Annotated in this window: 112 protein-coding genes, 1 pseudogene and 1 riboswitch (2 of these 114 cut by a window edge); of the genes and pseudogenes, 18 read left to right on the top strand and 95 right to left on the bottom strand. The window is 44.0% G+C overall.

The window, feature by feature from the left end; translation table 11 throughout:
* A protein-coding gene (locus A3GY_RS0101415; RefSeq protein WP_018029612.1) for an NAD(P)H-dependent oxidoreductase crosses the window boundary here: on the top strand, positions 1-444 show its 3' portion. The gene continues 123 nt to the left of window position 1, outside the view; only the last 444 of its 567 coding nucleotides appear in the window; its start codon lies beyond the left edge, outside the window; it ends in the stop codon at positions 442-444.
* Between the two features lie 53 nt (positions 445-497).
* Here A3GY_RS0101415 and glmM read toward each other — a convergent pair whose 3' ends face one another.
* The 3 genes from glmM to cdaA are packed head-to-tail and all read right to left on the bottom strand — an operon-like array spanning position 498 to position 3691.
* Entirely contained in the window at positions 498-1850 is a 1353-nt protein-coding gene (gene glmM, locus A3GY_RS0101410) for a phosphoglucosamine mutase (protein ID WP_018029611.1), read from the bottom strand.
* Between the two features lie 37 nt (positions 1851-1887).
* The gene (locus A3GY_RS0101405) at positions 1888-2844 is read right to left on the bottom strand and encodes a CdaR family protein (RefSeq protein WP_018029610.1); all 957 of its coding nucleotides are present in this window, start codon (positions 2842-2844) and stop codon (positions 1888-1890) included.
* On the bottom strand, positions 2837-3691 hold the full coding sequence (gene cdaA, locus A3GY_RS0101400) for a diadenylate cyclase CdaA (RefSeq protein WP_018029609.1): 855 nt from the start codon (positions 3689-3691) through the stop codon (positions 2837-2839). The genes A3GY_RS0101405 and cdaA overlap by 8 nt, the downstream gene beginning before the upstream one ends.
* Before the next feature lie 111 nt (positions 3692-3802).
* Between cdaA and murT the strand changes: the two genes are divergently transcribed.
* Entirely contained in the window at positions 3803-5146 is a 1344-nt protein-coding gene (murT, locus tag A3GY_RS0101395; protein WP_018029608.1) for a lipid II isoglutaminyl synthase subunit MurT, read from the top strand.
* Complete coding sequence (gene gatD, locus A3GY_RS0101390; RefSeq protein ID WP_018029607.1) at positions 5146-5934, top strand: lipid II isoglutaminyl synthase subunit GatD; 789 nt, start codon at positions 5146-5148, stop codon at positions 5932-5934. Before murT ends, gatD begins: the two co-directional genes overlap by 1 nt.
* A gap of 34 nt (positions 5935-5968) precedes the next feature.
* On the opposite strand, the gene A3GY_RS0101385 is transcribed toward gatD, so the two are convergent.
* The 9 genes from A3GY_RS0101385 to A3GY_RS0101345 all read right to left on the bottom strand — a co-directional run bounded on the left by A3GY_RS0101385 (position 5969) and on the right by A3GY_RS0101345 (position 15251).
* The gene (locus A3GY_RS0101385; protein ID WP_018029606.1) at positions 5969-6820 is read right to left on the bottom strand and encodes a VOC family protein; all 852 of its coding nucleotides are present in this window, start codon (positions 6818-6820) and stop codon (positions 5969-5971) included.
* Between the two features lie 113 nt (positions 6821-6933).
* Entirely contained in the window at positions 6934-8838 is a 1905-nt protein-coding gene (locus A3GY_RS0101380) for an ABC-F family ATP-binding cassette domain-containing protein (RefSeq protein ID WP_026161864.1), read from the bottom strand.
* 99 nt (positions 8839-8937) lie between these two features.
* Entirely contained in the window at positions 8938-10044 is a 1107-nt protein-coding gene (locus tag A3GY_RS0101375; protein ID WP_018029604.1) for a glycosyl hydrolase family 8, read from the bottom strand.
* A gap of 11 nt (positions 10045-10055) precedes the next feature.
* Positions 10056-11366, bottom strand: coding sequence for a glycosyltransferase family 2 protein (locus A3GY_RS0101370; RefSeq protein ID WP_018029603.1), 1311 nt, complete (start codon positions 11364-11366; stop codon positions 10056-10058).
* Positions 11338-11499, bottom strand: a complete 162-nt coding sequence (locus A3GY_RS10360; RefSeq protein WP_018029602.1) for a hypothetical protein — start codon at positions 11497-11499, stop codon at positions 11338-11340. The genes A3GY_RS0101370 and A3GY_RS10360 overlap by 29 nt, the downstream gene beginning before the upstream one ends.
* A 13-nt stretch (positions 11500-11512) precedes the next feature.
* Positions 11513-12301 (bottom strand): hypothetical protein, encoded by a 789-nt coding sequence (locus A3GY_RS0101360; RefSeq protein WP_018029601.1) that lies wholly within the window; start codon positions 12299-12301, stop codon positions 11513-11515.
* Complete coding sequence (gene wecB, locus A3GY_RS0101355) at positions 12301-13455, bottom strand: non-hydrolyzing UDP-N-acetylglucosamine 2-epimerase (RefSeq protein WP_018029600.1); 1155 nt, start codon at positions 13453-13455, stop codon at positions 12301-12303. The genes A3GY_RS0101360 and wecB overlap by 1 nt, the downstream gene beginning before the upstream one ends.
* A gap of 151 nt (positions 13456-13606) precedes the next feature.
* Positions 13607-14317, bottom strand: coding sequence for a M57 family metalloprotease (locus A3GY_RS0101350; RefSeq protein WP_018029599.1), 711 nt, complete (start codon positions 14315-14317; stop codon positions 13607-13609).
* 142 nt (positions 14318-14459) lie between these two features.
* Positions 14460-15251, bottom strand: a complete 792-nt coding sequence (locus A3GY_RS0101345; RefSeq protein WP_018029598.1) for an alpha/beta hydrolase — start codon at positions 15249-15251, stop codon at positions 14460-14462.
* A gap of 82 nt (positions 15252-15333) precedes the next feature.
* Here A3GY_RS0101345 and A3GY_RS10000 point away from each other — a divergent pair, with 82 nt between their 5' ends.
* Positions 15334-15651, top strand: a complete 318-nt coding sequence (locus A3GY_RS10000) for a CHY zinc finger protein (RefSeq protein ID WP_081601027.1) — start codon at positions 15334-15336, stop codon at positions 15649-15651.
* A 39-nt stretch (positions 15652-15690) separates the two neighbouring features.
* On the opposite strand, the gene A3GY_RS0101340 is transcribed toward A3GY_RS10000, so the two are convergent.
* The 5 genes from A3GY_RS0101340 to trpX all read right to left on the bottom strand — a co-directional run bounded on the left by A3GY_RS0101340 (position 15691) and on the right by trpX (position 21486).
* The gene (locus tag A3GY_RS0101340) at positions 15691-17352 is read right to left on the bottom strand and encodes a ribonuclease J (protein ID WP_018029597.1); all 1662 of its coding nucleotides are present in this window, start codon (positions 17350-17352) and stop codon (positions 15691-15693) included.
* A 192-nt stretch (positions 17353-17544) separates the two neighbouring features.
* Positions 17545-18750 carry a hypothetical protein gene (locus A3GY_RS0101335; RefSeq protein ID WP_018029596.1) on the bottom strand — a complete coding sequence of 402 codons (1206 nt, stop codon included), beginning with the start codon at positions 18748-18750 and terminating at the stop codon, positions 17545-17547.
* A gap of 82 nt (positions 18751-18832) precedes the next feature.
* Positions 18833-19591, bottom strand: a complete 759-nt coding sequence (locus tag A3GY_RS0101330) for an ABC transporter ATP-binding protein (RefSeq protein ID WP_018029595.1) — start codon at positions 19589-19591, stop codon at positions 18833-18835.
* A complete protein-coding gene (locus A3GY_RS0101325) occupies positions 19588-20457 on the bottom strand; it encodes an ABC transporter permease (RefSeq protein WP_018029594.1) in 870 nt (289 codons plus the stop codon). Before A3GY_RS0101325 ends, A3GY_RS0101330 begins: the two co-directional genes overlap by 4 nt.
* 36 nt (positions 20458-20493) lie before the next feature.
* Entirely contained in the window at positions 20494-21486 is a 993-nt protein-coding gene (gene trpX / locus A3GY_RS0101320) for a tryptophan ABC transporter substrate-binding protein (RefSeq protein WP_018029593.1), read from the bottom strand.
* Positions 21487-21855: 369 nt separating this feature from the next.
* Here trpX and A3GY_RS0101315 point away from each other — a divergent pair, with 369 nt between their 5' ends.
* Together A3GY_RS0101315 and A3GY_RS0101310 are read left to right on the top strand one after the other, a co-directional pair.
* Positions 21856-23520: an Rqc2 family fibronectin-binding protein gene (locus A3GY_RS0101315; protein ID WP_018029592.1), complete on the top strand. Its 1665-nt coding sequence runs from the start codon at positions 21856-21858 to the stop codon at positions 23518-23520.
* A gap of 89 nt (positions 23521-23609) precedes the next feature.
* On the top strand, positions 23610-24995 hold the full coding sequence (locus tag A3GY_RS0101310; protein ID WP_018029591.1) for an amino acid permease: 1386 nt from the start codon (positions 23610-23612) through the stop codon (positions 24993-24995).
* 63 nt (positions 24996-25058) lie between these two features.
* Here A3GY_RS0101310 and A3GY_RS0101305 read toward each other — a convergent pair.
* The 8 genes and pseudogenes from A3GY_RS0101305 to A3GY_RS0101265 all read right to left on the bottom strand — a co-directional run.
* A pseudogene (locus tag A3GY_RS0101305) lies at positions 25059-25217 on the bottom strand (acetolactate decarboxylase); the annotation flags it as partial.
* A 59-nt stretch (positions 25218-25276) separates the two neighbouring features.
* Positions 25277-25597 (bottom strand): hypothetical protein, encoded by a 321-nt coding sequence (locus A3GY_RS0101300; protein WP_231871635.1) that lies wholly within the window; start codon positions 25595-25597, stop codon positions 25277-25279.
* Positions 25598-25689: 92 nt separating this feature from the next.
* A complete protein-coding gene (locus tag A3GY_RS0101295) occupies positions 25690-26076 on the bottom strand; it encodes a nuclear transport factor 2 family protein (RefSeq protein ID WP_018029588.1) in 387 nt (128 codons plus the stop codon).
* 223 nt (positions 26077-26299) lie between these two features.
* A complete protein-coding gene (budA, locus tag A3GY_RS0101285; RefSeq protein WP_018029586.1) occupies positions 26300-27019 on the bottom strand; it encodes an acetolactate decarboxylase in 720 nt (239 codons plus the stop codon).
* Positions 27020-27038: 19 nt separating this feature from the next.
* On the bottom strand, positions 27039-28715 hold the full coding sequence (gene alsS, locus A3GY_RS0101280) for an acetolactate synthase AlsS (RefSeq protein WP_018029585.1): 1677 nt from the start codon (positions 28713-28715) through the stop codon (positions 27039-27041).
* Between the two features lie 128 nt (positions 28716-28843).
* A complete protein-coding gene (locus tag A3GY_RS0101275) occupies positions 28844-30085 on the bottom strand; it encodes a tetratricopeptide repeat protein (protein WP_018029584.1) in 1242 nt (413 codons plus the stop codon).
* Positions 30069-31244, bottom strand: a complete 1176-nt coding sequence (locus tag A3GY_RS0101270; protein WP_018029583.1) for an AI-2E family transporter — start codon at positions 31242-31244, stop codon at positions 30069-30071. The genes A3GY_RS0101275 and A3GY_RS0101270 overlap by 17 nt, the downstream gene beginning before the upstream one ends.
* 27 nt (positions 31245-31271) lie before the next feature.
* Positions 31272-31754, bottom strand: coding sequence for an NUDIX hydrolase (locus tag A3GY_RS0101265; RefSeq protein ID WP_018029582.1), 483 nt, complete (start codon positions 31752-31754; stop codon positions 31272-31274).
* A 145-nt stretch (positions 31755-31899) separates the two neighbouring features.
* Between A3GY_RS0101265 and A3GY_RS0101260 the strand changes: the two genes are divergently transcribed.
* Positions 31900-32091: a hypothetical protein gene (locus A3GY_RS0101260; RefSeq protein WP_018029581.1), complete on the top strand. Its 192-nt coding sequence runs from the start codon at positions 31900-31902 to the stop codon at positions 32089-32091.
* A gap of 51 nt (positions 32092-32142) precedes the next feature.
* Here the strand turns inward: A3GY_RS0101260 and rfbB are convergent, their stop codons facing one another.
* The 17 genes from rfbB to miaA all read right to left on the bottom strand — a co-directional run bounded on the left by rfbB (position 32143) and on the right by miaA (position 47918).
* Complete coding sequence (gene rfbB, locus A3GY_RS0101255; RefSeq protein WP_018029580.1) at positions 32143-33189, bottom strand: dTDP-glucose 4,6-dehydratase; 1047 nt, start codon at positions 33187-33189, stop codon at positions 32143-32145.
* A gap of 202 nt (positions 33190-33391) precedes the next feature.
* The gene (locus tag A3GY_RS0101250; RefSeq protein ID WP_018029579.1) at positions 33392-33877 is read right to left on the bottom strand and encodes a hypothetical protein; all 486 of its coding nucleotides are present in this window, start codon (positions 33875-33877) and stop codon (positions 33392-33394) included.
* Positions 33877-34470 (bottom strand): dTDP-4-dehydrorhamnose 3,5-epimerase family protein, encoded by a 594-nt coding sequence (locus tag A3GY_RS0101245; RefSeq protein WP_018029578.1) that lies wholly within the window; start codon positions 34468-34470, stop codon positions 33877-33879. The genes A3GY_RS0101250 and A3GY_RS0101245 overlap by 1 nt, the downstream gene beginning before the upstream one ends.
* Positions 34470-35339: a glucose-1-phosphate thymidylyltransferase RfbA gene (gene rfbA, locus A3GY_RS0101240; RefSeq protein ID WP_018029577.1), complete on the bottom strand. Its 870-nt coding sequence runs from the start codon at positions 35337-35339 to the stop codon at positions 34470-34472. The genes A3GY_RS0101245 and rfbA overlap by 1 nt, the downstream gene beginning before the upstream one ends.
* A 64-nt stretch (positions 35340-35403) precedes the next feature.
* Positions 35404-36495 carry an NAD(P)/FAD-dependent oxidoreductase gene (locus tag A3GY_RS0101235; protein ID WP_018029576.1) on the bottom strand — a complete coding sequence of 364 codons (1092 nt, stop codon included), beginning with the start codon at positions 36493-36495 and terminating at the stop codon, positions 35404-35406.
* A gap of 1 nt (position 36496) precedes the next feature.
* Positions 36497-37285, bottom strand: coding sequence for a Nif3-like dinuclear metal center hexameric protein (locus tag A3GY_RS0101230; RefSeq protein ID WP_018029575.1), 789 nt, complete (start codon positions 37283-37285; stop codon positions 36497-36499).
* The gene (locus A3GY_RS0101225) at positions 37263-37961 is read right to left on the bottom strand and encodes a tRNA (adenine(22)-N(1))-methyltransferase (protein WP_018029574.1); all 699 of its coding nucleotides are present in this window, start codon (positions 37959-37961) and stop codon (positions 37263-37265) included. Before A3GY_RS0101225 ends, A3GY_RS0101230 begins: the two co-directional genes overlap by 23 nt.
* On the bottom strand, positions 37948-38595 hold the full coding sequence (nth, locus tag A3GY_RS0101220; protein WP_018029573.1) for an endonuclease III: 648 nt from the start codon (positions 38593-38595) through the stop codon (positions 37948-37950). Before nth ends, A3GY_RS0101225 begins: the two co-directional genes overlap by 14 nt.
* Position 38596: 1 nt before the next feature.
* Positions 38597-39286, bottom strand: coding sequence for a DnaD domain-containing protein (locus A3GY_RS0101215; RefSeq protein WP_018029572.1), 690 nt, complete (start codon positions 39284-39286; stop codon positions 38597-38599).
* 8 nt (positions 39287-39294) lie between these two features.
* Positions 39295-40239: a homoserine O-acetyltransferase MetA gene (gene metA / locus A3GY_RS0101210; protein ID WP_018029571.1), complete on the bottom strand. Its 945-nt coding sequence runs from the start codon at positions 40237-40239 to the stop codon at positions 39295-39297.
* Between the two features lie 107 nt (positions 40240-40346).
* Entirely contained in the window at positions 40347-40859 is a 513-nt protein-coding gene (locus tag A3GY_RS0101205; protein WP_018029570.1) for an adenine phosphoribosyltransferase, read from the bottom strand.
* Between the two features lie 144 nt (positions 40860-41003).
* Complete coding sequence (gene recJ, locus A3GY_RS0101200) at positions 41004-43205, bottom strand: single-stranded-DNA-specific exonuclease RecJ (protein WP_018029569.1); 2202 nt, start codon at positions 43203-43205, stop codon at positions 41004-41006.
* Positions 43202-43981 (bottom strand): SDR family NAD(P)-dependent oxidoreductase, encoded by a 780-nt coding sequence (locus tag A3GY_RS0101195; protein WP_018029568.1) that lies wholly within the window; start codon positions 43979-43981, stop codon positions 43202-43204. The genes recJ and A3GY_RS0101195 overlap by 4 nt, the downstream gene beginning before the upstream one ends.
* A complete protein-coding gene (gene rnz, locus A3GY_RS0101190; RefSeq protein ID WP_018029567.1) occupies positions 43978-44907 on the bottom strand; it encodes a ribonuclease Z in 930 nt (309 codons plus the stop codon). The genes A3GY_RS0101195 and rnz overlap by 4 nt, the downstream gene beginning before the upstream one ends.
* A gap of 27 nt (positions 44908-44934) precedes the next feature.
* Positions 44935-45573 carry a hypothetical protein gene (locus tag A3GY_RS0101185; RefSeq protein ID WP_018029566.1) on the bottom strand — a complete coding sequence of 213 codons (639 nt, stop codon included), beginning with the start codon at positions 45571-45573 and terminating at the stop codon, positions 44935-44937.
* Positions 45566-46804, bottom strand: a complete 1239-nt coding sequence (gene hflX / locus A3GY_RS0101180) for a GTPase HflX (protein ID WP_018029565.1) — start codon at positions 46802-46804, stop codon at positions 45566-45568. Before hflX ends, A3GY_RS0101185 begins: the two co-directional genes overlap by 8 nt.
* A 226-nt stretch (positions 46805-47030) precedes the next feature.
* Complete coding sequence (miaA, locus tag A3GY_RS0101175; protein WP_018029564.1) at positions 47031-47918, bottom strand: tRNA (adenosine(37)-N6)-dimethylallyltransferase MiaA; 888 nt, start codon at positions 47916-47918, stop codon at positions 47031-47033.
* A gap of 159 nt (positions 47919-48077) precedes the next feature.
* On the opposite strand from miaA, the gene A3GY_RS09995 reads away from it, so the two are divergent.
* A complete protein-coding gene (locus A3GY_RS09995; RefSeq protein WP_018029563.1) occupies positions 48078-48254 on the top strand; it encodes a DUF3042 family protein in 177 nt (58 codons plus the stop codon).
* Between the two features lie 123 nt (positions 48255-48377).
* Here A3GY_RS09995 and A3GY_RS0101165 read toward each other — a convergent pair whose 3' ends face one another.
* The 13 genes from A3GY_RS0101165 to trhO form a co-directional block, all read right to left on the bottom strand.
* Positions 48378-49142, bottom strand: a complete 765-nt coding sequence (locus A3GY_RS0101165; RefSeq protein WP_018029562.1) for a hypothetical protein — start codon at positions 49140-49142, stop codon at positions 48378-48380.
* Complete coding sequence (locus A3GY_RS0101160; protein WP_018029561.1) at positions 49129-50331, bottom strand: chloride channel protein; 1203 nt, start codon at positions 50329-50331, stop codon at positions 49129-49131. The genes A3GY_RS0101165 and A3GY_RS0101160 overlap by 14 nt, the downstream gene beginning before the upstream one ends.
* Positions 50331-50684 carry a potassium channel family protein gene (locus A3GY_RS0101155; RefSeq protein WP_018029560.1) on the bottom strand — a complete coding sequence of 118 codons (354 nt, stop codon included), beginning with the start codon at positions 50682-50684 and terminating at the stop codon, positions 50331-50333. The genes A3GY_RS0101160 and A3GY_RS0101155 overlap by 1 nt, the downstream gene beginning before the upstream one ends.
* A gap of 11 nt (positions 50685-50695) precedes the next feature.
* Positions 50696-52213, bottom strand: a complete 1518-nt coding sequence (cls, locus tag A3GY_RS0101150) for a cardiolipin synthase (protein WP_018029559.1) — start codon at positions 52211-52213, stop codon at positions 50696-50698.
* 18 nt (positions 52214-52231) lie between these two features.
* Positions 52232-52750, bottom strand: coding sequence for an HdeD family acid-resistance protein (locus tag A3GY_RS0101145; RefSeq protein WP_018029558.1), 519 nt, complete (start codon positions 52748-52750; stop codon positions 52232-52234).
* Positions 52751-52844: 94 nt separating this feature from the next.
* Positions 52845-53453, bottom strand: coding sequence for a TetR/AcrR family transcriptional regulator (locus A3GY_RS0101140; RefSeq protein ID WP_018029557.1), 609 nt, complete (start codon positions 53451-53453; stop codon positions 52845-52847).
* A gap of 299 nt (positions 53454-53752) precedes the next feature.
* Positions 53753-54271: a hypothetical protein gene (locus A3GY_RS0101135; RefSeq protein ID WP_018029556.1), complete on the bottom strand. Its 519-nt coding sequence runs from the start codon at positions 54269-54271 to the stop codon at positions 53753-53755.
* Positions 54272-54445: 174 nt separating this feature from the next.
* On the bottom strand, positions 54446-55078 hold the full coding sequence (locus tag A3GY_RS0101130; protein ID WP_018029555.1) for a GNAT family N-acetyltransferase: 633 nt from the start codon (positions 55076-55078) through the stop codon (positions 54446-54448).
* A gap of 29 nt (positions 55079-55107) precedes the next feature.
* On the bottom strand, positions 55108-55863 hold the full coding sequence (locus A3GY_RS0101125) for a DNA alkylation repair protein (protein ID WP_018029554.1): 756 nt from the start codon (positions 55861-55863) through the stop codon (positions 55108-55110).
* Positions 55856-56437, bottom strand: a complete 582-nt coding sequence (locus tag A3GY_RS0101120; protein ID WP_018029553.1) for a TetR/AcrR family transcriptional regulator — start codon at positions 56435-56437, stop codon at positions 55856-55858. The genes A3GY_RS0101125 and A3GY_RS0101120 overlap by 8 nt, the downstream gene beginning before the upstream one ends.
* Positions 56430-56843, bottom strand: a complete 414-nt coding sequence (locus tag A3GY_RS0101115) for a VOC family protein (RefSeq protein WP_018029552.1) — start codon at positions 56841-56843, stop codon at positions 56430-56432. Before A3GY_RS0101115 ends, A3GY_RS0101120 begins: the two co-directional genes overlap by 8 nt.
* A 493-nt stretch (positions 56844-57336) precedes the next feature.
* Positions 57337-57702, bottom strand: a complete 366-nt coding sequence (locus A3GY_RS09990; RefSeq protein WP_018029551.1) for a VOC family protein — start codon at positions 57700-57702, stop codon at positions 57337-57339.
* Positions 57703-57761: 59 nt separating this feature from the next.
* Positions 57762-58742 (bottom strand): oxygen-dependent tRNA uridine(34) hydroxylase TrhO, encoded by a 981-nt coding sequence (trhO, locus tag A3GY_RS0101105; RefSeq protein WP_018029550.1) that lies wholly within the window; start codon positions 58740-58742, stop codon positions 57762-57764.
* 176 nt (positions 58743-58918) lie between these two features.
* Between trhO and ald the strand changes: the two genes are divergently transcribed.
* Complete coding sequence (ald, locus tag A3GY_RS0101100; RefSeq protein WP_018029549.1) at positions 58919-60022, top strand: alanine dehydrogenase; 1104 nt, start codon at positions 58919-58921, stop codon at positions 60020-60022.
* A gap of 125 nt (positions 60023-60147) precedes the next feature.
* On the opposite strand, the gene A3GY_RS0101095 is transcribed toward ald, so the two are convergent.
* The 4 genes from A3GY_RS0101095 to A3GY_RS0101075 all read right to left on the bottom strand — a co-directional run bounded on the left by A3GY_RS0101095 (position 60148) and on the right by A3GY_RS0101075 (position 62666).
* The gene (locus A3GY_RS0101095; protein WP_026161862.1) at positions 60148-60615 is read right to left on the bottom strand and encodes a GNAT family N-acetyltransferase; all 468 of its coding nucleotides are present in this window, start codon (positions 60613-60615) and stop codon (positions 60148-60150) included.
* On the bottom strand, positions 60530-61252 hold the full coding sequence (locus A3GY_RS0101090; protein WP_018029547.1) for an alpha/beta fold hydrolase: 723 nt from the start codon (positions 61250-61252) through the stop codon (positions 60530-60532). The genes A3GY_RS0101095 and A3GY_RS0101090 overlap by 86 nt, the downstream gene beginning before the upstream one ends.
* A gap of 3 nt (positions 61253-61255) precedes the next feature.
* Positions 61256-61792, bottom strand: a complete 537-nt coding sequence (locus tag A3GY_RS0101085) for a GNAT family N-acetyltransferase (RefSeq protein ID WP_018029546.1) — start codon at positions 61790-61792, stop codon at positions 61256-61258.
* Between the two features lie 139 nt (positions 61793-61931).
* Positions 61932-62666, bottom strand: coding sequence for a PHP domain-containing protein (locus A3GY_RS0101075; protein ID WP_018029544.1), 735 nt, complete (start codon positions 62664-62666; stop codon positions 61932-61934).
* A gap of 151 nt (positions 62667-62817) precedes the next feature.
* Here A3GY_RS0101075 and A3GY_RS0101070 point away from each other — a divergent pair, with 151 nt between their 5' ends.
* Positions 62818-63963 (top strand): cobalamin-independent methionine synthase II family protein, encoded by a 1146-nt coding sequence (locus A3GY_RS0101070; protein WP_018029543.1) that lies wholly within the window; start codon positions 62818-62820, stop codon positions 63961-63963.
* A gap of 114 nt (positions 63964-64077) precedes the next feature.
* Complete coding sequence (locus A3GY_RS0101065; protein ID WP_018029542.1) at positions 64078-64761, top strand: GDSL-type esterase/lipase family protein; 684 nt, start codon at positions 64078-64080, stop codon at positions 64759-64761.
* A 292-nt stretch (positions 64762-65053) separates the two neighbouring features.
* On the opposite strand, the gene A3GY_RS0101060 is transcribed toward A3GY_RS0101065, so the two are convergent.
* From A3GY_RS0101060 to rexB, 3 genes are read right to left on the bottom strand one after another with little or no spacing between them, the layout of a single operon-like run.
* Positions 65054-65716 carry a DNA alkylation repair protein gene (locus A3GY_RS0101060; RefSeq protein WP_018029541.1) on the bottom strand — a complete coding sequence of 221 codons (663 nt, stop codon included), beginning with the start codon at positions 65714-65716 and terminating at the stop codon, positions 65054-65056.
* Positions 65713-69354: a helicase-exonuclease AddAB subunit AddA gene (gene addA / locus A3GY_RS0101055; protein WP_018029540.1), complete on the bottom strand. Its 3642-nt coding sequence runs from the start codon at positions 69352-69354 to the stop codon at positions 65713-65715. The genes A3GY_RS0101060 and addA overlap by 4 nt, the downstream gene beginning before the upstream one ends.
* A complete protein-coding gene (rexB, locus tag A3GY_RS0101050; RefSeq protein WP_026161859.1) occupies positions 69347-72586 on the bottom strand; it encodes an ATP-dependent nuclease subunit B in 3240 nt (1079 codons plus the stop codon). The genes addA and rexB overlap by 8 nt, the downstream gene beginning before the upstream one ends.
* 165 nt (positions 72587-72751) lie before the next feature.
* On the opposite strand from rexB, the gene ypfJ reads away from it, so the two are divergent.
* On the top strand, positions 72752-73660 hold the full coding sequence (ypfJ, locus tag A3GY_RS0101045) for a KPN_02809 family neutral zinc metallopeptidase (RefSeq protein WP_018029538.1): 909 nt from the start codon (positions 72752-72754) through the stop codon (positions 73658-73660).
* Between the two features lie 8 nt (positions 73661-73668).
* On the opposite strand, the gene A3GY_RS0101040 is transcribed toward ypfJ, so the two are convergent.
* The 4 genes from A3GY_RS0101040 to pheS are packed head-to-tail and all read right to left on the bottom strand — an operon-like array spanning position 73669 to position 78071.
* Positions 73669-74046, bottom strand: a complete 378-nt coding sequence (locus A3GY_RS0101040) for an OsmC family protein (protein WP_018029537.1) — start codon at positions 74044-74046, stop codon at positions 73669-73671.
* A 52-nt stretch (positions 74047-74098) separates the two neighbouring features.
* Positions 74099-76504, bottom strand: a complete 2406-nt coding sequence (pheT, locus tag A3GY_RS0101035; RefSeq protein WP_018029536.1) for a phenylalanine--tRNA ligase subunit beta — start codon at positions 76502-76504, stop codon at positions 74099-74101.
* Positions 76498-77031 carry a GNAT family N-acetyltransferase gene (locus tag A3GY_RS0101030; RefSeq protein WP_018029535.1) on the bottom strand — a complete coding sequence of 178 codons (534 nt, stop codon included), beginning with the start codon at positions 77029-77031 and terminating at the stop codon, positions 76498-76500. The genes pheT and A3GY_RS0101030 overlap by 7 nt, the downstream gene beginning before the upstream one ends.
* A complete protein-coding gene (gene pheS, locus A3GY_RS0101025; RefSeq protein ID WP_018029534.1) occupies positions 77028-78071 on the bottom strand; it encodes a phenylalanine--tRNA ligase subunit alpha in 1044 nt (347 codons plus the stop codon). Before pheS ends, A3GY_RS0101030 begins: the two co-directional genes overlap by 4 nt.
* Positions 78072-78388: 317 nt before the next feature.
* Here pheS and A3GY_RS09555 point away from each other — a divergent pair, with 317 nt between their 5' ends.
* A complete protein-coding gene (locus A3GY_RS09555) occupies positions 78389-79147 on the top strand; it encodes a DUF6287 domain-containing protein (RefSeq protein ID WP_018029533.1) in 759 nt (252 codons plus the stop codon).
* Between the two features lie 85 nt (positions 79148-79232).
* Here the strand turns inward: A3GY_RS09555 and smc are convergent, their stop codons facing one another.
* The 5 genes from smc to yycF form a co-directional block, all read right to left on the bottom strand.
* Positions 79233-82778 carry a chromosome segregation protein SMC gene (gene smc / locus A3GY_RS0101015; protein WP_018029532.1) on the bottom strand — a complete coding sequence of 1182 codons (3546 nt, stop codon included), beginning with the start codon at positions 82776-82778 and terminating at the stop codon, positions 79233-79235.
* 2 nt (positions 82779-82780) lie between these two features.
* Positions 82781-83476: a ribonuclease III gene (rnc, locus tag A3GY_RS0101010; RefSeq protein WP_018029531.1), complete on the bottom strand. Its 696-nt coding sequence runs from the start codon at positions 83474-83476 to the stop codon at positions 82781-82783.
* Between the two features lie 102 nt (positions 83477-83578).
* The gene (locus tag A3GY_RS0101005; RefSeq protein WP_018029530.1) at positions 83579-84382 is read right to left on the bottom strand and encodes an MBL fold metallo-hydrolase; all 804 of its coding nucleotides are present in this window, start codon (positions 84380-84382) and stop codon (positions 83579-83581) included.
* A 1-nt stretch (position 84383) separates the two neighbouring features.
* Positions 84384-85733: a cell wall metabolism sensor histidine kinase VicK gene (vicK, locus tag A3GY_RS0101000; RefSeq protein ID WP_018029529.1), complete on the bottom strand. Its 1350-nt coding sequence runs from the start codon at positions 85731-85733 to the stop codon at positions 84384-84386.
* The gene (gene yycF, locus A3GY_RS0100995; RefSeq protein ID WP_018029528.1) at positions 85726-86433 is read right to left on the bottom strand and encodes a response regulator YycF; all 708 of its coding nucleotides are present in this window, start codon (positions 86431-86433) and stop codon (positions 85726-85728) included. Before yycF ends, vicK begins: the two co-directional genes overlap by 8 nt.
* Before the next feature lie 255 nt (positions 86434-86688).
* Between yycF and A3GY_RS0100990 the strand changes: the two genes are divergently transcribed.
* Genes A3GY_RS0100990 through A3GY_RS0100975 form a run of 4 tightly spaced genes read left to right on the top strand, consistent with a single transcriptional unit; the run spans position 86689 to position 89670 of the window.
* The gene (locus A3GY_RS0100990; RefSeq protein ID WP_018029527.1) at positions 86689-87471 is read left to right on the top strand and encodes an amino acid ABC transporter ATP-binding protein; all 783 of its coding nucleotides are present in this window, start codon (positions 86689-86691) and stop codon (positions 87469-87471) included.
* Positions 87468-88283 carry a transporter substrate-binding domain-containing protein gene (locus tag A3GY_RS0100985; RefSeq protein ID WP_018029526.1) on the top strand — a complete coding sequence of 272 codons (816 nt, stop codon included), beginning with the start codon at positions 87468-87470 and terminating at the stop codon, positions 88281-88283. The genes A3GY_RS0100990 and A3GY_RS0100985 overlap by 4 nt, the downstream gene beginning before the upstream one ends.
* A gap of 17 nt (positions 88284-88300) precedes the next feature.
* Positions 88301-89005 carry an amino acid ABC transporter permease gene (locus A3GY_RS0100980; protein WP_018029525.1) on the top strand — a complete coding sequence of 235 codons (705 nt, stop codon included), beginning with the start codon at positions 88301-88303 and terminating at the stop codon, positions 89003-89005.
* Positions 89006-89019: 14 nt separating this feature from the next.
* Positions 89020-89670: an amino acid ABC transporter permease gene (locus A3GY_RS0100975; protein WP_018029524.1), complete on the top strand. Its 651-nt coding sequence runs from the start codon at positions 89020-89022 to the stop codon at positions 89668-89670.
* A 33-nt stretch (positions 89671-89703) separates the two neighbouring features.
* Here the strand turns inward: A3GY_RS0100975 and A3GY_RS0100970 are convergent, their stop codons facing one another.
* From A3GY_RS0100970 to A3GY_RS0100870, 21 genes are all read right to left on the bottom strand, one after another.
* A complete protein-coding gene (locus A3GY_RS0100970; protein ID WP_018029523.1) occupies positions 89704-90582 on the bottom strand; it encodes a DNA/RNA non-specific endonuclease in 879 nt (292 codons plus the stop codon).
* A gap of 40 nt (positions 90583-90622) precedes the next feature.
* Entirely contained in the window at positions 90623-90811 is a 189-nt protein-coding gene (locus A3GY_RS0100965) for a DNA-directed RNA polymerase subunit beta (RefSeq protein WP_018029522.1), read from the bottom strand.
* Positions 90812-90813: 2 nt separating this feature from the next.
* Positions 90814-92085, bottom strand: coding sequence for a UDP-N-acetylglucosamine 1-carboxyvinyltransferase (gene murA / locus A3GY_RS0100960; RefSeq protein WP_018029521.1), 1272 nt, complete (start codon positions 92083-92085; stop codon positions 90814-90816).
* 44 nt (positions 92086-92129) lie between these two features.
* Positions 92130-92366, bottom strand: a complete 237-nt coding sequence (locus A3GY_RS0100955; protein ID WP_026161857.1) for a DUF1146 family protein — start codon at positions 92364-92366, stop codon at positions 92130-92132.
* Positions 92367-92509: 143 nt separating this feature from the next.
* The gene (locus A3GY_RS0100950; protein ID WP_018029519.1) at positions 92510-92929 is read right to left on the bottom strand and encodes a F0F1 ATP synthase subunit epsilon; all 420 of its coding nucleotides are present in this window, start codon (positions 92927-92929) and stop codon (positions 92510-92512) included.
* Positions 92930-92941: 12 nt separating this feature from the next.
* Positions 92942-94348 carry a F0F1 ATP synthase subunit beta gene (gene atpD / locus A3GY_RS0100945; RefSeq protein WP_018029518.1) on the bottom strand — a complete coding sequence of 469 codons (1407 nt, stop codon included), beginning with the start codon at positions 94346-94348 and terminating at the stop codon, positions 92942-92944.
* A gap of 21 nt (positions 94349-94369) precedes the next feature.
* On the bottom strand, positions 94370-95248 hold the full coding sequence (locus tag A3GY_RS0100940; protein WP_018029517.1) for a F0F1 ATP synthase subunit gamma: 879 nt from the start codon (positions 95246-95248) through the stop codon (positions 94370-94372).
* 17 nt (positions 95249-95265) lie between these two features.
* Positions 95266-96771, bottom strand: a complete 1506-nt coding sequence (atpA, locus tag A3GY_RS0100935; RefSeq protein WP_018029516.1) for a F0F1 ATP synthase subunit alpha — start codon at positions 96769-96771, stop codon at positions 95266-95268.
* A gap of 15 nt (positions 96772-96786) precedes the next feature.
* A complete protein-coding gene (locus tag A3GY_RS0100930; protein WP_018029515.1) occupies positions 96787-97326 on the bottom strand; it encodes a F0F1 ATP synthase subunit delta in 540 nt (179 codons plus the stop codon).
* The gene (gene atpF, locus A3GY_RS0100925; RefSeq protein ID WP_018029514.1) at positions 97323-97823 is read right to left on the bottom strand and encodes a F0F1 ATP synthase subunit B; all 501 of its coding nucleotides are present in this window, start codon (positions 97821-97823) and stop codon (positions 97323-97325) included. Before atpF ends, A3GY_RS0100930 begins: the two co-directional genes overlap by 4 nt.
* A gap of 17 nt (positions 97824-97840) precedes the next feature.
* On the bottom strand, positions 97841-98554 hold the full coding sequence (gene atpB / locus A3GY_RS0100920; RefSeq protein WP_018029513.1) for a F0F1 ATP synthase subunit A: 714 nt from the start codon (positions 98552-98554) through the stop codon (positions 97841-97843).
* 38 nt (positions 98555-98592) lie between these two features.
* On the bottom strand, positions 98593-98796 hold the full coding sequence (locus A3GY_RS0100915) for a F0F1 ATP synthase subunit C (protein ID WP_197708972.1): 204 nt from the start codon (positions 98794-98796) through the stop codon (positions 98593-98595).
* A 199-nt stretch (positions 98797-98995) separates the two neighbouring features.
* A complete protein-coding gene (locus A3GY_RS0100910; RefSeq protein ID WP_018029511.1) occupies positions 98996-101392 on the bottom strand; it encodes a glycogen/starch/alpha-glucan phosphorylase in 2397 nt (798 codons plus the stop codon).
* 26 nt (positions 101393-101418) lie between these two features.
* Positions 101419-102849: a glycogen synthase GlgA gene (glgA, locus tag A3GY_RS0100905; RefSeq protein WP_018029510.1), complete on the bottom strand. Its 1431-nt coding sequence runs from the start codon at positions 102847-102849 to the stop codon at positions 101419-101421.
* Positions 102846-103979, bottom strand: a complete 1134-nt coding sequence (gene glgD, locus A3GY_RS0100900; RefSeq protein WP_018029509.1) for a glucose-1-phosphate adenylyltransferase subunit GlgD — start codon at positions 103977-103979, stop codon at positions 102846-102848. The genes glgA and glgD overlap by 4 nt, the downstream gene beginning before the upstream one ends.
* Positions 103969-105108, bottom strand: a complete 1140-nt coding sequence (locus tag A3GY_RS0100895) for a glucose-1-phosphate adenylyltransferase (protein ID WP_018029508.1) — start codon at positions 105106-105108, stop codon at positions 103969-103971. Before A3GY_RS0100895 ends, glgD begins: the two co-directional genes overlap by 11 nt.
* 23 nt (positions 105109-105131) lie before the next feature.
* On the bottom strand, positions 105132-107009 hold the full coding sequence (gene glgB, locus A3GY_RS0100890) for a 1,4-alpha-glucan branching protein GlgB (protein ID WP_018029507.1): 1878 nt from the start codon (positions 107007-107009) through the stop codon (positions 105132-105134).
* 94 nt (positions 107010-107103) lie between these two features.
* Positions 107104-109419: a type I pullulanase gene (gene pulA, locus A3GY_RS0100885; protein ID WP_018029506.1), complete on the bottom strand. Its 2316-nt coding sequence runs from the start codon at positions 109417-109419 to the stop codon at positions 107104-107106.
* Between the two features lie 5 nt (positions 109420-109424).
* Positions 109425-110462 carry a diacylglycerol kinase gene (locus tag A3GY_RS0100880; RefSeq protein ID WP_018029505.1) on the bottom strand — a complete coding sequence of 346 codons (1038 nt, stop codon included), beginning with the start codon at positions 110460-110462 and terminating at the stop codon, positions 109425-109427.
* Positions 110463-110473: 11 nt separating this feature from the next.
* Positions 110474-112432 carry an NAD-dependent DNA ligase LigA gene (gene ligA / locus A3GY_RS0100875; RefSeq protein WP_018029504.1) on the bottom strand — a complete coding sequence of 653 codons (1959 nt, stop codon included), beginning with the start codon at positions 112430-112432 and terminating at the stop codon, positions 110474-110476.
* Between the two features lie 97 nt (positions 112433-112529).
* Positions 112530-113039 (bottom strand): QueT transporter family protein, encoded by a 510-nt coding sequence (locus tag A3GY_RS0100870; RefSeq protein ID WP_018029503.1) that lies wholly within the window; start codon positions 113037-113039, stop codon positions 112530-112532.
* Positions 113037-113134: riboswitch (PreQ1 riboswitch) on the bottom strand. It overlaps the preceding gene by 3 nt.
* Positions 113135-113162: 28 nt before the next feature.
* Between A3GY_RS0100870 and A3GY_RS0100865 the strand changes: the two genes are divergently transcribed.
* On the top strand, positions 113163-113615 hold the full coding sequence (locus tag A3GY_RS0100865; RefSeq protein ID WP_018029502.1) for a GtrA family protein: 453 nt from the start codon (positions 113163-113165) through the stop codon (positions 113613-113615).
* 27 nt (positions 113616-113642) lie between these two features.
* Here A3GY_RS0100865 and A3GY_RS0100860 read toward each other — a convergent pair whose 3' ends face one another.
* The 3 genes in view from A3GY_RS0100860 to A3GY_RS0100850 are tightly spaced (at most 28 nt apart) and all read right to left on the bottom strand, a layout consistent with a single transcriptional unit that may run on beyond the window.
* Positions 113643-114239, bottom strand: a complete 597-nt coding sequence (locus A3GY_RS0100860; protein ID WP_018029501.1) for a response regulator transcription factor — start codon at positions 114237-114239, stop codon at positions 113643-113645.
* Between the two features lies 1 nt (position 114240).
* Complete coding sequence (locus tag A3GY_RS0100855) at positions 114241-115299, bottom strand: sensor histidine kinase (protein WP_018029500.1); 1059 nt, start codon at positions 115297-115299, stop codon at positions 114241-114243.
* Between the two features lie 28 nt (positions 115300-115327).
* Positions 115328-115343, bottom strand: partial view of an ABC transporter permease gene (locus A3GY_RS0100850; protein ID WP_018029499.1) — the 3' end only. 716 nt of this gene lie beyond the right edge of the window; only the last 16 of its 732 coding nucleotides appear in the window; the start codon falls outside the window, past its right edge; the stop codon is at positions 115328-115330.

The raw sequence follows: 115343 nt of genomic DNA, 5'->3' as shown, positions 1-115343 counted from the left end.
AAATTCAATCCTGTCCTTTCCTTTGACGAAGACCATCGACGCCGTGATTTAGAGAAAGATCCTGAGACGCAAACCTATCGTGACCTCATCACTTGGGCAGACCATCTCATCTTCATTTTTCCTATATGGTGGAGCGGCATGCCAGCCATCCTCAAAGGCTTTATTGACCGTGTTTTTGCAACTGGCTTTGCATATTCCTATAAGGGAATGGGAATGGTCGGACACTTAAAGGGCAAGACAGCCTGGATTATTTCAACCCATAATACCCCTGGAATCTTTCTCCCTTTTGTCCAAGATTATGGAAAAGTTCTCAAAAGACAAATTCTGCGCATGTGCGGTATCAAGACCCGTCGGGTAAGTACCTTTTCTTATCTAAGAGGGAGCAGTCCAGAAAAGAGACAAAAGTTGCTGGAAAAAGTCGCACAGGAAGCCCGTCATATTTAAAAATGGATTAGGTTGAAACCTAATCCATTTTTAATCTTACACCGACTTATGCTTTATTCCATTCCAATTTCCGCACGTACCACATCGGCAATGGTCTCAACATAATAGTCAACTTCTGCATGGGACGGTGCCTCCGCCATAACTCTAAGCAAAGGTTCTGTTCCGCTCGGGCGGACAAGAATACGCCCATTGCCGGCCATCTCTGCCTCCATCTTGCTGATGATTTCAGCAATGGCAGCAACCTCCATAGCCTTATCTTTCATGCTATTTTCAACCCGAATATTAACCAGTTTTTGCGGATAGATGGTCACCTCGTCCGCCAAAACAGAAAGGGGTTTTCCTGTTTCCTTCATGATTTTAGTCAGCTGAATCGCTGTCAGCTGGCCATCACCTGTCGTATTGTAATCCATGATAATCACATGGCCTGACTGTTCACCGCCTAGATTGTAACCTGATTTACGCATTTCTTCGACGACATAGCGGTCGCCAACGGCTGTAATTTCTTTCTGAATTCCTTCTTGATCAAGCGCCTTGTGGAAACCAAGATTAGACATAACAGTCGTCACGATTGTATTTTTGGCCAATTCACCTTTCTCAGACAGGTATTTGCCAATAATAAACATAATCTTGTCACCATCAACAATATGGCCGTTTTCATCAACAGCAATCAGACGGTCACTGTCTCCATCAAATGCCAGGCCAATGGCTGAACCAGATTCCTTAACCAGTTCCTGAAGGCGTTCTGGATGCGTGGAGCCTAGACCGTCATTGATATTGAGACCGTCAGGCTGATCGCCAATCACAGAAATCTCAGCATTCAAATCAAGGAAAATATGGCGGGCGGAAGATGATGCTGCTCCATTTGCAGCGTCAAGAGCCACCTTCATGCCTTCCAAGTCCTGACCTGTTGAAACAAGGAATTTTTCATACTTGCGAAGCCCCTCTGGGTAGTCGACTAAGGTCCCCAAACCAAAGGCACTTGGCCTTGGCAGCCTGTCTTCTTCCGCATCCAAAAGCGCCTCAATTTCAAGTTCTCTGTCATCATCCAGCTTGAAACCGTCACTACCGAAGAACTTAATACCATTATCAAGAGCCGGATTATGACTGGCCGAAATCATGACACCTGCGCTGGCTTTTTCAGTACGAACCAGATAGGATACACCAGGTGTTGCCAAAACACCCAAATTATAGACCTCAATCCCAACAGACAAGAGCCCTGCGATTAGAGCACTCTCAAGCATTTGCCCAGAGATACGCGTGTCACGCGCCACAAAAACTTTAGGCTGCTCTTTTTCATGCTGACTGAGAACATAACCTCCAAAACGGCCCAGTTTAAATGCTAGTTCTGGTGTCAGTTCAACGTTTGCTTCCCCACGTACCCCATCGGTACCAAAATATTTTCCCATAATTCTTAGATGTCTTTTGACATCGTCCTCCGTATTTTTATTTTTGTTTTACTGTTAACTTTACATTAACTTTCTCAGGATCAACTTTAACATTGTCCGCAGAAAGACTGACAGATTTTGTTGTGTCTTTGCTGACATCAGAAACATCCACCTTGGCAGTTACCTTACTGATTTTATCAAGATCGGTCTGCTTACCGTAAATAGTGACTTCTTTTGTCTGCAATTCATAAGTAACAGCTGACACATTTTTATTGAGCTGACCAGTGATTTCGACAGCAACAGGAACTGTTTTGGACAGTTCTGCAATCTTAACCGACAGACTTGTCTTGGTCGGGCTGATAATGCTAGGTAGAATTTTTCCTTCTGCTGATACCGCCTGCAAGGTCACCGGTTTGCTGTAATTAGCACTGAGGGTCTGCTCCTCAGGTAAAACAGCGACCACGTGGTCAATCTGATTGATTGTTGCTTCATCACTGGTAACTTCAGCTTCTGTAACACCTGTCTTGATTTCTTTGATACTGTAGCCTGAAGCCACCTGATCGGGTGAGACAATTCCTTCAACTTTGAAAGTCTTTGTCTTCTTTTTACCTATCGTCACCGACATGGTTTGGGGAGAAACTTCCCCAGAGACTTCGGACGGCAGATTGGTCAACTGGAGTTTGGCCTTGTGGCTGCCCTCAGATAGGTTACTTAAATCCGCAACCACCTTGAAATGCCGTGTATCTTCATTGATTTCAGAATCCAGCTTGATACGATTGGTTGTTGTCAGATAGACTTCTGCTTCATAAGAATAACCACTGATGAAATATTTATCGCTGTCGTACTTAATGTCAATCGGAACATTTTCCAGTGTCTGACTATAAGTCTGTCCAAATCCCGTTGTAGAGCCTCCTGACCTAGAATTAGCAGCATATGCTGTCAAGAACAAGATAAGGGCAAAAAAGATAGACGCGAGTGCCAATAAGATATTGTTAGAGGAATATTTTTTAGGCATCCTTTTTTCCTCCAAAAAGTGTCTTTAAAAATGGCTTGGTTTCACTGCCTTCTGAGATGAGTTGTTCTTTCAGCAAACGCTCAAATGCATCAATTGACAAATCATGAACAAAATCACCCTTATGAGCAACCGATATTGCTCCTGTTTCCTCAGAAACAACGAAGATGAGAGCATCCGACTGCTCCGATAAACCAATGGCAGCCCTGTGTCGCGTACCAAACTCTTTTGAAATCGAACTGGATTCTGACAAAGGCAGGTAGGCACAAGAAACTGCAATCTTATTGTCCTTAACGATAACCGCGCCGTCATGAAGCGGTGTATTGGGGATAAAGATATTAATCAGGAGCTGACTGGAAATATCCGCATCTAGGGGAATACCTGTGGTGATGTATTCACGCAGGGTCTGGGTACCTTCAACAGCCACCAGCGCCCCTATCTTTCGAGGACTCATGTATTTAACCGCATCAACAAAAGCTTGGACAATCTGATCATCGCTGGTCACCGTCCGTGTCTGAATTAAAGCCTGAGGAGTCCGTCCAAAACGCTCAAGTCCAGACCGGATTTCTGGCGCAAAAATCACCACAGCAGCGATAATCCCGTAGGTCACAACCTGATTCATCAAAAAGGTGATGGTAGTCAAACCTAAGAATTCCGCCACAAACTTCAGAAAAACAAACAGCACAACTCCCTGAACCAAAGACATAATCTTTGTCCCAGCCAAGGCCTTGATAAAACGATAGATTAACCAAGCAACGATACCAACATCCAAGACATGAATGACAATCTGCCAAGGACTGCTGAATAAGTTACTCCAAAAATCAGAATTTACTTGAAATAGGGTACTCATACTCACTCTTTTCTATCAACAATGGATACATTAAACAATCACATTCAATTATATCACTTTTCAAACAATTTTTCTGTATATCAATGCTTTTTTTTATGATAAAATAAGCATATGACAATAAAAAGCACTCTGGGAATTATTGCTGGCAGAACAGCCCACTTCTTTCTTAGTAAGTTAGGACGCGGCTCAACCCTGCCAGGAAAAATTGCCCTTAAATTTGACAAAGATATCTTAAATACACTGGCCAAAGACTACGAAATCGTCGTTGTGACGGGAACTAACGGTAAAACACTAACCACTGCCCTCACAGTCGGTATCCTAAAAGAAGCCTACGGTCAGGTGCTCACTAATCCTAGCGGCGCTAACATGATTACTGGGATTACCTCGACCTTTTTGACCGCCAAAAAAACCAGAACCGACCGAAAAATAGCTGTTCTGGAGATTGACGAAGCAAGCCTTCCCAAGATTACAGAATACCTCAAGCCAAGCCTCTTTGTTTTTACTAATATCTTCCGCGATCAGATGGATCGCTATGGCGAAATCTATACGACCTACCAGATGATTTTAGAGGGGGCCGCCAAGGTACCTCAGGCAACCATTCTGGCGAATGGAGACAGTCCACTCTTTCATTCAACTGAAGTTGTCAATCCTCTGAAATACTATGGTTTTGCAACGGCTACCCATCAACCCCGACAGGCTCACTATAATACCGAGGGCATCCTCTGTCCTAGATGTCAGCACATTCTTAAGTATAAACACAACACTTATGCCAACTTGGGCGACTATATCTGTGAATCTTGTGGATTTAAGCGTCCACCTCTGGACTATGCGCTGACAGAGCTCAGTCAGATTACCAATACCGCTTCGGAGTTTATCATTGATGGTCAATCCTACAAAATCAATGTAGGCGGACTCTACAATATTTACAATGCCTTGGCTGCTGTTTCGGTTGCAGAATTTTTCCAGGTCTCTCCCGAAAAAATCAAGGCAGGTTTCCATAAAAGCCGAGCTGTCTTTGGACGGCAGGAAACCTTTCATATTGGCAACAAATCCTGCACGCTGGTTCTTATTAAAAATCCAGTCGGTGCCAGTCAGGCTCTGGACATGATTAAACTAGCGCCCTATCCTTTCAGTCTGTCTGTCCTGCTCAACGCCAATTATGCTGATGGCATTGATACTTCCTGGATCTGGGATGCCAATTTTGAGAGTATTTTAGAAATGGACATTCCAGAGATTTTTGCAGGCGGTGTCCGGCACTCTGAAATTGCCCGCCGTCTTCGTGTTACAGGTTACGACGATACCAAAATTACTCAGGCTGAGAAATTGGAAGATATCCTGACCATGATTGAACAACAGGATTGCCAACACGCTTATATCCTTGCGACCTATACTGCTATGCTGGAATTTCGAGAACTGCTTGCCAGCAGACATGCTGTTAGAAAGGAGATGATCTAATGGTTTATAGCTCTTTACAGTCTCCTGACAACCGCTCTTACGATTTTGAACTGAGGACTGCTCATCTCTATGGTGACTTGCTCAATACCTATGGGGATAATGGCAATGTCCTCATGCTGAAGTATGTCGGTGAAAAGTTAGGTGCTAGGATGACGTTCGATATTGTCTCCATGGGTGATGATTTTGACGCCGACCAATACGATCTCATTTTTTTTGGTGGGGGGCAAGATTATGAGCAAGCCATTGTTGCCAAAGATTTGCCCCATAAGAAAGACCAGATCGCCGATTTCATCGAAAAAGGCGGTGTGGGTCTTGCCATCTGTGGTGGCTTTCAGTTGCTCGGTCACTATTATATTCAGGCAGATGGGACTAAAATTGACGGCATTGGCGTGATGGGCCACTACACACTGAATCAAAACCAAAATCGCTACATCGGTGATATTAAGATTCACAATGACGAATTTAACGAAACCTACTATGGTTTTGAAAATCACCAGGGCAGGACTTTCCTATCAGACGACGAAAAACCTTTGGGTAAGGTCGTTTACGGCAACGGTAACAATCAAGAAGACGGAACCGAAGGTGTCCATTATAAAAATATTTTTGGCTCCTATTTTCACGGCCCCCTTCTCTCTCGCAATGCCAACTTAGCCTACCGTTTAGTGACAACTGCTCTCAGACGAAAATATGGCTCAGACCTTAAACTGCCAAGCTATCAAGAGATTCTAAGTCTTGAAGTTCCCGAAGAATACACTGATGTTAAAAGCAAGGCTGAGTTTGATCAATAAAAAATCAACTTTCTTTCCGAAAGTTGATTTTTTATCAGCCAGATGACGCCAAGAGTAATTTTGTTTTAATCCCATCTAAATCCCAAAAAGCCGCCTGATTAGTTTGAAAAGTCACTTCAAGTCCCAGTTTTTGGGCTGTTCGAATCGCCTTCTGATAGGCAAAAATATCCTTATAGACAAGTGTGTAGTAGGCTAAGCCTTTCATTTTTTCAGTACGTTTAAGAAGATCTTGCCCTCCCCATTCGTTGACGGCCAAATGATGATGATAATGACCCGAGGCCAGCCATGAAGCCGAAGGAATCGAAAACTTGTCAGCCAGCCCGAGAACCTCTTGGTAAAAGTGACTGGATTTCTGGCTGGAAGCTACTGATAAGTGAATGTGTCCCATTCTGCTGCCCCTAGGCATTCTATAACTCTTTACCTCATGACCTGCATCATAGACAGCCTGAGCATCCATAGCTTCGGTAATCCCGACAATACGGCCATCAGCTCTGATATCCCAGTCTTCTTGAGGTCGATCGCGATAAATTTCAATGCCATTGCCTTCTGGATCCTCTAGGTAAATGGCTTCGCTGTAACCATGATCGGAAGCCCCAACTAAGGGGATTTTTTCTCTTAAAAAATGACGGAAAAGCGTACCTAAATCTTCTCTTCTGGGTAAAACAATAGCAAAGTGATAGAGGCCATAAGCATCTGACGGGGAGGTCCGATCATCTGTCTGCCTGAGATGGATCAGAATCTCATCAGCCAAGCCTAAGTCTGCTGTCAGTGCTGAACGCTGATGAAGCTGCAGACCTAAAGCCTGCTGATAAAAATCAACCTCTAATTCTAAATCGTTCACATTTAAAGCAAGAGGCCCCAATTCAAAATCTGATTGATACAACATAATTGCTCCTTCATCTTTTGATACCAATATATCACTAACTAGTATTATATGCAATTGATTTGTTTAAGAGTAAAACCGCCGAACCTTTTAGTTTAGGTTCAGCGGTTTAAGCTTCAAGATTCAAGTTTCTCAGACAGATCTTCCCATTCCTGCCATAAATCATCTTGCTGACCGGCAATTTGGTCCACTTCCTTTTGTAAATCCATTAAGGCAGCCGCATCGTTGGTTTGTGACATTTCAGCATGTAAAGCTGCTGCCCGATCATCAAGGGCTTCTAGGGAAACTTCGATTTCCTCAAGACGGCGGTTTATTCTCCGAACTTCCTTTTGGCTGGCTTTTTGTGCCTGATAATCCTGAGCTGCCGTCTTATCTGATCGATCAGAAGCTGTATCGGCAGCCATCTGCTTCTGTTCCTGCTCGGCTTTTTTCTCCAAATAATAATCGTAATCTCCCAAATACAATTGCGAACCACTTTGGGAGATTTCCAAAACCTTGTTAGCAACACGGTTGATAAAGTAGCGGTCATGACTGACAAAAAGGAGGGTCCCATCAAAATCAATCAGGGCATTTTCCAGCACCTCTTTACTGTCAATATCCAGGTGATTGGTCGGCTCATCAAGAATCAGGAAGTTATTATTTTCCAAGGAGAGTTTCGCTAGGAGAAGTCGAGCTTTTTCACCGCCTGATAGGACAGAGACCGTCTTTTTGACATCTTCCCCTGAAAAAAGAAAGGCTCCTAAGCGGTTTCTCACCTCTACTTCTGGAAGAGTTGAAAAGTCTGACCAGATTTCTTCCAGAACCGTGTTCTGTGGTGTCAGGTGAGACTGCGTCTGATCATAATACCCTTGGTCAACATTTGCACCGTACATGGCTGATCCTTTCACAAAAGGAATCTCTCCAATGATGGACTTGATTAGGGTGGATTTTCCAATGCCATTAGGACCGACGACTGCGATTGCATCCATTCTGCTGACATCAAGGTCAATCGGCCCTGACAAAGGCACCCCTTCATGACCAATCATTGTATCCTTAAGACTAAGAACTTTATTACCAGATGGTCTGTCCGCATGAAAACTGATATAGGCTGACCGTTGATGACTGTCTGGCTTCTCAAGCCGCTCCATTTTCTCCAGCTGTTTGCGACGAGACTGAGCTCTTTTGGTGGTTGAGGCACGCACGATATTTTTCTGGACAAAGTCTTCTAATTTAGCAATTTCTTTTTGCTGTTTTTCAAAATTCTTTTCTTCCGTCGCCAGTCTTTGCGCTTTTTCCTGAATAAAATAAGAATAGTTGCCGGCATAAACATCTAATCCATGCGGCCGTAAGTCCATGGTCACAGTTGCGACCTTATCCAAAAAATACCGATCATGGCTGACAATCAACAAGGCTCCCGAATAATGGACTAAATAATTTTCTAGCCAGGCAATGGTTTCAATATCCAAATGATTGGTTGGCTCATCCAAGACAAGTAAGTCAGGCTTTTCTAACAACATCTTGGCTAAGGCTAATCGGGTGTTTTGCCCACCTGAAAGCTCTGAAATCGGCATCTGCCACATCTCCTGACCAAACTTAAAGGCATTGAGAATCGTCTTAATATCACTCTCATAAGTGAAACCACCTCGTTGCCGGAAATTCTCTGTCAACTGGTCATAGCGTGTCATCAGCTGGTTTAGGGCATCTCCCGACAGCTGCCCCATTTCCGTTTCCATCTGACGAAGCTGCTGCTCATCCTGTCTCAAATCTTCAAAAACATGAAGCATCTCGTCAAAAATCGTTTTTTCAGAGGCAAACCGGCTATCCTGAGCCAAATAAGAAAGATTTAAATCACGTTTTTGGTCAATCGTTCCAGAGCTGGGCTGCTCTTCTCCGACCAAAATTTTCAGGAGGGTTGATTTTCCGGCCCCATTACGTCCGACCAAAGCAATCCTGTCTTTGTCGCCAATTTGCAGCGTGATATTCTCAAAAAGAACCTGACCCGCAAAGCTTCTTTCTAATTTATTTCCCTGTAAAATCATCATAACCCTATTGTAGCAAAACTTGACAGGACAAGCCAGAAGAATGTGACCCGCCTCATACCTCTCCCCTAAAAAACAGCCAGGGATACCCCTGACTGTTTTTTACTTGCTTAAGACTGACATGGTGGTCAGTGCTGCATCATAATAATTATTTGATGGAATGCCCTCGATAACAGTATTTTTTTCCTGCTGGACTAAACGATTGTACCTATTGTTAGATTTAGCAGCATAAAAGACTGGGGCTGTAAAGCTGGCAGATTGATAGGTTTCTAAATTCTGACCGTTAAGTTTATAACCAGCATAGATGGTATCCTGTTTCATAAAGAAATCCATCATTTTCTTTAAAACTTTCTGACCTGTTTTATCCTTGCTGCGGGCGAGATTATAAGGCAGACGGCAGGCATTGTAATAATAGTCGCCATCATAATCTGTTGCTACCAAGTTCGCCTTAGCTGCCTCGACTTTGCCATTTGCCCGAACCCACATAAAATCAGGAATTAAACCGGTCTGGTTCTTATCGCTCATCTTTTTAAGGCTATTCAACATGGAAGACTTAATCTTTTTCCAAGTGTCATCTTTTGAAAAAGTGTAGAAAGTATCAAACTGTTCCGGCAGAATATCAGAAGTTCTCACCAATTCGTAATATTCTGTACCGACAGCTGCCCAGTTACCTACCGTTAAAGAATTGGTCTGAGAATTGTAATTGTATTTAAGAATATCTTCCAACAAGAGCTTGGCTTGCTTTTGATAAGCCTTTGCTTTTGCCGGCCACAATTCCGCAGCTTTAATCAAGGAATAAGCAATGTAAAGGTCACCGTCCGTCGCACTATTGGCCAAAACGTCAATGCTCCCATCTGCTTTAACAATTTGTTTCCAAGACATGAGCTGAGTGCCGCTGATACGGTGATCAAGATAGTATTTGTACAGTTTGGTAAATTCTTTTTGGCTATGGTAGCCCTGCATCTCGGCCTCCACAGCAATATACATCCCATAACCCTGACCTTCTGATAAAACCAAGGCTCCTTGATCACTAGTACCCGTTTTAACATAGGCAGATTTTCCTTTGCTGATAACATAGTAGTCAGACCAGTCACTGTACATGGTTCGCTTCATTTCATCTGTGCTGGCTGTTCGCATGGAATAAAAACCCAGCGTCACAGTTGTTAAGAACAAAACCAGCCAAAAATATTTTAATTTTTTTCTTTTCACCTTCTTCTCCTCTATCCTGCAAAACGTTTCGTTTTAACCCATTTGGTGCCTTCCCGGCGTAAAATTTTGTCCATGATAACAGAGCAGACAGACGAAATGGATACAATAATAAAGAGCTGCGTATAGGTAAAGTAAGCCAAAAGCGCGATCCAAATCTGCTTAACTGTTGCCTGACCATGCTGGGTTGCCAAGGAAATTGAAATCTGCAAGAGATAAAGCAAGATCATCAACAGCCAGTTAAAGAGCAAGAGCTGGGCCATATAGATGTTATCGGCATTAAAGGCAAAAGGTACGGTTACCCCAGGTTTAAAGAGACCGAATATCAAGGCTGCAACGTTAATAAAGAAGAGGATATCCGAAAGGACAATGGCTGCATTAAACCAAAAGAAGGTACAGGCATAGTAAAACACTTCCCATTTCACCCGCCAGTTTCCCCGGCCGAAGAGATGTTTAAAGTTGGCGATCACCACTTCATAATTTCCCTTAGCCCATCTCTTACGCTGGAGATAGTATGACCTTAGGGTCTCTGGCTCCTGCTGAAAAGCTTCGGAATTATGCGCCAGCGCAATCAGCTTACCGCTTTGCATAATTTTGAAGGAAATATCGGTATCCTCTGTAAGGGCACCATTACGCCAGCCGCCAATACTTTTAACAAACGCTGTATTGATGATAAAATTAGTCCCTGGGATACGGCCGATTTTGCCCAGATGCCACATCCCAACGTGCTGAATCCGCTGAGTAACAACAATTTCTTGATTGATGCAGCGTGTTAAAAAGTTTTGATTGGCATTTCTTGTTTTGTTACGGCCAAAGGAAGCCACATGGCGTTCAGGATTTTCCATAACCTTTTTAACCAAAAAATACAGGGCATTTTTTTCAGGCATGGCATCCGCATCGTAAACACAGATATACTCTCCCTTAGCCATTTTCAGCGCATCATTAAGAACGCCGGCCTTACCACCAGTACCGGTTCTGTCGATTAAGGTCAAATCACGGCCGGCATTCTGCGGTCTGGCTTTGACCTTTTTCATCTCTTGATAGGTATTATCACTGCAGTTATCTGCAAAAAGAATAATTTCAACCCGGTCATGAGGGTAGTTTAAATCGAGAATAGCCTGTGCTGTTTGAGAAATAACAACATCTTCATTATGAGCCGGCACAACAACGGTAATCATTGGATAATAGTCTAAGGGACTGGTGTCTACTTCAAAATCACTGTGTTTGAACCAAAAATGGACTGCTGAAAATAAGACGACTAATGCAATAGCCAGAGAAGCCCAAATGGAAATCAAACTAATTATCATTAAAATCTGACCGATCATCATCTACCGCCTTAAAATTCTTATTCACTCGCTCTAAAATGATTAAATAACTAATAAACAAAACAGCAAAACAGCCTGCAAAGAAAAGACTTATGACCAGGCCAAAATGAAAGAAAGTGTTGGTTAAATTCATTAACTGCTTCCTCCTAATATTCAACAATGATATCCGTCTCGAGAAGGCGTTCAAGCCTTTTCAGGATATCTTCGTAACTTGGGTACCGATCATCATTCTCATGATTCACAAACTGGTAACCATACTGGAACTGAATTTCATGCTGCGAATGTTCATGGTGAAAGCGCAGCTTCTTCAATTCTCTGCTAAAGACCGTCTCTAAGTCCGCTCTCCAATGTTCACTCGTATCTGATTTCATAATTAAAAAGAGACCATTGCGAAGGTAGAAGAGATGATTCCCCTCTCCCTTGGCACGCATCAGCGTCCGGTTAATACGCCTAATCGCTGCATAATATTCCTTAGGCTGTGTCTGCTTAAATTGTTCCGCGTGAGCCCAGCTGACAAGCAGGGTCTGAACCCCCATATCAGGATATTTCTTAGCCTTTGATAACTGAAATTCATAAAATTTTGCTGCTTTCGAAGACTGGTCTCTGATAGCCCGTGATCTCTCCCAAATTAAATCTTCAAATTGGTTTGCCGCTGCCAATGTGACAGGCAAAGATAAAATCAAAACTAATCGCTCAAAAACTGAGATATAGGAAACACCTACAGTAAACACAAAGGTCCCAATGACTATCATGAATAATTCTGACCAGGTAACCAAGAGGTCTGTCAAAAAAATAGGTGTGAGCAGGACTAAAAAAGTCAGAGCTGCATAAATAGCAAAAACTGTCAAGCCGTGCTGATAGGCAACATACAAGCCAAAGGAAGCTGCAGTAACCATGATGACGAACATGCTCGAAATACTTAGTGAACGTTTCATTACGATTTCTCCTCTGCTCTAAAGTCCTCTGGTCTCTCGCTAGAGGTAAAATAATGGGCAATAGCATCCATGATTCGTTGGGAAGCCTGACCGTCTCCATAAGGATTTTGTGCCTTAGCCATCTTATCATACTCTCGTTGATTTTCCAAGAGTTCAATCATGGCCTTTTTGACAGATTCTTTATCAGTACCCACTAATTTTAGGGTACCAGCTTCCACACCTTCTGGCCGTTCCGTTGTATCCCGCAAAACAAGCACTGGCTTACCAAGAGAGGGAGCCTCTTCTTGGACACCTCCGGAATCAGACATAATAAAATAACTTTTTGCGGCTAAATTATGAAAATCAACAACATCAAGCGGCTCAATCAGATGAACCCGTTCTTGCCCAGATAAAATGTCTCGAGCAGCTTCCTGAACTGCAGGACTTAGGTGAACAGGGTAAATCACTTCAACATCCTGATACTCCTGCAGGACTGTTTTAATCGTCTGAAAGACTTCCCGCATTGGCTGACCTTGATTTTCACGTCTGTGCATGGTTACCAAGACCAGCCTATTATCAGGATTAACTTTATCTAGAACTTCATGATGATAATTTTCCTTAACAGTCAGCGATAGTGCATCAATGGCGGTATTACCCGTCACAAAAATATGTTCAGCAGGGTGGTTTTCCTTCAAGAGGTTATCCCGACTTTGTGCCGTCGGTGCAAAATAAAGATCTGAAACAACATCTGTTACTTGACGGTTAACTTCCTCAGGAAAAGGCGAATATTTGTCCCAAGTCCGCAAGCCCGCCTCTACGTGACCGATCTTAATCTGATTATAAAAAGCAGAAATACTTGCTGCAAAAGTGGTAGTTGTGTCTCCATGAACCAAAATAATATCTGGCTTCACCTCTTTTAAGACCTCATCCAATTTATGAAGGACATTACTCGTAATATCAGATAAGGTCTGCTGTTTACTCATAATATCTAAGTCATAATCTGGTTCAATGCCAAAGGTGGATAGGGCTTGGTCTAGCATCTGCCGATGCTGGGCTGTCACAACTGTAATGGTTTCAAAACGATTGGTATCGGCTTTCAGAGCAAGCAGCAAGGGAGCCATCTTAATAGCTTCCGGTCTTGTACCAAAGACCAACATCACTTTTACTTTTTCCATAAGTCCTCTTAAACATCATAATACTTTATGTATCAAACAATACATTCCTAAAAAGATTATCACGATTTAATAACAAAATCAACTAATTTATCAAAATATTTTTAGTATAGAACTATTTACACAAGAAAAACCTAGAAACCTAGGTTTTTAACTATTTGCTATACAATTCTTTAACCTTTACAATGTCTGCTTCTTGAATACCATGATAAGAACCTGCTGACTCCATAACAGATGTTTCACTGTCATCATGATCTAAGCCAATCGCATGTCCTAATTCATGCTCTGCTGTATGAACAATTCGATCCATAGTATAACCATACTGACTATTTAATAGATAGTAGGTATTCAATTTGACATCAACATAGCTAATCCGATTCGTCAGAGCGTTTGTCTCTGTCTCAGCCAGTCCTGCCGCCTGAGAATTTGCATCTGAGTACTCTGTCGCAATAATATCAGCTTTACTTTTATCCTGTGTCAGCGTAAAGGTAAAGCTACCAGTCGCATTCCAGTTTGCAATAGCAGTTTGGTAGGCTTGAGTCAAGGTTGTATTGTCTGTATCAATACAAACACTGGCTTTATTGGATGACCATCTGCTGCCATGATGACTATAATTATCTGTCGATAACTGTGACACCTGATCAACCAGGCTTTGGCTGCTACCATCAAAAAGGCTAGTCAGTTTATTAACTTGCTCAGAAAGCGCATTAGTTAACTGATTGCTGCTATTATTGGTAAAATACAAAAAGGCAAAGATAATAACAGCCAAAACGATAGCCGTCTTAATCAGACCAAAAATAATACTCCAAGCTAATCTCAGGATCAGACGTGGGACTAAAAAAATCATTTTCAAAAGATTTTTCATGGGGAAAACCTCATTTCTTGAAATCATAAAAAATCCTAAAACTGAATCCTCAGTATAGCAGGGATAGTTGGAAAAAGCAAGCTTTTACACCACTTGTTAGGCAACTGTAACGTCCTGACATCTCATAGTACCAAAGAAAAATTTAACTCAGGCGTTCCTCTTTTTGATAATTAATCGGAAGCCATTCTAAAAAATGATCCAGCTGCTTTTCCCAATAATACCATTCATGCTTACCATGATCTTGCCGATAATCAATATCCAGTCCCAAGCTTTTCAATTGCTTGATCGCTGCTTCATTAGACTGATAAAGAAAATCTTCGTAACCGCACCAAGCATAAAATTTTGTTTTTTTATCGGACTTTTCTGCCAGAGTTGTCAGTAAATGTTTCTGCACAGTTTTTCCTTGTAGTTTTCCAAAAACACCTTCCCAATAGGCTTTGGAGCCTCCTGTCGCTTCTGCAATGTCTTTTCCATCGATACCGATGCCAAGAGCGCCTGAAAACGAAGCGGCATAAGAAAAACGATCGGTCGAAAGAGCTATTTTATAGGCCCCATAGCCTCCCATTGACAGACCGGCGATAAAGGTTTTCTCCCGCTTTCGTGTCATATTGGGAAAAAAGCGCTGCATCACTTGCGGCAGCTCCTTGGCCAAAGCATCATAATAATCCAGACCATAAGCTGTGTTGGTATACCAGGCTAAGTCTGTCGATGGCATAATGACGATCAAGTTGGTGTGGCGCAGCAAACGTTCAATACTGGTCCGCTTCTGCCAAGAATTTTCATTGCCTCCCATCCCATGAAGAAGGTACAAAACAGGGATATCCTTATCATCTACTTCTGTTGGGGCAATTTCAGAAGCATCTGGATAAATCACATTGACAGAGCGCTCCATTTGCAATGCCTCAGAATGATATTCTATGTTAAAAAAAGCCATAAATTTCCCCCTCCTTAATGGCTTTTATTATAGCATATTGTCAGCGATTTTGATAAACTTAGCATAAAGAAAAGGAGACCAGATGCCCACTATTTACGGTGACCTCGTTGACCAAATGACCAGGTGTACAGACTACAGCAAAGATACCGATATTATAGCACTGAAATGCTTTAGCTGCCGAAAATACTATCCTTGTTATCATTGCCATAATCGGCATGAAAACCATCTTTTTGAAGCCTATCCTGAATATCTGGAGAAGGATAAGGTAGTTTATTGCGGTGCCTGCCAGACAGAGCTAACCATCAATGAATATAAAGGCCAATCTGTCTGCCCTAGATGCTCCCATCCCTTCAACCCCAACTGTAAACGTCACTACCACATATATTTTAAGGAAAAATAGACTGCGCTATGCGCAGTCTATTTCTTAAGCTCATATCGCCTATCTCACTTCCATGACAACCGGTAAAATAGCCGGGCGCCGTTTAGTCTGTTCAAAGAGGTATTTTCCAACTTCATCACGAACTAAAGACTTTAGTTCTCCCCATTCAAAATGGTCCTGACCCAAGTAAGATTCAACCGCATTATTAGCAATATCTGCACTTTCACGTAAAATATCTCGGCTCTTCTTCACATAGACAAAGCCTCTGGTATTCACACGCGCCCGTGAGATAATTTTCTTTTTCTTACGGTTCACAGTAAGGGCAACGATGAAGATTCCATCTTCTGAGAGAACCTTTCGATCACGAAGAACAATATTTCCAACATCACCAATCGCATTCCCGTCAATCATGACATCTCCAGCTGAGACAGCCCCCTCATGAAGAAAACCATCTTCTGAGAGAACCATGATGTCTCCCCGCTTCATGATATAAATGTTTTCTGGGAACATTCCCAGTTCCAGTGCCAAATCAGCGTGCGCTGCCAATTCTCGGTACTCGCCCTGGATAGGGAAAAGATACTTCGGTTTCAGCAGATTAATCATCAGCTGCAAATCCCGTCCATTGGCATGGCCTGAAACACGCATATTTTGGGTAATTGATTTAACCACCCCACCGGCCTTGTAGATAAGGTTTTCAACTCGGGCAACCACGGCTTCTTTCGAAATGGTTGGAGTGGTCACGATATAAGCCAAGTCACCTTCTTTGATGGTAACATGACGGTGACGGCCAATAGCCATTTTGCGAAGACTATTGATTGGTTCTCCCATACGGCCGGCATCAAGAATGATGAGCTCATGGTCTTCAAAGCGATGCATATCCTTAGGTTTGATAATCAGTTTTTCATCCGAAATCGATAATTTCTTAAGACGGATAGCTGTACGGACGATATTTTCCACATCATAACCGGTCAGGACAACGCGGCGCCCATTATCAGCAGCAGAATCAAAAACCTGCTGAATCCGTACCAAGTTAGAAGCAACGGCCGCCACAATAATTCGGCCCTGCCAATCCGATATCACCTGCTCCATCTCCAGCCCAACTTCGGCCTCACTGGCCACCTGGACATTGCTGTCGGCATTTGCAGAGTCTGATAAAAGTGCCAAAACACCTTCTCTGCCGATTTCTGCAATTCGAGCCAAGTCTGTTTGGTACATACGGCTGGCTGCCTGATCAAATTTAAAGTCTCCGGTATAAACGATATTGCCTTCCTTGGTTCCCACCACAATCCCCAAACTTTCAGGAATAGAGTGCGTTGTCTTAAAGAAAGAAACAGTTGCCTCTTCAAATTCAATTTCTGTCTGTGCATCAACGACATGGAAATTTTTGAATTTCTTAGAGGCATCATTATTCTTCACCATGAGTTTTGCTAACTCAATCGTCAATTCAGACCCAAAAACAGGCACCTTAACCTCTGATACTAGATAAGGCAGGGCGCCTATCGCATCCGCATGGCCGTGCGTCAGAAAAATCCCCTGCACACGGTCTTTGTTCTCAATTAGATAGTCCAGATTTGGAATAATAAGGTCAACGCCCAACTGTTCATCTTCTGGATACTTTAAGCCGGCATCCAAAACAAAAATTGAGTCATTGACTTCTGCCACATAGAGGTTTTTTCCGTTTTCCCGGACACCTCCTAGGGCCATGATTTTTACATCAGTCATGTAAACTCCTTCATAATATAGTTATTTCATACAAACGGTCCTTGCTGTTTCATTAGCAAGTCGAATTACTGCTTTTGCAGTCAAACTGCAATCCTCTTTATTATAGCATAAATTACCTTCTTTGACAGATGGATACGGTTATTAGGTGATAGAAAATGCAAAATCAGCCCTCTTCAAGGACTGATTTAATCATTATTTGGCTTTATACTCACTAAAGTCAGACGATTTCAACTCTGAAACAGCAGAGTCAAGATCTTCGTATTTGGAATAACTATTGTCAGATTTTGACTTGATGTCGGACAAAATGAGCTTATTCTCATAAATTTCAAGATTGTCATAGCCGTAGATATAGTAACCCGTTTCTGTTTTAGTCTCTCCCTTATTCAAAACAGCCTTGTCTGAATTGACAGTTGTTTTTGTGATTTTATAAATCCTGCGAATATTGAGACCTTCTTTTGCGTCACTTGCGTAAAACGCTTCTGAAGCTGACCTATAGCCAATATAGTCTGCCTGTGCTTCAATGGTATAAGTTTCCGTGCTATACTCATCACTGGTGTTCTTATTTTCTGATTTGACATAATCATCCAACTTACTGTAAGCATCAGGAATATTGCTGATATCAGAAAGTTCTTTAAGACCTGAAACTGTAACTTTTTGACTGGCCTCAGCATTTTTGACAATGATTCCTGAGGACTCCAATTTCCCAACATAAGTTGTATCTAGTTTAACAGTTACTGTGTCACCGTTGCTAAGATTATTATTTTCTGAGCTGGTAATGTCATATTTTTTCAGTGCTTTCTCAGAGACACTGCCGTAGCCATTGTAGCCACTATAAGTGAGCGGGTTATCTTTTAAAATCGCTTTTAAGGTAGTTGATTTAGACTTTTTCAGACCTTCTACTGTAAAAGTCTTACTCCCTTCCTTAATCGGTGAATTGTCAGAAGCGACCTTAACAGTGAATGTCACCTTGTCTCCATTTGATAAGGAGTCCGTCTTATCAAAATCATAGGACACACTGTCTAAGGCATTTTCTGCTCGAACTAATTTCTCTGCCGTTTCACTCGAAGCACTAGCCAGATCTGAGGCGTAACTGCTGTCCGCAACAATCTTATCAGCATCTGATTTGGAGATACCAGCATCCAATAAAACAGCTTTTTGCGCAGACTTTTCAATTTCTTCTGAGTTATATTTGAGGGTCCCAGCTCCATTGTAACCCTTAAAAGTTACATTTACCTGACTGACAAGGTCCGTTTTACGATTTAACAAGGCATACATCCCTCCAGCAAGAGCCAGCAAGAGAACAGCAAGACCGATAATTGACTGCACCTTGTACTTCAGTACAAAAGCCTTGATATTAGCAAAATTTAGCTGTTTTAAAAAATCCTTTAACTTTTCCATTTTCATTCTCCTAATTATAAATTGCTTTTATTATAACGTTTTAGAAAGTTTCTTGTCAATATATTTTAAAAATTCTAAAAGTTTATTCAAACAATTGATAATAATCTGAGATAGTCATCTGTTGCTTTTCCTGAGCGGCTAGATCTTGGATAATTTGGCCATCTTTCATGACCAAAAGGCGATTACCATATTTTAAAGCATCTTCCATTCGGTGAGTAATCATCAGAGCCGTCAGCTGGTCCTTAGTCACAAAGTCATCTGTCAGTGCCATAAGGGCAAGGCTGGTCTTAGGATCAAGGGCCGCCGTATGTTCATCAAGCAAGAGAAGTTCGGGCTTTTTAAGAGTAGCCATCAATAGACTGAGCGCCTGCCTCTGACCGCCAGATAAGAGGCCGACAGCGGTATGCAAGTGTTTGTCCAAACCATTGCCGACTTTGGCAATTAAGCGCTGAAATTCCGCTTCGTGGGACTTCAGCTGGCGTGAAGAAAGGCCACGCTTTTGCCCCCTGTATTTGGCGATTAAAAGATTCTCAGCAACGGTCATACGGGGAGCTGTTCCCATCTTTGGATCCTGAAAGACTCGGGATAAATAATGAGCCCGCTTTTCTGCCCCAAGTTTGGTGACATCCTGCCCCAGAATAAAGATACGGCCGCTGCTTAAGGGCAGAGTGCCGGCAATCACATTGAAAAGAGTTGATTTCCCCGCACCATTGCCGCCTAAAATGGTTAAAAAATCATGTTCGTAAATGGTTAAATTGACTTGATCAAGAATCAGTTTCTCCGTGTCAAGCCCATTATTGACCGCCACACTGGCATCCTTAAGTTCAATAATTGTTTTCATCGTGACAAGGTCACCCCCTTGAAGAAACGTTTTTTAAACTCTGGTACCATGAGGCAGATTGCCAATACAACCGCACTAAAGAGTTTGAGATAATTGGTCTGGAAACCAAGAGAAATAACAGCCAGAATCAAGAATTGGTAGAGGATTGACCCAATGACAATAGCGATTAAGCGCTCTAGGAGAGTCAGGCCAGTCGAAAAAAGGACCTCACCAATGATAATACTTGCCAGACCAATGACAATGACACCGATCCCCTTTGAGACATCCGCATAGCCATCTTGCTGACTGATTAAAGCCCCAGATAAGGCAATAATGCCGTTGGAGAGCACCAACCCCATGACCTCCATCTTATCCGTGTTGATGCCAAAACTTTTAGCCATATCAGGATTATCTCCTGTGGCGATATAGGCCTGACCTAATAAGGTATTCAGAAAATAAATGAGACCACCTATCACAATGGCAATAACTAAAATACCCAGAACCAATAAGTCTACATCCCCAGAAAAGGGCAGGAGGTCTTGTATTTTATCAGCATCCAGCAATCCCAGATTTGCCCTGCCCATAATCATGAGCATAATGGAGTGGCAGGAAGTCATGACTAAAATACCCGCTAAAAGTGTTGGTATTTTACCTTTAGTATATAGGAGTCCCGTCGCCAAACCCGCTAAGCAGCCTGCAAAAACAGCCACCAAAGTCGCCAAAACAGGATTGATCCCCTGAGTAATCAAGCTGACCGCAACAGCTCCTCCTAGCGGGAAAGACCCTTCTGTCGTCATATCAGGAAAGTTTAAAATTCGAAAGGTCATGAAAATTCCCAGACCAAGGACTCCCCACAGAAAGCCTTGTGAAATGGTTGAAATAAGCATCTTGTATCCTTACATTCTTTTATTTGGGAGTGATGACTAATTGACCGACTTAGCCTTTTTAGCAAGATCAGCTGGAATCGTCACTCCGAGTTCTTGAGCTACCGTTTTATTGATCACTGGCGTTCCTTCATCAAATACCTGAACGGGGATGTCTCCCGCTTTTTCGCCTTTTAAGATTTTAGCTGCCATTTTTCCGGTAGCAACCCCTAAGTCATACTGATCCACCACCACAGAGGCGAGACCTCCTTCAGAAACCATGGTATCAACACTCGGGTAAATTGGTTTGTTAGCATCTTTTGCAGCTGCAACAACTGTTGGAAAAGCTGAGGCAATGGTATTGTCAAGAGGTGTCCAGACAGCGTCCACTTTAGATAACAGGACATTCATGGTTGTGGCAATTTCATTAGTTGAAGGAACAGCATAGGTTTCAACCTTGTAGCCTTTTTTCTCAGCCAATTTTTTAAATTCCTCAACTTGGGATTTGGAATTATCTTCGCTGCTTGAATAAAGCAGACCAACTGTCTTAACATCTGGTGTCAGCTCTTTGATGAGATCAATCTGATCAGCAATAGGGGTTTTATCTGAAACACCTGTAATATTGCCGCCTGGATTCTTAAGATCCTTGACTAATTTTGCCCCGACAGGATCCGTCACAGCCCCCATCACAATAGGAATGTCTTTGGTAGCACTGGCCAGACCTTGAGCAGCAGGTGTCGCAATACCGATCAAGAGCTGATTCTTATGGCTGACCAAAGTTTGGCTCATGGTCTGTACCTTACTTTGATCGCCTTCCGCATTTAAAAATTCAATCTTAATCTTATCACCAGAATAGCCCTCTTTCTTAAGGCCATCCTTGATGCCTCGGTAAATTTCATCCAGCGCCTCATGGGTCACATATTGCAGGACACCGACCTTTACTGTCTTGGTTCCCTGATTTTTACTTCCCCGGCTGACAGACTGATAGGCCAAGGTTCCGGCAATGATGACAACAATAGCTGCCAAAACGGCGATTAAACGTTTGTTCTTCATAAGCAATATCCTCTTCTTTTTCTTATTCTCAGGTATAAAACAAAAGCCCCGCATACAAAAACTGTATGCGAGGGCGTATGGAGCGCGGTGCCACCTCACTTATGGGATTTCCCATATCTCTTCCTCCTCTAACAAGGAGCTGCACTGTAAGGTGTGCCTACCGAACTCTTATTGTTTCAAGTCCATCTCATAACCTCAGCCCATTTCGTAAAAACTGCTACTTGTTCACAACGACCACAAGCTCTCTGGAAACAAATTCCTACTACTCTTTCTGATTGCATTCATTATAGTATGTTCCGCGGTATTTGTCAATAAGATTTTTAGGGACCGATATGGTATAATCTTCTAAGAGATATAAAGGAGACCGCTATGTCCTTCGATGGCTTTTTTTTACACCATTTAACCCAAGAATTACAAGAATATCTGCTCTACGGTCGGATCCAAAAGGTCAATCAGCCTTTTGATCGTGAACTGGTTTTAACGATTCGCAATCATCGGCAGAACTTTAAACTACTCTTATCCGCTCACCCTGTTTTCGGCCGCATTCAGATGACAAAAACCGATTTTCAAAACCCTCAGATCCCCAATACCTTCACCATGATTATGCGAAAATATCTGCAGGGGGCACTCATCGAGTCTATCCAGCAGGTGGAAAATGATCGTATCCTGCAAATCAGTGTTTCTAATAAAAATGAAATTGGCGATCAGCTAAAGGTGAGCCTCATCGTGGAAATCATGGGAAAACACAGCAATATCATTCTCATTGATCAAAATGAAGGTAAGATTATTGAATCAATCAAACACGTGGGGTTTGCTCAAAATAGTTACCGAACCATCTTACCTGGCTCTGCCTATCTGGCGCCTCCAAAGAACCAAACACAGAATCCTTTTGCCATCTCAGATGACAAGCTCTTTGAAATTCTGCAGACGCAGGATCTCTCTCCTAAAAACCTCCAGCAGCTTTTTCAAGGTCTGGGCAGAGACACCGCCAGTCAGCTAGCTTTCTCGTTAGACAGGGACCGCTTAAAGAACTTCCGCCGCTTCTTCAAGCAAGAAACGGCACCTAACCTAACAGAAACTTCTTTTTCAGCCGTCCATTTTACGGACAGCCAAGAAAGTTTTGATAGCCTATCAGCCCTACTGGATGTCTTCTATCAGGATAAGGCTGAACGTGACCGTATCAGCCAACAGGCTAGTGATCTGATTCACCGCATCCAAAATGAACTCAGCAAAAATAAGAAAAAACTTCTCAAACAGCAACAAGAATTAGCTGACACTGATCATGCTGAGGGTTTTCGACAAAAAGGGGAACTTTTGACGACCTACCTCAGCCAAGTTCCCAATAATCAAGATCAGGTGGAACTGGACAATTATTATACCGGTGAAAAAATCACTATCCCGCTCGACAGAGCTCTGACACCTAACCAGAATGCTCAGCGCTATTTCAAAAAATACCAGAAATTAAAAGAGGCTGTTAAGCACTTAACGGGGCTTTTGGAGGAAACACGTTCAACCATTCTCTACTTAGAAAGCGTTGAGCAGGCCCTCAGTCAGGCCAGTCTAACTGAGATTGAGGATATCCGTGAAGAACTAATGGAAACGGGTTTTCTAAAGAAGAAAGGCCGACAAAAACGGCAGCAACGCCAAAAACCGCAACCATTTCTGGCCTCTGACGGTAAAACCGTCATCCTAGTCGGTAAAAATAATCTGCAAAATGATGAGCTGACTTTTAAAATGGCTAAAAAAGGTGAGCTCTGGTTTCATGCCAAAGATATTCCAGGCAGCCATGTCATTATCAAGGACAATCTTAACCCCACAGACGAAGTCAAAACCGATGCTGCCGAACTGGCAGCCTATTTCTCAAAGGCGCGTTTGTCTAATTTGGTTCAAGTTGATATGATTGAAGCCAAGAAGCTTCATAAACCCACAGGAGCAAAACCAGGCTTTGTCACCTATACGGGGCAAAAAACACTGAGAGTAACTCCCAACGAAAAGAAAATAAAAGCTATGGAGCTATCCAAGAAGCTGGTCTAAGACCAGCTTCTTTCTGATATTGGGAGGCCGTTTGTGCTTTTCTTTAAAATGGGCTATAATGATGGATATTTACAAGGAAAGGTTCTATTATGTCTCAAGAAAATCACAAGGAAGAAACAAAGGAGCTCAAAAACGGCATGGTACGCGGGCTTCAGAACCGCCATGTACAGCTAATTGCCATCGCAGGAACCATTGGAACGGGCTTGTTTTTAGGAGCGGGGCGTTCTATCAATCTGACAGGACCCTCTATTATTTTGGTCTATCTAACAACTGGACTCTTCATGTATTTTATGATGAGGGCCATCGGGGAGATGCTCTATTACGATCCTGACCAGCATACCTTTATTAACTTTATTACAAAGTATGTCGGTAAGGGCTGGGGCTATTTTGCAGGCTGGTCTTACTGGATTTCTCTCATTTTTATGGGAATGGCTGAAATTACCGCCGTTGCAACCTATGTTCAGTACTGGTTTCCTACTTGGCCGTCATGGATGATTCAGATTGTGTTTCTTCTTCTCCTAAGTCTGGTAAACTTGATTGCCGTCCGTGTTTTTGGAGAGACGGAATTTTGGTTTGCCATGATTAAGATTGTTGCTATCCTTGCCTTGATTGCAACAGGTATTTTTATGATTCTGACAAACTTTGAAACCAGCCAGGGACCAGTCAGCCTTCGTAATATTTACCACAACTTTGAATTTTTACCACATGGCTGGATGAAATTCCTCATGGCCTTTCAAATGGTCTTCTTTGCTTATCAAATGATTGAGTTTGTCGGCATTACAACCTCAGAAACACAGAATCCGCGGCAAGTTCTGCCAAAGGCTATTAAGGAAATCCCTATTCGTATTATCATTTTCTATGTCGGAGCCCTGCTTTCGATTATGGCTATCTTTCCTTGGCGAGAATTGCCTGTCAATGAATCCCCTTTCGTTATGGTTTTCAAATTAGTCGGCATCAAATGGGCGGCAGCTTTGATTAACTTTGTGGTACTGACCTCTGCTGCCTCGGCTTTAAACTCCACCTTGTATTCAACAGGCCGTCACTTCTACCAGATTGCTAATGAAAACCCTAATCAACTTTTTGAAAAAATGAAGGTCAATCGCCTGTCACGCGCCGGTGTTCCCAGCCGAGCTATTCTTTTCTCCGTAGCTGTGATTATGTTTTCGGCTTTTATCACCGTCATTCCCGGAATATCTGACGCTTTTGCCTTGATTACAGCCTCGTCTTCTGGTGTCTACATTGCTATTTATATACTGACCATGATTGCCCATCAAAAATACCGCCTGTCAGAAGATTTTATGGCGGATGGCTATCTCATGCCTCATTATAAGTGGCTCAATCCCATCACCATCGCTTTTATGATTTTTGTCTTTATTTCCTTATTCTTACAGGAATCAACGGTCCTTGGCGCTATCGGTTCTAGTATTTGGATTGTCGGTTTTGGTATTTACAGTCAGCTAAAATTTCGAAAATAATCAAAAATCAATCCCTCAGGCTTAACAGCCGAGGGATTTTATTTATTCTGATTTTTCGATATCTTCCTTTGATAAAAAATGAAGGTGATAACCTGCAACACTCACGCCGTGAAACATTTCTGGGGTCCAAAAACCGACAATTGTTCCCTTCACATTTTCTGCTGTAAATTCAGGTTGTTTGGTAGCCACTTCTGCAAACTTTTTGTCCGAAGCAGATATGGGGCAAAAGACCCTGCGCGTCACCCCGACGGAAGAAAAAATAAAATCCATGAAACTCTAATTCATGGATTTTTTTGATGAGGTTGGTTGGCATTAAAGATTTCTTGACACCAATTCAGCCATTTTTCTTGATATTCTTCTTCTGGGAGAATCCTAGTAGCTAGGTCGGCTACGGAATGAATACCTTTCGCCTCTGCTGTTTGGACACAGATAAGGTAGGCCTCCCAGTCCAATTCATCTTCATCCCAGATAACTGGTACCCTTTCCCAGCCAGCCTGATATGCCAAAAAGGCCCTTGTGTGTCCATCAGTCAAAAAGATTCGATGGCCAATTTGCTTGATAGGCAAGGGAGAAAACTTATCTTTCACACCAATGTTCTGCATCCATTCCCTACATGCAGCTATTTTCTTTTCAGAAAGGTAGAATTGACTGGGTTGAAGATCTCTGATTACTATTTCCATCTCACTCTGCCTTATCAATATCTTCTCTGACTTCTTTGGCATGAATTTGGTGAAAAGATACTGGCTGAAAGTGGTGTCGCCTGATGGTGATAAATTTGAGGCCTGGCTTCCTTTTCCAGCCAAATAGAAGTCCGATAGATCAGAAGACCGTTGTGCCTTGTCTGGTAATGCACCAACCAGGTCTGCTGGTCAATCTGATGACAGTCAAATCCTATTATTTCCGTGATTTTCCCGCTCTTTTGGGCAGTCAACGCAGAAATTACCTCCTGTTTACTGTAAATTCTACCGGATTTACCTATCTCAGTAAAGTCATCGTGAATTGTCCTGTTTAGCCAGTCTTGATTTGACTGACTGCTTTGGTTCATAAAAGTCTGCTCCAGCTGAAAGAGTTTATTTTTCATGCGATAGTGCCTCCCTGTTCATCCGTTCCCAGCCAGCCTGATAAGCCAGATAGGCTCTTGTGTGTCCATTAGTCAAAAAAATCCGATGGCAATTTGCTCGATAGGTAGGGGAGAGAATTTATCTTCCACACCAATGTGCTGAATCCATTTCCTACATGCAACTATTTTCTTTCCAGAAAGGTAGAGTTGACTGGGTTGAAGATCTCTGATGAACATTTCCATCTCACTCCGCCTTATCGATATCTTCCTTAAGCTCATCCATATTAAATTTAGCAAAGAGATATTTGCGATCCTGAACAGGGAAACGTTGATCCAGCTGATCCACGGCTCCCACTTCAACCACACCATTTTCAATCACGAAATCCATCACATGGCCACCAAAAGAATGATCATCTGATAAAAAATGAAGGTGGTAACCTGCAACACTCACGCCGTGAAACATTTCTGGGGTCCAAAAACCGACAATTGTTCCCTTCACATTTTCTGCTGTAAATTCAGGTTGTTTGGTAGCCACTTCTGCAAACTTTTTGTCCGAAGCAGACTTTGGAATCATGCGAACATGCATTCGTTTAAACGCACCATAAATTTTAATGGATCTAAAAAGGTTCTCGCCATCATAGTAAGACTCAATCCTCTTTTCCAGTTCCTTATCCGTCATCTCAAAGCGTTGGCGGAAAATCACTTCTGCCTGATGGGGAACCACGGCTGCATAAGGCACCTTAACATCTGGAGTCACTTCAATCACCTGAAGTTGACCATCGGTTCCTTTTGCCTGATAAGCCTTGCCATCAAGAACAATCAGTTCACCATCAATCGAATCTAAGGTACCGATTCCTAGATCACCATGCTCTAGAAGCTCACCAATGGTTAAACTGCCCCCGTAAAGACCTGCCATCAGCGCTCCCAGTGTGTTATATTGAAATAATTTGATTGCTTCTGTCATCTTTCTCCCTCATCAACCCTTAGTAAAATTCATCCGGCAAAATGGTTTCGCCCAATTTGATATTATCTTGATAATCCACCGGAATGTCAATTAAAACAGGTCCTTGCTGAGCCTCATCGAGGGCTTTTGCCAATATTTCCGCAAAGCTCTCCTTGCTGTCAACACGGTAACCTTTTGCACCAAAACTTGCTGCATATTGAACGAAATCTACTGGACCAAAATCAACCCCAGATGAGCGGCCGTACTTCATCTCCTCTTGAAATTCCACCATATTATACCTGCCATCATTCCAAATCAAGTGAACAATCGGCAAGTTTAAGCGAACAGCCGTTTCTAACTCTTGTGCTGAAAAGAGGAAGCCGCCATCCCCTGATATTGAGATAACCTTGGTATTAGGACGCAGGAGACTGGCCGATATAGCCCATGGCAGAGCCACTCCCAAGGTCTGCATACCATTTGAGAAGAGCAGATGACGGGCTTCGTAACTCTTGAAATAACGTGCCATCCAGATGTAATGACTGCCGACATCAACTGTAACGGTCATATCATCCTTAGTCTGTTCTTGTAAAACCTCAATCAAATCAAGGGGATGAAGCTTACCTGCTGCTGCCTGACGGTCAAATTTAAGATCCTCAGAGGTATTCTGCCGCAAACCGACCAAATACTCTTTTGAGCCCTCTGGAAGAAGATAGCCATTGACAGCGGGAAGAAGCAGATCAAGGGTATCTGCAATATCGCCAATCAATTCTCGTTCCGGTTGGAAATAATGGCTAATCTCTGCAGGCTCCACATCGATGACAATCACACGCGCAGAGACTTCCGCATTCCAGTTACGGGCTTCGTATTCGATAGGGTCATAGCCAACAGCAATAACCAAGTCTGACCGCTTCAAAAGCATGTCTCCCGGCTGATTGCGGAAAAGACCTACCCGACCAAAAAAAGTGTCTTCTTCTAGCTCTCTAGACACGATTCCCGCCCCTTGAAAGGTTTCGACAACTGGCAGTTTGACGGAACCAAGCAGACGGCGGATAGAGGCCGTGACTTTTTCATCAGAAGCACCATTTCCTAACAGTAGAACGGGGAGAACGGCATTTTTAATCGCCTGCGCCAAATAATTGATGTCTGAAACCGACGCCGACCCCAGCTTAGGATCTGTCAAGGGTTTGATAGCCTTAACCTTGACAGGACTGTCAGTGACATCTTGAGGAATAGACAGAAAACTAGCCCCGGGTTTTCCTGATTTGGCAATCCTATAAGCATTGGCAATATTCTCAGACAAGGTATCAGGGTCATGTACTTCTGCCGCATATTTGGTAATCGGCTTCAGCATCGCCACATTATCCATAGACTGATGAGCCCGTTTGAGAAGATCACCACGCTTAACCTGACCGCCGATAGCCAAGACTGGATCTCCTTCGGCCGTAGCTGTTACTAAGCCTGTCGCCAGATTGGAAATTCCTGGGCCTGAGGTTGCCAATACAACGCCGGGCTGTCCGGTCAGACGGCCAATACCCTGTGCCATAAAGGTTGCATTTTGTTCGTGACGTGCCACAATCAGCTCTGGTCCCTTATCTTCCAGCGTATCAAAAACACGGTCAATTTTAGCACCAGGAATTCCGAAAATATAATCAACATGATGGTTAATCAGGCTGTCAACAATCAAATCAGCCCCATAGTTTGTTTCCTTATCAGTCATATCTCTTCCTTCTTTCACAAGTTTCAAGTCAATTATAGCACAGTTTTTGAATTACTTTGTGAATTTTTATTTGTGAATTCCTTCATTTTCTGAAAATAAAGCAAAAACAGTGAAAACAATTTGGTTTTTCACTGTTTGATGTCATTTTTCAAGTCGATCATCTGATGATCATCTGGCACCAAATGCAAATAAGTCTCAATTAAATCTGCCGTTTGTGCCTGTTGACCGAGTTCCCTTAAGTAATAGATATAGTCTTCCAAAAATTCGGGGTTATCTGTCAACTCCTTAGCCAGCTCCTGATAATACACAAGTGCCTTCTCATCATCTTCTAACTCCCGATAAGCACGAGCTAGGTTCCACTTCGTCAGAAGATTATCAACGGCACCACTATCTAAAGCAATCACATCTTCAAAACGTTCCGCCTCTAGATAAAGATTGCTGAGCGGCAGGAGAACTTCCTCCTCTTCTTCGGCAACTTCCAAGGCTTTCAAAAGATAGTTTTCGGCAGCTTTCTTGTCATGCTCTTCATAGGCATACTGGGAGGCTAATATCAAGACTCGGCTGTCAAATTCATTCTTAGAAAGGGATTGCTGCAGTAACCTCAAAGCTTCCGCTGTTTGATGTTCCTCATGCAGCGATAAGGCATAGGGCAGCTCATAGCCTTCAAAATCAGGATTCAGCGCATCCAGCTGCTTGAAATAGATATTAGCTTTCTGAGCATTTCCCTGATCGTATAAGAGGCAGGCCAGCTCAAAGACAATTTGATCGTCAAATTCAATCTCAAGCGCCTTCTCTAAAAATTCAATGGCTGCTTCAAACTTGCCCAGAGCAGCATAAGCTCTGCCAATTCGCTCATAAGTTGAAATCCCGGTATTTTCTAAAATTTCCCGATTATCCAGCTGAGCGTAATGCTCGATAGCAGTCTGATAGTTCTCTAAGGAGAGGGCCAACTCTGCCAACCCGAAAATAAGCAGGGGATCCTCGCTTAATTGACGCGCTTGCAACAATTTCTCATAGGCCACATCGGTCAGACCTTCAGCATCGTAGAGATCGGCCATAGTCACCAAGGCTTCTAAGTAATACTGGCTGTCAGCAGCAATTTCATTGAGATAATTAAACGCCTCATCCATATCGCCGTCCTCACTGGCAATTTGAGCGAGGTTGATGTTCACCTCTGGAAAGCTTGGACGTATTTGCAAAAAGATGGCTTTCGCCTGAGGGTAAAAACCAATGCGTTCCAAATATTCCCCAAGGGCGAGGAGACTTTCTGAATCATCCTCCTTCAGGGCCCTCTGAAAATACTTATTGGCCTTTTCTAGATTCTGCTCAGCCAGAGACGCTATCATTTGGTCGCTATTCTGATTCTGCATCTTCCACCCCTTCTCCTAACTCTTCTTCATAAAGCCCGCTGACAGACTTATACCATTCAAATATTTCGATAGCAACCACCTTGATGGAAGCGTAAACAGGAATTCCTAAAAAAACGCCCCAGACGCCAAACATAGAGCCTGCCGTCAGCAAAATGAACAAAATGGTAATGGGATGAATATTAAGCTTACTGCCAATAATTAAAGGCGTCACAAAACGTCCCTCAATGGTCTGTTCGATGGCAAAGACAACAGCCACCTTGATAACCATAAGCGGCCCCTCAACTAAGGCTAGGATAAAAACAGGAACCATGGCTAAAAAACTGCCAAGATAAGGGACCATATTGAGAATACCGGCAATAATACCAAAAGTCACCGCAAACCGTAAACCAATAATGGAAAACATGATGGAAAACATAATGCCGACAATAATAGCTACAGTCACCTGTCCTTGGACATAGCCAGAGAGCTGTTTATTGATATCGCCAAGAACACGGGCAGTGGGCTGACGCAGCTTTGTTGGCAGAAAACGAACCAGACTGCCCTTTAAGTTGTCGCTGTCTCTTAAGAAATAAAAGAGAATAAAGGGCGAAATCATAATAGCCACCGTCACACGCGCAATAGCTGAGGCAAAGTTACCGGCAACATCCACAGCATTTTTTGAAAAACTTTCAGCATAGACAAGGGCTTTCTGACTGAAATTAGTCAGCATCTCTTCAATTTGCGGCTTAAAGGCGACAAAGCGGCCATCCTCCACCAATTTTTTAAGTTGTGTGTTGACGGACTTGACATAGGAAGGCAACTGGCTGATAAAATCAGTTAGCTGCTGAGTCAGCATCGGGAAAAAGACTGCCGATCCCCAAATAATCAAACCCAATAAACTGATAAAAACCACCGCTATAGACCAAGTACGACTAAGACCTGTTTTTTCAATTAGAGCAACAATCGGCTTTAAGAGATAGTAAAGCAGAGCAGAAATCACTAAAGGAAGCATAATAGCGGCCAAAAAAGACCAGACCGGTGCCAAAAGCGGGCTTATCTTAGTAAAAACCAAAATATTCAAAAAAACAAGCAGACTGACCAGCAGCACCGTCACCGCCTGATTATTTAAAAACCATTTGAAAAACCATGTGAGGTTAAATTTTTTATCCTTATCGTCCATATTTGCTCCTTATCATCTGTCCATCAATTACTTGTCATAAAAAATAACTTCTTTATCAACCAATTCTTGTTTGTCATTATAGGTAAATTTAGCTGAGAAAAAAGGGACATCTTCTAGAATCCACTTGAAAATATCATAATCCCCAGCCCAGGTAGGCTTGGCCAGCACTTGCTCATAAGGCACCCATTCTAAGGTTCCTTCACGGCTGTCCGCATCAGAGATTAAATCCCCTTCAAAAGCCGTTACCTTGAAAACATAGGTATACCAGTCATGCCCAGGAGTAAACTCCGGAAACGTGATCAACCCCTTGAAAGCCATTTCTTTAACCTGTAAGTGGGTTTCTTCCAAAATTTCCCTGCGGGCACATTCCTCAGGTGTCTCACCTGCCTCTAGCTTTCCACCAACACTTATCCACTTGCCTTGGTGGACGTCATTTTCTTTTTTATTACGATGCATCAGCAGCAACGCTTCTCCATTGTCAATATAACAAATCGTCGCTAATTTAGTCATTCTAGACCTCTTCTCCTTGTTTTCCTTATTATATCAAAAAATAAGCCAAAGACTTCTTCTAAACCGTCCTTTTCTCGGTAAAAAAGTTTGCCTATTCAAATCATTTATGATTTAATAAAAGAAAACGATAGAAAGGAGACAGATTATGGCAAAAAATGATCTCTTCGAACAGGTTAAAGAGTTGGTGTCAAAAGGTGATTTGTCCAAAGCACAGCAATTTATTGAAGATCACAAGGCAGATTTGGGCGACTATGCCGACAAGGCTAAAGCACTTGTTGAGAATAATAAAGTCGTTGACGATGTTGTCGACAAAGTCAAAGGACTTTTCGGCAAATAAGCGTATCAACAATATAATAAGGTTAGGAACAGATGGTTCCTAACCTTATTTTTATTTAATCACTTCTTGTGTCTTGGCATAATTAGCTTCAACGGCTTCTTTTTCAGCTTTCCACCAGTCTTGGTTTTCGGTATACCAATTAATGGTATTCTCAAGTCCTTCATCAAAGTTGGTGAACTCTGGTTTCCAACCCAACTCTTCACGGAGTTTGGTTGAATCGATAGCGTAGCGGAGATCGTGACCGGCACGGTCTGTCACATGGTCATAGGCATCTTTGGGCTGACCCATTTTTTCAAGAATAAGCTCAAGCACTTCCTTGTTGTTCTTCTCGCCATCAGCACCGATCAGATAGGTTTCACCCATACGGCCTTTGGTCAGGATTGCCCAAACACCAGTTGAGTGGTCATTGGTATGGATCCAGTCACGGACGTTCTTGCCTTCTCCGTAGAGTTTTGGCTTGATACCTGATAGGATATTGGTGATTTGGCGGGGAATGAACTTCTCAATGTGCTGATAAGGACCGTAGTTGTTTGAACAGTTGGAAATGGTTGCTTTAACACCAAAGGAACGAACCCAGGCCTTAACAATCAAGTCTGATGCAGCCTTGGTGGATGAGTAAGGTGATGACGGGTTGTAGTTGGTTTCCGCAGTGAATTTCTCACCCGGACCTTCACCATGACCTGGCAAATCTTCACGCAAAGGAAGGTCACCGTAAACTTCATCAGTCGATACATGGTGGAAACGGATGTCGTATTTACGAGCCGCTTCCAGCAATGTGTAAGTACCAATAAAGTTGGTATGGATGAAGGGGCTTGGATCGTTGAGGGAGTTGTCGTTGTGGCTTTCTGCCGCGTAGTGAACGATGGCATCTGCCTTGGCAGCCAATTGGTCCACCAATTCAGCATCTGCAATATCTCCTACAACCAGCTCAACACGGTCACCAAGAATGGCTTCCAAGTTGGCCTTATTACCTGCATAAGTCAATTTGTCCAAGACTGTTACATGAACATCTGGATGGTTGTTATACACATAGTGGACGAAGTTTGAACCGATGAAACCAGCGCCACCAGTTACGATAATATTTTTAAATTCTGACATTTTTTTCTCCGAAAATTTCTTTCTTTTTTTGTGTGTCATCTTAGGTAGTGGGGTCGTAAGCAACCACCAAGGTGTTTCATTACTAAACCATGAGCCTAAGGTCTCATGGTTTCCCCCGCTCCTTAGCAAAGCCAAGGAGCTTCTCACTACGGCGATGACACACAGAAGAGGCTCGCTAGGCTCGCCTTCTTCTATTACCAGATTACTTCAAAATCTCTTTCAAGTAAGCAATCTTGGCAAAATCTTTTTGGTTATTTTTGTCTGCTCGGTAAGAATCTTTGGAAGAGGCCAGATAGATTTTCAAGTACTGCTCAAGTGTCGGCAAATAATAGCGAACACGCTGAGTCTCCAATTCTTCCAAATCCTCTAGCTCCACACCCGCAAAGTCAGGGAGTGAATGAAGGCCGCCAAATTCAACAGACAGGCCATCCTTTTGAAATTCATGCTCATGACGGTCGACCAGGACATAACCCAGTTGATTCATCATAGCAATCAACTCATCCGCACGGTAAATCCGCTCTTCATCAGGTGCTTCCCATCCTCTGGGATCACTGGGCACATGAATATCAAGGTCCCTTGCCTGCCAATCTCTTCCTGTTCGCCTTTCCAGACCGACAGAGCCCATTAACAAGGGAGTGATTTCTAGCTTGTTTAACTGCTCTGCGATTTCCAAAAAAACTTGAAACATTAGAGGTCTTCCTTCCTCAAAGGCTTAACATCCTTGAGGAGCGGGTGGTTTTTATCCGCTTCTGAGACTTCTGCTTCGTCTAGGTTCTCCCACTGGATGTCCAGGCTAGGGTCAGCGTAGTTGACAAAGGCATACTTAGGCTTGAGCTCCAAAGCCCAGTAGTCATTGACCAAGTAGCTGTAAGCCACAAAATCTGACAAGACTTGGAAACCATTGGCTACACCGCGTGGTACAAAGATACCTTTTGACGCGTCAATAACCGTTTGGTAGGTATTGCCAAAGCTTTCGCCCTCACGAAGATCTACCCAGGTTCCCAAGACCTTGCCACCATCTGCGACAGAGATGTACTTATCCCAAGGCTCTGCATGAAGACCACGAAGGACATTTTTACGGGAGAAGGAAACGTTGTTCTGCAATTTTCCTTCTGCAAAGAAGCTTTCTGGGAAACCCAGCGGAAGCATTTTTTCCTTTTGGAAATTTTCCTTAAACCAACCGCGGTTATCGCCATGAACTGGAATGTCAAATTCTAGCATTCCTGGAATGGCTTCGATAGGACGAGCAGCCAGTGTTTTACCGAAAAAGTTTTCTGTCATTAGGCTTCTCCAATCAAACGGAGCAAGTATTGTCCGTATTCATTTTTCTTAAGCGGCTGCGCCAATTCATGCACCTGTTCTTTGGTAATATAGCCCATGCGGTAGGCAATTTCTTCCAAGTTAGCCACTTGAACATTCTGCAAGCGTTGAACAGTCTCAATGTACTGAGCCGCTTCCAAGAGGCTTTCGTGTGTTCCTGTATCCAACCAGGCAAAGCCACGTCCCATGAGTTCAACAGACAAGTCCCCCCTATCAAGATAAGCCTTGTTGACATCGGTAATTTCCAGTTCACCACGAGGGGAAGGCTTGATGTTTTTGGCAATTTCCACGACATCATTATCATAGAAATAGAGACCTGTCACGGCATAATCTGATTTTGGTTGCTCTGGTTTTTCTTCGATGGAAATGGCATTCATCTTCTCGTCAAATTCCACAACACCAAAACGTTCTGGATCTTTAACTTGATAACCAAAGACCGTCGCTCCTTTGCTTTTGTTGGCTGCATTTTGGAGCATCTTGGTCAGACCGGCACCATGGTAAATATTGTCACCTAGGATAAGGGCCACACTATCATCTCCGATGAATTTCTCCCCGATAATGAAAGCCTGAGCCAAGCCATCTGGACTTGGTTGTTCTGCATAAGAAAGGGAGATTCCGAACTCTGAACCGTCTCCTAAAAGTTCTTCAAAACGCGGGAGGTCCGTCGGTGTTGAAATAATCAAAATGTCTTTGATGCCTGCCAGCATCAAGGTTGATAAGGGGTAATAAACCATGGGTTTATCATAAATCGGCATAAGTTGTTTTGATGCTGCCCGTGTCAGTGGATACAATCGTGTTCCAGAGCCACCAGCAAGAATAATACCTTTCATCGCAGGTCTCCTCTAGTGTTTAATCACCCTTTATTCTAACATTTTTTAGCCAAGGTGTCACCTGTCATTCTTGTGAGATATAGTTTTTAATCGGATAATCAGCCGGATCAACCAAGGAAGGGTGTCCCGAAACAAGCTGAGACAATGCCTTGCCCAAGAGAGGTCCCGTTGTCAAACCAGATGAACCTAAGCCACTTGCTGCGTAAACTTGGGGCAGTCCTGGCACTTCTCCGAAAAAAGGGGCGAAGTCGCTGGTATAGGCCCGAATCCCAACTCTAGCTGTCTTAGATGCGGCATCTATCAGCTTAGGAAAATAAAGCAAAGCCTCATCTTCAAAGGCCTGTAAAAGCGCCTCATCTACCGCCAAATCAAATCCCTGATGATTTTCATGACTGGCTCCAATACTCAGTTTACCATTGGCAAAGGGAATAATATCCAGCTCTCCTTCAGGCATGACAAGAGGAAAATCTGTCAGATGAGGCTCCGCGAAATAATAATCACGCAACTGTCCTTTTTGGGGACTGACATCGACTTGGTAACCAAGAGGCTCTAGCAGCTCCCCCAACCAGGCACCGCTTGCTAAAATGAGACCATCAAACACCTGATGGTCTATTTGGTAACGGCCTTGATCAAGAAGACCAAGGCGCACTTTCTTTTTGACGACCGACACAGAAGCCGACCTCAGCAAACAGTCAACCAGTAAGGCGCCGTCTACTCTGGCTGCACCTGAGGCCCAGAGATAGTAATCAAATCCAGACAGATTCGCAACATCATCAGACCGTTTTCGAATGCCCAATTCTCCTATCAGAGGAGATTCCTGTCTGCGCTGCTGACCAATTGCCAGAAGTTCCTGCAATTTGGCCTCGTCTTTTTTCAACAAAATCAGGCCGGACTGCTGATAAAATGCAGTCTCCATGCCATCGGCTTCCAAATCTGCAAGCAAACGGGTATAAAAATCAGCTCCCATTCTAGCCAGGCGATACCAAGCCTTATGGCGACGTTTGGAGAACCAGGGACAGATAATACCCGCTGCAGCTTTTGTTGCCTGCCCCAATCCCTCATCAAAAACCGTTAGTTCAATGCCTTCTTCTTTGGATAAATAATAGGCAGCTGTTGCTCCCACAACACCTGCACCAATAATTGCTATTTTTTTCATCTTATAAATGGTAAAAAGGATTCGTATTGGCCTTTGAGGCTAAAAACATGACATCCCAGTCGTTTTCTCGTTTCCACATATTAAAGAGGTCAACCAATCTGTCAACAAAGAGAACTTCGATGTGATGACCCGGATCTATCGCTAAAAGCCCGTTGGTAATCATCTCCTGGGCCGTATGATAATAAATATCACCAGTAATGTAAAGCTGGGCACCTTTGGCCAAGGCTTCCGGATAAAAACTCTGACCGCTGCCGCCGCAAATGGCAACACGTCTGATAAGAGGGTTTTCCTTGCCATAAGAGACGAGACGGATGCTATCCAAATCAAAGACCTCTTTAACCTTGCGCGCAAAATCTTCAAAAGAGGTCGGCAAAACATCACCAATACGGCCAATGCCATACCCCTCCTTGGTCTCTGATAGATTAGAACGGTATTGAATCCCTAACAAGTCACAAAACCAATCGTTAAGTCCTCCAGGAACAACATCAATGTTGGTGTGAGAAACGTAGACGGCAATGTCGTGCTTGATTAAATCAATATAAATCTGATTCTGCGGACTGGCAACAAGGTTCTTAAGTGGCCGAAAAATCGGGGCATGCTTAACAATCAGTAAATCAACCTTTGCCGCTATAGCTTCCATGACAGTCGTTTCACGGACATCAAGAGCGACCATCACTCGCCTGACCTCCTGATCTAAGCTCCCGATTTGAAGACCCGAAATATCCCCTTCTAACGATAAGTCTTGCGGACAAAACAATTCATATCTCTCAATGACCTGACTCACTTTCATGAAGAACCTCCTTAATATCTCTTATTTTTTGTAAAACAGATGATCGGCTGTCTGAATGCTGCTCTGGAATATTAGCGAGAGCCTTTTCTAACTTTGCTTTCTCTCTAAGCCATTTTTCCTTAAAAACAGATGACTTGGTCTTCAGTAAATGAGGGCCGAAGCGCAGCTCTTTTTCTGTCAGTTGCATCTGACCGGGTTCGGCCACCATGATTTCATAAAACTTTTGGTTTTCCTGAACCGTTGCTTCTGCGACAATTTTAAACTGATTTTCCTGAAGCCACCGCCGCAAATCATCCTCACGATTATTGGGCTGCAAGATAAGGCGTGACAGTCCAGCTAGTTTTTCTTGGCCTCTTCCTAAGATTTCGGTGATCAGGAGTCCTCCCATCCCGCAGATTGATACCGTATCAATCCCATCGGAAAGCTCAAAAGCCTCCAAACCATCTGCCAGACGGACATCAATCTGGTCGGATAGTCCCGACTCTTTGACATTACTGCGGGCAGACTGATAAGGTCCACTAACCACCTCTCCAGCAATCGCAAAGTCAATTAAGGCTTGGCTCACCAATGCAATCGGCAGATAAGCATGATCACTGCCAACATCAAGAAGCCTTGTACCTTTTGGTACAAAGCCAGCCACCGTTTGCAGTCTCCGAGATAAATTAAGTTCTTGCATGCGTATCCTTATAATATTTACAGTAACTTTGGATAGGGCAGCTCTCACACTTGGGATTCTTGGCCAGACAATGATAACGGCCGAAAAAGATAAGGCGATGATGCGTCACAATCCAGTCTTTTTTAGGGATTTTCCTCATCAAATCCTGCTCAATCTCTTCCACACTGGCATCCGGTTTAGAGATGTTGAGCCGTTTCGCCACACGTGAGACGTGAGTGTCAACGGCAATGGCAGGAATCTGATAAATTTCTGCCAAAACTACATTGGCAGTTTTACGCCCCACTCCTGGCAGGCTTTCTAACTCCTCGTGTGTCTTAGGCACTTGGCCATCAAAACGGGTCAGGATTTGCTGTGCGGTGGCAATAATATTTTTGGCCTTATTCTTATAAAGCCCGATATGTCTGATAGTATTTTCGACATCTGCCTGGCTAGCAGAGGCCAAATCGCTGATTTCTGGGTATTTGGCAAATAAAACAGGTGTTAATTTATTAACCGATTTATCGGTGGCTTGAGCCGATAAAATAACAGCTATGAGCAGCTGAAAAGGTGTTTGATAGGTCAACTCGCCATGGGCATCGGGAAAGAGCTGTCCAATTAAGGCCATCACCTTTTTAACACGTTCTCTTCCTAACATCCTAATCTCCCCATAAGTCAGCTGCAGCATTCATCATTTGCTTGAAATCATCAGACACCATGATATTATTGGGATTAGCCTGTTCACGTTCCTGACGCCGTTCTTCTACCTGACGAAGCGTCGTGATGCCTTCTCGACGCCAGTTCCTCAAGATGGCCTGAATGTAATTCCAATTAGTCTTACCATTAAAAACAGCCTCTCTCAACGCTGCCCGAACCAGTTCCGGATCGGTCTTATCATCAGCCAGCGTTTTCTGCAAATCTTCCAGCTCAAACGGGCTAAGCAAACGTCCCAACTCACGTTCAAAATCAGCTACTAAATCTTGCAAAGCATTTTCTTTAGCAGGGGAGGTCAGCTGCGGGCTGCTACTTGTCAGCAAACGATCTAGCTTTGACAAAGCCGGTGAGGCATCAAAAAACTCCTCACTCTCTCCACCTAACTCGATGGTCTTCATACTGAGCAGCTCTTGCCTGATTAAATCTGCCACTATCCGATTCACTTCTGGAACGGTTTTGTCAATCGCTGCCGCTATCTGGCTGGTAGCTATCTCTTCGCGGTTGGTTGTCATCTGAAGATAGTAAAACTGCCAAACCAAAAAATCATCCGCACTCGCAAAGATATCCTTATAATGAAATAGTAACGCTGCTGGTAATACCAAATTACCTGATTGAAACTCATCTAAAAAACTCATGGAACTCCTTATAAGTAGCCGTAAAATGAAAAATCATTCTCTAGCTCTTCTAAGCGGTATGGGGTTTCTTGATAAACCGCATAGTTAATCCAATTACTAAAAAAAGTAGCTGCAGCCAGATTCCAACGCATGGAGGGCTGGCTGGTGACATCATCATGGTCATAGTAATTTTCCGGAATTTTCGGATTTTTACCGGCCTGAAGATCACGCTGATATTCTTTTCCTAAGGTATCTCTATCATACTCCAAATGACCAAAGCTGTAAACCTCCCGCATATCTGGGCTGGCTAAAATCGATAAACCGACCTCGTCACCCTGCGCAAGTATTTCTAAATTGGTCAAGGCTTCAATATCTTCTAAACGCACTTCCGTATGGCGGGAATGCGGTGATACAAACTGATCGTCAAAACCGCGCATCAAGGGACTCTCCGTTTTTGCCACCTTTTGAGAAAAGATGCCCGACAATTTTTGGTCCATCAGGACCTTATCCACCCCATAACGGTAGTAAAGACCCGCTTGGGCTCCCCAGCACAGGTGCAGGGTGGAATAAACATGGGTCTTCGACCAATCAAAAACCTCTTTCAACTCCTGCCAATAATCAACTTCTTCAAAGGGCAGGGTCTCTACGGGAGCACCCGTGATAATCAGACCATCATAATACTTGTCCTTGATTTCGGTAAAGGTCTTATAAAAGGTCTCTAGGTGAGTCGCCTTTGTATTTTTAGAATCATGACTGGCCATATAGAGTAAATCGAGGTTCATCTGCAAGGGCGTATTGGCTAGAAGACGCAAAAGCTGGGTTTCCGTTGCTTCTTTTGTGGGCATCAGATTAAGGATCAAAATGCTCATGGGACGGATATCCTGGTTTTGAGCACGTCCGCTGTCCATAACAAAGATATTTTCAGATTTTAAAAGATCAACAGCAGGTAATTTTTTATCAAGAGTAATTGGCATGAAAATATCCCCATTTCTACAATATCTGTTTAAACATTATAAAACATGGAGATATAGTTATCAAATATATATTTTTTCTAGTTAGTTATAGAAAATAACTATAACGCCTAATAGTGCATCAGAACCTTATAATCGTAGTCTCCGATTGCCTTACGGCCTTCCAGCTCATCCAATTCAATCAAAAAGGCACAGCCAGCCACAACACCGCCAAGCCGCTCAATCATCTCAATCGTTGCCTTAACCGTTCCGCCAGTAGCCAACAAATCATCAACGATAAGCACCCGCTGACCTGGTTTAATGGCGTCAGCATGCATGGTTAGTGTGTCAACACCGTATTCTTTTTCATAGTCAGCCGAGATGACCTCACGAGGAAGCTTTCCTGGCTTGCGGACCGGTGCAAAACCAATCCCCAACTCATAAGCAACTGGACAGCCGACGATGAAACCGCGTGCCTCTGGTCCGACAATCATATCAATCTTTTTATCAGTTGCATACTGGACAATTTCACGGATAGCATAACTGTAAGCATTGCCATTAGCCATCAAGGGACTGATATCACGGAAGGTCACTCCTTCTTGGGGGTAGTTTTCAATTGATGCAATGTATTTCTTTAAATCCATTTGTTTTCTTTCTAGGGCATTGCCAAAAAATCATTTACCCTTTATTATAGCATGAAATTCATTTTTTAAAAATCCTTAGTTTTTAAAAGGAGAAAAACTGGCCTCAAAAAGCAAAAAAACTGGCCTCCACACCAGTTTTTAACCTTAGTCAGACAAGAAATCATAAATCTCCTGCGGTGTTCCCAGAGCCATCAACTCCTGGAATTTGACTAAATTTTTTAATTCTTGATAAATCTGACTTTCAGATATCTCGCGCTTTGGAGCTCCCTTATTAACCGTCATCAGCCCATCATCAATCGACACAAAGTCTAATTCTTCAAAAATCTGAATCATCTTAACCAGCAGAATTTGAGGAATTTTCAAATAATCGCTGAGGTCTCTCAGCTTATGGCGCAGGTCAAATTCGGGAAACTGATAAAGAGTCTTATAAAGCTTGGCATACTGCTCTCTGGTTCCAAAACCAGTCAAATAGTACTGATGCTTAATGGTATTTTTAAAGTAGATCGCCTGAAACTCACGTCCGGCAAAGACTTCTTTCAGCTCCGCTGCTTCATCTGGTACTTCTGAGAGGATAACAATTCTTTCTTGATTTTGGTCTCGGATATCAGCAACCCCTTGAGGAAGCGGAGCATTCTTGGCACGGATATCGATCAGCTGAAGTCCCTGAACACGGGCATCAACCAACATCAGCTGAAGACTGGTGTTGCCATTCCATTTGTTAACGGACAAAGTAACTGCCAGCTCCAAATGCTGAGCCTGCTGAAAATCAAGCAATTGACCGCCTTTATGAAAAGCCACCAAATCATAATCTTTCCCTGCCTGAGACAGTCTCAGTTTCAGGTGTGAGCCGTCCTGCCCCATAGTTCTGGCCTGTTTGACCGAAAAATCTCTTAAATAAAAAATCGGCTTCTTATGGTCCATTCCAAAAGGTGACAGTTTAGCGAGATCTTCCAGCGTCTCCAAACTGAGACTGTCAAAGTGAATCTCGTCATCTAGGTTCAAAGTGTTTTTGCTGGACAAGTCAATCTGGTTAGCAGCAATATAATCTGACAGAATCTGTTCCAAATCTGGCAATTTTGAGGCATCCAAGGTCATCCCAGCAGCTCCGCTATGGCCTCCAAAAGCAATAAACAAGTCTCGGTGAGCATTTAAGACATCAAAAATGTTGACCGCCTCAATACTGCGGGCACTGCCCTTTGCCCTTCTCTCTTCATCAATGCTTAAGACGATGACGGGCAGACCAATTTCTTCCAAAATCCGACCTGCTACAATCCCCAGAATTCCGGGATTCCATCCTTCCTTGGCCAAAACCTGAACGGGTTTGCTTGCATCAACCATGGCCATTGCCTGAAGATAGACGGACTGAACCAGCTCCTTTCGCTCTTCATTTTTAGCATTAATCATTTGCGCGATGTTCTTGGCTTCGTCATCATCAAAGCCTGTCAAAAGCTCAACAGCTGGATTGGGATCGTCTAGGCGGCCCAGGGCATTAAGCTGCGGAGCCAACTTAAAGCCAATCGTTTCCTCATCAATGTCGGTAAAATCAACTTCTGACACAGCCAACAGCTCCTGCAGGCCAATTCTTTCTGTCTGCTTGAGGATTTCCAAGCCGTACTTGACCATGACACGGTTCTCATCTGTCAGAGAAACCATATCGGCAATGGTTCCAATAGCCACTAAATCCAGTAATTCCGTCGGAATCGTTTCTAGTAGGGCACAGGCCAGTTTAAAGGCCACACCGCAGCCAGCTAAATATTTAAACGGATAAGCAGCATCTGGGTGTTCGGGGTGAATGATGGCGTAGGCTTCGGGTAATTGCTCAGGCATACTGTGATGATCCGTCACAATGACGTCCACCCCTTGCCCTTGAGCATAGGCAATTGCTTCATGCCCAGCAACGCCGTTATCCACCGTCACAATCAATGAAATGCCTTCCTGCTCAATAAAGTAACGATAAATACTCTCATTAGGGCCGTATCCATCTGTAAAGCGGTTAGGCAGATAAACGCGGACTTCTGCCCCTAGCATTTCCAGAGCTTCTTTGACAATCGAGCTAGACGTCATCCCATCTGCGTCATAATCACCATAGACAAGAATCTGCTCCCCTTCCTCAATCGCTGACCGGATGCGGGTGACAGCCCTTTCCATATCATGCAGGAGATAAGGATCATGCAGCTGTTCCAAGCTCGGATTTAAAAATGCCTCTAGCTTTGCTTGGCTGTCAATCCCCCGATGGTATAAAATCTGAGCAGCTGTCTGGCTAAGCTTTGCTTTTTTAGCCACCTCAAAAAAGCCAGCATCTGGCTCTTGTTCATTTATTTTCCAGTTGTATTTTGAAGAAATCATTTATAGCTAAAGACCTTTCTGGCAAGAAAATCTGAAATCCTGGGAAAGAGGGTGTAACATTTGGCAGCAAGTTTCAGCATAAAGGGCATGTTAAGCTCTCGCTTATTGGTCCCCATAATCTTGACGATCCGTCGGGCAACGTCTTCTGGTTCCAAAGTGAATCGGGCAACACTCTTGAGGTAATCACCGCTTGGGTCTGCCTGATCAAAGAAATGCGTCCGAATTGGCCCAGGATTAACAGTTGTCACAAAAACATTTTTATCGGCTAGCTCCAAGCGCAGAGCATTTGAAAAACCAATGACTGCAAACTTTGTCGCCGAATAGATACTGGATTTGCTGGAAGCGATGAGACCGGCCATACTGGCAATCATTATCATATGGCCTCGTCCCGCCTCTGCCATTTTCTGACCAACAAGTCTGGAAAAATGGAGGGTGGCCAATGTATTGACGTCAAACATCTCCTGAATGGTGTCATTCGAGAAGCGATCAAAGTCTTTGAACTCACCGAAACCAGCATTGTTAATCAGATAGTCAATCCGGCCGTAGGTTTGGTAAATGTCCGCAACAAAAGTTTCAATCGCTTGGGCATCCCTAATATCCAACTGAAAAAAGGCCACTTGAGGCAAATCAGAGTAAAGTTCCTCCAGCTTTTGCCGGCTCCGTCCCTGTAAAATCAGTTGACTTTCTCTTGGCAGCTGGCGGATGATTTCCTGTGCCAGACCACCCGAAGCTCCTGTTATCAGAATAACGGGAGCAGACTTTTCTTGAGTGTTCATAGTTTAATTTCTTCCAAATCTCTCACAACATGAGTATTTTCAAAAATATCTTGGGCATCTCGGCGCATCTTGGAAATGTCTTTGGCTAAAAAGCGGGCACTGACATGATTAAGCAACAGTCTCTTGGCAGACGCCTGTTTAGCGACTTGTGCAGCCTGCATATTGGTAGAATGCCCATGGTTGCGGGCCAGTTTTTCGTCACCCTTGCCATAGGTTGCTTCATGTACCAAAACATCCGCTCCCAGCCCCAGACGAATACTGGCATCGCATAATCTGGTATCACCCAAGATCGTGATAACCTTGCCTTTTTTGGGTTCAGAAATATAATCTTTGGCAATAATCTTGGTACCATCCTCAAGGACAACATCCTGACCGTTTTTTACCTTGCCAAAGAGAGGACCAAACGGCAGACCGGCCGCTTTAAGCGCCTCTGCATCCAAACTTCCTTCCAAATCTTTTTGAATAACACGGTAGCCAACACAAAAGATACTATGGTCTAACTTCTCAGCATAAACCATAAAATGATCCGTTTCTAAGATTTTACCTAAATTTTTCTCTGTAAATTCATGAAATGTAATCTGATAGGGCAGGCGAGCGCCTGAGGCGCGCAAACTTGACAGCACAAGCGTTTTAATCCCAACTGGACCGTAAATGTCTAAATCAGTCTGTTCTTCGCTAGCCTGAAAAGCACGGCTGGATAAAAATCCTGGAAGACCAAAGACATGATCACCATGCAAATGGGTAATAAAGATATTGCGAATTTTGCGCGGTTTAATAGTCGTCTCTAAAATTTGGCGCTGAGTGCCTTCGCCGCAGTCAAACATCCAAATCTGATTGATTTCATCTAAAAGTTTTAAAACTAAACTGGAGACATTCCGAGCCTTAGACGGCTGTCCGGCACCAGTTCCTAAAAATTGAATTTCCATACAAACGATACTTTCTTTCTATACTGGTTAAACGTTTTTGATATAAATAACGGCCTGTCTTTGTTCAAACGCATAATAGATTTGTCCCTGATAAGCCTGAGCCAGCTGACAGACTTCTTCTTGGTTAAAGCCTGAAATTTTCAGCCAGCCTCCCTCTAAAAGCTGAACATTGGACAGGAGGGCCTCTTCTCGGTCGATTTGTTCAAGGACTGTTTCGCTGATGGGCAAAGGCTGCATCCTAATGGTTTGATCTGCGGCAAAAATCTTATACTGAGGGAAGATCTGGGCCAATTCAAAAAAGAGCCCTTCATCTGGCGCCTCTTCCTTTTCACTGAAAACAAGCGCTTCTTCCTGGTCATTGACATAAGCAAAACCATAAGACTTGCCGGACAGATTAAGCCGAACAAATGGCTTAATCTCCGCAAAAGAGGGTGTGGAGGTTAATAAATTCAAAGATTTGCTTAAGTCAAAATAATAATCTGTCGCTGCTTGAGGCGATTGTTTTTGGTAAAGCTCTGCGAAATAAGCATTGATGACACTCGGCGGAGGGGTGATAAAGGCCAGCTTCTGGTCATGATTCAGACCTTCCAGCTGATGTTTCAGATAAACCTTATCAAGACTGGTAAAACCTCCATAGGTGAGCGCCAAATCAAGGTAATCAGTCATAGAAAGCCTCCAATCGCCATTGATTTTCCTCTGCAATATAGCCGGACAGTTTTCCGTCACTTTCTGCCATATCGTAAGAATCCAGTAAGGCAAATTTACTCAAATCATAACTTTTGTAAAATTGACTCGCTTCTGCCGTAAGGCTAAAAGGAACGAAGATAGCCTTAATCTTAGCTAAAATCAGCTGACGCAGCTGCTCTGGCGCCTCTTTACTTTTGGCTGAGATTAAGGTGTGAGGGAAAAGACTGGGGATAAAGTCATGGGCCACATCAGCCTTATTATAGACTGTCAAGCGAGGAATCTCTGCCATATCTAACTTTTGCAGAAGCTCCATAACCACTTTTTCATGTGTTTCGTGATTGGGGTCACTGGCATCAATAACATGAATCAGCAAGTCAACGTAACGGCTCTCCTCCAAGGTTGATTGAAAGGCTGCCACCAGTTCCGTTGGAAGGTCTTGGATAAAGCCAACGGTATCGGTCAAAGTCGCCTGAAACCCTTCGGTCAAATGAATCTGTTTGGTGGTTGCATCTAATGTCGCGAACAGTTCGTCAGCTTCGTACTGTTCCTTACGCGTCAGGATATTCATCAGGGTGGACTTACCGGCATTAGTATAGCCTATCAGGCCAATCTTAAACGTCTCTGAATGCAGGCGCTTTTCCCGAATTCGTTCTCGGTTTTGACCGACCATTTTGAGCTGACGTTCAATATCCGAAATCTGCTTCCGGATACTGCGGCGATTCAATTCTAACTGGCTTTCCCCAGGCCCTCGGCTGCCGATACCTCCTGCCTGCCGGCTAAGCATAATCCCTTGCCCAATCAGTCTAGGCAGCATGTATTTCAGCTGGGCCAGATGCACCTGGAGCTTGCCTTCGTGGCTCCTAGCCCGCAAAGCAAAGATATCTAAAATAAGCTGCATGCGGTCAATCACCTTGACGCCAAGCTGATTTTCTAAATTAGTATTCTGGCGAGGGGTCAGACGGTTATTAACAATAACGGTATCAACCTCTTGCGCATCTACTGCTGCCTGCAATTCAGTTAATTTACCTGAACCCACTAGAAACTTGCTGTCGTACTTGTCTTTTTTTTGAGTATAGGAAGTCACCACTTGGGCACCGGCCGTTTTAGCGAGATTGGCCAGTTCTGTCATTGACAGTTCAAAATGTTCACTATCTGGCAGTTCAACGCCAACTAATATCACGCGTTCTTGCGCTTTTTCTGTCCCAAACATGCCTGACCTCCTTCCCTTATCCTTCTTGAAAACTACCTCTTCATTATAGCACAGAGACAGGTAAAAATCAGACAAAAGGAATGGAAAAGACATATTTTTTGATACCTGTTTGTCATTTTGTCATCATTACGTTACATAACCGAGGAAAAGCTTTTTCAAACAGTCCGCTCCTCAATACCTGTGGCAACAAATAGGATAAATACAAAAAACGCCAGAAATGGCGCTGTCAACGGATAAAGTCACGGACAGCCTCTTTGATGCTGTCTTCACATCCTGCTTCTCCCACCATGTAAAAATCGACCTGCATGCGGTTTTTAAACCAAGTGAGCTGGCGCTTGGCAAATCGGCGAGAATTTTGCTTGACCTTGGCAATAGCCGTGTCTAAGTCTTCCTGACCAGCAAAATAGGGGAAAAACTCCTTGTAACCAATCCCCCTGCTAGCCTGACTCTCAAAATGATGGTCAAAAAGATTTTTAGCTTCATCTAAAAGCCCTTCTTCCATCATTACGTCTACACGATGATTAATCCGATGGTATAAGCTGTCGCGGTCATCATTCAGACCAATCAGCAGGAAATCATAAGGAGGTTCCTGATTCTGAGCATCTGAACTGAAACGCTTCAATTCTAAAGCACGAATGGCACGTCGGCGATTGATTTCTGGAATTTCCAGACGCTCTCTTTTGACCAAATCGACAAGCGTTTGGTCTGATAGTTGTTCTAACTCTTGGCGGTAGGCTAGAACCTCTTCTTGATCGACCTCTCCTCCCAGATGATAGCCTTCTAAAAGGCTCTGTAGATACAGGCCTGTACCGCCAACAATAATAGGGATTTTCCCTCGGTCAGCAATTCTTTCAATCGCCTGACTGGCCTCTCTGACAAAATCAAAGGCTGAATAAGTCTCATCAACATCTCTCACATCAATCAAGTGGTGAGGAGCCAGTGCCTGCTCCTCCTTACTGGCTTTAGCGGTGCCAATGTCAAGTCCGCGATAAACCTGCTGGCTGTCACCGCTGATAATTTCACCCCCAAAGGCCTGGGCCAGTACAATCCCTAAGGCTGTTTTGCCAACCGCCGTCGGCCCAAGCACCACCACAATTTTTATCTTTTCTGCCATTTTCCTAACTTTCGTCTGGTTTATTCAGCCTAAAGGCTGATTTTTTCCTGCAAGTGATAGTTTCACTTGAAATTTAACCGTTTTTTCGTTACCATATATTATAACATAAGATAAAACGACAAGAAGATGTCAAATATGATTTATCTAAAGGAGAATACTATGGCTAAAAAACATTCATTTGCTAAAGGTGTGGCGACAGGTGTCTTGGGAACTGCAGCAACCGTTGCCGGAGCTGTCTTTGCCGTAAAGAAAACCATCATTGAACCAGAAGAAAAAAAAGCGGCTTTCATTGAAGAAAATCGGAAAAAAGCAGCTCGTAGACGCGTCGCTAGATAAAAAAAACAGCCTGAGGCTGTTTTTTTATTTATTAAAGTAAGAATGGAATTATTTTCTCTTAACTGCTGCCTTACAGATTTTTTACTAAAAGTGACAAAGCAGAGGGCCTATCCTACCAAGTCTCTAGAGACGTGAAGACTCATCACTCTTATCTATGACGCGTATTTCTAATAACAAGACTTTTGTCTTCTTACCCTTTCTTCGTTCCAGCCAATAAGCATAACCGGATTCAAACACTAGGTAAGCTCCTAAACTGCACAGAAGCATATAAGATATTCTGATAATCTGTTCGATCTGTGTCAGAGTCGTTGCTATCTCTCTTAGCATTTTATAGAGGGGCGCATTTTCCTTCAAAATGGTCCAAGAGTCTTTCAGGGTCGCTTCCATGTTCCCAAGGCTTTGTAAACCAAAACCCCGCAGCTTATCTAACACCTGTTCAGCAGTTGCTTGAACATCATAATGTCCAAGATCACCAGATAGCTGGTAAATCTGCCATCCCTGGATGATAAGGACAAGAATGACAGCCAATAGAGCCCCAGCCATCAACCAGATCAACCCGTAATAGGCCCAGGTCAGGCGCTTCAAGGACTGATTATAGCCAATAGATTGACTTTCCCTCTTTAAAAAGCCTAGCAACTGCTTATTCCCCCAAAAATACAGGAAGAGCTGGCCCAGAAAGGCAAGAATCAGGAATATCCCCATCCAAATCAGTTTTTGGCTGATAAAGGAGCCTATTTCCCCTGCCAATAGGGCATCCACATAGGCCATGGAGGGAGTTAGGCTGGCTTTGATGATTCCCCGATAGATGGCCGGCTGGAGCAAGAGCAACAAGACGACGATCAGACCCCAGAGACCATTGAATAGTCGCCATTGATTAATTTTCTGCATGGGCTTCTCCTACTTTCACTTTTGTACCTATCCACCGTAAAATGAAGATGAGGAGGAGAGCAATAGGCCAGAGTTTGATTGGAAAAAAGAGGGAGATAAAGATACCTGCCAACCACTCCTTCTGCAGCAAGGTGACCGCCAAGGAAAGACTGACAACCAGAACGACAAAGAGGGGATCATAGCCCGGCAGGAACTGGGCAAAGGCAAAGCCCTGCAGGATACTGGCAAAGGTGATAGGAAAAATATCCCCACCAGTCCAACCTGTTTCCAGACAGATTTCTAAGAAAATCAGTTTGAGGAGGGACAGTCCAAGTAAAGCCAAGACCGGCAGCTCCAGACCCATCTCCACAACTGAGTGCATGGCATGCTGTCCTGAAAAGAGCAAGGAGGGAGCAAAAACAGCTACTCCAAAGATTGCAACTGCCCCTATCATGATTTTCCCAATCAGAGGCAAGGGCAATTGCTTCAAGCTTCCTTTAATTTTTTTCATCAGCCAATGATAGACTCTACCAAAGAGGAAGCCATAGAGCATGAGGGGCAAAATCAGAACCAATTCCGCCATCTGCCACTGGCTATCACCTAGTTTGGTGATAAAAGAAGGTTGCTCTGTCATTCGCATCAGCAGGACAAAAATAATCAACCCGTTGACAATGAAGAACAAGCGCTTCTTATCCGTTCCCTTCTGACTGGCTGTATAGGTCAGCAGGTATTGACTGGGATGGAAAAACCTGACTAACCTATCTTTGAGGGACAGTTGCTTCAGCTGCTCTCTATTAGCTTCCAGATAACGGAGTTTGTCCGCCTGCCAGATGGAGTAGGCAATGACTGCACCCAGCAAGGGAGCCTCTGGCCCAACTCCTGCTCCCAAAACAAGGATAAGCAGGGCCAAGACTAGGCTGCGCCAAGTATGGCGGTAGTTGACCGTCTGCTGCTCTTTCAGCTCCTCCATCAGCTCATGGCTGGTTCTAGGCAGACTCCCCCACTTTTTCTTAAGTGCAAAGACAAAGAGGCCGCCAATTAAGAGCAAGAGACCTTTATAAAGGTTGGGAAAGGGCACCGAATGCCCCCAGCTTTCCCATAACAGATGGCTGCCAAATTTTTCAGCCATCAGAAAGAAAAAGGCAACTAGGGCAATCAGACTGCTCAAGCAGAAGCCCGAAAGCAGGATCCTAAGATTTTGTTTCTTCATTACTTTTGGTCCTCCTCCTGAGGTAAGAGCTTGTTCATTTCCATATAGTAGGTCACCACAATCCCTGACAGACAGCCGAAAAAGAGGAGGCCATAGAGAGACAGGGTAACACTGACAATCCTGCCGATGGCTGTTGTCACCACAATATCCCCATAGCCCGTAGTGGTCGAGGTTACAAAAGAATACCAAATACTATCTCCGAAGGTCTTGATGGCAGGCTCAGTAAACAACAAGATCAGGGCTGCCGGAAAGAGATAACAGACAAAGGACAGGATAAACTTGGAAAAATGGGTTACCTTGACAATGTGCCACAAGACCTGCAGGGGTTTCTTTTTTCTAAGGTTCGCTTTCATGGTATTTCCTCCTAAAAGAGCGGACTCAAGACTCTTAGAACAGCCTGACCTGTCCGTTTCAGCAGTCCTTCTCCCAGATCCTTCAACTGCACTTCTTCACTGACCGCAAAGGTTTCGAGATAGTCCTGTTTCAAGTCCTTGAGCGCATCCACTTCATAGAGGAAGGTGCCGCATTCAAAGTGCAGGTAGAGACTGCGGTAGTCCATGTTGATAGTCCCAACCACACCAACCTTATCATCTGCCAGATAGCTCTTGGCATGGATAAAGCCTGGCGTATAGCGATACAAGCGAACGCCTGCTTCCAGAAGCGGACGGAAATAGGATTCGGTCAGGGTATAGACAGCCTTCTTATCTGGAATCTTCGGTACTACGATGCGGACATCTACCCCTCTTTTGGCCGCCATGGTCAAAGCCAGTGTCATTTCATGGTCGATAATCAGATAAGGGGTAAAGATGTAAACATAGTCCTTGGCATTCCAGAGGATATCCATATAGAGGTTCTCAGAAATCAGCTCCTCATCCAGAGGCGAATCGGAGAATGGCTGGACATAACCCTTGGCCCTTACGGACTTCTTAGGCAGATAGGCCGCAACATGGGTCTGCTCCTTGCGGCAGGCATCCCAAACCGAGAGGAAGATGAGGGTCAGATTGGCAACCCCATCCCCTTCCAAGCGCAGACCGGTATCCTTCCAGTGGCCCAATTTGCTGTCCACATTGATGTATTCATCCGCGATATTGATGCCACCGTTGTAGGCCACATCGCCATCAATGACTAAGATCTTGCGATGGTCGCGATTGTTCATCCCCAAGGCTAGATAAGGGACCATCGGATTAAAGGTTACCACCTTGACGCCCTGACTTTCCAGCTCGGACTTGAAGCCCTTTGGCAAGACCATCAGAGAACCCAAATCATCATACATGACACGGACATCCAGACCTTCCTGAGCCTTGCGGATCAGAATTTCCTTCATCCCATCCCACATCTGCCCTTGGCCGACAATGAAGTATTCAAAGAAGATAAAGGACTGGGCCTGCTCCATATCCTTGAGCATGGAAGCATACATGTCCTCACCCAGTTTAAAATAGGTCACATCCGTATTGCCATGGCGGGCATAGGTTCCCTGACTGGCAATGTAGTCCGAAATCCCTTTGACCTCGTCTGCAATTGGGACATCTTGGGAAGAATAGTTAGTTTGCTCTAGCTGCTGCTCAATGTGGGCTTCCGACGCTTGAATGGCCTTTCTCAGCTTCTTAGCTGGTTGCTTGTTGGCAGAGATTAAGTAAAGAAAGGTTCCAAACATGGGCATAAGGCCAATCAGGATGAGCCAGCCAATCTTGTAGACCGGATTATCCTTGGAGCTGACAATAACCAACATCATCAGGACACTGACAAGCCCAAAAATAGCTGTAATCACCGTGGAATAGCTGCTTAATTGGTAGAAAAAGAGCAGGAGCCAGGCCAGTTGCACCAAGAGTAAAATGGCCCCGATGGTCACCTTGTTAAAGAGGATATTTTTCAGCTTCTCCATATTGAAACCCTTTCTAACTTATGCTTTTTTAGATTTGAAATAGAGAATGATACTCACAATACCTTGATAGATAAAGACAAAGGCTATGGTATAGGTCACAAAGATACCTGTCATGAGTGGGTGGCCCATCATGATGATCCCTGCGATAATACCCAGAATACCTGTCCAAAGAAGAGTATTCCCCAACTTCTTATCCACTTTTTTCACTTGAAAACTCATAATGGTTTTTGAAATACCTGTAAAGAGAGCCCAGAAAGCAAAGATGAATGGGATGAAAGTGACTTTTTCAAGGAAACTTCCTGAAAAGAGCCAGAAAGACAGCAATACAGTCATAACACCGTTGAAAAGATCCCAGCCTCTTTTCTCGTCTGCTGAGAAGTATTTAATAATTTCAGAAATCCCGTTCACCAAGAAGATAAGGGCAAACAAGAAGGCAAAGGACAGAAGGCTGAGGGCTGGATTGGCCATCAGATAAAAACCTGCAAGAATGGACAGAACACCTGCTAAGATAGACAACCATGATAATTTTTTAGACATAATAACTCTCCTAATATTTATTATTTATTTATATTTGTGTTGGTTTCGAGGTCAGGCCTCAAACTGGACTTCTAATCATGAATCATTCCTTTCATTAGTCGCCATCTTTAAAGATGCCATAGATCATGAGATGGAGGACCTTTTGGAGGTCATTTTCATATTGGCTGGCCAAACTGCCAGTTCCTTGAGACCCGTTGACTGCCAAGTAATAACTCCGAAAAAGCTGCTGGATAAAGCTCAAATAGTCCAGGGCCTGTTCTTGACTGATATGATCTTTAAGAGTGGACTCCGCCAATAATTTTTCTGAAACCTGGCGATTCAAGTCCTCAAAAACAGCCTTTTCCTTTGCCACTTCCTCGGCAATTTCTGCTGGAGTCATCAACCAAGCTTCAAAAAAAATATGGCTATGGTGAGGAAAATCCTTGGAAAAGCGATGACGCCGCTCCACATAGTCTGCCAGACTAGGCACTTCCCCCGACTCTCCGCGAATCATAGACACAGCCTTGTGGAAACTCTCTCTAACGCAGGCCAGATAGAGTTCTGTCTTCCCAGCAAAATTGTGATAGAGAACCCCTTTTGAAATCTTGTGATTTTTACAGAGCTCATTGATCCCAAAGGCCTTGTAGCCTTTTTGGGAAAATTCAATTAAGGCCGCATCAATGATCCGTTCCTGAGTTAACTTGGTCTTTAACTCTTTTTTCATCCTACTTCTCCTAAGCTTTTTTACAATTATAGACCGAGTGGTCTATAATGTCAAGCTGCCTGCTCAAAAAAAGAGAAGCTTATGGCTTCTCCTGTTTCTATGATGCTTACGACTCCTTGTCAATCTCCAATTCCCTCTCTCATCAGCGGTGCCTCGCCCACACGTCCAAGGATTGCTCAATCATTAAAGACTGTCCTTAAAAACCTTATGATGTCACTATGAAATGGTATCTCATCGTAGAACCTGACAAATAAAGTCTAGCTGATACCTCTCAGCACAAGTACGGCCAGTAGACCTTCTTAAGGCTTAGCACTCCCACTTTTAATACGTTTAGCGACCTTGTGACTAAATGCTTTGAGGCGCTCCTTTTCTTCTGGCCATATTTTTGTCACCCGATCAATAGCGATGATAAAAACAATAACCGCCGTGTAATCTTTAGCGTTTTCTACTAAACCTAGACTTTCCCCCACAATTAGCACTAGATAAAACCCAAATAAAATCGTCCGTTTGGGCAGAGCCATCAGACATTCAATCCCTGCTTTATAGCCTAGATAAATTTGATGGTTCAGCCCTTTTGATTTTTGCAGACGGCGATTGAGAAAAGCCCTGATACGAGCATAGAACCAATCCGAGGTAAAAAAGAGCGACTGTATCGCAATGGCAATCCACTCGACATTACTGGCGTATTTCTCCTCAAAACCGAAAAAGCGTGCCGCAATATAGGCCCAAGCCCCATTATCAATACAAATATAAATGGAAAAGTAAACCACTGCTACAGCCACCAGAATAAGAGGAAAAGCTTTTATCATTTTCATCATTTGTATCTCATACTCCAACTCATTGATTTCTCATCTATTATAATATGACCAATAAGACAAAGCAAGGGCAAAGGGAATTAAAGCATCTTCGGAATCTCTTTACAGCAAGATCGACTGGCTGCATACCTAGCAATTCTGTCATATCAATGATTAGCGACCTCACCCTATTAAAGTTTAATCTTCTAACTGCCCTGGCCGCTTTTCTTTTTGCTTGGGCGGAAAGTTTTTGTCAAATGCTTCGAGGACCGCTTCATCCACTTGGTAGCCATCGGGATCCGTATAAAGCCAAGGGCCATTTTCCAGTGAGATAGAGCCATCTCCCTGCAGGTCTAAGGCCAGGACAAAGTCCAGAACCTCTTCCTTATCCTGATTTTCTAGATAAATGCCCAGTTGACTGGCTGTGACAAAACCATATTTTGGATAGTAGGCAGGATTGCCAAAGATGACCAAATGGGAAATCCCCGCTTCTCTGGCTTGGTCAATGGCTGTTTTTGCCAAAACTTCTCCCAGACCCTGTTTTTGAAAATCTGGGCGAATGGCAAAGGGGCCAAAAATGGCAATTTCTTTGACTTCTCCCGTTTTTTCATGGCGAAGCTGGGCCTTGCTAAAGAGGATGTGCCCCACAATTTGACCGTCCACCAAGAGAATCCTGGACAGGTCTTCCAGATAATTGGGGTGCTGGCGCAACTGGTGCAGAATCAGGTGTTCTGAACACCCTGGCCGATAAACATTCCAAAAAGCCTCCCGCACCAGATTTTCAACAGCATGGTATTCAGCTGGCCTTTCCTTGCGAATTTCAATAGACATGGGATGCTCCTTTTTCTCATTTTAACATATTACGACTGGCTCTGCTTTTTTCGAATGCTCCTGGACCCATGCCTGATAATCCACTGGCAGGCTGGACTGACGGCCTTGTTTTTTGTCCAGGAATCAATAATATCCTTGAATTTGTCCATGTCTGCTTTTGACAGATCATTGAGATTGTTGGCGACACTTTTTTGGATAGATTTGTCCTCGTCATCCTTGAGGCTAGTCAGAATCCAGACATAATCTTCAAAATAGTCCAGTGCAATGGTCGTCTTTTTAGCCCAAGGCAGGGCAATTCTCAGACACTCGCAGGCCAAGCGCCTCACCTTATTGTCCTCATCCTGACACCAAATCTTGGCTAGGGCCACCGTTTTTTCAGGATAGCGCAGCAGGAGCTGCCTCATTCCAAATTCACCTGTATGCCGCTTGGTCAGTTCCTTAAGAAAGGCCGTGCTGGCTTCAAAATCATCCAGCCCGTAAAGTTCCACATACTTACCAATAGGCCAGAGCCAGTAGCCTTCCGTAAACATGCCGACACTGGTCTCCAACTCTGGACCTAAAATCTGTTCAAAAATGCCCAAACTTTCCCGATAGGTCAGAGGAATATGAGCTTTAAGTGCCTCCGCAATCAAGACCTGCCTAGGACTGAAGTCCAGACTTTCCAGCTGATCCATGACTGTCTTTTTAAAGACTACCTTTTCAAACTCTGGATAGGCTGAGGCAATTTTCCCCGTCAAGTCATCCAAAAAAGCCTCATCATAATAATCTTTTAATTTTTTAGCCATGCTTTTTGAACCCTTCTAATTGCCTTCTGATTAAGTCGTCCAAATCTAAACCGACAGCTTCCTGCTCCGCCAAATAAAGGGCTAGTTCATTTAGCCCGCCAGAAATAAGTGCCGTCATGGCCCGGCAGTCATAGCTTCGCAAGATTTTCTTTTCTTGTAAAAGCTCAATCTGCTGCTGCAAATGGTACTGGGAATTGGCTTCATCCATTTCACGCCAATCCTGCCAACCGATGACACTAGGGCCATCAAGCAGCAGAATCTGCTTGATATCAGGCTTGCAGGCCTCTTTAACAAAGGTCACAGAGCCGATAAGCAACTGTTCCCACAAGTCGTCTGTTTTGTCTGCTTCCTCTGCTACCTTTTGGCCGATTTCTTCCTGAATCTGCAGGAGAACAGCCCTGAACAAATCTTTTTTGTTTTTATAGTGATGGTAGAGGGCACCTCTGGTCATGCCAATTTGGTCCACAATTTCTTCCAGAGACGTCTGATTGTAGCCTTTTTGGGCAAACAAGGTTCTGGACACTGCTATCAGCTGACCAATGGTCGCTTGACTGGCTTCCATTTTTTTATTCATGGTAAAAAGCCTCCTGAAAATGCTCCTTGAAACTGTCAGATGGCTCAATTTCTTGAATCACGTCAACCAGCAGACCATCAATAGCCACAATAAAATGACGCTGGCCGAACTCCTCATCCCGCAAACTCAACACAATGGAATCCGGTCTGTCCTGCTGGATTCTCTCATGTATGTCAGTGATATCCTCTACTTCAACATTGACCAAAATGCCTTGGGCAACCTGCCTAAACCCCTGCGGGATGGTTTCATGGTCTGAAGCCAGAAAGGCGATTTCATGTTCTTTCAAGCGCAGGCTGACATACCAATCCGATACAAAGGTCTCTTCAAAACCAAAATAATCTACGAAAAAGGCCTGTAAACCAGCCACATTCTGAGTCATGATAACAGGGTATAGACTTTTTAACATCTTCTTCCTCCTCAATACATACATCCTGTATGTGTTTTTCTTTATTTTTGCATACATTCTATATGTATGCAAATTTTAAAAAAATAAGTTTGGGACAAAATTAGTTCCAAACTCTTTTATACTTGTTTTAGGTACTTATGACGCAGTGGTTGAGTGGGCTCTAATGCGCTGATGAATCAGCTTTTACAGCCCTATACGGTTGATGCGAACCGAGTTCGCCTTATCTCCAACCTCAAACTGTTTCCCAGACAGTTTTGATGCGAACCGAGTTCGCCTTATCTCCAACCTCAAACTGTCTCCCAGACAGTTTGAGCTATGCGGAGGTGGGAGTTCAAAAGGTCTGGGAGACCTTTTGAAGTGGGAGATATAGGCTGACGGTAGTCAGCTCACATCATTCAAGGTCTGGGGATAGACCGTTTTAGCTCAACAACTGGAAATAAAGACTTGTTGACGAAATCGAATTTCTCCGAAACGACCGATTTCTGTCCCACTCTTACATCACAATCACATTAAAATGGTGGCCATCCAAATCGGTGAAGCTGGCCCCATAAAAGCCGTAGGCATCTGTCGGTCGGCCTGTAATGCGGCCGCCATTTGCTTCCACTCGCTCGATGAGCCGGTCCACCTCTTCTCTGCTGCCAACGTTGAGGGAGATGAGGACTTCATTGCCCTTTTCTGCCAGTTGGAAGGGAACCCGTTGGGCAAAGGTGTCTGTCTGCATCAAGATAAGGTTGCCACCTTCCGGAAGGGTGACGGACCTAACATCTCCAAAACTAGCTACAGCAAAGCCCAGTTTTTCATAAAATTGTGCTGACTTTTCTAAGTCTGCGACACCTAAGTTCATCCAAAATGATTTCATGATTTGATTTCCTTATCTTAATAAGGGAGCAAGACTTTCCTCTTACTCCTTATTGCCCCTTAAACCATAACCGGCAAAGTTTCACCGATTGCTGCTAAGCGGTCTGCCCATTCCTGACGGGTCAGGCCTTCTTCTTCCACATAACGGTTACGCTCGTGAGCCCGGCATTGGCTAGAGCAGCCACGGAGGTACTTGGCTTCATTGGCCTCAGACGCTAAAATCTGACGATTACAGAAAGGATTGGCACAGTTGACATAGCGTTCACACGGTGTTCCGTCAAACCAGTCTTTCCCAATCACAACTGGATCCACATGGTTGATGTCAACCGCAATCCGCTCATCAAAGACGTACATCTTGCCATCCCAAAGTTCTCCTTGGACCTCTGGATCCTTACCATAAGTAGCAATACCCCCGTGAAGCTGACCGACATCCTTGTAACCTTCGCGAACCATCCAGCCTGAGAATTTTTCGCAGCGGACACCGCCGGTACAGTAGACCACTACGCGTTTGTCCATGAACTTTTCCTTGTTGTCACGAACCCATTGCGGCAATTCACGGAAATTACGGATATCTGGACGGATAGCGCCTCGGAAATGTCCCAGATCATATTCATAATCGTTACGGGTATCTAGAACCACTGTATCGTCATCAAGCAAGGCTTCTTTGAATTCTTTCGGCGACAGGTAAGCACCTGTTGTTTCCAAAGGATTGATGTCACTGTCAAAGTCATTGTCTTCCAAGCCCAGATGAACAATTTCTTTTTTATAACGGACAAACATCTTTTTGAAAGCCTGCTGACTTTCCTCATCAATTTTAAACCAAAGGTCACTGAAAAGCGGATTGGCATGAACATAATCCATATACTTCTGCGTTGTTTCGTAATCCCCAGAAACAGTACCGTTGATGCCCTCATCAGCAATCAAGATACGCCCTTTAAGCCCGATGGATTTACAGAAGGCCAAATGCTCTTTAGCATAACTTTCGGCATTTTCAATGGGAACATATTTATAATAGAGTAATACTCTGATATCGTTTGACATACTTGTCTCCTTCTAATCTTTGCAATAGATTGAATGTCTGTCATCAGACCTTTCTATTATGTCATTTGGTGTCCTGAAATTCAAAGATTTGAACCGCATTTTATGAAAACGCTCCCATTTTTTGTTGACTTAGAGCTGAGATTATGACAAAATGAAATCTAGAAGGAGGACTCACAATGATTATTGGTGTACCTAAAGAAATTAAAACACGAGAAAACCGTGTCGGTCTGACACCTGCCGGTGTTCTGTCACTAAGACAGCATGGACATGACGTTTGGATTGAAAGCGAAGCTGGACTGGGGTCCGGCTTTACGGATAGCGAATACGCGGCTCAAGGAGCTCTGATCAAGTCAAGCGCTGAAGAGGTTTGGCAGGCCGATATGGTAATCAAGGTTAAAGAACCTCTTGCCAGTGAATACCCTTATTTCCGTAAGGGGTTGATTCTCTTCACTTACCTGCATCTGGCACCTGCAGAAGAGCTGACCAAAGCCCTCCTAGAGGGTGGTGTGATTGGCATTGGTTATGAAACGGTTGAAAAAGACGGCAGTCTGCCCCTGCTAAATCCCATGAGTGAGGTTGCCGGCCGTATGGCGGTTCAGTTGGGAGCTCATTTCCTGACGAATCTTGACGGGGGTGAAGGTATCCTCTTAGGCGGTGTTCCCGGTGTTAAAAAAGGCAAAGTGACGATTATCGGGGGCGGCAATGTTGGAACTAATGCTGCTCAGATGGCCGTTGGTTTGGGAGCAGACGTGACCATTATTGATCTCAGTGCCAAACGCCTCGCTGAATTAGATGCCCAGTTTGGCGGCAGAGTACAGACACTCATGTCCAATCCCCTAAATATTGAGGAGGCCGTTAGTGATTCTGACCTGCTGATTGGAGCTGTTCTCATTCCAGGCGCACGCGCACCCAAACTGGTAACAAAAGAAATGGTTTCAAAAATGCGCAAGGGCGCTGTGATTATTGACGTTGCTGTTGATCAGGGCGGTATTATCGAAACTGCTGATCGGGTCACGACACACGAAGACCCCATCTATACGGTTGACGGTGTTATCCACTATGCTGTTGCCAATATGCCCGGTGCTGTTCCTAGAACATCCACCATTGCCCTGACCAATGTCACCCTTCCTTATGCGATTGAATTGGCCAACAAGGGCGTTGAGAAAGCCCTTCAAGATAACCACGGACTCTTAACAGGGCTCAATGTGTATCAAGGCCAGCTGACCAACCAAGCCGTCGCTGAATCGCTAAACCTTCCTTACCAAGCCTACAAGGCTTAAGAAAATCCTCCGAGGGATTCTCGGAGGATTTTTGTTTGGTTAATTTGCTTTGATGACCGAGACGCCTTGATGTCAAAGCAGACACCAAGAAACTGGTCTGTCCCTGACAAAACGTCTAGGATAAATTATAAAATCAAAACCATGACAAAATCCTCTTGATTTTCACGAAGGGTGTGAAAACCGAATTTTTGGTAGAGAAAATAAGCGGGATTGGTTTTTGAGACCGACAGGGAGACCCCCTTTACGTTTCTTTTTTTCAAAGCGGCAAGGAGGGCCTCCAAAAGCTGACTGCCAATCCCTTGACCACGGTAGGCATCCAAAAGGGAGATGGTCAGCGAGGGCATTTCATCCTCCACATAGCCATAATCATGGATATGCCGAACCCAGGCAGCCCCGACAACTTGACCCTCATCTTCTGCTACAAAAGCTAAATCACCAGCTTTTTGACCAAACTGCTCCGTATAATGCCGCAATTCAGGTAACTGGAGAATACTTTTGTCTGGCATTTCAGTCCCTTCTGGTACAAATATGGCTTGATAGAGAAAGTCTTGCAGGAGAGGATACTCTTCCTCCTTTATTTGACGAATCAGCATACTTGACCTCCCTTTCTGTTAGTGTCTTTAAAAAATCAGTGATTTCTGTGGCAAAAACCGTGGGCATTTCAGTGTTTAAGAGATGGCCGCCTTTTTTTATGACAGCAAGTTTGGCATTGGGAATCAGCTCTGCTATTTCTTTGGCAGGCAAAAGATTAGGCTTATCCTTTTGTCCGCAGAGAATCAAGGTTGGTAGCTGAATACATTTAAGCCTTTCGCTTAAATCAAGATTGGACATGGACTTTAAACAGGCAAGAAGAGGTCTCTTAGCGACTCCCCGCTTTTTAAAAACCGACTGAGGCAAAAGCTGAAAGACAAATAGCTGCAGTTTGTAGAGAAAATTTCCTTTCAAACGGTATTGCGCACCAGAGATGATCAGACCTTTGAGATGCACAAAGTGGTACTGACTCAGTGCCAGAGCCAGCACACCGCCCAAGGACAGACCGATTAAAATAAAATCTTCTTCTATCTCTTGGAGACTGCCAGCAACCTGCTCTGTCAAAGTCTCAAAATTTTCAGGCATTTTCCCGTCTACAAATAAATCTAAAGTCAAGCAATCCTGATGGGGCAGGGCTACTATCACATCATCCCAAGCCGTCTTGTCCTGTCCCAAGCCGTGCAAAAAAATTAATCTCATATCTCATACTCCTTCGGCCACATCTATCCAGTATCGTTTCATCAGATCCCCTGTCGATTCGTCCAGGCGGCTGTCTTCGTAAACACCTCCGTTTGCTAGAATGGTGCGTTCAGAACCAATATTCCAGTCTGCGCAGGTCACCAGAACCTTGTCGATTCCTAATTTTGGGGCTTCACTCAGAGCTAAATGCAGCTGCACTTTGGCATAGCCTTTCTGCCGCTCATCAGGACGAATGGAGTAGCCAATGTGACCTGAAACATTAAACAACTCTAGACTATTGAGATGATGTCTGACATTGCAAATACCAACCATCCGCTTATCAGACTGACGGATACAGAGAAAAGCTGTTGCCGTCCAGCCTTCTTCTGCTGGTTTATCCATTTCCAGTTTTTCTAAGTAGGCTAGCCAATCAGACACCTTATCAAATTGATAAAGACCAGCCCCGCCGTGCATGTGCTCATCTTTAAAAGCATCCTTGTAAGCTAATAATTCCTCTTCCCAGTCAAGACTGGGGCGGACTAAGATTAAGTTTTCAACCATTAAGTTCGCTCGCTTTCGTTTAGGGGGTTGAGTGTTCAGATGTGATTTGGAATCCCAATACCAAACTCTCTGCCAATATTTCCTCAATTACCTGAGGTTTGTCAAGTTTTGTCAGTTGTTCGATGGTCATTGTTCCCTCCTAAATTATCTCCCTTTCTCCAATCCCAAACTCATCCAGAATTTGCTGGATGCGGTCGAATTGGAGGCGGAAGTGTTCGAGTTTGTGGCCGTCGGAGCCGATGGAATACTTGTGGCAGCCGAGTTCCTTGACCAAGCCAAGGGCATAGAGGTAGAGGTGCTCGTGGTCATAGAGGTACATGGACTTGCTGTTGAGCTCAAAGGCCAGGTCATGATCAATCATCTTTTGGAAAATGCGGCGGAGCTGGGCTTCGTATGCCTTTAATTCTTCCACAGTGACATCGAAAAGTCTGAAACCATAGTCAAAATGGGCCAGGACATCGGCTTCCACGCGCCCGATGGCGTATTCCAATTTATCCAGGTACTCCTGCATGATGGCATCCTTGTCCATATCCGCCACTTCTTCATCCAGATAATCATTGACCCCATTGTGATGGACGGACAGTAGCTTCAAATCATAGTCTTTGTCAGCCAAAAAGCTGAGGATATCCGCTTCTCGCGGCTGGAAATAGCCAATTTCAATCCCCCGCTTGATGCGGTTGCCATACTGGGCATTGAGCGCAGCGATTTCTTCCGAATATGCCTCATAATCAGGCACATCGTCCTGCTTGCTATATGGATTGGACAGGTCATAGTGCTCGGTGGTCACCAATTCTCCCTCGTAGTTTTCCAAATAATCCTTGAAATCAGCATCGGAATCGTAGGAATGGTGGGTGTGTAAGTGGTTGTCGCGCATCAGAATACCTCCTTTGCTTTCTATTTTATCAAAAATATGATTGGGGTATGGCTATAGTTTTAAACTATATGTCTTTTAAGAAAATAACTATTTTTCAAACAGGCCAGACTGGGATACAATAGGAGCATTAAATGAAATGAGGATATCACTAATGACTAAATCTAAGTTCCAACTGGTTGGATCACTCTTGCGTCCAGCTGACCTGCGCGACTATAAGACGCAAATCGAACATCGTGACGACATTACCTACCCTTTCTACAAGGACTTCCCAGGCTATAAAGAGACTGAAACTGCCGATATCAAGCAAGTCATTGCCGATCAAAAAGCAAACGGGATTGATATTTTAACCGACGGTGAATACTCCAAATCCATGTGGCATTTGGACTTTGTCTGGGGACTTAAAGGAATTGAGCGCTATATTGCTGACCATGGTTATACCTTTAAAGACCACGACGGCGGTACTTACGAAACCCGCAAAGACATCGGCATCCGTATTACCGAGCCACTTTCCGGCAAAAACCATCATTTCTTAGACATTTATAAGTTCTTGAAAGAAGAAGCCAAAGGTACTGATACCAAACTGACTGTCTGGGGACCTGCGCATGCTTATACCGAGCTGGCTATTTTTGACGGATTGGCTGGCGAAAATCAAGTTTATAAAACTAATGAGGAATTGAAAGCTGGTCTTATCAAGGCTTACAAGGAATTCTTGGACGAGTACAAGGAAGCCGGCGGTGAGATTATCCAGTTTGATGACTGCCTTTGGGAGCTCTTTGACGAAAGCAATCCAAACAGTTTCTTCGCTGAGGGGAATGCAGGACTGGCTGATTTGGCTGACGAATTTGTCAAAATCAATAATGAAGTGGTAGACTACGGTCATGAATTGGGTCTCAAGGTTTGGACTCACAACTGCCGCGGCAATTACGAAAGTCGCCATGCTTCTGGTGGTACCTATGAAGCTATCGCTAAGAAATTCCTTGGTGATCAGCATTATGATCGCTTCTTCCTTGAATGGGATGATGAGCGCGCCGGTGATTTGAAAGCCTTGGAAACGTTGAAAGATAAAGATGCTGAAGTTGTTCTGGGACTTCTTTCAAGTAAAACAACTGACTTGGATGATGAAGAGCGGATTTACACGCTTCTGGAAGAAGCCAGCAAAATCATTCCAAAAGACCGTCTCTTGCTTTCTCACCAGTGTGGCTTTGCTTCTTGTGACTCAGGAAATGAGTTGGCTATTCCGCAACAATGGGCTAAAATCAAACAAGGCCAAGATATCGCTGAAAAGTTTTGGGCTTAAACCCAGTTAATCAGTCAAACGTCTTTCCGGAAATTTCTGGGAGACGTTTTCTTTTTTCCGAGAAATCCTTTATAATGGGGAAAGAAACTAAAGAAAGTACCTGATAACGCGACAATGACTAAAAAACTCGGCTTCCTCTTTCTGTTAATCCTGTGTTTAGGAGCTTTCCTTTTTATCCTGCCCAAAACAAGGGTAAACAGCAGTGAAAAAATAACCATTGCTGCCGTCGGGGACAGTATCACCTACGGTTTGGGCGTTGGCAGAAACCGCAAAACCCTATCTTATCCCGCCCTTTTAGCCAAAAAGCTGGGCAGTCGTTATGACGTCATTAACTATGGCCTGAGTGGCCGAACCATGCTGTCCACAGCCAATTTCCCCTATTTCAAGGAAAAAGCTGCGGCAAATTCACTTAAGAGCCAGGCCAACATCGTCCTGATTATGCTTGGCACCAACGACTCAAAAAAGGTGAACTGGAATGCCGACCAATATCAAACTGATTATCAAAAAGCTATTCGTCGCTATCAGCAAATGTCCAGTCATCCCAAAATCATCCTTATGATTCCGCCAAGGTGCTTTATCAGCCAAGCAACTGTCACGCGCCCCAATAATCGTGTGATTAAAGAAGAAATTCGGCACATCATTCCTCAGCTAGCCAAAAAAATGGGCTGTCAGGTCATTGACCTCTATGCCTTAACCCAAAATCACCCTGACTGGTTTGCTGACGGTGTTCATCCTAATAAGCATGGCAATAAAGCTATCGCTCAACTGGTCTACCAGACCATCAAAGCCGACAGCTAAAGGGGCGCAATGAAATACTTCTCAATACCGCAAAAAGAGTTTGGGACTTTTATCCCAAACTCTTTTAATGTATGCGACATCAATGGCTGATGCTGTGGTTTATTGGAAGCCTTTGTCCCTTGCTACGCAAGTGATAGCGACCATCCTAATCTACTGTGGGGAGATGGGACAGCAACATCGAAATCACATTTTATGACAGTTGACCAATTTGTCCCAATCTCTTCTTTGTTAATTCCCTTGTCTCCTTAGTCTGGACAGAGGCTCATTTTCTTCCAAACCGTTGCGGCAACGGCTACTTTTTTACGCGAGCAGCTATCCAGTCAGGGGCATATGCGGAAGTACAGCCTTTGGCCACCTTCATGTCCTTATAAACAGCCAGTTCTTCAGTCATGCCGATGATGGCCTGACGATAATCATCATAGCGAACAGCCACTTCTACTAAGCATTGATTCATGACCCATTTAAGGATCTCGGGACTGGCCTTGAGTTCCCTTTCTATCTGAGCAATCAGTTCCTCAATCTCAGATGACGTTAGATTTTTTTGAGCGACTGCCGCTGTCTGAAGACGCCAGCCCAAGCGCTGCAAGACTAAAGAATCAGTTTTAAACAAGTCCTCTTTTAGCTGATTGGCATAAACTGTTTTCGCCAACACGCGATCCGCCAGCTTATCCAAGACCTGCAAGGATAGACGGTCATCCAAAAGCTGGATCGCTTCTTCTTTTGTCAATTCTTGGGGTTTGAAGAGCTGAATCGCTAGTAACTGGGCATCTAGAATCCCTGTCTGCCAAAGCGGCAGAGCCAAATCCGGTGACTGAGCATACTTTTTTGCCAGTTTATTGATTGTGCCCATCATCAAACCAATATAGGGCTGATTTTCCCCTGCCTTTTTATAGCGTTTCAAAACACTGGGACTTTGATTGGCTTGCATATCTTCTAAAATAGCTTTAAGGGTCATAAGCGAATCACCTCCAAGTCCTGACCTCCAAAAAGAATCAAATAACAATCCACCTGACGGATCCCATAAGCCTGACTCAGAGCTTCCTGATAAAGAGCCATCTGCTCCTGATAACGCTCTCTGAGCTGGGTGTGATTTTGGTATCGATCTGTTTTGTAGTCAAAAAGGACAATCCGATCCTCGTACAGAATATAGCCGTCAATAATCCCTCTAATCACAAAATCTTCACCGCTGGCTTCATCTTTCTTAAGCATGGCAAAAGGGGCTTCACGATGGACTCTGTCCTTATGAGCCAATATTTCCTGACCGAGCGGTGTCTGAAAGAACTGCTGAACCTTATGCAAATCAATCTGCTTTTTAACCGCCGCCTCCTGTGGCAAAGACGTCAGTGTTTCTGCCAAATGGCTGCGACTGATCGGCCGACTTAGGTCAATCTTCTGCATCAATTCATGCAGGGCTGAACCCAAATCAGTTGGGCTAATGCTGGTTGTCTTACCAAAATCAGGCAGGGCAAAGGAGATGGTGTCAGCAGTCGCTTTCTTTTCTTGACTGCCGATTAAGGCAAGCTGTTCGCCCTCACCCTCAGAAACTTTGGGCCGTTTTAGCTGGCTTGGCGTTCTCAGGGTTGGCAGTTCAATCGCTGCTTGGTATTTCTGATTGATCTTTTCGACCGCCTCCAGCATATCTAGAGCTTGTGCAATATCCTCAGACTGACGGTTATCTTTGAGATTATCGGGCGCAAACCTGCTCTGGGTTTCAATAGTCCCTATCTTTTCTTCGGTCAGGTCCTGATCCGTCACATAACGGCTTTTAAAATGAAGATTTTCCGTCTTGTAAGCCTCTTGTATAGCCAGAAACCAGTCTTGGAAGGTCATAAAGCTTTCTCGGCTAGCAACTGGCAAACGGTGATTTTCAGACTTGCCATCATACTTATCGGTCAATTTTTCCTGACTGCCTTTACCCACCAGATACAATTTTGTTTCTGCTCTTGTCATAGCCACATAGAGCAGGCGCATCTGTTCTGACAGCGTCGCCAGTCTCAGTTCTCGCTTATTGATTTGGTAAGGGAGTGTGTCCATGCTGACCTTAAGGCTCGGCAGTTTCTGTTCACCCAATTCCTCTTTCATATCCGCCAGATACTTGATACCTATCCCGTTCTGACGGGATAGGATGACCGATGAATTGATGTCAACAGCGCTAAATCTCTTATCCAGATTGAGGACAAAGACGTACTTGAACTCAAGACCCTTGCTTTTGTGAATGGTCATCAAGCTGACCGCATTTTTAGGAAGGGCAACTTCAACGGCTGCCAGATCCTTCTCATTTTCCAAGACCTTGTCAATCATCCCAATAAAACGGGCAAGGCCTTTAAAGCCTGTCTGCTCAAATTGATTGGCACGTAGGGCAAGGGCATAGAGGTTGGCCTGTCTTTGCGCCGCCTTTGGCAGGCTGCCGACATAGTCATAGTAGAACCGGTCATTGTAAATTTTCCAAATCAAGTCATGCAGAGAATGTAACTTGGCAAAAGCCCGCCAAGCCAAAAAGGTCTCAAAGAAACTGTCTAGCTTGACCCTTAGAGCTTCTGTGACCAATTCTCCGTGGCGACCTTGGTGATTGCTGACGTTCTGCATTTTTTCATAGAGATTCTGCTTGGAACTTTCTTCTGATTCCTGCAGGGAAAGTCTAGCCAGATCATCCTCATCAAAGGAGAACATCGGCGAACGCAGAAGAGCAACCAAGGCATAGTCATTGAGAGGATTGTCAAGTGCTCTCAAAGTGTCCAGCATAACCATCACTTCCAGAGATTTAAGGTAATTTTGCTCGCCGTCATCTGCCACCAGTGGAATCCCGTAGTTCTCAAAAGTCTTTAGGATATTGTCATTTCGTGTTCTTGAAGAGACCAACAGGGTCATCTCCTCAAACTTGACCTTCTCGTCATTGTGGAGGCGGATAATCTCTTTGGCAACCAGCTTAACTTCTCCAGGACTGATGGTATCTGCTTCCTCGCCTGCAAGATCGTCCTGAGCACTATCCATATCATAGAGAAGAAGCTCGGTCTCATTTTCTGGATGCCCCTCCTTTTGACCAGCACTTCCAGCAACCAGCTGATGCGTATCATCGTAGCGGATCTCCCCGACATTTTCATCCATCAGGTGGCTGAAAATACAATTCGTCGTGTCTAAAACTTCCGACTGGCTGCGGAAATTTTCTTTGAGCAGAATCAGTTTTCCTTCTTCTGGATGTGCTTGATAGGTCTTGAACTTCTGGTTGAAGATTTCAGGATCTGCTTGTCGAAAACGATAGATAGACTGCTTGATATCTCCCACCATGAAGCGATTGTGCCCATTCGACAAAAGTTCCAGCATCTTCTCCTGCGTGTGACTGTTGTCCTGATATTCATCGACCATAATTTCATGATATTTGAGCTGGTAGAGCTGCCGAATAGTGTCATTTTTTTCCAGGATGTCAATGGCAAAATGTGCAATATCCGAAAACTCAAAAGAATTTTCTTCTTTTTTGGCTTGCAGGTATTGTTCTGAAAAATCAAGGACGAATTCCTGCAAGATTTCTAAAAGCGGAAGGCTTTGTGCTTGGTATTTCAAGATGGTTTCCAAATGCTTGAATCCAGCAAGCCGTCCATGTAACCCCTTAAAGACAGGGTATTTCACCCCAGCCACGGTAACATCAGAACCCGATGGCAATAAACCTACCAAGTCTTGAGCCAGCCGCCCCACGCCTTGGCGGCCATAAAGGCTAGAAAAGTTTGAAGACCATTCATCAAGTTTCTCGATTAAAACGAGATGCTTCTTATAGGTTGCTGTTTTTTCTCCCTTCTTTGTGACTTGCTTATAGTCTTCCAGCTCCGTCAGGTCTCTCAAGCTTTCTGCCGTCTGCTCCATACTGGTCAACAAATCTTTGATTTCCTGTTCTGGAAGGGCCGAAAAGTCTGTAAACGTTTTTGCGCCTTTAAGAAAGTTTTCCCGCAACCACCTTTCAGGGCTGTCGGTAGCCTGACTAAAGTTATAAATGCTATAAACAATCTGCTTAAAGGGAATATTGTCCTTACGGCTGCCAGCAAAATTCTTTACTAGCTGCTTAAACATATCCGTCTGCGGACGCTTCATATAGTCGGCAAACAAATCCGCAAACACCTCATTCTTGATAAGCATTTGCTCGCTCTCATCCTGCAAAATTCGAAAGTTTGGAGAAATCCCAAGCGTATAGCCATACTGGTTAACCAACTTCTGGGTGAAAGCATCCATGGTTCCTATATCAGCAGTTTGGAGATCGACCAACTGCTGCGTCAAAAACTGTTTGACTTCTGGATCAGCTGTATTGTCCTGAGCCTGTCTGATTTTCTTTTCCAGACGCTCTTTGAGCTCTCCAGCCGCCTTTACCGTAAAGGTCGAAATAAAGAGCTGGTTCACACTAACACCTCTTAGAATCTGGTCAATAATCCGCTCCACCATAACAAAAGTCTTGCCCGAACCGGCAGAAGCAGAAACCAAAATATTGGTTCCGTTAGCATAAATAGCTTCAATCTGCTCAGCTGTCCGCTTTTGTTTTTTATCCGAAGCAAGTTCTTTTTCCTGCAAGGCTGAGATCTGGTCAGCTGTTAAAAACTCTTTCTTAAGCATTGTCCGTCTCCTTTCCCTGCATTAATTCTAAGAAAGCTTCTCGTTTCTTCTTGGTGGGAGTATCTATCAGCTGACGGGCATAAGCCATGTGCCGGTCGGCTTCAAAACCGGTAATCGCCTTGAGCTGCTCCCCTTGGACAGATCTGCCATCCTGACTGTAAGGATTGATGAGGAACGTCCCTTGGCGAATCTGCTGCGCGGCTTGCCTGTACAAGCCCTTATTATGAGCCAGTAAAACTGCCAGCTCATCCTCCGAATAGAGTGAATTCGTTAGCTGATAGTTGCCGCCTGTCAGCACTGCCTTACTGTCCTGTCTGAAAAGTCCTTTATAGCTCAGCTCTTTATGCGCTTTTTCAACCAATTGGGCCAGATCATTAACCTCAGACAGTTTCAGCTTAGGCTCCTGCATGTGGAGATACATGGCTCCAAAAAACGGGGCTGCAGACATGTCCTTTAGATGATGAAGAGCCTCCAGATAAGTTGGCAGCTGAGAATTTAGACCATTATAAAATTTTCGGATATCAAAGGTATGCTTGCCCGATTTATAGTCTACCACACCAAAACCTGCTTCTGGCAGATAATCGATTCGATCAATAAAGCCTGTCACCTTCACGCCCTGATCAAGCAGAAAGTCAAAGGGTGCCTCCTGGCTCTTAACCTGATCCTGCTTAAGCTCTGCCAATAAACTTCCTGTGCTACGCGCAATATCATCTAAAACCTCTAAAGCGTAGCGACTGTCCTGGTTGTCCGCATAAAGCAGACGAAAGGCTTCTTCACTCTTGGTTTTTGCAATGGCCCTGTCCAACTTTTGATCAAAACTGTCCGGACTCTTATCACCAACATAAAGCTCAAAGACCCGGTGCAGGTAGGTCCCGTAATTTCTGGCATCTGGCCGAACGGTCTCCACTTCCTGAAGACCTAAAACATAACGTAAAAAATACAGGTACTGATTGTTATAGAACGTCTCTAGCGCCGAAGCTGACAATCTCAGTGGTTCAGTTGATGGAAAACGGCTGTCCATTACCTCTTGGCTCACCTTTTTGCTGACCAAACCAGCATTGATAGTTGGAATCGTGATGCCTTCTTTATCTAGTTTTCGCCTCAGATAGCGTACCGCTGCTGTCCAAAACGTTTCTTCCTTTTCGGACAGTTCTTGAGTGATGTCAGAACGGTTAAGGGTCACCAAGCGTGATAACAGCGCCTTATAGTTGCCGATATCTTCGGGGGCAGCGGCTTCTTGGTGACGGCCTTTTTCCACAAGAGGAACCCCCATTTGAACAAGTTCTTTCAGATAAGAAGACATGCTGTCCTCAGACTCGTTTAGAATCTGCGGCAGGCTCAAAACCAGTTCCTGACTGGCTGCATTAAAAAGGGAAAGAGCAGCAAAATGGTTCTTTTTAAGATTTTCTTTGCTGATGACATCAAAACGCCGATGCGTTTCAGTCTTTTCCTTTGCTTCATTGATTTTAAGGCGTTCTTGGTCAGAGATCAGGGTCTTATTCTGAGCAATCTTTGGAAAATGAGACTGGGTCATACCCAAAGCAAAAACAAAAGGCTTGCTGTGAGGTTCAACCAGATCATAAGATTTGACTGCCACCACATCAACCGCAGCAGGCACCGTCCGGTATTGGGCAGCCATCATCCCGCTGCCAAGAAGTGACAAGAGCTCATCCAAAGTCATTTTATGGTCACCGAAAATCTGATGGAACTGCTCCAGAATATGACTGAAAGTTTTCCAGACCTCCTCATGTCGCTCAAGCTGATTCTCACTGCCACTCTTGGCCAAAACGGTAAAATTCTCCGTTAAAGAAACCTTCTCAAAAAACTGCAGCAATTTCTGCAGCAAATTTTTCCCTAGCTGCTTGCGTACCGCCGTCAATTCTTGAAGCGGAGTCACCAGAGCCTCCCGCCACTGATTGAGTGCAGCAAGATCAAATTTCCCCTGTTTTGTCAGAGTAAAGTTTCGAGCAAATTTTGCCTGCCCCTTAATATCCGCATAGATGACATATTGTTCAAACTTGTCCAACTGGTCCTGGCTGATCTGTCCATAAAGACCTGACTTAAAGAGATTCATCACATCATCCGGACGGAAATTATAACGCTTAATCCGTCGAAGACTCTCCATAAAATGAACAAGAGGGTGCGCACTCATGGATTCAGCTCTGGCAACGTCATAGGGAATCTCATATTTATCAAAAATCTTGCCAATCTGCAGCCTGTAACTTTCGACATCCCCCAACAAGACCAAAATGTCCTTATAACGGTGGCCCTCATAAAGCTTTTGACGGATCGCTTTGGCAACCTGTTCGACCTCTTCTTTTTGGTTGATGACCTCCCATATAGTCAGGTACTGCTTATCAGCCTCTGTCAGAACCAGATCAGAAGGTCTAAAATCATGATTGCCTTCAAATATCCTTGATAACTTATCAAAAGCAGGCAGACTTTTCTGAACAGATTCTCTCAATTCCGGCTTAACGTGAAACTTAGCCGCCAGATGCCGTATAAAATCCAGCCCCGCCTGATAGACATTACCGGCTGAAAAATTGGACTGGTAAGCCTTTTGACTGACATAGGTACCAATGACAAGATCGGCACAGCGGTTATTCAAAAGCGTGACTAAATGTTCTTCTTCTGCTGAAAATCGGGTGAAGCCATCAATGATGAAGACGGTATCTTGTAATGCCTGATCCAGCTGACCAGATTGCAACTTATCCGCCAAAAAAGACAGCTTGCTTTGGTTGTCATAATTACCTGCCTGCAAATTGTCTTCCAAACTAGCAAAAATCTTCTGCAGGTCTTCGGCTTTTTCTGGAGACTCTAAATCCTTTAAATCGGCTGCGGTCATATTAGCTGTCTTTAGCTCTTTATACAGATCCAGCAGCTGCTTAACAAAATTAGGGTCTTGCTTCAGCCTGCCAAAAGCTTTCAAGTCCCTCTCTGAAAATTGGGATAAGAGACGATAGAGTAACATCGTCAAGCCAGTATCGTCAATGTTTTCTTTAGAAATAGCCTGTCTAAACGAAAAATACCTTGCCAGCTGAGCAAAACGTGTAATCGTTATCGCAAACGAGGCCCTTTCAGGAATCAGACTCAAAACCTTCTGCTCCTTTTCAAAAGACAGCGAATTGGGAGCAATGTAAAAAACCCGTTTCCCTGCTGCCGCAAACTGTCTGGCCTCCTCGGATAAAATAGCTGTTAAATCATTGCTAATGCCTGTATAAAGTAGTTTCATAGCCTGTTCCCGTTCTAAAAGTCTTAGTCTTATTATAACAAAAAAGCCGTCTTTAAGCCCTTTTTCAACCCCTAGATTAAAAATATTAAAATCAAGACAAAAATTAATGCGCTTCCAGCCAGAATACATTATAATAGAGTAGAAAAGAAAAGATTAGGAGTTCTTATGAAGTCTGATAAGATGCGCGAAAGCGACAATATCGAGGATCGCAGAGGACAGGGGTCCGGCAGTTTTGGAGGCAGCTCCTCAGGTAATGGCAGCCAGCTACTGCTTCAGCTGCTTTTTTCCAGTGGCAGCTGGAAAACAAAACTAGTCATTCTGCTGGTTCTCTTACTCTTTGGCGGTTTCAGCAGTCTCAGCGGTATTCTGACTGGAGACAATACCGCCAACTATGACCGTACCAGCCAAGTCAGCACCAACAATACGACCGCCAGTGACCAAGATGCCCAATTTGTCAGTAAGGTGCTGGCCTCCACAGAAGAATTTTGGAGTCAGAAATTCCGAGCAGAGGGAATGACCTACAATGCACCGACCCTAGTTTTTTACACCAACCGAACCACTACAGGCTGCGGTCTTGGTCAGGCTCAGGCAGGTCCTTTCTACTGTCCGGCTGACAAAAAAATCTACATCGACCTGACCTTCTATCAGGAGTTGACTACTAAGTACAAGGCCGCCGGTGATTTTGCCATGGCCTATGTTATCGCTCACGAGGTCGGACACCATGTTCAAAATGAAATCGGCACGATGAGCAGCTACAACAAGGCTCGTCAGGGACTGTCTGAAAAAGCCAGTAATGCCCTCAATGTGCGCTTGGAACTTCAGGCAGACTACTACGCCGGTGCCTGGGCTAAATACGTTGATGATCAGGGATTGCTGGACACAGGAGATATTCAGGAAGCGCTAAACGCCGCCCATGCTGTTGGTGATGATACCCTGCAACAGGAAGCCTACGGCAAGACGGTACCAGACAGCTTTACCCACGGAACCTCTGAACAGCGAAAGCGCTGGTTTGACAGGGGCTACCAGTACGGTGATTTCACACATGGTGACACCTTCAAAACCAATGACTTATAAAAGGAGCCCTAGGGCTCCTTTTTCTCTGCAAAACTTATCTGATAATCTAGGTCTTGCCGTAAAAGCTGCTTGACGCGGCAATTGTCGTCAATGTAAGTTAGGAGAGCCGACTTCATTTCTTCTGTTAACGCATCGTCCATCCTCAACAGCAAGGTGAATTTCTTATTCTCGTAGTGGGATTCAACGGTAATGGGCAGCTCCGTCAGCTGATGATGCTTCGCAAAATAACCCTGAATGCACATGGTGACGCAAGAAGCCAGCGCAATATTGACTAAGCTCATCGGTGTCTCACCGTCTTGCGTCTGTCCAAACGTTTCCACAGGCTGACCATAGCCCGATGACTGCGCATGGTAAAGCCTATCCCCCTTAATCTCTGTTTGATACATCTTGTCCTCCTATCCAAAGTGCAGAAAAATCTAGCCTAAAGGCTAGATTTTTCTATCTCACCTCTGCACCGACTTTTTCAGTCAGAGATTTAGTGATTTTGTCCATATACTTGGCCACTTCTTCATCCGTCAAATTATCCTTAGGATTTTGGAAGGTTAAGCTGTAAGCCATTGATTTCTTGCCGTGTCCCAGTTTTTCACCAGCATAAACATCAAAAAGTTTTACCTTGGTCAGGCGTTTCACACCGCTAGCCGCAATGGCGTCTAAAACATCTTGGTGGCTTACTTCTTCTGAAAGAAGCAGAGCAATGTCACGTGACACCGCAGGGAATTTAGTGATATCCTCAAAAACTAAATCCGGCTTCAGAGCTGCTTCAAGCGCATTAAGATTGAGCTCAGCCACGTAAGTTTCAGGAATGTCAAAATCCTTTGCCGTCTGGGGGTGAACTTGACCTAAATAACCGATAACTTGCCCATCATGTTCAATGAGTGCTGTACGTCCGGGGTGCATGCTGGCCATAGCCTTTGTTGCAACAAATTGAACAGAGACCTCAAGTTTGGCCAGAATGGCTTCCAGAATCCCTTTTGCATAGAAGAAATCAACCGGCTGAGCAGGTGTCTGGAAATCTTTTTCTGCCACTAAACCTGTCAGCGCAAGGGCAAAGGTATCAATTTCCTTTGGCAGCTCCTCTTTAGGGTTACCAGACTGTTCAAAGACCTTACCGATTTCATAAAGGGCCAGGCTCTTGTTCTTCCGAGCGACATTATAGGCAATGGTGTCCAGCATACCAGATACAATATTCTGACGAAGGGCTGAACGATCGACAGACATAGGCCACATCAGTTCTGTCAGATGGCTTGGATTTGGCGTGAAAGCGACTGCTTTTTCAGGAGTCGTCAAGGCATAAGAGATGATCTCAGACAGACCTGCTCCCTCAGCCAGCGTGCGCACCTTACGGCGTAATTTTTGAGCTATCGTTAATTCGCCGACTGTTCCTGCTGCCTCAGGCAGAGTCGTCGGCAGCTTGTCATAGCCGTAAATTCGAGCAATTTCCTCAACCAAATCAGCTTGGATGGCAATGTCCCAACGGCGTCTAGGAACAGAAACCGTGAACATCTCCTCATCTCCTGACAGACCAAAACCAAGTCGGGCAAAGACATTTTCAATATCCGAGAAAGTTAAGTCTGTTCCCAAGCGAACATTAACATAGTCAAGGCTAGTAGACACTTGAACATCATCTGTTGGCAATGTACCTGCCTCAACCTGACCAGCAAGGACATGTCCTCCTGCCAATTCTGTCAGCATGGCTGCTGCATAATCAAGTGCCTGTCCGACAGTAGCATAGTTAATTCCTTTTTCAAAGCGAGAGGAACTTTCTGAACGCAGATTCAGGCGACTGCTTGTTCTGCGAATGGTTTTGCCATCAAAGGCAGCGGCTTCCAGAACAACATTGCGAGAAGAAAAATCAATCTCAGTTGCGGCACCGCCCATAACACCTCCCAAGGCTACGGGTTTATCGTCAACGGTGATGACTATGTCCTCTTCCGCTAGGTCACGCTCTTCTCCGTCAAGGGTCACGAGTTTCTCACCAGATTTAGCCTGACGGGCCAGAATGTCCTTGCCCTCAAACTTGTCCAAATCAAAGGCATGCATCGGCTGACCAAAGTAAAGCAGGACGTAATTGGTCACATCGACAACATTATTGATGGGACGAATGCCGGCATTCATCAGGATGTTCTGAAGCCATTGAGGGCTTGGTTTAATGGTCACATTTTCAACCACACGCGCCTTATAGGTCAGCACCTTGTCAGAAGCGATAGCCACCTTGAGAAGATCAGCTGCTTTCCGATCATTTTCAGTCAGAGATTTTTCGTCAAAATGAACCGATTTTCCATAAATAGCAGCCACCTCATGAGCAACACCGCGCATAGACAGCGCATCGGCACGGTTAGGCGTGATTGACAATTCGATAATCTCATCATCTAAATCCAAGTATGTTAAGGCATCATCCCCAGGAACCGCATCGGCCGGCAGAATTTGGATGCCATCCGCAAATTCTTTAGGAATGATAGAATCAGACAGTCCCAATTCCTGCAAGGAGCAGATCATACCAAGGGATTCCATGCCTCGGATTTTGCCTTTTTTGATTTTATAGTTGTCGGCAATTCGAGCACCTGGAAGGGCCACAATCACCTTAAGACCCGCTTTGATATTTGGTGCTCCGCAGACAATCTGACGAAGCTCTTCCTCACCTGTATCCACCATACAGAGATGCAAGTGTGTCTCTGGTACATCTTCACAGGAAACAACTTCTCCTACAACTAGCTTGGACAGTCCCTCTCCCGGAACTTCAACGCCTTCCACCTCAATCCCCGTGGTTGACATCTTTTCTGCCAGTTCCTGACTCGGCACATCAATAGTCACTAATTGTTTTAACCATTTATAACTTACTAACATTCTTTTCCTTTCCTCGTTAAAGGTTTTCTCAGCAGCCAGTCCCTATCCATCTTATCCCCGACAGCAAAGAGATGCTCACTGAACTTTTCAAATCCGTATTTTTGATAAAGAGACTGCGCCTTGATATTATGCTCCCAAACTCCCAGCCAAGCCCAGTCACAGCCTGATTCGCAAGCTCTTTCCAGTGCAAACTCAAGAAGTTTTTGTCCCAGTCCCCTACCCTGATAGGCTCGCAGGAGGTAGAGTCTTTGAATTTCAAAGGCATTGGCTAACTCCTGCTCTGTTTGCGCCTGACCTCTATTAAGTTTGAGGTAGCCTGCCGGTTCCCCATCAACCCTGATAAAATAATGCTGACTGTCCGGATGCTTGAGCTCTTTTTTCAGAATGTCAAGACTCAAGTCTTTATCGAAAAATGCAGCCAACTGATCCGGCTCATTATCATGCCCAAAGGTTTCTTCGAAGGTTCTTATAGCAATATCTCGTAGGACTTCTGCCTCCTCGAACTTAATTGGTTTAATCTCAATCATTTAAATTGCTCAATAAAGCGACTGTCGCCTAGATAGAAACCACGGATATCATTGATGCCGTAACGCAGCATAGCAATCCTTTCTTGACCAAGTCCAAAGGCAAAGCCAGAATATTGCTCAGAATCAACCCCTGACATTTCAAGAACACTTGGATGAACCATGCCGGCACCCAAAATTTCAATCCAGCCCGTCTTTTTACAAACGTTACAGCCTTTACCGCCACATTTGAAGCAGGAAACATCGACCTCGACAGACGGTTCTGTAAATGGAAAATAAGATGGACGCAGGCGAATGCTGCGGTCTTCACCGAACATCTTCTTACTGATCATTTCGAGAGTGCCCTTGAGGTCCCCCATAGAAATGTTTTGACCCACAACTAATCCTTCGATTTGATGGAACTGATGAGAGTGGGTCGCATCATCTGTATCGCGACGGAAAACACGCCCTGGAGAAATCATCTTGAGCGGCCCTTTCGAAAAGTCATGCTTATCTAACGTTCTAGCCTGAACAGGACTGGTATGGGTCCTAAGGAGAATATCCTCGGAAATGTAGAAGGTATCTTGCATATCACGCGCCGGATGGTCCTTAGGCAAATTCATCCGCTCAAAATTGTAGTAATCCTGCTCAACTTCAAAACCATCCACAATCTGAAAACCCATCCCGAGGAAAATGTCTTCGATTTCCTCACTGATTTGCGACAGGATGTGGCGATTGCCCAGCTTAATCTGACGGCCAGGAAGGGTCACGTCTAACGTTTCTGATTCGAGCCGAGCCTGAATTTGAGCCGCTTCCAAGAGCTGAGCCTGCTCTTCAAAAGCCTGAGTCAGGACATCACGAACCTCATTGACCTGTTTGCCGACAAGCGGGCGAAGTTCCTGAGAGAGATCCTTCAGCCCTTTTAGCAGCTCGGTCAGAGAGCCTTTTTTCCCCAGCACTTTCACGCGGAGTTCCTGCAATTCGTTAGCATTGTCAGCCTTTATCGCTTTCAGCTGATTTTGAGTCTTTGTTTTTAATTCCTCTAATTGCGCTTGTAAGTCCATTCTTATCCTTTCTTGAGCATTTCCAAAATAAAAACGTGCCAACTCTCCTAAGCGGAGCGTTGACACGCGGTACCATCCGTTTTTTATCTGGAAATGCCAGACCTTAATTCTAAGTCTACTAACTGAGTGAATTCACTAAACTTTCATCTAACAGGCTTCCAGTCACGGCCCGCATTCCCTAAAAGACTGCCATAAAGCTACTAATCTCATCGACTTGTATTCAATTACTAATATTTTAACAGATTTTGAGGAAAAAAGTCAAAAATTTTTTTCGTTTAACGAATAAGTAAAATGAGAACCAAACTAAGGAGATGCCTGTGAAAAAGAAAACCCTATTGATGTCGGGACTGACCCTCTTGTTAGCTACCAGCGGTCTGCTGCTGAGCAAACAGCTAAGACCGCAGACAGATAACAGTCAGCTGATGATTTCTAAAATCAGTGAAAAGCAAAATAAAACTGCCAAACTACGCCCCAATCTTAGCAAGCCCGTTACATTGCAGCCAGTCACTGCGGCAGGAAAAGAAGCCGGACAAACCATTCTGGAGCAAAGGCCGGACAAGCCAATCCAAACATCTAAATTTGACTTTGCCAGCCTGCAAAACGGGGACTTTACAAGTATAACTGGCACTTGGTCTGATGCTAAGGGATGGCTCTTTGGCTTTTCACCAAGCGGTATCGTCACACCAAACGGACTTCACCTATCTGCCCTCTATCAAAAAGAATCCGGACAATATCAGGCCAACGTTCAGTTAGAAAATGGCTATGGTTTTGTGCTCTACTTCTATCCTGCAGGGACCAAGATTCCCAGCAGCCATTTCCGCTTCACCAAAGAAGACCCTTCTGACATTAGCCGCGACCGCCTTGTTGGGAGTCAGACAGCAATTTTTGACACCACTTCCACACAAGATTTTATAGACAGTGTCTACTATAAGGTTTCAGACTCTAGCGTTCATTCTAATCAGGATTTCAGCACCCAAACAAGTACCACTGAGCAGCTAGCTGGTTCTGAAGCTGACCCTTTATCACAAACAACAGAAGCACTCGTCAGTCAAGCGACCACCTCTGAAAACGAATAGGTACTTATTGATGACTGAGGCTCAGTATGACGACATGGTAATAGGCTAGGACAGATGTCCTAGCCTATTTGGCAACTGTGACAGCTTAATTAGTCTTGTCAAAGTCTGCAACGTCCTTTAGTTTAACAGACACAATCTTAGAGACACCTGACTCTTGCATAGTGACACCATAAATACTGTCTGCTGCTGACATGGTTCCCTTACGGTGGGTGACCACAATAAACTGACTAGACTTATCAAAGCGGTTGAGATAGTCTCCAAAACGTTTGACATTGGCCTCATCAAGAGCCGCCTCCACTTCATCTAGGATGACGAAAGGAATAGTCTTCACACGAATAATAGCGAATAAGAGGGCCAAAGCAGACAGCGCCTTTTCTCCACCTGACATGAGGTTCAGGGATTGGATTTTCTTACCTGGCGGCTGAACTGAAATCTCGACACCAGCCGTCAAAAGATCACCTTCTGTCAACAGAAGGTCAGCACTTCCACCGCCGAACATTTGGACAAAGGTAGTTCTAAAACTATCCCGAATCGCATCAAATGTCGTCTTAAAACGCACCTTAACCTCATCGTCCATTTCATGAATGGTCGACAGCAACAGATCCTTAGCATGAACCAAGTCATCCTTTTGGCTATTGAGGAACTGACAGCGCTCGTTGACTTCATCGTACTGTTCAATCGCATCAATATTGACCGGACCTAAGCGCTTAATCTGACGTTCCAGCTGGCGAAGGGCCTGACTGGCGGCCTCTTCGTTGTCAATTGTTTCAACCTGTTTTTGAGCTTCTTCTAAGCTCATTTGATACTCCTCTGTCAGATTGACAGCAAATTGGCGTAACTTATCCGAAACATTCTCCACATCAGCTTCTAGTTTTGCCTGTTGGCGAATCAATTCCTCATTCTTTTGACTTGATGTCAGCAGGCTCTCTTCCAGCTCTTCTAGCTGCGCCTGACAATCTTCCAGTTCAAAGCGGTATTGCACCAAGCTGGTTTCAATGGTCGCCTTACTTTCCTCAGCTTGCTGGCGCTGTTCTTTGAGATCAGGCAGGCGATTTTCTGACAAATCCTCTGTCTGAGCAGTCAGCTGGTGCCTAATTTGCTCCATATCCTGATGAAGAGTCTCCAACTCAAGTTGCTGGCGTTTCTTATTTTCTAAGGCGAACTGATAGGTGTTGAGCACATCGCGTTCTTCAAGACGCAAGTCTGACAGAACCTGCTGAAGCTCGGTTACCTTGGCCTGAATGCTGTCTTTATCGTCTTTAATCTGTTTAATTTGCTGATTGAGACTTTTCTTATCCTCAGCAATCGCAGCCAAATCAGACTCAAGCCCAGCTTTTCTATCTAAAAGTGCCTGCTGACTTTGAGAATCGGTTATCTCCTCCAAGCCTTGGAAAAGCTCCTGCATTTCAGAATAGCGCTGGCTGATCTGCTCATAGCTCAGGGCTAGTTTCTGCTCCAAAAGCCTTGTCTTATCCCCTTCTTCTTTGATGCGCGCCAAAGAAGCCGTTTTAGCCGTCAGTTCTTCTTTAGAGCGAGCGAGTTTTTGTTCCGTCTCTACTTGCTTAGCCTTCAGAGCAGCGATATCTTTTTCCAAACGCTCTAGTTCAGGTTTGATAAAGGTCGTGCTGTGATGACGGTTTGCTCCTCCTGAAAATGAACCGCCCGGACGGATTTCTGTTCCATCAAGAGTCACCATCCGTACCTGATATCTCAGACTGCGAGCCGCCTGATTGGCATGATCAACCGTATCAAAAATAGCTGTCACTCCCAGCAAGTTTTCAAAAATAGCAGCCAATCGAGGTTCAAAAGTCACTAGATGACTGGCCATTCCAAGAAAACCTGCTGCCTTTGATAAGTTGATTTGATTTTGTTCTGACAGATGGCGAGGCTTAATCGTAGTCAAAGGGAGAAAAGTTGCCCTCCCCTGGCGATTTTTCTTCAGGGAGTCAATAGCTCGCTTGGCAGCCGCTTCATCTTCTACAATAATATGCTGACTGCTGCCTCCTAGGGCAATTTCAATGGCTGTTTGGTAATCTCCTGCAAAACTAATGTGCTCACTAACAGGACCGACAATCCCGCCAAGCTGATCGGCTCTTTGCAGAACAGCCTTGACACCCGCAAAGAAATGACTATGGTTTTTTTGGATATTTTCCAGACTATTGCGCCGAGCTTCTTGATTTTTCAGCTGATCAAGCTGCTGAAACATGGTAGCCTGATCTTTCTGATAATGCCTGTCCAGCTCTTGAATTTCCAAAGACAAGTCTTGATGGGATTGCAGCAAAGCCTGCAAATCTGACTGAACCTGATCCAGCTTACCTTTTTCCTGTTCAAGGCGTTCTTTGGTCTGTCCGAGATCTTTCTGAAGCTGCTCCATTTCTGCCGTCTTTAGATTTGAGGCTTGTCTCTGCTTCTCCAAATCCGAGTCCAAGGCGGTAACCTGGTTGGATAAGTCCGCTTCTTTTTGCATCAGTCGCACAAAATCTTCCCGAAGCCCCTCAATAATGGCATCTGGATTGGTCGAAAAGCGGGATAAGTCTGTTTCAACCTTTGCAATTTGGGTCTTTTTAGCGTCAATACCAAGGAGCAGTTCATTGATTTCATCCTCTTTGGCTGTCAATTCATTCTCCAGAATTGATCTTTGAGCTTCTAGTTGCTTGAGATTAGCTTGACTGAGTTCCTTCTTTTCCGCCTTTTGGCTGCTCTCTAGGCTGATTAAGTCAATTTGACGCTCCAAATCACTGATTAAGCGTGTTAGGTCCAATAACTGTGCCTGTTTTTGCTCTACTTTTTTCGTCAAAGTTTGACGTTTGGCCTTTAAGGTCTGATTGGTTTCCTCAAGTTTTTCGCGCTCTTTATAATAACCCTTCAGTGCCCCTTTGGCCGCTTCAAGCTGATTTTCCTGCGTTTCTAAAAATGCCTTATTCTTAATAATACGATGAACAAGAAGGTCCAAGTGGCCCTTTTTACGATCTGCTTCCAAAAGCAAAAATTCTTTTGCCACTTTAGCCTGCCGCTCTAAAGGCTTTATCTGAGTTTCCAGTTCATAAATGATGTCTTCTAGGCGATCAAGATTGTCTTGGGTCTGATTAAGCTTGGTCTGAGTTTCTTTTTTACGCGTTTTGTATTTTAAAACACCTGCAGCTTCTTCAAAAATTGCACGACGTTCCTCGGGTTTACTATTAAAAATAGCTTCGACGCGCCCCTGAGAAATAATGGAGAAAGAATCCCGTCCCAAACCTGTATCCATAAAAAGATCATGAATGTCACGCAGGCGGACTTTTTTACCATCAATAAGGTAGTCGCTGTCTCCATTACGATAAATATGACGTTCTACTCGAATCTCTTCTTGAGCATCCTTAATAAAGCCATCCCTATTATCTAGAACAACGGTCACCTGTGCAAAATTTAAAGGTTTTCTATTTTCCGTCCCAGCAAAGATAACATCCGGCATCTTTCCACCGCGTAGGCTTTTGGCACTTGATTCTCCCAAGGCCCAGCGGAGACTCTCCGTGATATTACTCTTTCCAGAACCATTGGGGCCGACAACAGCTGTTACCCCTTGATCAAATTCAACTTTTGTTTTGTCTGCAAAAGACTTGAAGCCCTGCATTTCAATTTCTTTTAGAAACATCCTTAAGAACCTCGTTTTAGCTGCTCAAGGGCATTTTGAGCAGCGTTTTGTTCTGCCATCTTTTTCGATTTTCCTGCTCCCTGGCTCATTTTCTTGCCTTCTACAAGGACAGCAACCTCAAAATGCTTGTCATGGGCAGGACCGCTTTCCTTGATGACCCGATAATCGATTTTGATATCTCCCTTAACCTGCAGCAATTCCTGTAAGGTGGTTTTATAGTCCATCACCCGCTCATAGTTACCAATTTCCACTTGGGGGATCATCACGCGATAAAGAAAATCACGCGCCGCCTCCACTCCAGAATCAAGAACAAGGGCACCCAAAAAGGCCTCAAACAAGTCGCCCAGAATCGTGGCCCGTTCGCGACCGCCCGATTTTTCTTCTCCTTTACCCAGCTTGATATACCGGTCAAAGTCACACGCTTTGGAGAATCCTGCCAGACTTTCCTCCCGGACAATCGTGGAACGCATCTTAGACAGATCTCCCTCTGGTTTTTGCGGGTATTTTCTAAATAAATAGTCTGAAATAATGAGTTGCAGAACCGCGTCTCCTAAAAATTCCAAACGTTCATTATGTGAAATGTTTAGGAGGCGATGTTCGTTAGCATAAGAGGTATGGGTAAAAGCCGTTTCCAAGAGTTCCTCATCTGAAAAATGAATCTGAAACTCTCTGGCCAGTTTTTCTTTAAGTTCCTTCATAAAAATCCTTTCTTTGTTAAAAAACACTTCTACTATTATACCAAAAAATACCCAGAACCACTATTTCCGGGTATTTTTTCTACGTTTTCTTCTAGAAAACCATCAAATATCAGTCAACGGCGTCGCCTCATCAGGGGCTGTATCGTAAACCTTAAAATCATGATCAACCGCCAAGTCAGCCTGTTTGAGAGCATTTTCCATCGTCATGTGTGCCAACTCTTTGATATTATTTTCTTTACTCAGATGGCCCAGATAGATGCGTTTTGTCTTATGACCAAGCGTCCGAATCATGGTCTCTGCCCCATCTTCATTAGACAGATGCCCCTGGTCAGATAAGATTCTCTGCTTCAAGCTCCAAGGATAGGCACCAGAACGTAGAATTTCGATGTCATGATTGGACTCAATTAAGTAAGCATCCGCATTCTCTACAATCCCTGCCATTCTGTCACTCACATAGCCGGTATCTGTCAGCATTACAAAACTTTTACCATCTTTCATAAAGCGATAAAACTGGGGAGCAGCTGCATCATGACTGACCCCAAAACTTTCAATGTCAAGATCGCCAAATATCTTGGTTTTTCCAAGTTCAAAAAGGTGCTTCTGATGGCTGTCTATCTTACCTAGCATGCCGTCCATAGCCTGCCAGGTTTTCTCATTGGCATAGATATCTAATTGATATTTTCTGGCCAAGACCCCCACGCCATGGATATGATCCTTATGTTCATGGGTCACTAAAATCGCATCTAAATCTTGAGGATGACGGTCAATCTCAGCCATCAATTCCGTTATTTTTTTGCCAGATAACCCCGCATCAATGAGAAGTTTCTTTTGAGGGCTTTCTAAATAGAAAGCATTGCCTGACGAACCTGAGGCGAGAATACTATATTTAAAGGCAGCTTCTGTCATCCTATGCTTCTTCTTCCTCCCATTCATCATCTAAGATATTGTCACGGTCGTAAGGCAAGACAATAGTAAAGGTCGATCCCTTACCGTAGTCACTCTTAGCCCAAATAAAACCGCCATGCTGTTTAATAATTTCTTTTGTAATAGCCAGCCCCAGCCCTGTCCCGCCTTGTGCCCGGCTTCTGGCTTTATCAACCCGATAAAAACGATCAAAAATTAACGGTAAATCTTTTTTAGGAATTCCCAGGCCCTGATCTGAAATGGAAATAATCAACTGGGTATCCGTCGTGTTCATATTAACCGTTATTTTACCGCCATCTGGCGAATACTTGATGGCGTTATTCATGATATTATCAACCACTTGAGTCATCTTATCCGTATCAATTTCCACCCAGACCGGTCGAAGAGGATAATCGCGGATAATCTCATAAACCTTGCCCGCCAAAGAATTCTGCGTCTGAATCTGATCGAAGCGATTGAGAATATAGGTCATAAAGGCTGTAAAGTTAATCAATTCGACATTCAAAGGACTATTTTCATTATCAATCCGAGAAAGATTCAGCAAATCTGAAATCATCCGCATCATCCGATTGGTCTCATCTAAGGAAACCTTGATAAAACTCGGAGCAACGGCCTCTGTCAGAGCGCCATCATCTAAGGCTTCCAAGTAGGACTTAACCGAGGTCAGCGGCGTTCTCAGCTCATGGCTGACATTGGATACAAACAAGCGCCGCTCTCTTTCTTCCTTCTCCTGCTCTGTCACATCGTGCAAAACAGCAATCAAACCTGAAATAAAGCCACTTTCCCGGCGATTTAAAGCAAACCTTACCCGAAGGGTGATGAACTCATCATTTTCATCGCGCTGATACCAGATCAGCTCTGGCTTTTGGGCAATTAAATCATTTAAACTATAACTATCCTCTTCCAAAAAATCAAGGATAGACATCTCCAAGGCCTCTTCTCGGCTGATATTCAGCTGCTTTTGAGCAGTGTCGTTAATCAGGACAATTTTCCCTTGCCGATCAGTCGCCAAAACCCCATCTGTCATGTAGGTCAAGACATTGGTCAGACGGTTGGTCTCTTGAGCCAAATTTTCATGCGTCAGACGAAAAACTTCTGATAAATCATTGATATTGTTCACCAAATCGGTCAACTCTGGATTTGATTTAATATCTAATTTATCTGAATAATCGCCCGCAATCAGAGATCTGACTTTTTTATTAATGGCTTTGATTTGTTTATTATTCTTATATTCTCGATAATTCAAAAAGATAAAATAGAGAAATAAAAGGAATAAAAGCCCTCCAAAAACCAGCCTCAGCAGGAAGGGCGTTGTTGAAAAAAAATTAGTCATAGGATTTCATGTAATAACCGACACCGCGTCTTGTCAAAATATATTCTGGACGAGATGGAGTATCCTCAATTTTTTCACGTAAACGGCGTACGGTTACGTCAACTGTCCGTACATCTCCAAAGTAGTCATAACCCCAAACGGTTTCAAGCAGGTGTTCGCGAGTCATCACCTGTCCTGTATGAGTCGCTAAATGATGGAGCAATTCAAACTCACGATGGGTCAGCTCGACTTCTTCTCCACGCTTTTTGGCAATAAAAGCATCCGGCAGAATCTGAAGCTCTCCGATAACCAGCTCTGAGGTACCGCCGGCATTTTCTTCCGCAACTGCCGTCTCAATATTTTCGGTACGGCGAAGATGAGCCTTGACACGCGCTAGTAGTTCACGATTCGAAAAAGGTTTAGTCACATAATCGTCTGCCCCAATCTCAAGGCCAATAACTTTATCAAACTCACTATCCTTGGCAGAAAGCATGATAATCGGTACATGACTGGTTTTGCGTACTTCCTTAGCGACTTCCAGACCGTCCAGCTCTGGTAGCATCAAGTCCAGAATGATTAAATCAGGATTTTCTTCCTCAAAGCAGGCCAAAGCTTCACGACCATCAAAAGCAGTTATGGTGTCATAGCCTTCCTTACTTAGATTAAATTTGATAATATCCGAGATGGGTTTTTCATCATCAACAATAAGAATTTTTTTCATTATAAATGACCTCTCTATTTAAATAATAGGTTATTTTTTAATTCCTCCTGAGTCTTATTTTAACTCAAGAGCAAAGCACTTTTCCCTAGATTATACCAAAAACCCTCTTAAATGAAAACTCTAAGGCCTAATTGTTAAGCTGCCTTTGTTTTACTGAATTTTCTGACAATATTGACAATTTGTATCTTTCATGTTAAAATTGGTAATTATGTTAGTTTATCTAACAAGAAAATTATGTTAAATAAGGAGATTGCGATGCCGTTAATTGAATATAAAAATGTCGAAAAATACTATGGAGACTACCACGCTCTGAAAAACATCAATCTTGAAATCGAAAAAGGGCAGGTCGTTGTTCTTCTCGGACCTTCAGGTTCTGGAAAATCAACCCTCATTCGGACGATGAATGCGTTAGAAGGCATCGAGTCAGGGGAATTGATTGTCAATGGACACAAGGTCTCCGGTGCTTCCAACAAGGATTTAGTACAGCTTCGTAAAGAAGTCGGAATGGTTTTTCAGCATTTTAACCTCTACCCTCATAAAACCGTTTTGGAAAACGTAACTATGGCTCCCATCAAGGTTTTAGGCATGGATCCTAAAGAAGCAGAAGCCATTGCTGAAAAATACCTGACCTATGTTAATATGTGGGATCGTAAAGACTCTTATCCCGGTATGCTGTCTGGAGGGCAAAAGCAGCGTATCGCCATAGCCCGTGGCTTGGCAATGAACCCTCAACTGCTCCTCTTTGACGAGCCAACCTCTGCTCTTGACCCCGAAACCATCGGAGATGTTTTAGCGGTTATGCAAAATCTGGCCTTCGAAGGGATGAACATGGTCGTTGTCACCCATGAGATGGGCTTCGCCCGTGAGGTAGCTGACCGGATTATTTTCATGGCAGATGGTGAGATTCTCGTTGATACGACTGATGTTAATGGTTTCTTCGATAACCCGCAAGACCCCCGTGCTCAACAGTTCTTAAGCAAAATCATCAATCATTCTAGTGAACGTGTTGATGTCAAGAAAAAGGAGGGAGCTAAATGACCCTTAAAAAACTTCTGAAATACTTAGCAGCAGTCTGCCTTTTCTTCCTTTGCTTTTCCAGTTTCTCCCAAGTCTTAGCAGAAACTTCCTCTTCTGCTCAAATTAAGAAAATTCAAAAGGCTGGTGTCATTAAAGTCGGCGTCAAACAAGACGTCCCTAACTTTGGTTATTATAGCGCCGAAACAGGTGACTATGAAGGGATGGAGATTGACATTGCCCGTAAAATTGCTAAAAATTTAGGGGTCAAAATAGAATTTACACCCGTTACTGCTCAAACGCGTGAAGCGGTTATGGATAATGGGCAGGTTGATATTGTTATCGGAACCTATACCATTACCCCTGAACGTAAAGAATCCTACAGTTTCTCCAATCCCTATTATACTGATGAAGTCGGATTTTTGGTTAATAAATCCAGCGGCATCAACACAATCAAAGATTTAAATGGAAAAACAATTGGCGTTGCTCAAGGATCAACCACCAAGGCAGCTATTGAAGAGTACGGGACTGCTCATAACCTTAAGTTTAAATTTGCACAGCTAGGGTCATATCCTGAATTAGCAATCTCTCTCTATGCAAACCGTATTCAGGCTTTTTCTGTTGATAAATCTATTCTAACAGGCTACCGCAGTGCAAAGACGAAGATTCTCAAAGAAGGCTTCAATACTCAAGAATACGGCATTGCCACCAAAAAATCCAACACTGAACTGACTGCCTATATCAACGATCTTTTAAGCAAATGGACTCAGGACGGCAGCTTGCAGAAAATCTATGATAAATACGATTTGAAACCTGCTACCAGTCAGAGCAACTAGTACAGAAAGGAGATTTTATGACTATCTTAACAACCGTTACCAGTCCTTTTGCTCTAGAGCGCTGGTCTGCTTTTTTCGCCAACTTTGGTGATTTTGCCAAAGGCTTCCTCTATACCCTCGGTATGTCTGCGGCCGCATTGCTCCTTTCTCTTATTTTAGGAATTATCTTCGGAGCCATGAGTTCCTCAAAAAATAAGATTCTTAAAGGGATTGCCCGAATTTATGTGGAAATCTTTCAAAACACACCTCTCTTGGTGCAGTTTGTCTTTGTCTATTATGGATTGGCCATCATGACAAGTGGCGCCATCATGATTTCAACCTTCTTTACAGCAGTTCTTTGTGTCGGCGTCTACCATGGTGCTTACATCGCTGAGGTTATCCGCTCAGGGATTGAAGCTGTTCCCAGAGGACAGACAGAAGCTGCTCTTTCACAAGGCTTCACCTATAAGCAAACCATGAGTCTGATTATCCTGCCTCAGGCTATTAGGACTATACTGCCGCCGATGACCAACCAAGTCGTAAACCTGATTAAAAACACCTCGACAGTTGCGATTATCTCCGGAGCGGATATCATGTTTACAGCCAAGGCTTGGGCTTATGAAACCACTAACTATGTACCTGCCTTTGCCGGTGCTGCTCTTCTCTACTTTATCATGTGTTTCCCACTAGCAACTTGGGCACGCCGTAAAGAAGAAGAAAATAAGAAAGCTTATAGCTTATAGAAGGAGGTTTGCAAATGAAAGAATTATTCACGTCAACAAACCTCAGCTTCTTATTGCAAGGTTTGTGGCTAACACTCTACATATCCTTTATATCAATTGTTTTATCAACTCTTATCGGAACCATTTTGGCTGTCATGCGCAATGGGAAAAACAGGTTTTTAAAACTCCTATCAAGTATTTATATTGAGTTTGTTCGTAATGTTCCCAACCTGCTTTGGATATTTATCATCTTTTTGGTTTTCCAAATGAAATCAACACCCGCAGGAATTACTTCGTTTACGGTCTTTACCTCAGCCGCCCTCGCCGAAATTATCCGCGGTGGTCTGAATGCTATTGACAATGGTCAGACAGAAGCCGGTCTATCACAGGGATTTACCAATTTTCAGATTTTTATCTACATTGTTTTCCCTCAGGCTATCCGCAAAATGCTTCCGGCCATCATTTCACAGTTTGTAACTGTCATCAAAGACACCTCTTTCCTCTATTCGGTTATCGCTCTCCAAGAACTCTTTGGTAAAAGCCAAATCCTAATGGGGAAATATTTCGAACCTGATCAGGTCTTCGCCCTTTATGGTATTGTTGCAGCTACTTACTTTGTCATCAACTTTATCATTTCCAGCTTCTCTCGGCGCCTTGCCAAAAGGTGGGAACAAGCTGCTGAATAAGAAAATACGCCTTTCGCTAGTGAAAGGCGTATTTTAATTTTTTCTGACCTGTCCTGTTTTGTAATCGAAAGTGAGCCCACTCTGCACGTTAGGAATAAAAACATTAAACTCCAAACTGCCGTCAGCCGATTTAGCCTCTATCTGGCTGCCACTCGCCAAGAGGTTATCTCCATCGTAAATCAGTCTCACCCGATAGCGAACTTTTTGATGCTTATCCAAGGCTCTACGAACCATGCTTTCATAGTAGTTTTGTCCCCGAGACTGGCTGCTGTCTGCCTGATTGGACCAAGCCGTCTGAGTTGCAATGTTATCAGGATTACTGGTTGAGGCATCAAAGCCTTTAAGTCCTCCTACCAAGGCATATCCCAGCAGGTGACCCCGATCGACAGCGTGATCGTAGACTCCAGATAAGTCCTGCAGCTGGTGCCAGCCTGGAGGTCGATAAGTGTTGCTTCCCTGACCCGTTTCGTTGCGGTTCCGATATTGCCGAGTTGCTTTGGTCAAAAGCGCATTGGCAAGCACGGGAATCCGTCTTCCTCTGACTGTCTTTGTTTGATTCGTCGCATAAGGCAGACTGGAGACATCTGCGTTAAGGGCTGTTTTATTGCCATTGATAATAAAAGAACCTGCCCCTGTCCACTCAATTTGGCTGCCCAGCTTTTGTCTGACCTTTGCAGTCAATACACTTTCTGCCAGTGCCTGACTTGGTGTCTCATCGTAGCTGCTGGAACCATTGGAAGCAATCGCAACCTCTTCTTCCTTACCCGTTAATAATTGTGCTGCTTGTTTAAAGGGATTACTGTCCTCTAAATGATTGCTGGTTGCTAAATAACCCAATCCTAAAATCAACAGCGCAACCACTACCGAGTACACTAACTGATGATCCTTTTTTCCCAGTTTTTTTCTCGCCATAATCTATCTTTCCATAGAAAAAGTAGGTCTACCCTACTTACTACTTTCCTGTAAATTTTTCAATAATTGTCTGCCACTTGTCTAAGGACAGGATGGAGACAACATCCTTCCCTTCACCAAAGAAACCATAGCCAAGCATCAAGCCCAAAGCTAGACAGCCTAGACATAAAAGGGCGACGAAAAGGATAAAAGCTATCTGATTGCGGACATATCTCCAGCCACTGCTCATAACTAATCCTCGCTTTCTCGTCGGATATCAGCACCAAGCTGCGCCAGTTTCTCATGAAATTGATAATAACCACGGTCTAAATGGGACAGCTGACCAACTTTTGTCTGCCCCTGCGCCACAAGTCCTGTGAGGATTAAGGCCGCACTCGCCCGCAGATCCGTAGACATAACCTGAGCTCCCTGCAATCTCTGGCCACCATGAATCATGGCAGTATCGCGCAAGATTTCCGAATGCAGTCCCATACGGCGCATCTCTTCCAAATGTTGGAAACGATTTTCAAAGACGGTTTCAATCATAGTGGATTCACCCTTGACAACAGCCATTAAAGCGGTAAACTGCGCCTGCATATCGGTCGGAAATCCGGGATGCGGTAAGGTTTTTACAGTAACAGGTTTGAGTTTGGAAACGTCTGATTTGACACGAATACCTGCCTCTTCTTCCCGCACATCAACCCCCATCTCTCTTAATTTTGAAATAAGGGGACGATTGTGCTCCCAAACAGCGTCTTTAATCAGGACATTGCCACTGGTCATAGCAGCCGCAACCATAAAGGTTCCGGCTTCAATTCGATCCTGAACCACATTATGTTCCGCCCCATGAAGTTCTGCCACTCCTCGGATTGTCAGCGTCTCTGTGCCGGCTCCGGAAACACGAGCCCCCATTTTATTCAAAAGGTTAGCTAAATCAACAATTTCTGGCTCACGCGCTGCATTTTCAAGGACTGTCGTCCCTTCAGCCAAGGTAGCGGCCATCATAAGGTTTTGAGTGGCGCCGACCGAAGGAAAGTCCATATAAAAATGAGCCCCTTTCAGTTTTTCTGCTGTAGCAGAAATATCACCGCCCTCTTGGTGGATAGAAGCCCCCATGGCTTCCAGACCTTTCAAATGCAAGTCAATCGGGCGGCTGCCAATCGTACAGCCTCCCGGCATGGAAACCTTAGCATGACCATTTCTCGCTAAAATGGGCCCTAGAACAACAATAGAAGCGCGCATCTGGCTGACGTACTCATAAGGCGCCGTATCCAAAATAGCTCCAGTCGCATCAACCGTAACTTGATTTAACGCTTCATCGAAATCGACAGCAATATTCAAGCCCCTAACCACATGATTCATCGTAAAAACATCCGACAGAATAGGAACGTTCTTTAAAACCGTTTTTCCCTCTACCGGTAAGATTGTTGCTGCCAACAGAGGTAAAACAGCATTCTTAGCCCCTTCAATGGTCACTTCACCTTGAAGTCTTGTATTGCCACCTTCAATAATAATTTTGTCCACAAATTTCTCCAACTATCATACGTAATCTTAGACTCTTTCTGTCATCACTTAAATGCAAAGAAAAGTTCTTGACTAAGTGTTAAAACAGATAATATAAAACTGCTCACTAGATACCCTACTGCAATACTGATAAAGAGCAGGCATAATTTTAAACGACTGATATTTTCAGGCGTCACTTTAATCAGTTTAGACCAATCAAAAAGATTGACCAGCAAGTGATAAAAAATAGCGATACAGGTCAGATGACTAAAGACAGCCACCAAACTCTCTAAATAATCCATAAGCCCATTATAACATGATTTGGAAAAGTCGCCAAAAGATATTCTTTAAATGTTAGCTGACAGAGATACCGCCTGACGGTCTCAAGGCGGGAACAAGACTGGCTGAACCAAAAAAACAAGAAGTTCCTTCTTGTTTTTTTGTCTTATTTTGAACCCACATTGATACGGTTAAGGGCACGCTGAAGAGCGATCTTAGCACGCTGTACCTCATCAATCCGATGCTGCGCTTCTGCTTCTTGAATATCACGTTCTGCACGTAATTTAGCACGCTCTGCACGCGACACATCAATGTCACGTTCACGTTCTGCTGAATCAGCCACAATAGTAATCAGATTGTTCTGAACCTCAATAATACCGCCATTAACAGCAATCCAGTCCACATGACTGTCATCGTCAATGCGTCTGACTTTCATTTCGTGAACATCCAAGGGAGCAATAATATTTTCATGGTTGGTCATAATACCAAGTTCTCCATCAGTTGTCTTCACTAAGACAAAATTAGCGTGATGGTCATATTTCAGACCATCCGGCGTTACGATTTGAACAGTCATCATATCTGCCATCATCTCACCTCACTAGTAACCCATGCGCTTAGCCTTGGCAATGACGTCCTCAATACCACCGACATTACGGAAAGCATCCTCAGGAAGATCATCGTGTTTTCCTTCAATAATTTCTTTAAACCCACGGACTGTTTCTTCTACGGGAACGTAAGATCCGGGCTGTCCGGTGAATTGTTCCGCCACATTAAAGTTTTGAGACAGGAAGAATTGAATACGGCGAGCACGTGCCACCAGAGTTTTTTCTTCTTCAGACAATTCATCCATCCCCAAAATAGCGATAATATCCTGCAATTCACGGTAACGTTGAAGAACATGCTGAACTTCTGTTGCCACCTCGTAATGCTCCTGTCCGACAATTTCCGGTGACAGCGCACGCGAACTGGAAGCCAAAGGATCAACAGCAGGATAAATCCCCATTTGTGTCAAGCGACGTTCAAGGTTTGTCGTTGAATCTAAGTGGGCAAAAGCGGTTGCCGGTGCTGGGTCAGTATAGTCATCGGCTGGGACATAGATGGCCTGAATAGACGTAACCGAGCCTTTTTTGGTAGAGGTGATTCGCTCCTGTAATTGTCCCATCTCCGTAGCAAGGGTCGGCTGGTAACCAACTGCTGACGGCATACGGCCAAGAAGGGCAGATACTTCCGAACCTGCCTGGGTAAAGCGGAAAATATTGTCAATAAAGAGCAAAACATCCTGTCCCTCAACATCACGGAAATACTCAGCAATGGTTAAACCGGTAAGCGCCACCCGCATACGTGCTCCTGGCGGCTCATTCATTTGTCCGAATACCATGGCTGTTTTTTCGATAACACCGGACTCTTTCATCTCCCAGTAAAGGTCATTCCCTTCACGGGTCCGCTCTCCGACACCGGTAAAGACAGAAATCCCACCATGTTCCTGAGCAATATTATGGATCAACTCCTGAATAAGGACCGTTTTCCCTACCCCGGCACCACCAAAAAGACCAACCTTACCACCTTTAAGGTAGGGGGCAAGCAAGTCAATAACCTTGATTCCTGTTTCTAGAATCTCCGTAGAAGTTGACAGTTCATCAAAAGCTGGTGCTTTTTTATGGATAGGTTGGCGCTCTGCCTCTTCCGAAAAAGGTTCCTCCAAATCAATGGTATCACCAAGGACATTGAACACGCGTCCCAAGGTTTCTTTACCGACAGGAACGCTAATGGCACGCCCCGTGTCAAAAACTTCCAGCCCGCGCGTCAAACCGTCTGTAGATTCCATCGCAATGGTTCTGACAACCCCATCACCTAACTCAAGGGCAACTTCAAGAACGATTCTTTGGGCTTTATCACCATTTTTATAAACGACCAATGCATTATTAATCTCAGGTATTTGGTCATCCGTTGCAAATGCGACATCTACAACCGGTCCAACGACCTGAGCAATTTTGCCTGTGCTCATTCTTCTCTCCTTTTCATTTGATTAGTCGAGGGCATTTGCACCTGCAACAATCTCTGTAATTTCCTGTGTAATCGCAGCCTGACGGACACGATTGTATCGTTTGGTTAACTCTTTGATCATCTTCTCAGAATTATCGGTTGCCGCCTGCATAGCTGTCATACCGGCAGCATGCTCTGCTGTTTTAGCATCAATAATAGCACCATAGATCAGACTTTCAGCGTATTGAGGCAAGAGCTGCTCCAAGATTGCATCGCGATTTGGTTCAAGAACAAAATCACTGACACCGGTCTCAGAGGCCTCACCTGCATCCAAATCAGAAATCGGGAGCATTTTTTCAACACGAACCTGACTGGTCAGGCTATTGATGTGGTGGGTATAACACACATACAGTTCATCGAAAAGCTCATTTTTGTACATTTCTACGGATTTGGAAATGATGCGGTTCACTTCCTCAAAACTTGGATTATCTTCTAAGCCACGTAATTCAAAGCTAACCGGCAGATTCCTTGCCTTAAAGAAATCTGCTCCCATACCTCCAATAGCGATAATGCTGTAATCATCACCGTCTGGGTGGTAGTCCTGAATGGTGTCTAAAACCGCTTTTAAAATGGTGGAATTATAAGCACCAACCAAACCCTTGTCAGATGTAATGACAATATAAGCGGTCTTTTTTACCGGACGCGCAATCAACATGGGATTGGAAGAGCCTGTCGTCAAGTCACATTTCAATAAATCGGTTGTAATCTGACGAATCTTTGAGGCATAAATCTGAAAATGCTTAGAGTCCTGCTCTGATTTCACCAATTTGGCAGAAGAAACCATCTTCATCGCATTGGTGATTTTACCTGTTTTCTGAGTTGACGAGATTTTGGTTTTAATTTCACTAAGAGAGCCTGACATTATTCATCCCTCCAATACTAGTTAAAGCGCGACTGATCTTTAAAGGACTGAATCGCCTTGTCCATCTGGTCTTCCTCAGGAAGATCCTTTGTTGTGCGGATAATCTCAAAAAGATCAGCATGATGACTGTCAAAGAAATCAAAGAGCGCTTCTTCAAAGGTTAAAATATCATCAACAGGCACACTGTCTAGGAAACCGTGTGTCAAGGCGTATAGAATCAAGACCTGCTTCTCAACAGCCAACGGCTTGTGCAGACCTTGCTTGAGAACCTCTACTGTTCGACGACCTCGGTTAAGCTTGGCTTGGGTTGCAGAATCCAAGTCTGAACCAAATTGCGTAAAGGCTTCGAGTTCGCGGTAGGAAGCCAGGTCCAGACGAAGCGTTCCTGCAACCTTTTTCATAGCCTTAATCTGAGCGCTTCCTCCGACCCGAGAGACAGAGGAACCTGCATCAATGGCGGGACGAATTCCCGAATTGAAGAGATTTTCCTGAAGGAAAATCTGTCCGTCAGTGATGGAGATAACATTGGTCGCGATATAAGCTGAAATATCACCGGCTTGTGTTTCAATGAAAGGAAGAGCTGTGATGGAGCCTCCGCCTAATTCATCTGACAATTTAGCAGACCGTTCCAAAAGGCGGCTGTGAAGGTAAAAGACATCCCCAGGATAGGCTTCGCGTCCTGGCGGACGGCGGAGTAGGAGAGACAGTTCACGATAAGCGACAGCCTGCTTTGATAAATCATCATAAACAATCAGAGCGTGCTTGCCATTGTACATAAACTCTTCTGCCATTGCAACACCTGCATAAGGGGCAATATACAGCAAAGGAGACGGCTGTGAAGCGGATGCGGTGACCACAATCGTATAGTCTAAAGCCCCATATTTACGCAGGGTTTCAACCTGAGTACGGACGGTGGACTCTTTTTGTCCAATAGCCACGTAGATACAGATCATGTCTTGTCCTTTTTGGTTAATAATCGTATCAATGGCTACGGATGTTTTACCTGTCTGACGGTCACCAATAATCAGCTCCCGTTGACCGCGTCCAATCGGCACTAGGGCATCAATCGCCTTAATCCCTGTCTGCAGAGGCTCTGATACAGATTTACGCTGCATCACGCCAGGAGCAGGTGTTTCAACCGGACGCGTCGCTGTCGTTGCAATGTCGCCTAAACCGTCAACAGGCTGTCCCAACGGATTGACCACACGCCCGATAAGGGCTTCACCTACTGGAACCTCCATAATTTTCCCAGTACGCTTCACCACATCACCTTCCCGGACCGCATTAAAATCACCAAGAATGATAATCCCAATGTCGTTGGCTTCAAGGTTTTGAGCCATCCCGTAACTGCCATTTTCAAATTCAAGTAACTCACCGCTCATGGCATTATCCAGACCGCGAGCACGGGCGATACCGTCACCAATATAGGTCACAATACCAGTCTCTGTGACGTCAAAATTTGGCTGGAAGTCTTCAATTTGCTTTTTAATTAAAGCGCTAATTTCTTGTGCATTAATTGCCAAAAGTCACACCACTTTCTATTTCAAATTCATTTTTAAATCTTGTAATTGTCTGCGAATGCTGGTATCAATGACACGATTATCCGCTTTAACGACAAAACCGCCAACAAGTGACTGATCGACGATTTCAATCAAACGATCTTGCTGAAGCTCAAATTTTTCTTCAACGATTTCCTGCAACCGTCTCTTTTGTTCATCAGATAAAGGAACGGCTGTTCTGACCTCAACGTCGAATTTCCGAGTTGCCTGACTCATCTGGTCTGAGACAGAATGCAAAATAGGGTAGAGGAGTGACTCACGTTCATTTTGCAAAAGCACTTCAAGAAAATTAGTCACGTAAGGAGAGGCCTGTTCCTGAAAGAGTCTGACAATCTTAGCCTTCTCTGAAGCTTCCATGCTGTCTGTTGCAAAAAGTGACTGCAGGTCTTTTTGACTGTCAAAGACAGCCAGCATCGCCTTAATATCATCCGTTACCGGTTTGACGGCATCATGCTCAAGAGCCACATCAACAAGACTTTTCGCATAGAGATCAACTAGGGCTAATGTTTTCTTATTCATTTCGCTTCTCCTAGTTTGTCTAAATAAGAATCAATCAGCTGGCTATGTGCTTCTTGGTCAAGATTTTTAGAAATCAGCTTTTCTGCTAAATGCAAAGACAGGTCAGCAACATCTGATTTAACAGCTGTGAAGGCTTCTGTCTTGCTGATTTCAATATCCTGCTGGGCTTTTTCCTTGAGACGTCCGGCTTCTTCTTTAGCTTCTGCTACCAATTTTTCGCCATTTGTCTTACCAGTTTCCTTAGCCGTTTCAATAATCTGATTGGCTTCTCCTTTGGCATGACTCAATTCAATTTGACGTCTGCTCTCTAAGTCCTCAGCATTTTTCCGAGAACTTTCAGCCTTATCAAGGTCATTGGCAATCTTTTCTTCTCTAGCTTTGAAAACGTCTGTCAGCTGTGTCCAGGCAAATTTTTTAATCAGAACCAACAAAAGGACAAAAGACCCTGTCACAATAATTAAATTACCTAGACTTGTACTATTAATAAGTGTTGACATTTATCATTTCTCCTTTCTTATTCTTCTTCTGGATTAACTTTTTTACCGATATAAGTGGTTGTTAACAGGACGAAAACATAGGCCTGAATACCGGATATAAAGATTGAAAAACCTGTCCAAAGCATATTAAGTACAAAGGCGATTGGTGCTGTGAAAACACTAAAATTAGCAAACTGTACTAATAACGCAAGGACAACCTCACCAGCATAGATATTTCCATAAAGACGAAGAGCCAGTGATACCACATTAGTCAACTCTTCTAAGATGTTCATAGGCATCATAGCAGGTGTCGGGTCTAAGTAACCCTTCAGGTAGTTTTTCAGACCTGTTTTACGGATGCCCTCAAAGTGGCAGATAAGCGCCACCATGAGCGACAGGCCAAAGTCAACCGCAAAGTTGGCCGTCGGCGAGGACCAGATATTATAGCCCTTAACCTCAACTTTCGCCACTAGTCCAATATTATTAGCTATCAAAACGAAGAGAAAGAGGCAAAAGGCAAACAGGCTGTAATTGGCAGTATAATCTCCTAAATTAGGCTTAATAATGCCGATGACAAAATCATAAACCCATTCCAGCACATTTTGTTTGCCAGTTGGCTTCATCTTGAGATGACGGCTTGTCCAGAAGACAAAGAGAAATGCCAGAAGAACAACCAAGAGAGACATGAAGAGTATCGTCAAATCAAATTCGATACCGAAAAAGTTAACTGTTGGATTTACCGTTTGTTCCAACCTTATCCCTCCTTTTTCCAGAATTTACTGGAAATGTCTTAGTTTACAAAGAATGTTGATGCCAGAAGAACGAAGAAAGTTCCTTCGATAAAGGCCACCCCCATGATCATAAGAGTACGTAATTTCCCAAACATTTCTGGCTGACGGGCAGAGGCTTGGGCAATATTGGCAACCAAAATACCTTCACCGAGACTAACACCCAAAACAGCGATACCAAGTGCTAAAATAGCTAAATTCATGATGAATTCTCCTTTAAAATTTTTTACCTGTTTAGTTTATTCCTATTTTTATGCTTTGTCAACGAAAACTACCAATTGTATGCGATTTCTTAAACCTTTCTTAACCTTTACAGAAAACCTTCTTAGCAAAATGCTTTTCTAACTGACACAGGCTGTCAGAAAGTGAAAAAGGACGGCTTTCGCCATCCTTTATTGGGAAGGACTAATTTTCCAACTGCCAAATGTCTTGGGCGTATTGGGTAATAGTGTCATCAGATGTAAATTTATCTGAATTGGCAATGTTCAAAAGACTCATGCGAGACCATTTTTCCTTATCTCGGTAAAGGGCGTCGATTTGCGCCTGAGCCGCAACGTAGGCCTCAAAATCCTCCAAAAGGAAGTATTCGTCATTATGAGTGATAAGGGCTTCATAAATCTCCGTTCCTTCGCTGGCACTATTAGGAATGGTCCCATTGACAAAGGTGTCTACCACACGCTTGATGGTCGGATTGCTCTCATAAACCCCACGAGAATAATAGTCATGGTTGGCATAATGCTGGTAAACCTCATCTTTATCCATACCAAAAATGACAATATTATCATCTCCCACTTCATCCTTGATTTCAATATTGGCACCATCAAGTGTTGCCAAGGTAACCGCACCCGTCATCATGAATTTCATGTTTGAGGTTCCGGAAGCTTCCTTGGAAGCAAGTGAGATTTGTTCCGATACATTGGCCGCTGGGATAATGAGTTCTGCAAGACTGACATTGTAGTTTTCAAGAAAGACGACCTTGAGCTTGCCTTGGAGGGACGCATCCTGATTAACCAGGTTTGCAATTTCATTGATTAGTTTGATAACCGACTTCGCAAAATGATAACCCGGAGCAGCCTTGGCACCAAAGATAAAGACTCTAGGCACCATATCCAAATCTGGATTGTCTTTTAAGTCCCAATATAGTTTGATAATATGCAACAGATTGAGAAGCTGACGCTTGTAAGCGTGCAGACGTTTCACCTGCACGTCAAAGATGGCATCGGTAGAGACGTCAATTCCTGTGGTCTCTTTAATGTAGGCAGCTAATTTAGCCTTGGCATCTTGTTTCACCTGATAAAAATCAGCTAGAATTTCTGGATTATCTGCCAACTCATTGAGTTTACGCAGTTCATGAATATCTGTTCGCCAGCCCGTTCCGATGGTTTTATCAATGGCTTCCGACAATTCCGGAGCCGCAATTTGGGTCCAGCGACGCTGAACAATACCGTTTGTTTTGTTATTAAACTTCTCAGGGAAGAGTACAAAGAAATCGTGTAAGGTGTCATCTTTCAGCAGTTCTGTATGGAGTTTCGCCACCCCATTGACAGAATGGCCGCCAATAATCGCCAAATTAGCCATGTGAATTTGGTCATTTTTAACAATCCGTGTATTCTCAATGGTTTCTGGATTAACCCCTTTTTGGGCTAATTCAGCGACGTAGCGGTTATCGATTTCAAGGATAATTTGATAGACCCGCGGCAGGACATTTTTAAAAAGTTCAGCATCCCATTTTTCAAGCGCTTCTGACAAAATGGTATGGTTGGTATAAGACATGGTTTTCACGGTTGTTTGCCAAGCCTTATCCCACTCTAATCCGTAGTCATCGACCAAAAGCCGCATCAATTCGGCTGGCGCTACCGCTGGGTGAGTATCATTGATATGGACAGAAACTTTTTCGTGAATATTTTCAAGCGGCCGGTTCTGCTTCAGGTAAGATTGGATAATCGTCTGTAAACCTGCGCTTGTCATGAAATATTCCTGAATGAGACGCAGCTCCTTGCCTTCATAGCTGCTGTCATCGGGATAAAGAGTAGCTGTGATATCCTGTACACGGCGACGATCTGCAACTGTTGGGTAATTTAATTCATACTCTTCTGGAATTTCCACATCCCAAAGACGAAGATTATTGATATTATCATTGCCAAAACCAATTTGAGGGACATCATAAGGAACCGCCCGAAGTATCTGGGCATTTTCATAGACTGGCATAATACGTCCCTCTTCATTGGCTTGCAGATAGACATTTCCAAAGAGCTTAACATCAACAATATCATGGTCCTTACGGGTTTCCCAAACATTACCGATTGACCCAAACCAAGAATCCGGCAGCTCTACCTGATAACCATCGACAATCCGTTGCTTGAAGAGTCCGTATTTGTAACGGAGACCATTACCGAAACCTGGATAGCCTGTTGTAGCCAGCGAATCCATGAATGCAGCTGCCAGACGGCCCAGACCGCCATTTCCAAGCGCCATATCATGCTCGGCATTTTTGACCTCTTCAAAATCAATTCCCAAATCAGCCAGTCCTTCTTTGACCGTATCAAGAATCCCTAGATTGAGGAGATTGGTTTCTAACATACGCCCAGGTAAAAATTCAATAGAGAAATAATAGGCGACTTTTTTCTGGTCCTCAGAAATCTTGCGATTACGCTCCAGCCAGAGCGGCGTGTAATATTTTCTGATCACCTTGGCCAAGGAAACAAATGCTTCCGTTGGCGTCGCCGCAGGTACCTTAATCAGCTGTGCTTCGTGAACAGCATCTTTAAAATCGCGAATAAATTTTTCTTTTGTTAATTGCATGCTTATCCTTTCAAGAAAGAACTAGCCTAAACTAGTTCCTGATATAATTTTTGATAGGCAATACTTGCCGTATCCCATGAGAAATCTCTGGTCATTGCCGTCTTTTGAAGAATTTGCCAATCTTCTTTTCTATTATAGTAGACATCTAAGGCCAACTCCAGTGTACGGTTTAGCCAGTAGCCTGAAAAGTCTTGGAAACCGAAACCTGTTCCAGTGTGCTCAAACTCATTGTAGGGCTGAACGGTATCTTTCAGACCGCCTACTTCGTGTACCAATGGCAGGCTGCCATAGCGCATGGCCATCATCTGCGACAGACCGCAAGGCTCAAAAGCACTCGGCATAAGGAACAAATCGCTGCCGGCATAGATTTGCTGAGCTAACTCAAGGTCAAACGTAATGTTGGCAGATAATTTTTCTGGGTAGGCATGTGCAAACCAAGAGAAGCTCCCCTCAAAATCTGCATAACCGGTTCCCAATAAGACAATTTGCAAATCGTGTTGCAAAATGTTGTTTAATTCTTCGACGACCAAATTAAAACCCTTTTGATCTGTCAAGCGCGACACAATTCCAATCAGAGGAACATCTGCTCTGACAGGAAGCCCCACTCTTTCTTGAAGAGCAGCTTTATTTTTGGCCTTGCCGCTGAGATCATCAACGGAAAAATGGGCTACCAAATGAGGGTCTGTTTCCGGATCAATCGTATCCGTATCAATACCATTAACAATACCGCTTAACTTGCCAGATTCCATGCGCATGATTTGATCCAGTCCTTTACCAAACTCTGGGGTCTTGATTTCTTGAGCATAGCTTGGCGAAACCGTTGTGACCCGATCAGCGTAAAGAACAGCGGCTTTCATCCAGTTCAGACAGTCATTCCAGCGAAGCGTGCCATCACGGTAACGCTCATCGCCGACGCCAAAAAGCTGACCTAGCATCCCTGGATCGAACTGCCCCTGAAATTCAATATTGTGAATCGTAAAGACCGTTTTAATCTGCTGATAAGCATTGATCCAGTGGTATTTTTCCTTCAAAAGATAAGGAATCATAGCCGTATGGTAGTCGTGAACATGAAGAATATCGGGAATAAAATCAATTTTTTCCATAGCCTCTAGGGCAGCCAGCTGGAAGAAAGCAAAACGCTCGCCATCATCAAATTCCCCATAAACGCGGCCACGGTAGAAATAGTGCTTGTTATCAATAAAGTAGAAAGACACCCCATCTCGGATAATCCGTTTCATCCCGACATATTCACGGCGCCAGCCAACATTAGTGAAAAAGTAGAAGAGATCTTCGGCTTGATCACCAAATTTTTGGTCGACCACATCATAATAGGGGAGAATAACGGCAACCTCATCGCCATTTTTGACAAGGGATTTGGGAAGAGCCCCGATGACATCGCCCAAACCACCCGTTTTAGCAAAGGGTGCCCCTTCTGCTGCTACAAATAATGTTTTCATTGTTCCACATCCTCAAGAATGTCACGGTTTTTGCCAATAACCAACGGCTTTTCAGCTGTTCCCCGAATCGTTACGCCAGGAGCGATGCTGACGCTCTTGTCAATAATCGCATATTCAATCACTGCTCCTTCGCCAATTTTAGCCTTAGGAAAAACAATCGAATCCGAAATTTTGACATTGCTGCCGACATAGCAGTTACGGGAAAGAATAGAATGCCGAACTTCCCCTTTGACAACAGATCCTGAAGCCAGCTGAGCATTTTTTACAACCGAAGAGTCTGCAAAATAAGTTGCTTCCTCATTTTTTACCTTGGTATAAACCTTCTGGTTTGAATAAAGAAGTGAGTAGAATTTTTGAGGATCCAGCATATCCATGTTGGCCTTGTAATAAGATTTGACAGAGGTGATATTAGCTAGATAGCCTGTGTACTCAAAGGCCAGTGCATTGTATTCAACAATCAAGTCGCGTAAGAGGTAGCGAAGCTTTCTTGGCTCTGCTTTTTCAGCTTCTTCTTCCATTTTTTGAATCAAAAATGGGGTGTTGATGACATAAATGTCTGTTGACATTTTTTCAAGGTCAGAGTCTGACGGCTGACTTGGTTTGCCAGAAACCGTATCGGACTCATCGATTTCTAAAATATCATTAGCCGGAGACAGCTGGTCTTTGGCCAATTTCTTGTAGACAACGGTAATGTCTCGATTATTGGCATTGTGGAGGTGAATAACCTGCTGCAAATCAATATTGCAAAGGATATCACAGCTCATATAAATGGTCTGGTCTGAACCCGCACGGCGTAAGTATGTTAGGATTTGCTCATAGTAATCCCTGTCAGTCACTTGACTCTCAACATCCGTATTGTAGAAACCTAGGAAATAATGACTCAGAAGTGTATTTAAGCCCCACTCGCGTCCGCTTCTGATATGGTCAAAGACAGAGCGGATATTTTGTCCGCGGAAAATTCCGTAAACACTGCGAATCCCAGCATTAGCCAGATTAGACAGTTGAAAGTCAATCAGCCGGTATTTGCCGTCAAAAGGCAGGTTAGCTAAGGGACGATTATCCGTCAGCCCTTCCATATCATGGTAGCCTACGGCATTACCTAAAATTGCAGAATATTTATCAGTCTTCATTTGGAACCCCCACTCTCTCATTATAACCAATCACCTGAACTTCTTCGCTGCCATCAATCTCAACATTGTCACCAATAACAGCGCCTTCACCGATAATCGCTCTTGTGATTTTTGCACCTTCGCCGATTGTTGCACCGCTCATGATGAAACTGTCTTTAATTTCAGCATTTTCCTTAACATGAACATTGGTGGACAGGATGGAGTGGTCCACCTTCCCGTCAACAAAACAGCCGTCCACAACCAAGGAATCTTTCACACTGGCATTTTCAGTAATAAAGTTTGGCGGAGCAATTAAGTTTTTAGAGTAAATTTTCCAAGAACGATCCCTGCTATTGAGTTCGTTTTCTTCTGCGATGTATTCCATGTTTGCTTCCCAAAGGGATTCAATCGTTCCCACATCTTTCCAGTAACCTTTGAAATTGTAGGTGTAAACACGGTCTCCCGCTTCTAGGTAAGCAGGAATAACATTATTACCGAAATCTGACATATCCACTTTATTCTTAGCAGCATCTACCAGCATGGAACGCAGCCGATCCCAAGTGAAGATGTAAATTCCCATTGAAGCCTTGGTTGATTTTGGATTTTCAGGTTTTTCCTCAAATTCAACAATACGGTCGCTCGAATCAGTATTCATGATACCAAAACGGCTGGCTTCTTTCAGCGGCACATCAATAACAGCAACGGTTAGGCTGGCCATATTGTCCTTGTGCGTTTGGAGCATATCATCATAATCCATCTTGTAGATATGGTCGCCCGACAGAATAAGGACATATTCTGGGTTAACGCTGTCAATATAGTCAATGTTTTGATAGATAGCATGGCTGGTGCCTTCAAACCAACGATTGCCCTCTGTCGCTGAATAAGGCTGCAAAATGGTCGCACCGGAATTAATACCGTCAAGACCCCAAGCAGAGCCATTTCCGATATGGCTGTTTAATGCAAGCGGCTGATACTGGGTAATGACGCCAACATTGTGAATGCCAGAATTGGCACAGTTTGACAGGGCAAAGTCAATAATGCGATAACGCCCCCCGAACTGCACTGCTGGTTTAGCGATGCTTTGTGTTAATTTTCCAAGACGAGTCCCTTGTCCCCCTGCGAGGATGAGAGCCAACATTTCATTCTTCATGTCATTTTCCTTCCCAAATACAATTACTTATAACGACGTTTAATCCGCCATATACTTGCGCCCAGAGCTGGCAGGGTGAAGCTGAGGGTATTTTCATAATCCTTCCACAACCCTTTTTGTGTCTTAACGGTTTCGTTATGTTCCTTCCAGACACCGCCATGTTCTTCTAGCTCAGTATTCCAAATTTCTTCATAAAGGCCTGCAATTGGGACACCAATGGTAAAGCCTTGGCGTTCCACCGGAGCCATATTGAAGACACAGATTAACATTTCTCCTTTCTTGTTTTTTCGAATGAAGGACAGGACACTCTCATCACGATTATCAGCGTCGATGATTTCAATGCCGTCGTAACTGGTGTCAACTTGCCACAGAACCTTATGGTCCTTATAGAATTGGTTTAATTTGCTCGTGAAAGTTTGCATTTTTTGATTGAGGTCGTCCTCAAGATTTCCCCACTCTAGCTGCTGGTCGTATTTCCATTCTAAGAATTGACCAAATTCACTGCCCATAAAGAGTAATTTTTTACCTGGATGGCAAATCTGGTAGGTATAGAGATTTCTAAGACCGGCAAATTGGTTATAGCGATCTCCCCACATCTTGTGCATCAGACTCTTCTTCCCATGGACGACTTCGTCATGTGAAAATGGCAAGATAAAGTTTTCTGAAAACAGGTACATAAAACTAAAGGTCACTAGATTAAAATCAAATTTGCGATAAACCGGATCTTCTTCATAGAATTTCAGAATATCATTCATCCACCCCATATTCCACTTGTAATCAAAGCCTAAGCCACCTTCTTCTCTGCGACCGGTAATCTTAGTTGAAGCAGTTGATTCTTCGGCAATCATCATAACATCTGGATGAGCCAGTTTAATCACGGTATTAAGACGCTGCAAGAAATAGTAACCTTCTAAATTACGGTTGCCGCCATCCTTATTGGGCTGCCATGGTCCTTCATCATAATCCAAATAAAGCATATTGCTGACTGCATCAACCCGAACCCCATCAATATGGTAGAACTCAATCCAGAATTTAAGGCTGGAGATCAGGAAAGATTGAACCTGATTTTTGCCTAAATCAAAATTAAGGGCCCCCCAGCGGTAATTATGGGCACGGTCATGATCTTGATATTCAAACGTTGGTGTCCCGTCAAAGTAAGCAAGCGCGTCATCATTGATGGTAAAATGACCAGGTACCCAATCCACGATAACACCAATATTATTTTGGTGACAGGCCTCGACAAAATCCTGAAACTGTTCGGGTGTCCCATAGGTATGCTCAAAAGCAAAAAAGCCCATCAGTTGATAACCCCAGCTCATTCCTAAGGGGTGAGCCATCAGTGGCATAAACTCCACATGGGTGTAATTCATCTCCACCAAGTAAGGGATGAGCTCTTCTTTGAGTTGATCAAAGCGGTAAGGAGACCCATCTTCATTGGTTTTCCAAGAAGAGGCATGGATCTCGTAAATATTGACCGGTCTTTCAAAGAAGCCTAACCGTTTACGGCGTCCTAGCCAAAGACCATCCTTCCATTTCTTCTCCGGAATATGGTGAATAACGGCTCCCGTACCAGGTCTTTCTTCCAAATAAACGGCAAAAGGATCCATTTTTTCCACTACTTGGCCTCCCTGTCGGGTCACCAAGTATTTATAAATCTGACCTTCCTTGGGCTGATCCGTAAAGACTTCCCATACCCCTGCTTCATTCTTAGTCATCTGCAGCGGTGCATCAAACCAAGCTGTAAAATCACCGATTAGCTGGACATTCTCAGCATTTGGAGCCCATACTCTAAACACGTAGCCGGCTCTGCCATCTTCTTCTGTTTTATGGAAACCAAAGTAATGCTGCGCATGAAAATTTTCACCCGTCCCAAAGGTTCGAAGCGCTTCTTTTTCGTCCATTAAAACACCCCCTTCTCACTTTAACACAAAGGCTACCATAATTAGAATTGTTTGAAAATTTAATAAAAAGAAAAATAACCCAAGATTTCTTGGATTATTTTCTTAATTCAAAGACCGACACCGTCAAATTTTCAAAATCATCACTCAGTTTATGAAAGCGTTTTACGTTTGAAAGTATTATATCATATTTTTGATTGGGTGTCATGTCAATTTTCAAGTTTTTTCCACTCGCATTGAAAATAAGTTTATAGCGTTTTTGTGTCGAGTTGATGTTGACCACAACAACCCCTGAACCATACTCAGCTGATTCGACATAAACATTCTTGCGGATGTCTTCATAAGATTCAAAAGAGAAGGCTTCTTCTTTGGTTTTGAGCCTGATTAATTCTTTGACAAAGTTGATAGTCGGCTTATAAAGGGTAACATGGTTCCAGTTCACCTGGTTAACCGCATCAGGAGCATTGTAGCTGTTCATAGCTCTTTCTTTATCAGCAAAGGTCAAGAGACCGTCGTCTCCTGTCGCAAACAGTTTTGTCCGCAGGAATTCCTGCCCAAGTTCAATAAAACTCATACCCTGCATCAAAATGCCCAAACTGGTTGCCAGTTCAACCCGCTTGATATGGGTTTCTTGATTATCTTCAGGATTGAGTTCCAACAGCAGATCATTCAGATTATAATTGTCGTGTGCTTCGACATAGTTAAGCACCTGATTCGGGGCCAGATAAACGTTTAATTCGTCACTGCCAAGCATCCCCTTAGCAACCTTTTCTTCCGTTGGGGCTCCTGAAACAAGACCGCTTTTGAAATCCCCGTAAACTTCTGCCCCCTTAATTGCATCTCTGGTATCGTCGTTAAAGAAACCGATTCCTGGCATCTGGAAAGCATTGGCTTTTTTGGCCTTATCCTCAGGCATAAGACCTGTCCCCATGTCCCATCCCTCTCCGTAGATGAGAATCCGCGGGTCAATGTCATCCAAGGCCTTTCGGATAGCATTCATGGTCTCGACATCATGCAAGCCCATTAAATCAAAGCGGAAGCCGTCTATATTGTATTCATTCACCCAGTATAAGACAGAATCAATCATATACTTGCGGAACATTTCCTTCTCGCTGGCCGTTTCATTGCCAACGCCCGAACCATTCTGGAAGGAGCCGTCTGGGTTCATCCGATAATAATAATCCGGCACCGTCAGCTGAAAGGCTGAATTATAAGAGGAATAGGTATGGTTATAAACCACATCCATAATCACGCCAATGCCAGCATCATGGTAAGCCTGAATCAGCTGTTTTAACTCCGTAATTCTGGCGGTCGGTGCATGGGGATTACTGCTAAAGCTCGCTTCCGGAACATTAAAGTTTTCGGGATCGTAGCCCCAGTTATAAAGATAGTTGCCCTCATCATCAAAGGTCTGATGATGATCAAAGATGGGCTGCAGCTGGACATAATTGACACCTAAGTCTTTGATGTAGTCAAAGGTCGTCTTGTCGCCATAAAGATTTTTGGTTCCCTCTTCAAAGGCTCCTAGGAATTTCCCGCGATTTTCTTGGCGGACACCAGAGGTTTCTGAAACAGAGAAATCTCGAATATGCATCTCTGTAATCACTGCTTTATTGGGATTATCAAGCCGCCATGTCGCATCTTTGCCATGTTTGACTTCAAATCCTTCAGGTTGTCTGTCTTCGGGGGCTACGACGACTGACCGTCTGCCGTTAGCTGTTGTAGCTATACTATAAGGGTCTCTGGTATCTTTAAAACTGCTTTTACGGTAATGGATACGGTACTTGTAGGCTTGATAATTCAAATCTCCCTCAACCTCTACTGTCCAGAGACCATGCGTATTGGTTTGGTGATTTTCTGGCGTTCTGACATTGCCTCGTTTCATAGGCAGAACCGTTTTGACACTTGATTTGGCTGCCGTAGAGCCAAATAAAACCAAGTCTACACGTTCTGCCGTAGGAGCCCAGAGCCGAAAGGCTGTCGCTTCCGGTTGATAGGAAAACCCTAACCAGCCTTGAAAGCCCCATTCCTTATCAAAACGTTTGGCATTAAGCGCCATATCATAGGCGTGGGGTGATCGGTGACTATAGTGGTGACTGGCAATGGCTGCCTGTCTAGAATAATAAACCATATCATCTCCCTGGACAATCCAAACTTCGTTACGGAATTTTCCAGGATGACGATTGACCTTAAAATCAGGCGTTTTGACAGACCAATTGGCGTTTTTGACCATCAGACAAACCTGACCTTGAAAATAGTCGGATTCGTAGTTAATCGTTCCAACGATTCCAAAACTATCGAATCTTGTAAAATAAGCATCTTGCCCAATTTGTCCTTCTAACCATTGCCATATACTGAAGTCAAAATAGTTTCCCGAGCGACTATGATAGTGAACGGTTAAAGTATTTTTCATGGGTATTACTCACTTCCTCCTCCCAATGTTTCGTCTAGATGCTCAACTTCTCTAGCAAATTTCTGTGCAATAGCCTCCAAGACTAATTCTTCAGAGTCCAGTGTAATGGCATCATCCGAAATCTCGTCGGTATTCGCAATAAATTCAATGTGATTTTTTAAATTACGCAGCTCAATCGGGGCATCACCGCCATATTCGCCATCCAGATTGATCATCATGCGCTTGGCTTTTTTGCCCTTTGGCTTAATCTTAATATAGCTGGTCTTAATGTACTCAATCTTACTGTGATTGATGTGGCGCCCCCCTGTTAAAACAAGGCGAATCAGATGAGATAATTCAAACAAATTGGCGGTCTTCACCAAAATCAAGGTGAAATTGCCGTCATCTAATTTGGCGTCCGGTGCAATCTGTTCAAAGCCTCCGACAGAATTGGTCAAGGCAACGAAAATCATGGAAACTTCCCCGTCAAACACACCTTGATCGTGTGTCACCTGAACCGGAATCGTTCGCACACGCGGCAGCAACTCTGCCCCCTTCACCAAATAGGCCAAGTAGCCAAACATGGTTTTTAACTGACTGGGAACACTATAGGTTAATTCTGTCAGGCTGCCCGCGGCAGCGATATTGATGAAATACCTGTCTTTGTAAGCTCTCCCGATATCCATATGAATGGTCTGATCTTTGCCAATCAGCTTGGTCGCTTCAATAGGATTGCCGCGCGGCACTTTCAGTGCTCTGGCAAAATCATTGGTGGTTCCGGTCGGAATAATCGCCATTTTAGGACGACGGCGCAGAGGAGCAATGCCATTAACAACTTCATTGATCGTCCCGTCTCCGCCTGCGGCAATCAGCAAATCAAAACCTGCTTTGGCTGCCCGCGCAGCCTCCATCTGTGCTGATTTAGGTTCAGCCGTTGTCTGGAAGGCACTCGCTTCGTATCCGTAGGCTTCCAAAAGATTAAGAACATCAGCCACATTACGCTTCATGACTTCCTGCCCAGATGTTGGATTATAGATTAAACGGGCACGTTTTTGTTTTACCATAGTTCTACCTGTTACAAACTTTCTAACCAAGCTTCATCCTTGATAGTGATGCCAAGCTGCTGAGCTTTTTCAAGTTTAGAGCCAGCATCGCTTCCTGCCACGACAATGTCCGTCTTTTTCGAGACACTTCCTGTGACATTGGCTCCAAGATGCTGCAGTTTTTCTTTGGCTTGGTTACGAGTCAAGCGTTCTAACTTGCCGGTCAAGACAACCGTCTGTCCTGACAAGAGACTGTCGCTGGCAGCTTTTTTGCCTAAATAAGTCAGATTGACCCCATAGGATTGGAGTTCAGAAAGCAGCTTCTGAGCACCCTCTCTTGCAAAATAGGTCTTAAGCGAATTAGCAACGACTGAACCTAAGCCTTCAATAGCAGCGATAGCATCATAGTCTGCTTCAAAAAGCTTAGGAAGGCTGTCAAACGTCTCTAAAAGGAGTCTGCTGGCCTTACTGCCAACATGGCGAATCCCCAGTCCGAAGAGCAGCTTTTCGCCCGAATTCTCTTTAGAAAGCTGAATAGCATCATAGAGTTTCTGAGCTGATTTTTCCTTAATACCTTCGAGTGTCAGCAGGTCTTCCACCGTCAAACCATAAATATCTGCTACATCATGGATGAGATTGGCCTCAAAGAGCTTATCAGCAATAGCTGGACCAAAACCTGCAATATTCATCGCATTTCGGCTGGCGAAATGAATTAACTTTTCACGCAGCTGGGCCGGACAAAGTGGGTTAAGACAGCGGAGTGCCACCTCATCTTCAAAATGGATTAAATCACTCTGACAGGATGGACACTGGCTAGGAATTGGCAGGGGCGTTTCCTGCTGACGCTTGTCCCTGACTACCTGCAAAACAGCTGGGATAATATCCCCTGCCTTATACACCACAACTGTATCCTGAAGACGGATATCCTTTTCACGGATATAATCAACATTATGAAGCGTGGCTCGGCTGACGGTTGTTCCCGCCAACTGGACAGGGGTCAGATTGGCTGTTGGCGTGACGACTCCTGTCCGTCCAACCGTCCAATCAACTGATAAAATCTGAGCTTCTTTTTCCTCGGCGGGAAACTTGTAAGCAATCGCCCAGCGAGGAGCCTTAACCGTAAAGCCCAATTCTTCCTGCATTGCCAGACTGTTAACCTTAATCACAACACCGTCAATCTCATAAGGCAGGCTAGAACGCTCCGCCCCGACCGCTTCAATAAATTGCCAAATATCGTCCATCGAAGCTGACACAAGGTGCTTGGGATTAACCGAAAATCCCAAGTTCGCAAAAGAAGCAAGAACGGCTTCCTGAGTCGCAATGCTTGTTTCACCTGCTTCTTGATAGATGAAGGTTGCCAGATTGCGCTTGGCAACAACCGCCGTATCCAGCTGCCGCAAGGTACCGGCAGCTGCATTGCGCGGGTTGGCAAACTCAGGCAGACCGCTTTCCTGACGCTCCTTATTTATCTGCTCAAAAGAAGCTTTTGGCAAGTAGGCTTCACCTCTGACCGTCAGCGTCTCTTGATGAGGCAGGGTCAAAGGAATGTCCTTGATGCGTTTGAGATTTTCGGTAATATTTTCCCCGACAGTCCCGTCCCCCCGTGTGGCACCTACCGCCAGAAGGCCATTCACATAGGTCAAAGAAATGGAGAGACCGTCAATTTTTAGCTCAGCTAGGTATTGGGCGCTGGGAAATTCACGCTTCACTCTTTTGTCAAAGGCATCCAGTTCAGCACGCGAAAAGGCATCCTGCAGGGAGAAAAGCGGATACTCATGTCTGTATTTGTCAAAACCTTCTAAAACCTGTCCACCAACACGATGCGTTGGGCTGTCAGCAAGAATGGCTTCTGGGTGTGCTTTTTCAAGTTCAACTAGCTCACGGTAAAGCCGATCATACTCGGCGTCTGATACAGAAGGACTATCCTGAGTATAGTATTCTTTTGCATATTGATTGAGCAAGGTGACTAATTCGTTCATTCGTTCTTTCATACCACCCTTATTTTAGCATATTTTTCAAAGGCTTTTCTAGTATTTCTCACTATAAAATAAAAGCGTTCAGAGATAAATCCTGAACGCTTTATGATCTTTACTGAGTGAGGTCTATCCGTTTAGCGAGTTTATCCATTATAACGGCTCCGACTAAAAGAGAAGCTAATTCCCCCATAGCTGTTGTAAACCACGTTAAAAAGAAAGGGAGTTTAGCGATAATGGTTAATTCTGCTGCGACCGTAAACATGGTTACTGAGAAGAAGAGGCTGAAATAAAGGAAAGCCTTATTAAACAATCCCCCCAAAAGATAGTCTTGCTTATAGCTGTCAAAGAGGATAACCCCTAAGGTGACAAACACAAGAGTTGACCCACCGCCAACAAGGACGTCAATCATGCCATAATTCAGGGCATTGGAAATCATGCAGCCTAGGGTGACTGCTATAATGTATTTGCGATTGTAAAAGGCCATAAAATTCAGCATTTCAGAAACTCTAAACTGATAAGCCCCATAAGAAATGGCATTCAAGGGAGGGGTGACCGTCAGAGCTACATAGAGAGCTGCGACAAGAGCAATCTGGGTCAGATCGCGGGCGGTTAATGATTTCATTTGATTCTCCTTTGGCGGCTAAACCGCTTATAATATGCTTGACTAAAGGTAGGAAGTGTCAAGGGTTGCTAAAACAACTTCCCCAGTATAGCATATTCTGTCAGAATTTGATATAGTATTCTTATGAAAAAACAACCTATTGCCCGCTTTATTCAAAAAATCATTCAAAATGAGGTGTTCAAATACCTTCTGGCAGGTGTCCTGACCACCATCTTTTATGCCATTTTGCGCATCAGCATCTACCCTATCCTAAACAACGCCACTATAGCAGCCACCGTCTCAAATGTCCTAGCCATTGTCTTTGCCTTCTTTATCAATGATACCTATGTCTTTAATCAAGCCAGACAAGGCTGGCAGGAGCGCTTTATCAAATTTTTTATCGCCCGTCTGTCCACCTTGATATTAGATACCGGCTTGGCATTTCTTCTGGTAGATCAATTCCCGGGCATTATCGGTCAGTTTGTTAACCAGAATATGGCTATGGTCAATGCCATTGCGACCTTAATCGGGCAAGTTCTGATAATGGTAACCAACTACTTTATCAGCAAATTTCTTATCTTTAAAAACAAAAAGTGAGCGCTTCATCAACGCTCACTTTTTGTTTTAGATGAACCCCTGTTCACGCGCCAATCTGACCGCATCTGTTCGATTGCTGGCATTCAGTTTGGTAAAGATACTGGTCATGTAATTTCGGACAGTCCCATTGGATAAGAAGAGTTGGTTGGCAATCTCTTGATTGGATGAGCCCTGAGAAACCAAAACAAGAATCTCCCGTTCTCTAGCACTCAAGGGATTGACTGCAAAGGCCACTTCTTCAACCAATTCTGGAGAATATTCTTTCTGACCCGACAAGACATTGTGAATAGTTGCCATCAATTCATTAGCAGATCGGTCTTTCAAAACGTAGGCGTCTACATGACTGGCTAAGGCCCGCTTAAAATACCCAGGACGTTTAAAGGTTGTCACGATGATGACCTTAAGCTCTTGATGAGCTCGGATCCATTCAAGGACTTCTAAACCTGTTTTTCTAGGCATTTCAATATCCAAGATTGCCACATCAACTGGCTGTTCTGCTAATAGTTGAACAGCCTCTTCGCCATCTGCCGCTTGAAAAACAGCTTCAACATCATCTTCCATAAGAAGCAGCTGACACAGGGCATCTCTTAACATTGATTGGTCTTCTGCCACCAGTAATTTCATCCTACTTCTCCTTCGTTTCTTCTAGCCAGACTTGGACTATCGTGGGATTTTGGCTCGATACGATATCAACCCTGCCCTTAACCAAAAGCAGACGTTCGCGAATGGAAGTCAGCTCTTTTCCTGTAACATCCCCAAAACCGCAGCCATCATCTTTAACCTTAATAACCAAGCCATTCTTTTCATACAGGTCAATCTGACAGGACTTCGCCTGGCTGTGTTTAACAACATTATTGGTTAGTTCCCTTAAAATCATGGTCATTGTTGATTGCATAACCGGAGACAGGCTGTCTAAGTCCAAGTCATGATGAAGCTGAAAATCAATGCTCGTCATGGCAAACATTTCTTGGAGATGAGCAAGCTCTTCACTTGCTGTCCTAAATTTTAAGTTGTTGACAATCTGACGGACATCCTGCATGGACGATCGGCTGGTCTGGTGAAGCTCCTTGAGCTCTCTTTGAACAAAATCATACTGTCCTTTTTCTAGCTGCTTGAGGGCCAGCTCTGTCTTTAAAGTCATCATAGCAAAAACATGCCCCAAGGTATCATGCAGATCACGCCCAATGCGATTTCGTTCATTTTCAGCCATCAGCAGATTGATATAGGCGTTTTTTTGCTCACTCTCTTGCCGATATTTGTCTTTTTCTCTCTCTTGGTAAAGGAAATAGAGCCAGGCAAGGATAAAGGCAGAAACGACCAGAACAAAGACTTTGACACTGATATCTGAACTAAAAAGCAGCTGTTCAACAACCAAAAAAGCTAAAACACCTAGATAGGTTATAAAAGGCCACGATTTGAGTCTTGCTTCAAAGCGATAAATCAATAAATGGACAGGATAAAAAGCGAACCAAATCATATTCACACTGATTTGCAGAGTCATGTAAATAATATAGGCTAACAGATAATACCAAGCAACTGTCTGCAGGACCTTATCATCAAAATGAATGATATAGAGATAAGCGCAGACAAAGGCTAAGGTCAGCCAAAAAGTCCACTCAGGGTATCCCCAAAGGATAATGCCTCCGAATGGAAAGACCAAATAGACAAGACTAATATAATACATCGGATGCGCCCATTGGAGCTTTTTCAACTTATTTAACCTCTGTT

It is taken from the genome of Streptococcus ferus DSM 20646 (assembly GCF_000372425.1).
Taxonomy (GTDB): domain Bacteria; phylum Bacillota; class Bacilli; order Lactobacillales; family Streptococcaceae; genus Streptococcus; species Streptococcus ferus.
The sequence above is the reverse complement of the archived record's forward strand: the minus strand, read 5'-3'. Positions and strand labels throughout refer to the sequence as shown.

What these genes read in the sequence shown, in the direction of transcription:
- glmM (WP_018029611.1), bottom strand. Translation starts at nt 1,850, where the DNA reads ATGGGAAAATATTTTGGTACCGATGGGGTACGTGGGGAAGCAAACGTT.
- A3GY_RS0101405 (WP_018029610.1), bottom strand. Translation starts at nt 2,844, where the DNA reads ATGCCTAAAAAATATTCCTCTAACAATATCTTATTGGCACTCGCGTCT.
- cdaA (WP_018029609.1), bottom strand. Translation starts at nt 3,691, where the DNA reads ATGAGTACCCTATTTCAAGTAAATTCTGATTTTTGGAGTAACTTATTC.
- murT (WP_018029608.1), top strand. Translation starts at nt 3,803, where the DNA reads ATGACAATAAAAAGCACTCTGGGAATTATTGCTGGCAGAACAGCCCAC.
- gatD (WP_018029607.1), top strand. Translation starts at nt 5,146, where the DNA reads ATGGTTTATAGCTCTTTACAGTCTCCTGACAACCGCTCTTACGATTTT.
- A3GY_RS0101385 (WP_018029606.1), bottom strand. Translation starts at nt 6,820, where the DNA reads ATGTTGTATCAATCAGATTTTGAATTGGGGCCTCTTGCTTTAAATGTG.
- A3GY_RS0101380 (WP_026161864.1), bottom strand. Translation starts at nt 8,838, where the DNA reads ATGATGATTTTACAGGGAAATAAATTAGAAAGAAGCTTTGCGGGTCAG.
- A3GY_RS0101370 (WP_018029603.1), bottom strand. Translation starts at nt 11,366, where the DNA reads ATGATCGGTCAGATTTTAATGATAATTAGTTTGATTTCCATTTGGGCT.
- A3GY_RS10360 (WP_018029602.1), bottom strand. Translation starts at nt 11,499, where the DNA reads ATGAATTTAACCAACACTTTCTTTCATTTTGGCCTGGTCATAAGTCTT.
- A3GY_RS0101360 (WP_018029601.1), bottom strand. Translation starts at nt 12,301, where the DNA reads ATGAAACGTTCACTAAGTATTTCGAGCATGTTCGTCATCATGGTTACT.
- wecB (WP_018029600.1), bottom strand. Translation starts at nt 13,455, where the DNA reads ATGGAAAAAGTAAAAGTGATGTTGGTCTTTGGTACAAGACCGGAAGCT.
- A3GY_RS0101350 (WP_018029599.1), bottom strand. Translation starts at nt 14,317, where the DNA reads ATGAAAAATCTTTTGAAAATGATTTTTTTAGTCCCACGTCTGATCCTG.
- A3GY_RS0101345 (WP_018029598.1), bottom strand. Translation starts at nt 15,251, where the DNA reads ATGGCTTTTTTTAACATAGAATATCATTCTGAGGCATTGCAAATGGAG.
- A3GY_RS10000 (WP_081601027.1), top strand. Translation starts at nt 15,334, where the DNA reads ATGCCCACTATTTACGGTGACCTCGTTGACCAAATGACCAGGTGTACA.
- A3GY_RS0101340 (WP_018029597.1), bottom strand. Translation starts at nt 17,352, where the DNA reads ATGACTGATGTAAAAATCATGGCCCTAGGAGGTGTCCGGGAAAACGGA.
- A3GY_RS0101335 (WP_018029596.1), bottom strand. Translation starts at nt 18,750, where the DNA reads ATGGAAAAGTTAAAGGATTTTTTAAAACAGCTAAATTTTGCTAATATC.
- A3GY_RS0101330 (WP_018029595.1), bottom strand. Translation starts at nt 19,591, where the DNA reads ATGAAAACAATTATTGAACTTAAGGATGCCAGTGTGGCGGTCAATAAT.
- A3GY_RS0101325 (WP_018029594.1), bottom strand. Translation starts at nt 20,457, where the DNA reads ATGCTTATTTCAACCATTTCACAAGGCTTTCTGTGGGGAGTCCTTGGT.
- trpX (WP_018029593.1), bottom strand. Translation starts at nt 21,486, where the DNA reads ATGAAGAACAAACGTTTAATCGCCGTTTTGGCAGCTATTGTTGTCATC.
- A3GY_RS0101315 (WP_018029592.1), top strand. Translation starts at nt 21,856, where the DNA reads ATGTCCTTCGATGGCTTTTTTTTACACCATTTAACCCAAGAATTACAA.
- A3GY_RS0101310 (WP_018029591.1), top strand. Translation starts at nt 23,610, where the DNA reads ATGTCTCAAGAAAATCACAAGGAAGAAACAAAGGAGCTCAAAAACGGC.
- A3GY_RS0101300 (WP_231871635.1), bottom strand. Translation starts at nt 25,597, where the DNA reads ATGCAGAACATTGGTGTGAAAGATAAGTTTTCTCCCTTGCCTATCAAG.
- A3GY_RS0101295 (WP_018029588.1), bottom strand. Translation starts at nt 26,076, where the DNA reads ATGAAAAATAAACTCTTTCAGCTGGAGCAGACTTTTATGAACCAAAGC.
- budA (WP_018029586.1), bottom strand. Translation starts at nt 27,019, where the DNA reads ATGACAGAAGCAATCAAATTATTTCAATATAACACACTGGGAGCGCTG.
- alsS (WP_018029585.1), bottom strand. Translation starts at nt 28,715, where the DNA reads ATGACTGATAAGGAAACAAACTATGGGGCTGATTTGATTGTTGACAGC.
- A3GY_RS0101275 (WP_018029584.1), bottom strand. Translation starts at nt 30,085, where the DNA reads ATGCAGAATCAGAATAGCGACCAAATGATAGCGTCTCTGGCTGAGCAG.
- A3GY_RS0101270 (WP_018029583.1), bottom strand. Translation starts at nt 31,244, where the DNA reads ATGGACGATAAGGATAAAAAATTTAACCTCACATGGTTTTTCAAATGG.
- A3GY_RS0101265 (WP_018029582.1), bottom strand. Translation starts at nt 31,754, where the DNA reads ATGACTAAATTAGCGACGATTTGTTATATTGACAATGGAGAAGCGTTG.
- A3GY_RS0101260 (WP_018029581.1), top strand. Translation starts at nt 31,900, where the DNA reads ATGGCAAAAAATGATCTCTTCGAACAGGTTAAAGAGTTGGTGTCAAAA.
- rfbB (WP_018029580.1), bottom strand. Translation starts at nt 33,189, where the DNA reads ATGTCAGAATTTAAAAATATTATCGTAACTGGTGGCGCTGGTTTCATC.
- A3GY_RS0101250 (WP_018029579.1), bottom strand. Translation starts at nt 33,877, where the DNA reads ATGTTTCAAGTTTTTTTGGAAATCGCAGAGCAGTTAAACAAGCTAGAA.
- A3GY_RS0101245 (WP_018029578.1), bottom strand. Translation starts at nt 34,470, where the DNA reads ATGACAGAAAACTTTTTCGGTAAAACACTGGCTGCTCGTCCTATCGAA.
- rfbA (WP_018029577.1), bottom strand. Translation starts at nt 35,339, where the DNA reads ATGAAAGGTATTATTCTTGCTGGTGGCTCTGGAACACGATTGTATCCA.
- A3GY_RS0101235 (WP_018029576.1), bottom strand. Translation starts at nt 36,495, where the DNA reads ATGAAAAAAATAGCAATTATTGGTGCAGGTGTTGTGGGAGCAACAGCT.
- A3GY_RS0101230 (WP_018029575.1), bottom strand. Translation starts at nt 37,285, where the DNA reads ATGAAAGTGAGTCAGGTCATTGAGAGATATGAATTGTTTTGTCCGCAA.
- A3GY_RS0101225 (WP_018029574.1), bottom strand. Translation starts at nt 37,961, where the DNA reads ATGCAAGAACTTAATTTATCTCGGAGACTGCAAACGGTGGCTGGCTTT.
- nth (WP_018029573.1), bottom strand. Translation starts at nt 38,595, where the DNA reads ATGTTAGGAAGAGAACGTGTTAAAAAGGTGATGGCCTTAATTGGACAG.
- A3GY_RS0101215 (WP_018029572.1), bottom strand. Translation starts at nt 39,286, where the DNA reads ATGAGTTTTTTAGATGAGTTTCAATCAGGTAATTTGGTATTACCAGCA.
- metA (WP_018029571.1), bottom strand. Translation starts at nt 40,239, where the DNA reads ATGCCAATTACTCTTGATAAAAAATTACCTGCTGTTGATCTTTTAAAA.
- A3GY_RS0101205 (WP_018029570.1), bottom strand. Translation starts at nt 40,859, where the DNA reads ATGGATTTAAAGAAATACATTGCATCAATTGAAAACTACCCCCAAGAA.
- recJ (WP_018029569.1), bottom strand. Translation starts at nt 43,205, where the DNA reads ATGATTTCTTCAAAATACAACTGGAAAATAAATGAACAAGAGCCAGAT.
- A3GY_RS0101195 (WP_018029568.1), bottom strand. Translation starts at nt 43,981, where the DNA reads ATGAACACTCAAGAAAAGTCTGCTCCCGTTATTCTGATAACAGGAGCT.
- rnz (WP_018029567.1), bottom strand. Translation starts at nt 44,907, where the DNA reads ATGGAAATTCAATTTTTAGGAACTGGTGCCGGACAGCCGTCTAAGGCT.
- A3GY_RS0101185 (WP_018029566.1), bottom strand. Translation starts at nt 45,573, where the DNA reads ATGACTGATTACCTTGATTTGGCGCTCACCTATGGAGGTTTTACCAGT.
- hflX (WP_018029565.1), bottom strand. Translation starts at nt 46,804, where the DNA reads ATGTTTGGGACAGAAAAAGCGCAAGAACGCGTGATATTAGTTGGCGTT.
- miaA (WP_018029564.1), bottom strand. Translation starts at nt 47,918, where the DNA reads ATGGCAGAAAAGATAAAAATTGTGGTGGTGCTTGGGCCGACGGCGGTT.
- A3GY_RS09995 (WP_018029563.1), top strand. Translation starts at nt 48,078, where the DNA reads ATGGCTAAAAAACATTCATTTGCTAAAGGTGTGGCGACAGGTGTCTTG.
- A3GY_RS0101165 (WP_018029562.1), bottom strand. Translation starts at nt 49,142, where the DNA reads ATGCAGAAAATTAATCAATGGCGACTATTCAATGGTCTCTGGGGTCTG.
- A3GY_RS0101160 (WP_018029561.1), bottom strand. Translation starts at nt 50,331, where the DNA reads ATGAAGAAACAAAATCTTAGGATCCTGCTTTCGGGCTTCTGCTTGAGC.
- A3GY_RS0101155 (WP_018029560.1), bottom strand. Translation starts at nt 50,684, where the DNA reads ATGAAAGCGAACCTTAGAAAAAAGAAACCCCTGCAGGTCTTGTGGCAC.
- cls (WP_018029559.1), bottom strand. Translation starts at nt 52,213, where the DNA reads ATGGAGAAGCTGAAAAATATCCTCTTTAACAAGGTGACCATCGGGGCC.
- A3GY_RS0101145 (WP_018029558.1), bottom strand. Translation starts at nt 52,750, where the DNA reads ATGTCTAAAAAATTATCATGGTTGTCTATCTTAGCAGGTGTTCTGTCC.
- A3GY_RS0101140 (WP_018029557.1), bottom strand. Translation starts at nt 53,453, where the DNA reads ATGAAAAAAGAGTTAAAGACCAAGTTAACTCAGGAACGGATCATTGAT.
- A3GY_RS0101135 (WP_018029556.1), bottom strand. Translation starts at nt 54,271, where the DNA reads ATGATGAAAATGATAAAAGCTTTTCCTCTTATTCTGGTGGCTGTAGCA.
- A3GY_RS0101130 (WP_018029555.1), bottom strand. Translation starts at nt 55,078, where the DNA reads ATGTCTATTGAAATTCGCAAGGAAAGGCCAGCTGAATACCATGCTGTT.
- A3GY_RS0101125 (WP_018029554.1), bottom strand. Translation starts at nt 55,863, where the DNA reads ATGGCTAAAAAATTAAAAGATTATTATGATGAGGCTTTTTTGGATGAC.
- A3GY_RS0101120 (WP_018029553.1), bottom strand. Translation starts at nt 56,437, where the DNA reads ATGAATAAAAAAATGGAAGCCAGTCAAGCGACCATTGGTCAGCTGATA.
- A3GY_RS0101115 (WP_018029552.1), bottom strand. Translation starts at nt 56,843, where the DNA reads ATGTTAAAAAGTCTATACCCTGTTATCATGACTCAGAATGTGGCTGGT.
- A3GY_RS09990 (WP_018029551.1), bottom strand. Translation starts at nt 57,702, where the DNA reads ATGAAATCATTTTGGATGAACTTAGGTGTCGCAGACTTAGAAAAGTCA.
- trhO (WP_018029550.1), bottom strand. Translation starts at nt 58,742, where the DNA reads ATGTCAAACGATATCAGAGTATTACTCTATTATAAATATGTTCCCATT.
- ald (WP_018029549.1), top strand. Translation starts at nt 58,919, where the DNA reads ATGATTATTGGTGTACCTAAAGAAATTAAAACACGAGAAAACCGTGTC.
- A3GY_RS0101095 (WP_026161862.1), bottom strand. Translation starts at nt 60,615, where the DNA reads ATGCTGATTCGTCAAATAAAGGAGGAAGAGTATCCTCTCCTGCAAGAC.
- A3GY_RS0101090 (WP_018029547.1), bottom strand. Translation starts at nt 61,252, where the DNA reads ATGAGATTAATTTTTTTGCACGGCTTGGGACAGGACAAGACGGCTTGG.
- A3GY_RS0101085 (WP_018029546.1), bottom strand. Translation starts at nt 61,792, where the DNA reads ATGGTTGAAAACTTAATCTTAGTCCGCCCCAGTCTTGACTGGGAAGAG.
- A3GY_RS0101075 (WP_018029544.1), bottom strand. Translation starts at nt 62,666, where the DNA reads ATGCGCGACAACCACTTACACACCCACCATTCCTACGATTCCGATGCT.
- A3GY_RS0101070 (WP_018029543.1), top strand. Translation starts at nt 62,818, where the DNA reads ATGACTAAATCTAAGTTCCAACTGGTTGGATCACTCTTGCGTCCAGCT.
- A3GY_RS0101065 (WP_018029542.1), top strand. Translation starts at nt 64,078, where the DNA reads ATGACTAAAAAACTCGGCTTCCTCTTTCTGTTAATCCTGTGTTTAGGA.
- A3GY_RS0101060 (WP_018029541.1), bottom strand. Translation starts at nt 65,716, where the DNA reads ATGACCCTTAAAGCTATTTTAGAAGATATGCAAGCCAATCAAAGTCCC.
- addA (WP_018029540.1), bottom strand. Translation starts at nt 69,354, where the DNA reads ATGCTTAAGAAAGAGTTTTTAACAGCTGACCAGATCTCAGCCTTGCAG.
- rexB (WP_026161859.1), bottom strand. Translation starts at nt 72,586, where the DNA reads ATGAAACTACTTTATACAGGCATTAGCAATGATTTAACAGCTATTTTA.
- ypfJ (WP_018029538.1), top strand. Translation starts at nt 72,752, where the DNA reads ATGAAGTCTGATAAGATGCGCGAAAGCGACAATATCGAGGATCGCAGA.
- A3GY_RS0101040 (WP_018029537.1), bottom strand. Translation starts at nt 74,046, where the DNA reads ATGTATCAAACAGAGATTAAGGGGGATAGGCTTTACCATGCGCAGTCA.
- pheT (WP_018029536.1), bottom strand. Translation starts at nt 76,504, where the DNA reads ATGTTAGTAAGTTATAAATGGTTAAAACAATTAGTGACTATTGATGTG.
- A3GY_RS0101030 (WP_018029535.1), bottom strand. Translation starts at nt 77,031, where the DNA reads ATGATTGAGATTAAACCAATTAAGTTCGAGGAGGCAGAAGTCCTACGA.
- pheS (WP_018029534.1), bottom strand. Translation starts at nt 78,071, where the DNA reads ATGGACTTACAAGCGCAATTAGAGGAATTAAAAACAAAGACTCAAAAT.
- smc (WP_018029532.1), bottom strand. Translation starts at nt 82,778, where the DNA reads ATGTTTCTAAAAGAAATTGAAATGCAGGGCTTCAAGTCTTTTGCAGAC.
- rnc (WP_018029531.1), bottom strand. Translation starts at nt 83,476, where the DNA reads ATGAAGGAACTTAAAGAAAAACTGGCCAGAGAGTTTCAGATTCATTTT.
- A3GY_RS0101005 (WP_018029530.1), bottom strand. Translation starts at nt 84,382, where the DNA reads ATGACAGAAGCTGCCTTTAAATATAGTATTCTCGCCTCAGGTTCGTCA.
- vicK (WP_018029529.1), bottom strand. Translation starts at nt 85,733, where the DNA reads ATGACTAATTTTTTTTCAACAACGCCCTTCCTGCTGAGGCTGGTTTTT.
- yycF (WP_018029528.1), bottom strand. Translation starts at nt 86,433, where the DNA reads ATGAAAAAAATTCTTATTGTTGATGATGAAAAACCCATCTCGGATATT.
- A3GY_RS0100990 (WP_018029527.1), top strand. Translation starts at nt 86,689, where the DNA reads ATGCCGTTAATTGAATATAAAAATGTCGAAAAATACTATGGAGACTAC.
- A3GY_RS0100985 (WP_018029526.1), top strand. Translation starts at nt 87,468, where the DNA reads ATGACCCTTAAAAAACTTCTGAAATACTTAGCAGCAGTCTGCCTTTTC.
- A3GY_RS0100980 (WP_018029525.1), top strand. Translation starts at nt 88,301, where the DNA reads ATGACTATCTTAACAACCGTTACCAGTCCTTTTGCTCTAGAGCGCTGG.
- A3GY_RS0100975 (WP_018029524.1), top strand. Translation starts at nt 89,020, where the DNA reads ATGAAAGAATTATTCACGTCAACAAACCTCAGCTTCTTATTGCAAGGT.
- A3GY_RS0100970 (WP_018029523.1), bottom strand. Translation starts at nt 90,582, where the DNA reads ATGGCGAGAAAAAAACTGGGAAAAAAGGATCATCAGTTAGTGTACTCG.
- A3GY_RS0100965 (WP_018029522.1), bottom strand. Translation starts at nt 90,811, where the DNA reads ATGAGCAGTGGCTGGAGATATGTCCGCAATCAGATAGCTTTTATCCTT.
- A3GY_RS0100955 (WP_026161857.1), bottom strand. Translation starts at nt 92,366, where the DNA reads ATGGATTATTTAGAGAGTTTGGTGGCTGTCTTTAGTCATCTGACCTGT.
- A3GY_RS0100950 (WP_018029519.1), bottom strand. Translation starts at nt 92,929, where the DNA reads ATGGCAGATATGATGACTGTTCAAATCGTAACGCCGGATGGTCTGAAA.
- atpD (WP_018029518.1), bottom strand. Translation starts at nt 94,348, where the DNA reads ATGAGCACAGGCAAAATTGCTCAGGTCGTTGGACCGGTTGTAGATGTC.
- A3GY_RS0100940 (WP_018029517.1), bottom strand. Translation starts at nt 95,248, where the DNA reads ATGTCAGGCTCTCTTAGTGAAATTAAAACCAAAATCTCGTCAACTCAG.
- A3GY_RS0100930 (WP_018029515.1), bottom strand. Translation starts at nt 97,326, where the DNA reads ATGAATAAGAAAACATTAGCCCTAGTTGATCTCTATGCGAAAAGTCTT.
- atpF (WP_018029514.1), bottom strand. Translation starts at nt 97,823, where the DNA reads ATGTCAACACTTATTAATAGTACAAGTCTAGGTAATTTAATTATTGTG.
- A3GY_RS0100910 (WP_018029511.1), bottom strand. Translation starts at nt 101,392, where the DNA reads ATGCAATTAACAAAAGAAAAATTTATTCGCGATTTTAAAGATGCTGTT.
- glgA (WP_018029510.1), bottom strand. Translation starts at nt 102,849, where the DNA reads ATGAAAACATTATTTGTAGCAGCAGAAGGGGCACCCTTTGCTAAAACG.
- glgD (WP_018029509.1), bottom strand. Translation starts at nt 103,979, where the DNA reads ATGAAGACTGATAAATATTCTGCAATTTTAGGTAATGCCGTAGGCTAC.
- A3GY_RS0100895 (WP_018029508.1), bottom strand. Translation starts at nt 105,108, where the DNA reads ATGAAGAATGAAATGTTGGCTCTCATCCTCGCAGGGGGACAAGGGACT.
- glgB (WP_018029507.1), bottom strand. Translation starts at nt 107,009, where the DNA reads ATGGACGAAAAAGAAGCGCTTCGAACCTTTGGGACGGGTGAAAATTTT.
- pulA (WP_018029506.1), bottom strand. Translation starts at nt 109,419, where the DNA reads ATGAAAAATACTTTAACCGTTCACTATCATAGTCGCTCGGGAAACTAT.
- A3GY_RS0100880 (WP_018029505.1), bottom strand. Translation starts at nt 110,462, where the DNA reads ATGGTAAAACAAAAACGTGCCCGTTTAATCTATAATCCAACATCTGGG.
- ligA (WP_018029504.1), bottom strand. Translation starts at nt 112,432, where the DNA reads ATGAAAGAACGAATGAACGAATTAGTCACCTTGCTCAATCAATATGCA.
- A3GY_RS0100870 (WP_018029503.1), bottom strand. Translation starts at nt 113,039, where the DNA reads ATGAAATCATTAACCGCCCGCGATCTGACCCAGATTGCTCTTGTCGCA.
- A3GY_RS0100865 (WP_018029502.1), top strand. Translation starts at nt 113,163, where the DNA reads ATGAAAAAACAACCTATTGCCCGCTTTATTCAAAAAATCATTCAAAAT.
- A3GY_RS0100860 (WP_018029501.1), bottom strand. Translation starts at nt 114,239, where the DNA reads ATGAAATTACTGGTGGCAGAAGACCAATCAATGTTAAGAGATGCCCTG.
- A3GY_RS0100855 (WP_018029500.1), bottom strand. Translation starts at nt 115,299, where the DNA reads ATGTATTATATTAGTCTTGTCTATTTGGTCTTTCCATTCGGAGGCATT.